We start from the raw sequence: 115,343 nt of genomic DNA, 5'->3' as shown, positions 1-115,343 counted from the left end.
GAGGACCTTGGTCACGTCGGAGATCTGGGCCACATCCAGCTTGGCTGCGACACGGGGGGCGATGTTCTTGCCCGAGGCTGTCGCAGGGAACACCAGATGGCTGTAGCCCGAGGCCACGGCCAGCACCTGGGCGGCGACGTTCTCGGCCAGGCCGTGTTCGAAGCCGGGGGCATCGGCGTGCAGCACCTTGGCGACACCAGCGATCTGGGCGGCAGCCGCAGCGGCCGCACCGGCATTGGCGCCGGCGATCAGGATGTGGACGTCACCACCGCAGGCGAGTGCGGCGGTGACGGTGTTCAGGGTTGCGCCCTTGACGCTGGCGTTGTCGTGTTCGGCAATTACAAGAATCGTCATGTCAGATCACCTTGGCTTCGGTTTTGAGTTTGGCTACGAGGGTGGCGACATCGGGCACCTTGATGCCGGCACTGCGCTTGGGTGGCTCGCTGACCTTCAGGGTCTTGATGCGGGGGCTCACGTCAACACCCAGGTCTTCGGGCTTGAAGACATCCAGCTGTTTCTTCTTGGCCTTCATGATGTTGGGCAAGGTGACGTAGCGGGGTTCGTTCAGGCGCAGGTCGGTGGTGACCACGGCGGGCAGGCTGACGGCGATGGTTTCCAGGCCGCCGTCGACTTCGCGGGTGACGTGGGCTTTGCCGTCCACCACTTCGATCTTGCTGGCGAAGGTGGCTTGGGGCAGGTCGGCCAGGGCCGCCAGCATCTGGCCGGTCTGGTTGCAGTCGTCGTCGATGGCTTGCTTGCCCAGGATCACCAGGCCGGGTTGCTCTTTGTCGACCAGGGCTTTGAGCAGCTTGGCGACGGCCAGGGGTTGCAGCTCTTCGCTGGTCTCGACCAGGATGGCGCGGTCGGCGCCGATGGCCATGGCGGTGCGCAGGGTTTCCTGGCACTGGGTGACACCGCAGGAGACGGCGATGATTTCGGTGACCACACCTTTTTCTTTGAGGCGTACCGCTTCTTCCACGGCGATTTCGTCAAAGGGGTTCATGCTCATCTTGACGTTGGCGATGTCTACTCCCGTGTTGTCCGACTTGACCCGGACTTTCACGTTGTAGTCCACCACCCGTTTTACGGCTACCAGGACCTTCATGCTAACGGCTCCTCAAAGTTATATGGAAAAACGAACTTGGCTCTTCGCCCGCGATTTTATGCGGCGGCTGTCATGTGACTTGCACAAAATAGAACGGTCGTTCTTTTTTGGCGATTATAGGCTGCGGATACTCCACCCGACCATGCCGCTGCGTCAACCTGGAGACAGCTGCTCGGCCGGTTTTTGCGTGTGCACCACGCGCTGCGGGTACGGTACCTCGATATGGTGGGCGCGCAGCGCCTGCAGGATGGCCAGGTTGATTTGCGAGCGCAAATTGCCCTGGCCGTTCTCGATGTCGGCAATCCAGTAACCCAGGCTGAACTCCAGCCCGTCGGCACCGAAGGCTGTCAGGCTGACCGACGGCGCGGGCTCGCGCAGCACCCGGTCGTGCTGCAGCGCGGCTTCGGTCAGCAGGCGGATCACCAGGTCCACATCGCTGTCGTAGCCCACCGACACCTCGGTGGACTGCGAAATCCGGGAGTTTTGCAGCGACAGGTTTTCCACCCGCTGGATCAGCAACATCTCGTTGGGCACAATGGATTCGCGGCCATTCGGCGCACTGACGATGGTGTAGCGGGCGTTGATGTCGGTGACCCGGCCTTCGAAGTTGTCCACCTTCACAAAGTCGCCGATGCGGATACTGCGCTCGGCCAGGATCACAAAACCGCTCACGTAATTGGCCGCCAGCTTCTGCAAGCCAAAGCCTATGCCCACGCCGACCGCGCCGCCCAGCACCGACAAGGCCGTCAGGTCGATGCCCACGGCCGACAACGCCAGCAGCAGGCCCAGGAACATCAGCAGCGCCCGGGTCGCATTGCTCAAGGCCTTGCGCAGCGACAGTGCGCTGCCGGTAGCCGACTTCAGCAGCCGGGCTTCGATGGCCGACGAAATCCACAGCGTGACGATCAGCACCGCGCCGGCCGTCAATGCGCCCTCCACCATATTCCGGCCCGACAGGGTGGAGCCGCCAACCTTCCATTTCAGCTGGTCCAGCTCTTCCAGTAGCACCGGCAGCAGGCCGCTGACCCACAGCACCATGGCCAGCCAGGCGACCCAGGAAATCGTCCGCTCCAGCAACCGCACCACCGGCGCATCCTGGAACGCCACCTGCAGCACCTTGACCCCGGTGCGTATCACCGCCAGCGACACCAGCACCGGCATGGCAATCTTGTACACCGCCAGCGGTATCCACTGGGCCAGCAGCAGCTGGGCCAGCGTGCCCAGGCCCAACAGCAGCAGCGGAAACATCACGCCGTCGACGATCCGGCGGCCAAACAGAATCGAGCGCTCGTCCGGAGTGCCCACGGCCCGGCGTACCGCCCAGACCAGGCTCCAGGCCAATAACAGGCACAGGGCCAGGCTGGCCAATTCCAGCAAGGCCGTGGGCCGCAGCAGCGCGGCCATCCAGCTATCGAAATCATTGATCGGTGCATTCGCCATCGGTACGCGGGGTCCTTCTAAATTAAATTACAAATTACAAATCGGCCAGCACCCGCAGGTGGGCCTCCACGCTGCGGCCCAGCGCGCTCAGGTCGTAGCCGCCTTCCAGGCAGCTGACGATGCGGCCCTGGGCAAAGCGGCGGGCCACGTCTTTGACGCGCATGGTGATCCACGCGTAGTCTTGCTCGACCAGGCCCATCTGGCCCATATCGTCTTCGCGGTGTGCATCGAAGCCGGCGCTGATGAAAATCATCTCCGGCCGGTGCTCTTCCAGCCGGGGCAGCCAGTACATCTCGATCAGCTCGCGCACCTCCATGCCCCGGGTGTAGGCCGGCACCGGCACGTTGACCAGATTGGCCGCATCCGACTGCGCCCCACCCACCGGGTAAAACGGGTGCTGGTAGAAGCTGACCATCAGAATGCGATCGTCGCCGGCCACGATGTTCTCGGTGCCATTGCCGTGGTGCACGTCAAAGTCGACGATGGCCACGCGCTTCAGCCCATGCCGTTCCAGCGCGTACTTGGCGGCGATGGCCACGTTGTTCAAAAAGCAAAAGCCCATGGCCTGGTCGCGGCAGGCGTGGTGGCCGGGCGGGCGCACCGCGCAGAAGGCGTTTTCCAGCTCGCCGGCGATCACCGCATCGGTGGCGGCCAGCGCGGCGCCCGCAGCATGCAAAGCCGCATCCCAGGTGTGGATGTTCATGGACGTGTCCGGGTCCAGCTGCACATGGCTGGGGCCACCGGCGTTGATCTCTTCGCGCAAGGTGGCAGTTAGGCCGCGCAGCGTGGCCACGTAGTTGCGGCCATGGGCCAGCTCGATATCGGCCAGCGCGGCGGCAGACGCCTCGCGCCGGTCCAGTGCGTCGGCCACGCCGCAGATCAGCAAGCGGTCGTCTATCGCGGCCAGGCGCTCCGGGCACTCGGGATGGCCTGGGCCCATCTCATGTTTGCGGCAATCGGGGTGGGTGAAATATCCGGTCTTGTTCACGTTGCTTGTCCGGGTTTTGTAATTTCGGGTAACGTCTTGGCATGCATGTACAACACAAACTCCACGCACTGCTAAACCAGCTTAACACGGTGATTGTGGGCAAATCCGCCCAGGTCCAGGACTGCGTGGCCTGCCTGCTGGCCGGCGGCCACTTGCTGATCGAAGATGTACCCGGCGTGGGCAAAACTACCTTGGCACATGCGCTGGCGCGTACCTTCGGCCTGCAGTTTTCCCGCGTGCAGTTCACTGCCGACCTGATGCCCAGCGACCTGTCGGGCGTGTCGATCTACGAGCGCGGCAAAGAAGCCTTTGTGTTCCACCCGGGACCGCTGTTTGCGCAGATTCTGCTGGCCGACGAGATCAACCGCGCCAGCCCCAAGACCCAGAGCGCGCTGCTCGAAGCCATGGAAGAAAAACAGGTCACGGTCGAAGGCTCCACCCGCCCGCTGCCGGTGCCGTTCTTCGTCATCGCCACGCAGAACCCGCTGGACCAGCTCGGCACCTTCGCCCTGCCCGAGTCGCAACTCGACCGCTTTCTGATGCGTATATCGCTCGGCTACCCGGACCGCGCGGCCGAACGCCAGCTGCTGGCCGGGCAGGACAGGCGCGACCTGGTCGAGCACCTGCCCAGTCTGCTGAGTCCGCACGAGCTGCAGGAGCTGCAACGCCAGGTGCTGCAAGTGCATGCGGCCGATCCGCTGCTCGACTATGTGCAAGACCTGGTGGCCGCTACCCGCTCGGGCCGCTGGTTTCTGCAAGGCCTGAGCCCGCGCGCCGGCATTGCGGTGGTGCGCGCCGCCAAGGCCCAGGCGCTGCTCAGCGGCCGCGACTATGTAGCGCCCGACGACGTGCAGGCGATACTGGCGCAAACCGTGGCGCACCGCCTGGTGCCGGTGGGCGACGCGGGCCGTGGCGCCGTCGCCCAGGTGCAGGCCATGATCGCGGGTACGCCCTTGCCGTGATTCCGAATCCATTTGCCTCGCTGCGCGCCCGTTACCAACGCTGGTGGCAGCTACGCATCCATTTCACCGACACCACGTTTCTGACCCAGCGCAACGTCTACATCCTGCCTACTGCGCCCGGCTTCATGCTGGCGGCCACCCTGCTGGTGCTGTTGGTGGCCAGCATCAACTACCAGCTGAACCTGGGCTACCTGCTGACCTTTCTGCTGGCCGGCTGCGCGGTGGTCGGCGTGCATGTAGGCCACGCCACCCTGCGTGGCCTGAATATGCATTTGATAGCACCCGAGCCACAGTACATCGGCGCTAACGCCCTGATTTCCATTCAATTGAGCAGCACCCGCAAGACCACCCGGCACGGCATAGGCCTGGGCCTGCTGGGCTCGGGCCACTGGGCCTGGACCGATGTGCCGGCCCTCGGCAGCAGCAAGGTGCAGATAGCCTTCAGCCCGACCGAACGCGGCCTGCAACGACTGCCCACCATCACCGCCGAGACCCGCTTTCCGCTCGGCACCTTCCGCGTCTGGACCTACTGGCGGCCCGCCGCCCAGCTGCTGGTCTACCCCCGGCCCGAAGCCCATCCGCCGCCGCTGCCGCCCGGCCAGCCGCGCGCCGGCGGCTCCAGCCACAGCGTGGTGCAGGCCACAGGCGAGTTCGACGGCGTGCGCGCCTACCGGCGCGGTGACCCGCTGAAGCTGGTGGTCTGGAAAAAAGCCGCCAAGGCCGACGAACTGGTCAGCCGCGACAGCCAGCAAGCCCAGCGCCACGAGCTGTGGCTGGACTACGCACAGGCCGGCGCGCTGGGCCTGGAGGCCAAGCTGTCGCGCCTGTGCGCCTGGGTGCTGCTGGCCGACCAGCACGGCCTGGACTACGGCCTGCGCCTGCCCGGGCTGGAGATCCCGCCCAGCGCCGGCGAAGCCCACAAGCGGCGCTGCCTGGAGGCCTTGGCTTTATGCTAAATCGGCCTCTGGCGCTTATTTCACCTGCGCAAGCAGCTATTTATTCCATAGCAATCACCCCATGCGCTGGCTGAGCCCGTTCACCACCCTGCCCCGGGACAGCCGAGACACACTGTTCCTGTTGGCCGTGATCGCCTGGGTAGTGCTGCCGCAGGTGGGCAATCTGCCGCTGTGGTGCGCGGGCCTGGCGGCCGGCGTGTTGCTGTGGCGCGGCTGGCTGGCCTGGCGCTCCCGGCCGCTGCCCTCGCGCTGGTGGCTGCTGGCCTTGCTGGCGGTCACCCTGGCCGCCACCTGGGCCACGCACAAGACCCTGCTCGGGCGTGATGCGGGCGTGACCCTGATCGTGCTGCTGCTGGCGCTGAAGACGCTGGAGCTGCGGGCCCGGCGCGATGCCTTTGTGGTGTTCTTCCTGGGCTTCTTCACCATGCTCAGCAACTTCTTTTTCTCGCAGTCGCTGCTGACCGCCGCAGCCATGCTGATCGCCCTGCTCGGCCTGCTGACGGCACTGGTGAACGCCCATATGCCGGTCGAGAACAAGGCCCCGCTGCGCGAAGCCGCACGCATCGCCGGCGGAATGGCGCTACTGGGCGCGCCCATCATGGCTGTGCTGTTCGTGCTGTTCCCGCGCATGGCGCCACTGTGGGGCGTGCCCAGCGACGCCATGGCCGGGCGCAGCGGCCTGTCCAGCCAGATGGAGGTCGGCACCATGGCCAGCCTGGCGCTGGACGACGGCATCGCCATGCGGGTGCGCTTTGACGGCCGGCCGCCGGCGCAGACCGAGTTGTACTTCCGCGGCCCGGTGCTGTCGTTGTACGACGGGCGGGTCTGGCGGCCGCAGTACAGCGACTTTGCGCGCCGCGCCGACGGCGACCTGCAGGTGTCCGGCCCAGCGGTGAATTACCAGGTGACGCTGGAGCCGAACAACCGCCCCTGGCTGCTGACGCTGGACGCCACACCCCTGCCTCCCACCCTGCCCGGCAACCTGGGCGCGGTAATGACGCCCGACCTGCAATGGCTGGCCAGCCGCCCCATCAGCGACCTGACGCGCTACCAGGTGCAGAGCTACCCGCAGTTCCGCTACGGGCCGCAGCGGCCCAACCTGAGCCTGCAGACCTTTGTAGACCTGCCGCCCGGCTTCAACCCGCGCACCCTGCAGCTGGCCGCCGAAATCCGCCGCGCCCAGCCCGGCGCCAATACCGCCGCCCTGGTGCACACCGTGCTGCAGCGCCTGCGCAGCGGTGGCTATACCTACACGCTGGATCCCGGCGTGTATGGCCGCGACACGGCCGACGAATTCTGGTTCGACCGCAAGGAGGGCTTTTGCGAACACATCGCATCGTCCTTCGTGATCCTGATGCGGGCGCTGGACATACCGGCGCGCATCGTCACCGGCTACCAGGGTGGCGAGCTCAATGGCGTGGACGGCTTCTGGATGGTGCGCCAGAGCGATGCCCATGCCTGGGCCGAAGTCTGGCAGGCCGACCGCGGCTGGACCCGGGTCGACCCAACCGGCGCGGTATCGCCGGGCCGCGTCGGCAGCTTTACCCGCCTGCAAGCACCACGCGGCATCGTCGGCAACACCCTGGCCACCGTCAGCCCCGACGTGGCCAAACGCCTGCGCGCCGCCTGGGACGCCATGAACAACGGCTGGAACCAGTGGGTGCTGAACTACAGCCAGGGCAAGCAGCTGGATCTGCTGAAGAACCTGGGCTTCAGCAGTCCCGAATGGGAGGACCTGGGCAAGGTGCTGGCCGCCATCGTGGTACTGGCCAGCCTGGGCGGAGCCGCCTGGGCCCAGTGGGAGCGGCGCCAGCACGACCCCTGGCTGCGCCTGCTGCAGGCTGCAAGGCGCAAGCTGCAGCAGGCCGGCCTGGCCGTGCCCGACAACGCCCCGCCCCGGCAGATGGCGGCGCTGGCGCAAGACCACCCGGCCATCCACGACTGGCTGCTGCAGCTGGAAGCCCAGCGCTACGCGCCGCACACCCCGCATAGCCTGGCGACGCTACGCCGTGGCTTCAAACGCCTGGTCTGGCCCCACTAAACTCGGGCGGCCACCTTTTTACCGCCATGTACAAACTTCTCCCTATTGCTCTTGTTTTAATAGCTGCTTGCGCATTCCCTGCCTACGCCAAACCCCTAAAAACCGTAAAAAACAAGACGGCTGCCACAGCCAATCCCGGCGGCCCGCTGTACGCCAGCCGGGACGACGCCATGGCCGCCGCCGATGACATCGCCGACCGCCGCGGCCTGGACCCGGCCTGGGTGCGCCAGACCCTGGGCCAGGCCCGCTTCATCGCCAGCGTGCCCAAGCTGATGGCGCCTGCGCCCAAGGGCACGGTCAAGAACTGGAGGGTCTACCGCAGCCGCTTCATCGACCCGGTGCGGATTGCCGCCGGCGTGCGCTTTTGGCAGGCCAACCGCGCCACGCTGGATCAGGCCGAAAAAGAATACGGCGTGCCGGCCGAGATCATCGTCGGCATACTCGGCGTGGAGACCATCTACGGCCAGAACATGGGCAACTTCCGCGTGATCGACGCGCTGGCCACCCTGGCCTTCGACTTCCCCGCCAGCCACCCACGCGCCAAGGAACGCAGCACCTACTTCAAGGGCGAGCTCGAGCAGTACCTGAGCCTGACCCAGCGCGCCAATATCGACCCCTTGAGCCTGCGCGGCAGCTATGCGGGCGCCATGGGCCTGCCGCAGTTCATGCCGACCAGCTGGGCCCACTACGCGGTGGACTTCGACGCCGACAGCCGCGTCGATCTGTTCAATAGCCCGGCCGATGCGATTGGCTCGGTGGCCAGCTATTTCAAAGCCTTCCACTGGCAAACCGGCATGCCCACGCATTACCCGGTGCAGTTCGACACCAAGACCTTGGACATGGACGCGCTGATGGCGCCCGACATCCTGCCCACCTTCAGCCTGGCCAGCTTCCAGGCCAAGGGCGCGGTGCTGGACGGCGCGGCCCTGCAACACAACGGCCCGCTGGCGCTGATCGAGCTGCAGAACGGCGGCGACCCGCCCGAATACGTAGCCGGCACCGAGAATTTCTACGCCATCACCCGCTACAACTGGAGCAGCTATTACGCGATGGCGGTGATCGAGTTGGGGCGGGAAGTGGCGGCAGCCTTCAAAGCGAAGGCCGGGCAGTAGCCCGATAGCCCGAGGGGCCGTGCGCTGCGGCCGGCCTCTGGAGTCGCCTGGATAGGCGTTGCAAAACCGCAAATCCGTCGCCCAGGAGGCTCGACTAAATCACGCAAGCGGGGTGAAGTTTCTGAATGCTGTTTGTTTTCAATGGCTTACGCGTGTCGCCATGTAACACTGCGTAACAGGAAAACAAACAGACAAAGGAACCACGATGCGCTTACTCAACAAACTGCTGGCCACCTCGGTCCTCGCATTCGCCGGCTTGGCCAATGCCACCGTCGTCACGTTCGAAGACCTGCATGGTCAAAGCGCCCTGGCATCCAACTATGCAGGACTGACCTGGGGCAATGGCTGGACCTATTACGACTGGTCCCAGTCTCCTTACAACGCGTCCTCTGGGCATACCCGTCTCTACAACTACAACCCTGCTAAGGATTTTTTCAAGTTTTCCAACGACGTCATTTTTGACGGTGCATTCTTCGCCGGCTACGACGGTGCAACATTCCAACTGTATAACGACGGCCAACTGGTACACACCTCGTCCACACTCGGTCTGTCTAGCACTCCGACTTTCCTGTCCTCCGGCTACGGTGGGATGATCGATGAAGTTCGATTGCTCGCAAATAACGGTAGCTTCGTCATGGACGACGTGACCTACCATTCCGCTGCAGTTGCGCGCGATGTCGCCAACGCGGTTCCTGAGCCCAGCTCGCTGGCCTTGATGGGCCTGGGCCTGGTGGGGCTGATAGCTGCGCGCCGCCGCGTCAAGGCCTGAATCTTGTCTGCACCGGAAAAAGCGCCCGCTGGGCGCTTTTTTTATGGGGCCGCGGTTGCTGGCACGCCTCTGTAAACATGGGTAAAGCACATGCTCTCCTACAGCCGCAGATAGGGCGTCACAGTCCAATCGAAGAGTGGTTTTTTAAGGAGCATCCCATGCAGAAAACAGCAATCACTGCCGCATTCACGGCTGCCGCTCTCACCCTCAGCAGCCTGGCTTTCGCCCAGGGCAATTCAGGAGGGCGTGGCGACCAGGAGCTGCCAAGGCATGGCAAACCGCCAAGCCACTCGAATGCCCGCCCGGGCGAGCACAACCAGCGGCCCGGCCCGCAGCGCATGGAAACCCAGCAGCACAACGGCCCCGGCCAGGCGCACACGCGCGGCGCCGGCCCGGACCACCGCTTCTACAAGGGCGGCCGCTTGCCCGCCGAATACCGCAACCGCCAGTACGTGGTGGACGACTGGCGCGGCCACCACCTGCATGCGCCACCGCGCGGCTACCACTGGGTGCAAACCGGCGGCGACTACGTGCTGGTGGCCATCACCACCGGCATCATTGCGCAGATCATTCTGGGTAACTTCTAAGAGCCTGTTCACAATCTATTTGAGGCCGCGCAGCAGCCTTCTCGGGAGGGGCTGGTAGGCGCGGCTCGCCGCCCATAGCCCGGCTATGGGCAAGAGTCGCAACGCCCCAGACTGCCCGGGAAGGCTGCTGCCCTACGGGTTGGGGAGAAATCGGGCGATTTGCCCGCCATCACCCTTGCATGGGCAGAGAGCCCATGCTGCAGGCGCTGACAGCCAACTCATCCCGATTGCTCCCCAACGCGGCCTCAAATAAATTGTGAACAGGCTCTAAGTTCTGACCGGGTAATCCCGCCCATGAAAAAGCCGCTCCTAGGAGCGGCTTTTCACGTTCGACAGCAGCCGACTCAGCGGCCTTGGCGCTTGCGCGAATCGGGTTCGACGAACTTGCGCAGCAGACGCAGCAGTTCCTCACGCTCACCTTCCTCCAAGCCCCCGAGCAAGGTGGTCTGCATCTGCTCCATCCCCGCCACCAACGTGCCCAGCAGCGCCGTGCCGGCGGGCGTGAGGGCCAGGCTGCGCTGGCCGCGGGCCAGCACGGCTCGGCTGATCCAGCCCTTGGTTTCCAGCCGCGCGGCGATGTCGGCGGTGGTAGAGGTGTCCAGCGCCACCTCCAGCGCCAAGGTGCTCTGGTCTATGCCCGGCTTGTCCTGCAGCACCCGCATCAGCGCATACTGCACGGGCGTGACCTCGCGGCCCAGGTGTTCGTGGAAGCTGGCCACGGAAATCTGGTGGGCGCGGCGGATCAGATGGCCGGGTTGGTCTTGCAGTCCGATCAGGGTGGGTTCAGGCATGTCTCACAAATCCAGCACTAAAAGGGCTGATTTTGACCGAGAGCAGCAAGGCGTGAACTGGTCGTTGGCGGCCTGCTCTTCCGGCGTCAGGTACATGTCCTTGTGGTCGGGCTCGCCCTCCAGCACACGGGTCAGGCAGGTGCCGCACACGCCTTGCTCGCAGGACATGGGAATCTCCACCCCTGCCAGGGCCAGGGCCTTGGCCACAGTCTGGTCGGCGGCGATGCGCACCACCCGGCCCGAGCTGGCCAGCTTGACGTCAAAGCTGGCGTCGTCATCCGACTTGACCACCTCGGCCGAAAAGAACTCGTAGTGCAGCTGGGCCTCGGGCCAGCCGCTGGCCCGCGCTGTCTGCAGCACCGCATCCATGAAACCTTTGGGCCCGCAGACGTAGAGGTGCACACCCGGCTGCGGCTCGGCCAGCAGATCGGGCAGCGAGAGCTTTTGCACGCTGGCGCCATCGTCGAAGTGGAAATGCACCTGGGATGCAAAGCCCGATGCGCGGATGCGCTCAAGAAACGCGGTGCGTTCCTGCGAACGGCTGCAGTAGTGCATCTCGAACGGTGCGGCGCTGGCCGCCAGGCGCTCGGCCATGCACAGAATCGGCGTGATGCCGATGCCGCCGGCCAGCAGCAGGCTGCGGCTGGCGGCATGCGCCAAGGGGAAGTGGTTCTTGGGCGCGCTGATCTGCAACACATCGCCCTCCTGCACCGTGTCGTGCATGGCCTGCGAGCCGCCGCGCGATGCCGGGTCGCGCAGCACGCCGATCAGGTAGCGGTGGGTTTCGCTGGCGTCGTTGCACAGCGAATACTGGCGCGTCAGCCCGCCGGGCAGGTGCACATCCACATGTGAGCCCGCCGAGAAGCCCGGCAGCGCCGCACCGTCGGTGGCAACCAGCTCGTAGCTGCAGATGTCCAGCGCTTCCTGCGACTTGCGCGCCACGCGGACGCTGATCTTGGCCGAGTTCATGCCGTCACCTGCGGTGCTTCGGCGGCCAGCCAGCGGTCGATCACCTTGCGCGACTGCACGCCGCCGGAGTCGATGTTCAACATCAACAGCTTGCGGCTCGGGTGGGCCAGCAGGTTGCGCTGCTGCTTCTCCAGCATCTCCAGGTCTTCGCTGAAGATCTTGCCCTGGCCTTCGCGGATGCTGGCGGTCAGCTCGGCGTCATCGGGCTTGAAGTTGCGGGCCATGCCCCAGAAGTACCAGATCGAGGTCTCGGTTTCGGGGGTAATGAAGTCGACCACGATGGACGCAGCTTTGTGCTCGGCCGGCGCGTCGTAGCCTCCATGGCCTGCATGGGCCACACCGACCTCGATCATCACGTGGCTGGGCGGGGTGAAGCGGCAGATCTGCCAGCGGTCCACCGGCACGTCGTCGGCCAGGCCATTGCCGCGCAGCGCCATGCGCCAGAACGGCGGCGCAAAGATGTTTTCCATGTGCCGGCTGGTCACCACCTCATCGCCATGGACCTCCGTTTTGGTGGGTGTCTCGTCGATCTCCTTCTGGCCGATGCTGGAGGCATGCACATAGGTTTCGTGTGTCAGGTCCATCAGGTTGTCGACCATCAGCCGGTAGTCGCAGTTGATGTGGAACAGGCCACCACCATAGGCCCAGGCGGGGTTCTCGGCCCACTCCAGGTGGTGCAGCTTGCTTTCGTCGGCCTGGGCGATGTCGCCGGGCCAGACCCAGATGAAGCCATAGCGCTCGATGGCGGCAAACGCGCGGATCGCCGGGAAGCCGCGCACCCGCTGGCCGGGCATGGCCACGGTCTTGCCGTCGCAGCCCATTTCCAGGCCATGGTAGCCGCAGACCAGCTTGCCGTCTTCTACCCTGCCCAGCGACAGCGGCGCGCCGCGGTGCGGGCAAAAGTCTTCCAGCGCAGTGACCTTGCCTTCGGGGCCACGGTAAAACACCATGGACTCGCCGCAAATCTTGCGGCCCAGGGGCTTGTCTTGGATGTCATCGGGGGTGCAGGCGACGTACCAGGCGTTTTTAGGGAACATGGCGAATTGCTTCCATCGTTGGCTGCATGTTGGGAGAAGATGCATCGCCTGCAGCGCGATTTGACGATCAGCATCCTGAATGTTGATTCAGTGTACGGATCGTTGCCTCGTTTAAAACCTAGCAATTACCCTAGGATCACGGAAATGGGGAGGTAAAGTTCAGGCCTGAGTTCGACCTATAAACCTGATGAAAACCAGGCTCTAGCGCGTATTCTGCCTACGCTGGCAGCTATCAAAAAAATAGTATTTCTTGCCGCCGGCCTTGCACCGGCGGCAAGACCCGGTTCAGACCTTGAAGGTATCGACCGAAGCCTGCAGCTGCTCGACCTGGGTGGCCATGGACGCGGCGGCGGCGGCGGTTTCTTCGACCAGCGAGGCGTTTTGCTGGGTCACGGCCTCCAGCTGCACCACGGCCTGGTTCACGTGCTCGATGCCTATGCTTTGCTGGGCCGAGGCGTCGGCCATTTCGGCCAACACGGATGTCACCTGCTGCACCGCCTGCACGATTTCCTGCATGGTGCGGCCGGCCTGGTCAACGCGCAGAGAGCCGCTTTCCACCTGGTGCACCGAATCGCCGATCAGGCCCTTGATCTCCTTGGCGGCATCGGCGCTGCGCTGCGCCAGGGTGCGCACCTCGCTGGCCACCACCGCGAAGCCGCGGCCCTGCTCGCCCGCGCGGGCCGCTTCCACCGCGGCATTCAGCGCCAGGATATTGGTCTGGAAGGCAATGCCTTCGATGACCTCGATGATGTCGACAATCTTCTTCGAGCTGCGGCTGATGGCGTCCATGGTCTCAACCACTTCGCCCACCGCATCGCCACCGCGCTGGGCGATCTTGGACGCATTGGCGGCCAGGCCGTTGGCCACCTGCTCGCGCTGGGCGTTCTGGCGCACGGTGGCAGTCAGCTGCTCCATGCTGGCCGCGGTTTCTTCCAGCGAAGACGCCTGGGTTTCGGTACGCGCCGACAGGTCGGCATTGCCGGCGGCGATCTCTTTGGAGGCCAATAGGATGGATCCGGTGGAATCCTTGATGCTGGTGACCAGCTCGGTCAGCTTGTCCTCCATGTCACCCATGGAGTTCAACAGCTTGCCGAATTCGCCGCCCCGGTCGCTCTCAAAATCCTGGCTCAGGTCGCCCGACGCGACGGTGTCGGCGATCAGCAGGGCTTCTTTCAGCGGGCCGGAAATGCTGTTGCCAAGCAGGATGGAGATGGCGGCACCCAGCGCTACCGTGACGCCGCACAAGGCCACCAGCAGCGTGGTTGTGGACGCGATGTAGGCATCCTGGGCTGCAGCATCTTTTTGCAGCTGCTGCTTTTGCAAGTCCACCATTTCGTTCACCGTGGCCGCAGCCGCGCTCTTCGCGAGGCCGTCCTGCAGTGTCCGGCGGTTCATTTGCGCAAGCTCACCAAAGCGCAGCGTGGCCACCGTGACGATCACCACCAACAGAGCGAGCACCAGCGCGAAGCCGAGGTTCAGGCGCGTGGACACTTTCATGTTTGAGAAAAACGGCATTTTTAGATTTCCAAAAATTGATGACGCAGTGTAACTAATTGCAACACATTGACAGCTAGCTGTCGGTCCATGCAACACGGGCTAAATCAAGTTCCGCATCGCCTGGGCGGTCTCGCGCAACACCGGCAGCACGCGGGCCACTGCATCCTGCGTGGCTTCGTGACCCATCGGCATGGTAACGCTCAAGGCGGCCACTGCGGTGCCGTTGCGGTCACGCAACGGCACCGCCACCCCCCGATAGTTCAACTCCAGCTGCTGTTCCGACACCGCCCAGCCCTGGGTACGGATGTGGATCAGGGTGGTGCGCAGGCTTTCCTTGTCGGTAATGGTGTGGGTGGTATAGGTTTTGAGTTCACGCTCCGCCAGCCACAGATCGCGCTCGGCGGTGCTGCGTTCGGCCAGCAGCAGCAAGCCGGCGGCCGTCACCTGCGCCGGCACCCGCCCGCCCAGCACGTAGCCGGTATTCATGGCCCGCACCGGGCCGTTGCGGGCGATATAGACGATGTCGTCGCCGTCCAGCACGCTGAGGTAGGCAATCTCCAGGGTGCCGGCGGTGATGCGCTGCAGGTAGGGCTGGACGATGCGCGGTAGCCGGGCCGACTCCAGAAAGCTCTGCCCCAGGCGCAGCACCCGCGGCGTCAGCCAGAACAGCTTGCCGTCGGTGGACACATAGCCGAGGTGCGCCAGGGTCAGCAGGTAGCGGCGCGCGGCGGTGCGCGTCAGGCCGCAGCGCTGGCCGGCCTGGGTGGCGTTCATGCGCGGATTGGCTTCGTCAAAAGCTTCGAGCAGGCCCAAGCCCTTTTCCAGGCCGGCGATCCAGTCGCGGCGCTCCAATTGACCTTCGCTGCCATGCTTTGAAACCATATGTAAACCCTAATTTCGGTCGATTATCGCGCTTTACCGTTCATTAATCGCGCATCTGGGCAGGCACTTTATGCTGGTTTCGGGGGTGAGCCTCTACATTTCAGTCCGAAATCCACCTGCCCTACCCCTCCGCTCCCCACCGTCCAAGCGCCCATGCCCATTACCGCCGCCACTGCTCCCGTACACGCCATCGACGGCCAGACCGCGGTGTATTTGATCATTGGCGACCCGGTGGAGCAGGTGCAGGCGCCCACAAGCTTCAACCGGATTTTTGCGCTGCTGGGCATCAATGCAGTACTGGTGCCAGTGCATGTCGCACCGGCCGATCTGCAGGCCTTCGTCAGCACCATGTTCCGCGCCTCCAACATCCAGGGCCTGTGGGTCACCATTCCGCACAAGGCACCCCTGCTGGACTGGCTGGACAGCAGCACCGACCTGGCCCGCATGGCCGGCGCCGTCAACGCGGTGCGGCGCACCGCGGGCGGCCAGCTCGAAGGCGGGCTGTTCGACGGTGAGGGCTTTGTCGCCAGCCTCGGCTACTTTCAGATCGCCTATGCAGGCAAGCGCGTACTGATCCTGGGCGCCGGCGGTGCCGCTGCCGCAATCGGTGCATCGCTGGCCCTGGCCGGCGCGCAAGCCCCAGCCGAGATCGCCTTCTACGACCCCACACCCGGCCGCGCCGAGCAGGCTGCGGCCCGCATCCGCCAAGCCTCGCCCGTGGCCGCACAGGCCGTCGGCAGCAACGACCCGGCGGGCTTCGACCTGGTGGTCAACGCCACGCCGCTGGGCTTGCAAGCCAGCGACCCGCTGCCCTGCGATGTGGCCCGCATGGAGCCACACGCCGCACTGGTCGACATCCTGATGAAAAACCAGCCCACGCCGGTGGTGCGCGCTGCCCGCGCCCGCGGCCTGGTGGCCGAGCCGGGGTTTGAAATGATGATCCAGCAAACCCATTGCTACCTGGACTTCTTCGGCTTCCATGGCGCGGCCCAGCGGTTGCGCGAAGACGCCGATTTTTTGCGCGAACTGATCTATCCGGCCGAGCTGCAAGCTGAAATTCGCCGCCAGATGCCGTAAGCTTTGTAACGCACTCTTTTCCTCACCTTATTTACAACCAGGAGACACATCCATGCACACACCTTCCTCCAAACGCTTTGCTCTTAAATTCGTAGCTGCTTGCGCAATTGCAGCCAGCGCTGGCGGTGCATTTGCCCAAGCCACCATCAAGCTCGCCAACATCGTCGAGCTGTCCGGCGGCGGCGCCACCGCAGGCACCAACTTCAAGAACGGCGTGGAGCTGGCGGTGAAGGAAATCAATGCCGACGGCGGCGTGCTGGGCAAGAAGTTCGAGACCATCACCACCGACACCCAAAGCAACCCCGGCGTGGCCAAGGGCCTGACGCAAAAAGCCGTGGACAACGATGTGTTCGCCATCTTCGGCCCGGTGTTCTCCGGCTCCATCATGGTCAGCATGGCCGAAAGCCGTAAGGCCGAGATCCCCAACTTCACCGGCGGCGAAGCGGCCAGCATCACCAAGGCCGGCAACCCCTACATCTTCCGCACCAGCTTCACGCAGGAAACCGCCATGCCCAAGGTGGCGCGCTACATCAACGAAGTGACCAAGGCCAAGACCCTGGCCATCATTTACGTGAACAACGACTTCGGCAAAGGCGGCCTGGATTCGATCAAGAAAGCCCTGGCCGGTACCGACACCAAGATCGTGGCAGAAATCTCCAGCGACAGCGGCCAGGTCGACTTCTCGGCCCCGGTGCTGAAGGCCAAGCAAAGCAATGCCGACGCGCTGTTTGCCTATTCCAACGAAGAAGAGTCGGCCCGCATCCTGCGCGAACTGCGCAAGCAGGGCTGGACCAAGCCCATCATCGGCGAAACCACACTGACCGGCCAAAAGGTGATCGACCTGGCCGGCGAGGCCGCCAACGGCGCGATTGCCCACGTCGGCCTGACGGTGGACGCACCCATCCCGTCGATCCGCGCCTTCCGCGCCAAGTTCGAAAAGGCCTACAACTACGTGTCCGACCACAACGGCATGAAAGGCTACAGCGGCGTGTACGCACTGAAGGCAGCGATCGAAAAGGTCGGCAAGCTGGACCGCAAGGCTGTGGCCGCTGCCATGCACGGCCTGAAGGTCACCACCGATAAATACCCCGGCGTGCTGATGAACGTCGAGTTCGACAAGAACGGCGATCTGGACCGCGAAAGCTTCATGGTCGAAGTGAAGAACGGCAAGCAGGAAGTGATCGCCACCGTGCCGCCGCTGAACGCCGGCAACGTCAACGTGAAGACGCCAGCAGCGAAGAAGTAACGGCAAGGCAAGCCATCCCTCTCCCCCGCGCGGGAGAGGGCATTACAAAGTGCCCCACCCATGGCCGTGGGTGCGTACACCATTTCCAGGAGACCCTCCCGTGACCGACTTCCTCCAACTCTTCTTCAGTGGCCTGGCCACCGGGGGCATCTATGCGCTGGCCGCGCTGGGCTTTACCCTCTTGTGGCAGGCCGCAGGCACCATCAACTTCGCCCAGGGCGAGTTCGTCATGCTGCCGGCCTTCATGATGCTGGCCTTTGTCAGCATGGGCGCGCCCTTCTTGGTCAGCTTTCTGCTGACCTGCATCCTGGCCACCGCCGTGCTCGGCTGGGCCTTCAAGCGCGGCATCGTCGATCCGCTGTTCAAGTTCGGCATGATGCCCATCGTGGTGGCCACCATCGGCCTGTCGATCTTCATGCGCAACGGCATGCGCGCCGGTTACAGCGCCGAAGCCCACCCCTTCCCCAGCCTGTTTGCCGACAAGCTGTTCAACATCGCCGGTGTCACCATCACCCTGGCCGACGTCGGCACCCTGGTGCTGGCCCTGCTGCTGGTGTTCGCCACCCAGGCCTTCCTGGCCAAAACCATCACCGGCCGCGCGATGCAGGCCGTGGCGCAGAACACCGAGAGCGCCAGCGTGCTGGGCATCAATGTGCCGCGCATGATCTTCTACACCTTCGCCATCAATGCGGTGCTGGCCTGCGCGGCCGCCGTGCTGGTTACCCCCACCTACCTGGCCAAGTTCGACATGGGCGAGTCGCTGGGCAACAAGGCCTTCTTCGCGGCCATCATCGGCGGCTTCAACAACTCGCGCGGCGCACTACTGGGCGGGCTGATCGTCGGCGTCTGCGAAAACCTGGCGGCCGCCTATATCTCGCCGGCCTACAAGGACGCGGTGGCGCTGGTGATCTTCATGGTGGTGATCCTGTTCAAGCCCCAAGGGCTGCTGGGACGCAAAGAAGAACGAAAAGTCTGAGGCACCCGCCATGAAAAAATCCACTCTTATTTCCATAGCAGTCGCCGCAGTATTCCTGTGCGCTACACCGCTATTTCTTAAAAATTACGGCATCTACCTGCTGACCACCTGGCTGATCTTCGTGCTCGCCACCATGGGCCTGAACCTGACCGTCGGCTATGCCGGCCAGAAGTCGCTGGGCCACGCCGCCTTCTTTGGCATCGGCGCCTACACCATGGCCTTGCTGCTGAAGGCCGGCTTCAGCTGGTGGCTGGGCATTCCGGCCGCGGCGACCCTGTGCTTTGCGGTCGGCCTGGTGCTGGGCTTCCCGGCGCTGCGGGTGCAAACCATCTACCTGGCCTTCGCCACCCTGGGTTTCAACACCGCGGTCTGGCTGCTGATGCGCAACGAGGAATGGCTGACCGGCGGCACCTTCGGCATCAACGACATCGCCCGCCCGGCCTTCGCCAATGCCAACCTGGTGTACTACTACGTGGTGCTGGCGTTTACCGTGGCCCTGGGCCTGCTGCTCTGGGGCCTGCTGCGCTCGCCCTGGGGCAAGGCCTTTACCGCGCTGCGCGACAACCCGATCCGGGCCGAGAGCCTGGGCATCAGCATCCGCAGCTACACCCTGCTGTCGTTTGCCATCGGCGCCGCCTATGCGGGCGTGGCCGGAGCGCTGTTTGCGTCCCTGGTGCAGTTCATCGAACCGGCGCCGTTTGCCGTGGGCGCCTCCATCATGATGTACCTGATGGTGGTGGTCGGCGGCCCCGGCTACTTCCTCGGCCCGGTGGTAGGTGCGGCGGTCGGTGTGGTGGTGCCCGAGTGGCTGCGCGATGTACCCGGCGTGTCCGACTGGTATTTGCCGCTGTTCGGCGCGGCCGTGGTGTTCCTGATGGTCTGGCTGCCCGACGGGCTGCTGAGCCTGCCGGACCGCATCAAGGCCAAGAAACAATCCAAAGAAGCCAGCGCCGCGCGCGCTGCAGCAGGAGCCAAGCCATGAGCCAGTCCCTTTTGAAAGTCACCGACCTGAAGAAGGCCTACGGCGCGATCCAGGCCGTGGGTGGCGTCAGCTTCGAAGTCCAGCCGGGTGAGATCTTCGGCGTGATCGGCCCGAACGGTTCGGGCAAGACCACGCTGTTCAACAGCATGCTGGGCCAGATCACCCCCGACACCGGCAGGATCGAACTGAACGGCGAAGACGTAACCCAATGCGGCCCGCTGGAGCTGAACCGCAAGGGCGTGGGCCGCACCTTCCAGACGCTGCAGGTATTCGGCAAGATGACGGTGCGCGACAACCTGATCGTCGCTGCGCAAGAGCACAAGGGCACGATGTTCGGCCGCATGTTCGCGCCCGGCGACTCGGGCCTGGGCGGCAAGGCCGACGCGCTGATCAAGCGTTTCCGCATCGAGCACGTGGCCGACAAAAAGGCCGGCGAGCTTAGCTACGGCCAGCAAAAGCTGGTTGACATCGCCATGGCCTTCATGAGCGAGCCCGACCTGGTGCTGCTCGACGAACCCTGCGCCGGGGTGAACCCCAGCCTGGTCGGCGGCATCTCCACCCTGCTGAAAGACCTGAACCGCAATCCTGCTTCGGGCAAGAAAAGCAGCTTCGTGGTCATCGAGCACAACATGGACTTCGTGATGGACCTGTGCCACCGCATCATGGTGATGGTCGAAGGCAAGGTGATGGCCATCGGCACGCCGGCGGAAATCCGCGGCAACAAGCAAGTCCTCGACGCGTATTTAGGAGCCTGAGCATGAGCGACACCTGTATTGAATTCAACGACGTGGTGGCCGGCTACAAGGACTTCATGATCCTGAACAACCTGAGCTTCAAGGCCCAGACCGGCTCCATCACCCTGCTGCTGGGCCCGAACGGTGCCGGTAAATCGACGGTGCTGAAAACCCTGTTCGGCCTGCTGAAGCCGCGCCAAGGCACGATCAAGCTGTACGGCGAGAGCGTGGTCGGCCTGACGCAAAAGGACTTGCTGGCCAAGGGCATCGCCTTCGTGCCGCAGGGCCGCAATCTGTTCGGCCAGCTGACGGTGTGGCAGAACCTGGAACTCGGCGGCATCACCATTGGCAAGGAACTGACGCACGAGCGCACTCCCGAAGTGCTGGAGTTCTTCCCCCGCGTCAAGCAGCGCATGAACAGCATGGCCTCGGCCTTGTCGGGCGGCGAGCAAAAGCAGCTGGAAATCGGCCGCGCCCTGCTGCTGCGGCCCAAGGTGATACTGATCGACGAGCCCAGCATCGGCCTGTCGCCCATGGTGGTCGGCGATGTGTTCAAGCTCTTGCGCAAGCTGGCCGACCAGGGTACGACGGTGCTGATGGTCGAGCAGAACGTGAAGAGTGCGCTCAAAATTTCCGATGAAGCGATTGCGCTGGAATCGGGCCGCCTGGTACTGCAGAAGCCCGCCTCCGAGCTGCTGGCCGACCCGCATATCGAGCGGCTGTTCCTGGGTGGCGCCCATGCTGCAAATGCAGCGCCGGCAGCGACCGTTTAGGAGCACACGCATGTCTTCTTTGATGAATAGCATCCGCGGGCGATTGGGTTTGGCCTTTGCCGCCGTACTGGGCCTGATGGTGCTGGTGCTGGTCTTGGGGCTGCTGCAGCAGGAGCGGCTGGGCCGGGTGGCCTACCGCCTGGGCAATGAACTGGCAGCCACCGAGCGCGACGCTCTGCACTGGCGGGAAATCCTGGGCAACCAGGGTTTCAACGCCAGCTTGCTCATCGCCACGTCCGACCCTGCCAAGCAGCAGCCGCTGCGCACGCAGATCGAAGCAGACATCAAAATCATCGACGGGCTGGTCGCCCGCTATGCCCAAGGCCCGGCGGACGAGGACAGCGACCGTGCCTTGCTGGCCCAGCTGGCTGCCGCCCACCCTGTCTACAAGGCCGCCATGAACGACGTGCTGCAGGCGGTGGACAGCGGCTCCAGCGATTTCTCGCGGTCCGAGTTTCACGACAAATACGCGCCGGCCTTGATCGGCTACCAGAAAGTCCTGGGCCAGTGGGCACAGCGCCAGCAGGCCCTGATGGACGAAGGCGTGCAGGCGGTGGAAGCCGGGCAAACCCAGGCCCGCAGCCTGCTGGTGGGCATCGGTGTGTTGGCCTGCGCCATCGGCGCCGTGCTGGCCTGGTCGATTTCGCGCAGCCTGGGCATCGCCGCCGGTGAAGCCGTGCGCGTAGCCAATGCTGTCGCTGAAGGCAATCTGGTGGTGCAAGCCCAGCCGGTCAAGTCGTTCGGCGAAATGACCCAGCTGCTGGCTGCGCTGCAGCACATGCAAAGCAATCTGGTGGAGGTGGTGTCGACCGTGCGCTCGGGCTCGGAAGGCGTGGCCACCGCAAGTTCGGAGATTGCCCAGGGCAACCACGATCTGTCGGCCCGCACCGAACAGCAAGCCAGCGCGCTGCAGCAAACCGCCGCGTCGATGGAAGAGCTGAGCGACAACGTGAAACAGAATGCCGCCAACGCCAGCCAGGCCAACCAGCTGGCCCTGGACGCCTCCAAGGTGGCCGGCCAGGGGGGCGCCGTCGTCGGCGAGGTGGTGGAGACCATGAAGCGCATCAACGAGTCGTCCCGGCAGATCTCCGACATCATCAGCGTCATCGACGGGATTTCGTTCCAGACCAACATCCTGGCCCTGAATGCCGCAGTCGAAGCCGCCCGCGCCGGTGAGCAAGGCCGCGGCTTTGCGGTGGTGGCCAGCGAAGTCCGCAGCCTGGCGCAGCGCAGCGCCACGGCGGCCAAAGAGATCAAGACCCTGATCGATGCCAGCGTGCAGCGCGTCGAGCAAGGCAATGCGCTGGTAGACCGCGCCGGCAGCACCATGGCCCAGGTGGTGGCCGCCATCAAGCGCGTCACCGACATCATGCTGGAGATCAGTACCGCCAGCCACGAGCAGTCCTCGGGTGTGGCCCAGGTCGGCGACGCGATTTCGCAGATCGACCAGGCGACGCAGCAGAATGCTGCTCTGGTAGAGCAAATGGCCGCCGCCGCATCCAGCCTGCGGACGCTGGCCGAAGAACAAGTGCATGCGGTATCGACCTTCCGTCTGGGCGACACCGTCCATGCCGCCCACGCCACGCAGAGCCCCACCCGGACATTAGCCAGCCCGCGTTTGCAGGGTATTCCGATGTCGGTATAAACCATGCAAGGCAGCCCATGGATGTTCAACCCAGCCACCACGCAGATGCCTGCCGACCCGCATATTTACAAGCATTTCGGGCTGCAGCGCATGCTGTGCCTGCGCTAGCAGCTATTTAATTAGGAGTACTTGATACATGAGCGACCTACTCGTCAACCCCAGCCGCGAGCCCTTGCAGGCCTCCTTCAGCGACGCTGCCAACCCATTGGGGCTGGACGGCATCGAGTTCATCGAATACGCCACACCCAAACCCCAGGCGCTCGGCCAGGTGCTGGAGATGATGGGTTTCAAGCCCGTGGCGCGGCACCGTTCGCGCGAGGTGCAGCTATACCGCCAGGGCGACTTGAACATCGTGGTCAACGGCCACCCCAGCGACGCCCAAGGCGCCGGCCATGGCAGCGAGTCGCCGACCATCTCGGCCATTGCGCTGCGGGTGCGCGATGCGCGCGCCGCCTACCACTATGTGCGTGAGCGCGGCGCCTGGGAGGTGCCGACCCACGCCGAGGTGATGGAGCTGAACATCCCCGCCATCCACGGCGCAGGCGGCAGCCGCATCTACTTTGTGGACCGCTACAAGGAGTTCTCGATCTACGACGTGGACTTCATCCCAATCCCTTCGGTCAACCAGAAGCCCGCGGCCACCGCCGGCCTGCATTTCTTCGGCGTGGTGCAGTACATCGGCCCCGAGCGCAGCTACGACTGGATCGAGTTCTACAACGCCTTGTTCGGCATGGCGCTGATCCCCGACGAAGAGCGCTTCGGCATCATGCCCAAGGGCACGCTGCTGCGCAGCCCGGCACTCGTTGCCGCCAACAGCTTCATGCTGCAGCTGATCGAGCCCGAGCTGAACGTGATCGACACCGACGAGCGCCTGCAGCGCATCGGCCTGGGCGTACCCGACGTGCTGGCCGCCGTGGCCGAGCTGCGCAAGCTGGGCGTGGAGTTTGTGGAAACCCAGGTCACGCACACCGAAAGCCGCGGCGCCATCACCAAGACCTACCTGGGCTCCGTCGTGTTCGAACTCGTGCACAGCGAGAAAGCAGCATGAAAGACCACGCCATCCAAGGCTTCGGCATGGACACCATCACCCTGGCCGGGCCGCTAAAAGCCAAGCTCAAGGCCATGGTCGATGCAGGTTTTACCCAGGTGATGCTGAAGGCCAATGACATCGTCGGCCACCCCGACGGCATCGAGGCAGCGGTGGCCGAAGTCAAGGCCAGCGGTCTGCGCGGCACCGGCTTCCAGGTGCTGCGCGACTTCGAGGGCCTGAGCGGCCATCTGCACGACTACAAGATCGACATCGCCAAGGCCATGCTGCAGATGTGCGCGGCGCTGGACTGCAAGGTGCTGCTGGCCTGCTCGTCCACCTCGGCCCACGCCACGCAGGACCTGGACCACATCGCCCGCGACCTGCGCAAGCTGGCCATGTTGGCCGTGCCCTACGGCATCCGCATCGCCTACGAGGGCTTGTCGTGGGGCCGGACCATCAACGAGTTCACCACCGCCTGGGACGTGGTGTGCCGCGCCGACTGCCCGAACCTGGGCATGGGCATCGACTCGTACCACATCTTCGCCGCCAAGACTGCGCTGGACGAGATCGACTACCTGGACCCGTCCAAGATCTTCCTGGTGCAGCTGGCCGACTTCATGTGGCAGGAGACCCGCACCTTTGAAGAGCGCATGAACACCGCCCGTACCTTCCGCGTGTTCCCCGGTGAGGGCGTGCACAGCGAGCAGCTGGTCGACCTGGTGCTGCGGCTCGACAAGCTGGGCTACCGCGGCGACTACAGCTTCGAAGTCTTCAACGACGACTATGTGAACCTGCCGCTGCCGGTGGTCGCCGCCCGCGCCCGCAAGAGCGCGCTGTGGCTCAGCGAAGACGTGCTGCGCCGCTCCACCCCGCTGCCCAACGACATGCGCTTGAAGCAGCGCTAGGCCCCAACCCTCTCCCAGCCCAGGGAGAGGGCCGGGCTACAGGTATATTGCTAGCCCCGCCAACCCACGGCCCACTCCCGCCCTTCCCCGTGCCTACCCCTGACATCGCCCGCCTGCGCGCCCGCGCCACCCAGCACCACACGCCCTGCGGCGACGGCAGCATCGTCTGGCATGTCTGGGGCCCAGCATCCGCCCTGCCACCGTTACTGCTGCTGCACGGCGGCAGCGGCAGCTGGACCCACTGGCTGCGCAACATCGACGCATTGGTCGACGCCGGCCGCCAGGTCTGGGTGCCCGATCTGCCAGGCTTTGGCGACTCGGCCCTGCCCACCGGCGGCAGCGATGCCGACGCCCTGCCCGTACCACTGGAGGCCGGCTTGCAGCAGCTGCTGGGCACGTGCGCGGTGGACGTGGTGGGTTTCTCGTTCGGTGGCATGGTCGGCGGCTTCATCGCCGAGGCCTATCCGGCGCGGGTAGCCCGGCTGGTGCTGGTCGGCGCGCCGGCGCTGGGCATGGTGGAGCGCAATACCGTACGGCTCAAAGCCTGGCGCCATCTGCCCGACCCGGCGGCCCAAGCCCTGCGGCACCAGCACAACCTGGCCGCACTGATGCTGCAAGACCCGCAGGCCATTGATGCCGAGACCCTGGCCTTGCACACCGCCAACGTATTGCGCGACCGCATCCCCGGCCGCCGGCTGTCGTACACCGATGTGCTGTCGCGCGCCTTGCAGCAGGTGCGCTGCCCGGTGTGGGCAATCTACGGCCGCCAGGACGCGCTATACCTGGGCCAGCTGGATGCACTGGCCGCCGCGCTGCAGGCCGCGCCGACCTTCCAGTCGCTGCAGCTGCTGGACCAGGCCGGCCACTGGGTGCAGTACGAGCAGGCGGCGGCCTTCAACACCGCCCTGCTGGCCGTCCTGGCCTGAGCCCGCATCTCCTACACTCGCCGCCATGTCCGAGACCGTCCAAGCCCCCAAACCCGAACCCCGCACCAACGACCCCGAGCGCACCCGCGCCGACATCATGGCGGTAGCGAACCAGGAGTTCTCTGAAAAAGGCTTTGCCGGCGCCCGCATCGACCTGATTGCCGAGGCCACGCGCACCAGCAAGCGCATGATCTACTACTATTTTGGTAGCAAGGAAGGCCTGTACCTGGCGGTGCTGGAAGAAGCCTACCGGCGCATCCGGCACATCGAATCGACCCTGCACCTGGAAGACCTGCCGCCCGAGCAAGCGCTGCGCACCCTGGTGGCCTTCACCGTCGACTACCAGCGCGAGAACCCCGATTTCATCCGCCTGGTGATGAACGAGAACATGCTGCGTGGCAAGTTCCTGGCCCAGAGCCGCAGCATCCAGGACCTGAACGTGCCGGCCATCCTGGCCGTGGATGCGGTCTACCGCCGCGGCGTGGCAGCCGGCGTGTTCCGCCCCGGCCTGGACCCGGTAGACCTGCACATGTCGATCAGCGCCATGAGCTTCTTCAATGTGTCGAACAGCCATACCTTCGCGCTGATCTTTAAGCACGACATGGACAGCCCTGCAGCCATCGCCCAGCGCCGCGAGAACGTGGTGGAGATGCTGCTGCGCTATGTGCTGGCGCCTTGAAGCCTTTTAGGCCTCTGGCGCTTATTTAACCAGCGCAAGCAGCTATTAAATAAATAGCATTCATCCGGCTACCGGCTCAGAACCGGTATTTGGCGCTGAGGGTCCAGGCGCGCTCGGCGCCCTGGTAGCACTCGCCGTGGTAGCAGATGGCGTTGTATTTTTTGTCCAGCAGATTGTTCGCATTCAGCGCGAAGCGCCACGGGCCTTGCTCGTAATGCAGCACCGCATCCACCAGGGTGAAGCTGCGCTCTGAAGAGCTGTTGGCCTCGTCGTTCTGGCGCCGGCCAACATGGCTGATGCCGCCGCCCACGCCAAACCCGCCACCGACCAGGTAGTCCAGCCAGACCGCAGCCGTCTGCTTGGGCACCAGGGGCGGAATCTTGCCGACCTCGCTACTGTCGGCGCTTTGCAGCACCTTCATGTCCAGCCGGGTGTAGGACGCGGTGGCGTTCAGGCCGCGCAGCAACTCGGCCTTGGCCTCCAGTTCCAGGCCACGGGTGCGCTGCTTGCCGATCTGCCGGGCCTCGAAGGTATTGTTGTCGTAGGTCACCACGTTGCTCTTGCGCAGGTCAAACAGCGCGGCGGTGAACAGGCTGCGCGCGCCCTCGGGCTGGAACTTGAGGCCCAGCTCCAGCTGCTTGCCGCGGCTGGGCTGGAACGGCTGGCTGTTGCTGTCGACGCCGCTGTTGGGCAGAAAAGATTCGCTATAGCCCAGATACGGCGCCCAGCCATTGCCCAGCAGGTAGCTGAGGCCCGCGCGGCCACTGAAGGCCTTGTCGGTTTGCGCGCTGACAGCAGCATTCAGCCGGTCGTCGGTACGGGTACGCACGCGGTCCTGCCGGCCGCCCAGCGTGGCCACCCAGTTGCCGCCGAACTTGATCTGGTCCTGCACATACCAGCCGAGCTGGCGGGTCTGCTGCGTGTAGTCGGCCAGCGGGTTTTGCAGTGCCGCGATGGACACGCCGTAGACGGGATTCAGCAAGTCCAGGTCGGGCGCGGCGCCGATGTAGCGCAGCGCACTGCCCTTCTGCCGGTTCCAGTCCATACCGAACAGCAGAGTGTGCTCGGTCGCGCCCATGCGCAGCCTGCCTTGCAGCTGGGTGTCCAGCGCGGCCTGGGTCTGGGGGTCGTTCCAGGTTCTGGCGATACGTGCCACCGTGCGCCCGTCGACGCCCATCGCGTCCACCCAGACCACCCGCCGGTCCAGCGTCACATGGCTGTAGCGCGCGTTCTGCTGCACCGTCCAGTCACCGTTGAGGCGGTGCTCGAACCGGTAGCCCAGCGAGGCCTGCTCCTGCTGGATGCCGCTGAAGCTGTAGTCGCCCATCTTTACATTGCTCAGCACCCCGTTGCCGCTGATGAAATACGGGTCTTCTGCCGACTTGTTTTTCAGAACCTCGGCCAAGAGCGTGAACGAGGTGGTGGCGTCGGGCTGCCAGCGCAAGGACGGCGCCAGGTACTGGCGGCTGCGGTTCAGCTTGTGGCCGTCGGGGTACTGGTCCTGGTCGTTGCTATCCAGCGCCACGCCGACCAGACGGTAGCTGAGCTCGGGCTTGCCGGTGAATGCGTCGCCCAGATCGAAGCCCAGCTGCTTGCGCTGGTAGCTGCCGTACTGCAGCTCCACCTCGCGTATCTGCTCGCCGGTGGGCTGCTTGCTCACCTGGTGGATGACGCCGCCCACATCGCCCTTGCCGAACACCATGGACGCCGGCCCGCGCAGCACCTCGATGCGTTCCAGCCCATAGGGTTCGGTCACATAGAAGTTGACGCCAAACGGCGTGCGCGCCAACCCATCGCGGTAGCTGCTGCTGTTGGCACTGAAGCCGCGCAGCAGGTTGATCTCCCAGCCCCGGTTGTCCGGCCCATACGCGTTGACGGCCACACCCGGCATGTAGGCAATGGCCTGCATCAGGTCCTGCACGCCGCGCGCGTCCATTTCTTCGCGGCCTATCACCGAGATGGACTGCGGTATCTCGACCAGTGGCGTATCGGTCTTGGTGGCCGTGGCGCTGCGCTTGGCCACATAGCCGATGACGGGGCCGGTGGCGGTTTCGCGCTCTGCCGCTGCCGTCACGGTGACCGGTGGCAGCGTCGCCGCCGCGTCCGCCGGCACACGCTCCAGAGTCAGCGTGGCCCCGGTGCGCCGCGGTTGCAGGCCGGTGCCGCGCAGCAGCTCGGCCAGGGCGGCGGCCACATCGCGGCTGCCATGCACCGCATTGCTGCGCAAGCCCTGCACCAGCGCGGGCGCAAACACCAGCTGCGCCCCCGACTGGCGGCCAAACTGCGCGAGCGCATCGGCCAGCGGCTGGGCGGCAATTTCAAAACGGGCGGTCTGCGCGTGGGCCTGCAGGCAGGCGCCGGCTAGCACGGCGGCGGCCAGGGCGTTGCGGGGGAAACGGATGCGTTGGTAGGTCATACAAGGTGTCGCTGGATAAAGGGATGAACGGCTCTCCCCTCTACAACGAACCAGCGCGCGCGGTCCTGAACCAAACCGCGAAAATTTTTCAGAGCTTGCGCAGCGGCGCGATCTCCCAGCGTCCGCCAACCAGCGCCGAGCGCACCGGCACGATGTCGGGCAAGGCCCGCAAGAAGTCTTCGCCCTGCGCAATCCGCACCTGGCCGGACAGCCGCAGTCCGGCCACGCTGGCATCCACCAGCACCGGCCGGGGTAGATACCGGCGCAGGCGCTCCACGGCCTCGGCCAGCGGGGTGTCGGCAAACACCAGCATGCCGTTGCGCCACGGCGCCACCGGCTGCGGCTGGCGGGTCAAGCGCTCTTCGCCGCCAGCGGACATGCGCCAGGCCTCACCCGCAACCAGTTCGCGCTGGCTCAGCACCAGGGCCTGGCCATCCAGCCGCTCGATGCGGACCCGGCCTTCCTCGACCTGCACGTCCACGCCGCCGCCGGGCAGCCGCTCCACGCCAAAGCGCGTGCCCAGCACGGTGATGCGCAGGCTGGCATCGGCCGCCGCAGCGCCCGGCACATCCACCACAAAAGGCCGCGCGGCATCGCGCACCACGTCGAAGAACGCCGCGCCCTGCAGCAAAGCCACGCTACGCCGGCCTGCGAAATAGGCCAGCTGCAGCCGGCTTTGGGCATCCAGCGTCAGCCCACTGCCATCGGGCAGGCTGCGGCGCAGAATCTGGCCATGGCCGGTGGCCAGCTGCTGCTGCCACTGCGGCATATAGGCACGCCAGGCTTGCCAGCCACCCAGGCTGCCCAGGCCGGCAATCCCCAGCAAAGCCGCCAAGGATTTGCGCCGCCCCACGCGCGGGCTGTGCGCAGGCGCAGCGACGGAGCCGGCATGCCAACGCTCCATGGCCGCCTGCACGCAGTCCATGGCCTGCATCATGTCGCGCTCTATCATGTTGCGCGACACACCGTAGCAGGCGGCCAGCGCGGCCTGGTCTTCGCCATGCACGCGGTGCCGCACAAACACCTGGCGTGCCCGCTCCGGCAGCCCGGCCAGCGCAGCCTGCACCGCGTCCATGGCCTGCCGGTACATCAAGGCCTCGGCGGTATCGGGGGCTTGCGGCTGCTGGCCCGCTTGCGCATCGGCATGGCGCTGTACCACGCCCATGCGGCGCTGCCGGTCCACCACCAGATTGCGCGCCATGGTGAACACATAGGCGCGCGCCTCGCCACCGTCCTGCAGCGCGGGCTGGCTGCCCTGCTGGGCCATGTCGGCCAGGCGTAGCCAGGTGTCGTGGGCCAGGTCGCGGGCCTCGTCGGCCGAGCCTGTGCGGTGCGCCAGGTAGCGCAGCAGATCCCGGTAGCATTCCCGGAAACTGGCCAGCAGCGGCGACTGCAGAACACCCACCGGCATGCGGGGCTCAGCGTCCGACCATATCGCCCGGCACCACCCACTGGTCGAACTGCTCGCCGGTCACATGGCCAGAGGCCACGGCCGCCTCGCGCAGGCTGCTGCCTTCTTTGTGCGCCTTCTTGGCAATAAAAGCGGCCTTGTCGTAGCCAATGTGGGTGTTCAGCGCGGTCACCAGCATCAGCGAGCTGTCGACCAACGCGGTGATGCGCGCGCAGTTCGGCTCTATGCCCACCGCGCAGTGGTCGTTGAAGCTGACCATGCCGTCGGCCAGCAGGCGCACGCTCTGCAAGAAGTTGTGCGCCACCATCGGGCGGAACACATTCAGCTCGAAGTTGCCCGAGGCACCGCCGAAGTTGATGGCCACGTCGTTGCCGAACACCTGGGCCGCGAGCATGGTCACCGCCTCGCTCTGCGTGGGGTTGACCTTGCCCGGCATGATGCTGGAGCCGGGTTCGTTCTCGGGAATGCTGAGTTCGCCGATGCCGCTGCGCGGGCCGCTGGCCAGCCAGCGCACGTCGTTGGCAATTTTCATCAGGCTGGCGGCCAGGGTCTTCAGCGCGCCGTGGGCGTGCACCAGCGCGTCGCAGCTGGCCAGCGCCTCGAACTTGTTGGGCGCGGTAACCAGCGGCAGGCCGGTCAGGCGCGCCAGCTCAGCCGCCGCCTGCTCGGCATAGCCCTTGGGCGCATTCAGCCCGGTGCCCACGGCCGTGCCGCCCAGCGCCAGCTCGCACAGGTGCGGCAAGGCGGCCTGTACATGGCGCGCACCATGGTCGAGCTGGGCCACATAGCCCGAGAACTCCTGGCCCAGGGTCAGCGGCGTCGCGTCCTGCAAATGGGTGCGGCCTATCTTCACGATGTCGTCGAAGTCGCTGGCCTTTTGCGCCAAGGTGGCGCGCAGCTTGGCAATCGCTGGCAGCAGCTTGCCGTGGATGGCCACCACGGCCGCCACGTGCATGGCCGTGGGGAACACATCGTTGCTCGACTGGCTGCGGTTCACGTCGTCGTTGGGGTGCACCAGCCGGCCCTCGCCGCGCTCGCCGCCCAGCAGTTCGCTGGCGCGGTTGGCCAGCACCTCGTTGACGTTCATATTGGTCTGCGTGCCCGAGCCGGTCTGCCAGACCACCAGCGGGAATTCGTCCGGGTGCTTGCCGGCAATCACCTCGTCGGCCGCGGCCACGATGGCCTGGGTCTTCTTCTCGTCCTGCAGGCCCAGCGCGTGGTTGACCACGGCCGACGCGCGCTTCACCTGGGCCAGCGCGCGGATGATTTCACGCGGCTGCTGCTCACCCGAGATGTCGAAGTTCTGCAGCGAGCGCTGGGTCTGCGCGCCCCACAGCTTGTCGGCCGGCACATCAATGGGGCCAAAGGTGTCGCGTTCGGAACGGGTATGGGTGTGCATGGGTTCAAGGCGGCCAACGCCGCAGGTATGGAATATTCCAAATGATAGCAATTCTCAACAAAGCCCGGTCACTGGCGAAAAATAGGGGCCAATTTATACTTACGGCTGTTTTGCTGGCTGTGGGGCGCCGCCCCCTGCAACGGATTGAGCTGATACCTCCGCTAAAGTGCATTATTTTTCATACTCCAACCAGTAAGCCAGATATGCCAACCACGCCAACCGGACAGACCCAGAGCGAAGAGTTATCCGACGCACTCACCGACGCGCTGGACGCGCACAAGCAGGCCACCGAAGAGATCAAAGAGGTTGCCGAAGAACTGGGGGTGGTCCACGCGGTGCTGGACAACCGCATCCCCGACGATGTGCACCACGAAGACGTAGGCATTGCGATTGCCCGCACCGACGAGCTGGAAAAGCGCTTGAACGAATCCGTCAAGGTGCTGGAAGAGGCGACGGACGCACTGGAGCAAGAGGTCAAAGCCCAGCAAGCCACGGACGGCGAAACCCGCTAAAGCGCCGAGCCTGTCGCGTCACCATTGGACAACGCCGGCTTGCCGATCAGCGCCCGCACCTGCTGGGCAAAATGCTTCACGTCGATGGGCTTCGACAAATAGCCGTCGCAGCCGGCGCTGCGCATCTTGGCCTCATCGCCGCGCATCGCAAACGCGGTAAACGCCACCACCACGATGCCCTGCGTGGCCGGGCGGGCTTTGAGCAGCTGGGTCAGCTCCAGGCCGTCCATGCCGGGCATCTGGATATCCATCAGGATCAGCTCTGGCCGGAACAGATCCACTTTCTGCAGCGCTTCGGCCGCACCGCCCGCGCATTCGACCTCGAACGCGTCGGCCTGCAACACCACCTGGGCGATGGCGACGTTCATCGCGTTGTCGTCCACGATCAGCACCCGGGGGCCGCTCATAGCCGTCCCTTGTCTGCGCCCAGTGCAACCGGCGGGCGCCAACGTTTCACGCCGTCCAGCATGGACTCGATGGCGCCACCGCCCTTGCTCAGCACGGCGCGCGCCGAGCCCGCCAAGGTGGCGTATTCCTCGTCGGTCAGCAGCATGCTGGTCCAGATGAACACCGGCACGTGGCGCCAGTCCGGCAGGCGCTGCAGCGCGTCCAGCACCTGGAAGCCGTCGAACCCCGGCATCATCAGGTCCAGGATGATGGCGTCGGGGCGGTGCAGCGCAATGTCTTGCAGTGCCGCCCGGCCATCCAGGCAGCACACGGCGTCTATGCCTATGCTTTTCAGCGTGGCCTGCATCAGGTCCAGCGCCGCCGGCTCGTCGTCGATCACCAGCACATTCGCCCGCCCTGCCTCCTCCAGCCGGAAGCGGGCCATGGCCGACAGGATTTCATCGCTGCGGATGGGTTTGCACAGCACATTGGCGATGGCAAAACTGGCGCTGCGGTCGGGCGATACCGGCATGCTCACGCCCAGCACCGGCGAGCCATGGCTGGCACCGCGGTTGCGGATGTCGGCCAACAAATCCAGCCCACGCCGGTCCGGCAGCTGCAGATCCAGCGTCAGCGCCACATAGGCCGTATCGCGGGCCTGGCGCAGCGCATACGGCCCATCCGATGCAGCATCCACGCGGAAGCCGGCTTCGGAAAGCACTTCGATCAGGCGGGCCCGGTTGTGCTGGTCATCCTCTATCACCAGAATACGCTGCACCTCGGCGGCCTCCTCGCCCAGGCCAGCCGCTGCGTTGCGCTGCAGGTCCACCCCATGGATGCGGTTCAGCACGACGTAGAACACGCTGCCCACATCGACCGTGCTGCGCACGCCGACCTGGCCGCCTTGCGCCTGTACCAGGCGTCGCGTCAGCGCCAGGCCCAGCCCGGTGCCCGGGTGTTGCTTGCTATAGCCCGCATCCAGCTGCTGGAACTCGGTGAACAGGCGCGGCAGATCGGCGGGCGCAATGCCGATGCCGGAGTCCTCCACCTCGATACGCAAATGGTCTGGCCCCTGGGCCATGGCCCGCACACTGACCTGGCCGCCATCGGCGGTGAACTTGATGGCGTTCGACAGGTAGTTGTACAGCACCTGCTTGAGCCGCGCCGGGTCCAGCGTCACGCCGGCGACGCCCGGCTCGATATCGAACGCCAGACGGATGTGCTTTTGCAGGATGGCGGTGTGCAGGATGTCCTCCACCTCCTTCAACACCGTACCAAGGTCCAGCGGCTCGGGGTAGAAATCGAACTTGCCGGATTCGACCTTGGACAGGTCCAGCACATCGTTGATCAGCTGCAGCAAGTGGCGCCCGCTGGTGCCGATGTGGCCTAAGAACTCCTGGTGCTTGGGCGAGTCGGGCTTCACCATGCCCGAATGCAGCAGGTCAGAAAAACCGATCACCGCATTCAGCGGCGTCCGCAGCTCGTGCGACATATTCGCCAGGAACTGGCTCTTCAGCCGGCTGGCCTCCTGGATTTGGCGGTTCTCCGCCTCCAGGCGCTGGGCGATGAGCCGGGCGTTCTCAGCCTGCCTTTGCTCGGTGGTATCGCTGACGATGCCCAGCATGCGACTGGCCTTGTCGCCCTGGTGCTGCACGCTGCCATGCTTGCTGATCCAGTGGATACTGGCGTCCGGCCAGACCACGCGGCACTGCACGCGCCAGTCGCGCAAATCGGCCAACGCCGCATGCAGGGTGTGCGCCACCTCGGCGCGGTCCTCGGGGTGTACGTGCTGGATGAACATGTCCAAGCTCCACTCGGCTTGCAGTTCGGCATAGCCAAAGCAGCGGTCGTGCCGCAGCGAGTGCTGCATCTGGCCACTGGCGAGGTCCAGCTCCCAGTCGCCAATATGCGCCGCTTCCAAGGTAAAGCGCAGACGCTCTTCGCTGTCGCGCAGCGCTTTTTCGGCACGCCGCTGCTGCGACACATCGCGCGCTATTTTGGACGCCCCCACCACCTGGCCCTGGCCATCGCGGATCGGCGATATGCTGACCGACAGGTCCAGCAGCTCGCCGCTGCGGGCCAGCCGCACGGTGTCGAACGCCGGCACCGGTTGGCCCAGCGCCAGTTCGTCCAGGATGCGCATTTCTTCGTCCTGCAGCTCCGGCGGAATCAGCATTTGCACGGGCTGGCCAATCGCTTCCTCGGCGGTGTAGCCGAAGATCGCCTGGGCGGCGCCATTCCAGCTGGTGATGCGCCCGTCCAGCGACTTGCCAATGATGGCGTCGTTGGACGATTCGACGATCGCCGCAAGTTTGACCACCAGGCTTTGCTGGATGGCGGCCAACTGGTCTTCCGCACTGCGGCGCTGCTGCACCTCGGCCTCCAGCGAGGCAATCACGGTTTGCAGCTGCGTCACCGACGGAATCTTCAAGGCCTTGGGGATCAGCGGCCACAGCGCAATCGCGGTGACCAGCGAGATGGCGGCGGTGACGATCTTGGTCAGCGCCTGCAAGCCGTAGTCGGGCACCCAGATGGTCCAGATGTCCATCAGGTGGGTGATGCCGCAGGCAAAAATGAAGGCGCTGAACAAAAAAGCCACCCAGCTCAGGGTGGCATCGGGTCGCTTGCGGATGAAACTCAGGGTGGCCACCGGGATGGAGAAATACGCCGCTGCAATGGTGGCATCCGCAGCCACCATGGACCACAGCAATCCCGGCGTCCAGGTAAAGCAATAGCCGTGGGGAAGGAAACCATTTCGCCCCAGCAAAGAGATCCAGGTATCCATGATCGAAGCCCCTCTCAGAATTGCTTCTGGCCTGACCCGGTCACATTTCCACTGCCCCGGAACATGCGCGGAGCGACGGCTGCGCGGCATGGCGGGCAGCCCGGGCTGGGATCACTCCGGCATTGATCGTAGCATTTCGCTACAAAAAGTCAGCCACCCATCTACCCGGATACATCCGTCTGGCGAGCACCTGGATTTGCCAGCCGAAATTTATAAAAAAAGAGCCGCTGGCGCAGACAACACCTGCGCCAGAAGCTCTTATTTATATAGCAAACCTGCGCACCACCGCAGGCAAGCGCATCAGCCCAGTTTGATCGCCACCGGGTCGGCCGTCAGGTAGCCCACGGCGGCGCCGAAGCGGTCCTTGTACTGGGCGCGTACCAGCGGGTCCAGCGCGGCCTGCACCTTGCCGTGCAGCGCCGGGATCCAGTCGCCAGCATGCTGGAAGTTGCTCATGATGTAGGTCCAGCCGTGGATTTCGTCCACGCTATGCAGGCCGGTGGATTCCGCGCCCGACGGGGTGGACAGCACGCGGCTCAGCGCCTTGGTGTCCACGTTGTAGGCCCACAGGTAGTTGTTGACGTGCATGCCCGAGTCTTCGCCGATGAACAGGGTGCGCAGCTTTTCCGAGAACTTGAGGTTGTCAGGATTGGCGATCTTGTCGATGTGGGCCAGGTTACCCATGGCATCGGCGGCGATGTCCTCGCCGGCCAGCAGCGTCTTGGTGGCGGTAGGCACCCATTCGCTGCGGATGTCGGCGCCCGACAGGTCTTTTTGCTTGCCGGCCAGCTTGTGCTCGATCACCGCGCCGGCGTTCAGCGCCTTGGGCAGCGCAATGCCGCTGCTGGCGGTCCAGCCCTTGCCGCCCTTGACCATGGAGTTCTGGATATAGGACAGCGCGGAATACGCCAGCTTGTCCTTGATGTTGACGGTCGTGCCTTCCATCTTGGTGAAGGCCATGGTGCCGCCCACCACACTGGCGTAGCGGTGGGTTTCCAGGAAAGCTGCGGCCTTTTCCATGCCCGGCTTGATCTTGACCCAGTTGGCCACGCCTTCCACCCACACCTGGGTGAAGCTGGCGTCCTTGGGGTCGTCCTTGCGCACGTCCATGATGTCGGCGGGCTTCAGGGTATTGGCCAGCTGCTCGATCTCGGCGCTGGTGGCGTGGCCCAGCTTGATCCAGTAGACGCCGGCGCCGGCAACGGCCGGGTCGACCGAGAAGCCGGCGTCCAGGCTGGCCACGTACAAGGTGCCGGCCGACAGGTCTTTCTCGCGGTCGGCCACGAACATGAACAGGCCGCCGTTGGTGTAGTCGTCGCCCATCAGCGCGGTGCGGTTGTCGGGCATCACCTGGATCAGCTCGTGCGAGATGCGGCCCAGGCAGTAATGCTTCTTGATGGAGCCGGTACCGTCGGGGTTGACCGTGACTTCGGGCAGGTGGCCGTAGTGGTAGGGGTTGGCCTTGTTTTCGTCGCCAAACAGGTTTTTGCTGAAGCTCTTGAAGTGCTTGACCTCGCCGATGAAGGGCGCATTGGGCTCGTACTCTTCGCTGGAGAGATGGGTGTTCCAGGGCGACAGGCTGGCGCCGCAGGTGATCCACAGGCCGTGGGCGCTGGAGGTGTCGACGTTGTGGTACTTCACCAGGCTCAGCTTGCCGGTGCTTTGGTCCTGGTCCAGGGTCAGCACGGCGATGGGCGACGGCAGCGTGCCGTAGGCATCGGCGCCCTGCTGGTCGCGGGTGGTGTATTCAAACTGCACCACGGCGAACACCGGCTTGCCTTTGACGCCGGGCACATTGGCATTCGGCAAGGTCAGCAGCGACGAGCCATCGGGGCAATCCGAGAAGAACTGCCGCTCCTTGCCGGCCACCGAGCGGTCCATGATGGGCTGGTTGCGGATGTCCACATAGCCGCCGGCCAGCACCGTGCCGCCCTTGCCGTCCGGCACCATGTCGCCGGTCATGAAGAACGGCTGGTAGGCCAGCTTGTAGCTTTGCGTGCTGTTGTCTTTGTACGTGATGTTCAGGCTGGAGCCTACGGCCACGCTGGCCATGGCCGCCGGGTTGGCCAACGTGGGCGCGGCCATGCCGGTGAAGCTGGCCGAGGCAAAACCGGCCGTGCTCGGTGCCGTGGTCGCGCAGCCCGACAGCAGCGACGTGGTGGCGAATGCGCCCAGGGGCAGCATGGGCGCGGTGGCCAGGAATTTGAGCGCACTGCGGCGCGAGGCGAGGGAAACGTCAGACATCGTGGAGTTCCAGAGGGTGGGAGAAGCGGGGGTTGTGCGCCGGTGGGCAGCTGTCTGCGTCCGGCATTTTTTGCGGATCATAGGAAGCCGATATGACAGTTTTTTGACTGTCACCGTGCTGTTTTGTCCGGCCACCACCACCGCAAACCGGCCCGCCAGAGCGGTTCTCCCAGTGGAGGCACGGCTATTGCATGGCCGCCAATTGGTATATTCCGCCCCTGGTTCAGTGAACACTTAACCAATTCTTTACATTCCCCCATAGGCAACCCCATGCAAATCATCCACAAGATCGCGGCTTCGGTCGGCTTTTTCGCCCTTGCACTCGGCTCCGTCAGCAGCGTCCAGGCCCAGAACAAAGAGCTGGTGGTCGGCTCCAGCGCCACCTACCGCCCGTTTGCCTATGAAAGCCCCAGCAAAGAAATCGTCGGCTACGACGTGGACATCATCAAGGCCGTGGCGCAAAAAGCCGGCTTGCAGATCAAGATCGTCAACACCCCCTGGACCGGCATCTTCGCCGCGCTGAACAACGGCGACGTGGACCTGGTGATCTCCGGCGTGACCATCAACGACAAGCGCAAGCAGTCCTACGATTTCACCGCCCCCTACTTCGAAGCCCGTCAGCTGATCGCCGTGCCCCAAGCCAGCACCGCCAAGACGCTGAAGGACCTGGCCGGCAAGAAGATCGGCGTCGTCACCGGCAGCACCGGCGACGACATTTCCTCGCGCGAATTCGGCAAGACCAACCCCGACATCCGCCGCTTTGAAAGCACGCCGGTGGTGATCTCCGAGCTGGCCAACAGCGGCCTGGACGCCGCTATCGGCGACAACGGCGTGATCGCCTTCCGCGTGCAGGAGCACAAGCAGCTGAAGACGGTGAACGACCCGAGCTTCCCCAAGGAGTTCTTCGGCATCGTCGTCAAGCAAGGCAACAAGGCGCTGCTGGACAAGCTGAACACCGGCCTGGCCGCGGTCAAGGCCGATGGCAGCTACGCCACCATCTACAAGAAGTGGTTCCAAGCCGAAGCGCCCACCCTGCCCGCGCAATAAGCCCGCGTAGCTTCTGAACGGCTTCTGAGTTATGGAACCGATACTCTGGTTCGGTTGGTTCCGCGCCGACATCATTGCGGAATACGCCGAGCTGTTCTGGCGCGGCCTGCAGATGACCATCACCGTCACGCTGATCTGCATCGTCCAGGGCACGGCCCTGGGCCTGGCGATCGGCATGGCGCGGGTGGCTGAAGCCCGCCATGCGCCGGCGCGCCAGCTGTGCAAATACCTGCTGCGCTGGCCGTCCACCGTGTACGTCAGCTTCTTTCGCGGCACGCCGCTGTTCGTGCAGATTCTGCTGATTCACTTCGCGGTGCTGCCGCTGTTCATCAACCCGGCGGATGGCTTGTTCATCTCGGGCGACACGGCTCGCAACATCAAGCAGAACTACGGCGCCTTTGTATCCGGCATCGTGGCGCTGACCTTGAATGCGGGTGCCTATATCTCGGAGATCTTCCGCGCCGGCATCCAGTCGATCGACAAAGGCCAGGTGGAGGCCTCGCGCTCGCTGGGCATGTCGTTTCGGCGCACCATGTTCCACATCGTGCTGCCGCAGGCGTTTCGTCGCATGCTGCCGCCGCTGGGCAATAACGCGATTTCGCTGCTGAAGGACTCGTCGCTGATCTCGGCCATCGGCCTGGCCGAGCTGGCCTATGCGGCGCGCACCGTGGCTGGCGCCTATTCGCGCTACTGGGAGCCGTACCTGGCGATTTCACTGATGTACTGGGTGCTGACCCTGGGCCTGGCCTACGGCATCAAACAACTGGAGGCTCGCTATGGACGTGGTGATTCGCGTTGAGAAACTGACCAAGCAATTCGGTGCCGCACCGGTATTGCGCGGCATCGACTGCGCGATCCATGCGTCCGAAGTGGTCTGCGTGATCGGGCCATCGGGCTCGGGCAAGAGCACGTTTCTGCGCTGCCTGAACGGGCTGGAAGACGCATCCGGCGGCACGGTGCTGGTGAACAATGTGTCGGTGCACGACCCGAAGACGAATATCGACGCGCTGCGCGCCGAGATCGGCATGGTGTTCCAGCGCTTCAACCTGTTCCCGCACAAGACCGTGCTGGAGAACATCACCCTGGCGCCGAGCAAGGTGCGCAAGCTGACCGACGCCCAAGCCCGGGCGCGGGCCAGCGAGCTGCTGCTGAAGGTGGGACTGCTGGAGAAGATCGACGCCTACCCGAACCAGCTGTCCGGCGGCCAGCAGCAGCGCGTGGCAATTGCCCGCGCGCTGGCGATGCAGCCGCGCATCATGCTGTTCGACGAGCCGACCTCGGCGCTCGACCCCGAAATGGTCGGCGAAGTGCTGGCCGTGATGCAGGCGCTGGCCGAAGAAGGCATGACCATGGTGGTCGTGACCCACGAGATGGGCTTTGCCCGCCAGGTGGCCGACCGCGTGCTGTTCCTGGACGAAGGCCTGGTGGTCGAGCAAGGCACGCCCACCGAGCTGTTCGACAGTCCGAAGGAAGAGCGCACGCGCAAATTCCTCAGCAAAGTGCTGTAACCGCGCTGTTTCTGGCAGCCCCCGCGTAAAAGCCCGCCGACCTGTCGGCGGGCTTTTTTATGCATGTTTTATGCCTCTAGCGCAATATCCACCAGCGCCAGTAGCTACTTTTAATATAGCAACTGGCCATCCCCATCCGAGCGCGGAAACCGGCCGCCGCACAGGGGATAATCCTAGGGTTTCCCTTCAGTTACCCCACCCACTAGCCAGGCACCCCATGACCACGAGCATCCGCCAAGCCGATCTGATCGAATCCATCGCCGCTGCGCTGCAGTACATCAGCTACTACCACCCCACCGACTACATCGCCCACCTGGCCCGCGCCTACGAGCGCGAACAAAGCCCGGCGGCCAAGGACGCGATTGCGCAAATCCTGACCAACAGCAAGATGAGCGCCACCGGCCAGCGCCCGATCTGCCAGGACACCGGCATCGTCAACGTATTCCTGAAAGTCGGCATGGACGTGCGCTGGGAAGGCTTTACCGGCAGCCTGGACGACGCCATCAACGAAGGCGTGCGCCAGGGCTACAACCACCCCGACAACACCTTGCGCGCCAGCATCGTGGCCGACCCGCAGTTCGACCGCAAGAACACCAAGGACAACACCCCCGCCGTCATCGTCACCGAGATCGTACCCGGCAACACCGTGGACATCACCGTCGCGGCCAAGGGCGGCGGCTCGGAAAACAAGAGCAAGATGGTCATGCTGAACCCCGGCGACTCTGTCGTTGACTGGGTGCTGAAGACCGTGCCCACCATGGGCGCTGGCTGGTGCCCGCCCGGCATGCTGGGCATAGGCATTGGCGGCACGGCCGAAAAAGCCGTGCTGATGGCCAAGCAAAGCCTGATGGACGACCTGGACATGTACGAGCTGCAAGCCAAGTCCTCGGCCGGCGGTGCACTCACCAAGACCGAAGCCCTGCGCCTGGAGCTGTTCGAGAAGGTCAATGCCCTCGGCATAGGCGCCCAGGGCCTGGGCGGCCTGACCACCGTGCTGGACATCAAGATCAAGATGTACCCGACCCACGCTGCCAGCAAGCCCGTGGCCATGATCCCCAACTGCGCCGCCACCCGCCACGCCCACTTTGTGATGGACGGCAGCGGCCCGGTCTACCTGGACCCACCTTCGCTCGACCTGTGGCCCAACGTCAACTGGACGCCCGACTACAACAAGAGCAAAAAGGTCGACCTGAACACCCTGACCAAGGCCGAAGTCGCCAGCTGGAAGCCCGGCGACACCCTGCTGCTGAACGGCAAGATGCTGACCGGCCGCGACGCTGCCCACAAGCGCATCCAGGACATGCTGGCCAAGGGCGAGAAGCTGCCGGTCGACTTCACCAACCGCGTCATCTACTACGTCGGACCGGTCGACCCGGTGCGCGACGAAGCCGTCGGCCCGGCCGGCCCGACCACCGCCACCCGCATGGACGGCTTCACCGAGATGATGCTGGCCGAGACCGGTTTGATATCCATGATCGGCAAGTCCGAGCGCGGCCCGGTCGCCATCGAAGCCATCAAGAAGCACAAGAGTGCCTACCTGATGGCCGTGGGCGGCGCCGCCTACCTGGTGAGCAAAGCCATCAAGACCGCCAAGGTGGTGGGCTTTGCCGACCTGGGCATGGAAGCGATTTACGAGTTTGACGTGGTCGACATGCCGGTCACCGTGGCGGTGGATGCGGGCGGCACCAGCGCCCACATCACCGGCCCGGCCGAATGGCAGAAGAAGATCGCCACCGGCGAATTCAAGAACATCGGAGTTGTGGCGGCTTGAGTCCACTGCCCATAGGCGTTTTTGACAGCGGCATCGGCGGCCTCAGCGTTTTACAAGCGCTGCAGGCCGCCTTGCCGCTGGAGCACTTTGTCTACCTGGACGACAGTGCCTATGCGCCCTATGGCGAGCGCGGCGATGGCCATGTAGTGCAGCGCTCCCGCGCCATCACCGCGTACCTGCGGCAAACCCATGGCATCAAGGCCCTGGTCATCGCCTGCAATACCGCGACCATGGCGGCCGTCGCCCTGCTGCGCGCCGAGCACCCGGACCTGCCCATCATCGGCGTCGAGCCCGGCCTGAAACCCGCAGCAATGGCCAGCCAGACGAAACGCGTAGGCGTCATCGGCACGCGCGGCACCGTCAGCAGCGCCAAGTTCAATGCCTTGCGCCTCAGCCTGCAGGACCAGGCGGAGTTCATCGTTCAACCCTGCGACGGCCTGGCCGACGCCATCAGCCGCAGCGTGGCATCGGGCGACGATGCAAAAACCATAGCATTCTGCGCAGACTACATCAGCGCCATGGGCCAATTTGGTTCAAACCCTGGCGAGATCGACACGCTGGTGCTGGGCTGCACCCACTATGTGTTCGCGCAAACCCATCTGGAACAACGGGTCGGCCCGCAAGTGCGCATCCTGTCCACCGGCGAACCGGTGGCACGGCGCACCCGGCAGTTGCTGGAGGCCGGCGGTTTGCTGCACAGCGGCCCTGGCGGCCTGCAGTTGCTCACCACCGGCGAAGCGGCGGTGCTGCAGGCTGCGGCGCAGCGCTGGCTGGGCCTGCCGGCACAGCAAGGCGCACAGGCGGCGCACGTCCATATCGACAGCCGCCCGGCGCGCTGAGCATCTGCTTTAACGCAGGCCCAGCACGCCTTCGGCCCGCAGCCGCTGGGCCACCTGGCGGATACCGTCCTCGCCCCGGCGCAAGGCCTCGGCACTGGTGTGCACCGAATACCGGCCCATCACCAGCGGGTGTGGGTGCGGCACTGCCGAGCCCAGCACCAGCACGGCGTCGGTCTGGGCCCGCAGGGTGATGGGGTCTTCCGACTGGTCGAACACCAGCATGTCGCCCCGGACCACCGGCTCGGGCAAGTCCAGCTCGCCGACGTCCACCGCCAGCCAGCCCACGCTGTGTCCGGCGGGCGGCTGGTAGGTCCAGGTCTCGCCCGCGCGCAGCTGCACCGCCAGGTAGGTGGCATCCGCCGGGTGCGCAATCGCGCTGCGCACACCGGCGTACTGCCCTAGCAGCACCGTGGCCGGGCCGCTGTGCGTCAGCGCGGCCGGGCTGAGGTACTGGCTTTCGGCCGGCGCGTTCTCCAGTGCCTCGGGCAGCGCGATCCACAGCTGAAAGCCATGCGCGGGCACATCGTCGGTGGGCTTGCCGGTGTGCCATACGCCGCCGCCGGCCCGCATCCATTCCACGCTGCCTGCCTGCAGTCGGCCGCTTTGGCCGGTGCTGTCGGCGTACTCCATGCCGCCGGCCACCAGGTAGGTCAGCGTGGCGATGCCGGAGTGCGGATGCATGGGGAATCCGCCCAGCTGGGCCGGGTCGTCGCTGACAAACAGGTCCAGAAACACAAACGGCTTCAGCAATTCGCCCAGGTCCGACGGACTCATCAGCCGGGTAATAGGCCCGTGCGTATGGCCGCGCGTGCGGTGCACCACCTTGCGGCCCGCGGCCACCGCGGGTTTCAGCACGGCCGTCATACCGCCGCCACGCCGGCACGGCGCTGCTGGCCCGGCCGCAGCTGGTAGGCCACAAACGCGCACAGCAGCCCCAGCACCATCGCCGGCACCGGCGAGCCCTCGATGACAAACAGGTGCGTGGCGACTGCCCCGACCATGGTGCCGCCGACCCACAGGGCACCCAACAAGCCGGTAGCGGGTACCAGCAGCAGCACCGCACCGACCACCTCCACCGCCCCGGTAAAAGAGCGGAACCATTGGCCCAGGCCGATGTGGTTGAAAATTTCCACCATTTGCGGCACACCGGCCAGCTTGGCCGTGCCGGCCGCGCCCATGGCCAGCGCCAGAAAAATGCGAACGCCCCAAACGATGCGGTTTTGGGCGGTAGAAGAAAGGGCCATAAAAACTCCTGAACAGTAAAAAGTAAGAACCAGAAAGCACAGAACTGGATAGTAGGTACGGCACCAGACCTTGACTAGACGGCTTAATTGGATTTGAATCATCCATTTTTAAGAGCAATAGACCCTGCATGCTGGACCTGAACGAGATCGCGATGTTTGTGCAGGTAGTGCAGGCCGGCAGTTTTGCCGAGGCGGCACGGCGCCTATCCATGCCACCCAATACCCTGAGCCGCCAGGTGCTGCAGCTGGAAAACCACCTGGGCGTGCGCCTGCTGCAGCGTTCCACCCGCAAGCTGAACCTCACCGACGCCGGCCGGGCGCTGTATGGGCGCAGCGCCGCCCAGGTGGAAGAGCTGCTGCAGGCCGCCCAGCAGCTGACCGAAGCCCAGCAGGAGCCCAGTGGCCTGGTGCGGGTGGCCGTGCCGGCCGATTTCTTCGACTTCTTTCAGCTGGACTGGGTGGCGGAATTTCTGCGCGAGCATCCCGCTGTGCAGCTGGATTTTGTGCTCAGCGACGGCCGGGCCGATCTGATCAGCGAAGGCATCGACGTGGCGTTTCGCGGCGGCGAGCTGCCCGACTCCAGCCTGGTAGCGCGCCGGCTCAGCACCAACCACACGGGGCTGGTAGCCAGCCCGGCCTATTTGGCGCTGCGCGGCACACCGGCGCAGCTGGAAGACCTGTCCCACCACGTCTGCATCCGCGCGTCCAAGACCGTGGGCCGTGGTCTCTGGCGGCTGGAGGGCCCCCAGGGCCCGGAACAGGTGGAGGTGACGGGCAGCTTCAGCGCCAACACCGCGCAAGCGCAACTGAAGGCGGCGGTGGCAGGACTGGGTATCGCCCTGCTGCCGATGACGATCGCGACGCAAAACCTGCGCGCCGGCACGCTGTGCGAGGTGCTACCGCACTACAGGCAGTCCAACGGCGGCTTATACGTGGTCTACCCCAGCCGCAAGCAGGTACCGCGCGGGGTCACCGCGTTTGTGGATGCGGTTGTGCAGCGCCTGGACCTGCGTTAGCCAAGCGCCGAGCGGGCCAGCGGATCAGGCCCCGGACGGCCAGTGGTCGTGGCGCGCGCGGCGCTCCTGCCGGTAGTTGGTCACTTCCAGGCGGATGCCATCCGGGTCGGAGAAAAAAGTCGCCCAGTAGTCGGGCGCGTATTCGGGATACAGCCGGGCCTCGGTGGCCGCAATGCCGGCGCTGCGCAACTGCTCGGCCACGGCCTGCACATCGGCGATGGATGCAACGCGCAGGCAGAAGTGGTGCAGCCCGGGCGCATAGGAATCATGCGGCGCCGCACTGCGCGCCGGGCGCAGCACAAAGCCGAAATGCCGGTTGAAGTACTGGATGTGCGGATCGCCCGCCAGCGGAAACTTGTTCTTGCGAAAGCCCAGCGCCGCCACCAGCACCTGGTCGTAAAACGGCTCGGCCCGCGCCAGGTCGGACACGCTGATGTAGATGTGGTCGATTCCAATGGCTTCGGGCATGGCGGGCTTTCTGGTCCTGGGGCGGCGCGCAGTATCCCACAGCTGTAGTTTTACCAGCCCATCAGCCCTGCAGCGCAGATTCCACCTGCGCAAGAGGCTATGCAATCCATAGCAAATCGCCCTAATCCGACTATGGAGCAGATTGCGCAGGGGTAAATCCGTAGTAAAGCTTTTTGAACCACGACAAGCCCTGCAACGGCAGGCTTTACGATGTACCGAGATCTTTACTTGGCCACTCCGCGGGCCAGCCCACTCCATGACCAAGCACTTGTTTTTGCGCACCGGCGCTGCGCGCCACGCCGGCCTGTCCGCGCCGGGATTTCTGGGCCTGGTGCTGCTGGTCGCGGCCGCGGGCGGCGCGGGCTGGTGGTGGGGCCAGCACCAGCCGGCGTCCACGGCAGACGCGGCCAGCCCGCCGGCGCGGGCCGCCAGCGCTGCAGGGGGATCGGGCGGATCGGGTGGTGGCCGGCGCTTTGGCGGCGCCAGCCAGGTGCAGCCGGTGTCGGTGGCGGTGGTGCAGCAGCACGATGTGCGGCTGCTGGTATCGGCCATCGGCAACATCAGCGCATTGAACACCGCCACGGTGCGGGCGCAGGTTTCCGGTGTGCTGCAAGCCGTGCGCTTCCAGGAGGGCCAGCAGGTCCAGGCCGGCCAGGTGCTGGCCGAGATCGACCCGCGCAGCTTTCAGATCGCACTCGCGCAAGCCCAGGGCCAGCTGGCGCGCGACCAGGCCCAGCTGCGCAATGCCCAGATCGACCTGGGGCGCTACCAGGATTTGCTGGCCAAGGACTCGATTGCCAAGCAACAAGTGGACACGCAGGATGCGCTGGTCAAGCAGCTGCAGGGCACGGTGCTGACCGACCAGGCCCAGGTCGACAGCGCCAAGCTGCAGCTGTCGTACACCCAGGTGCGCGCGCCCATCGGCGGCCGGCTCGGCTTCCGCCAGGTCGACGTGGGCAATATGGTGCAGACCAGCGATGCCAACGGCCTGGTCAGCATCACCCAGACCCAGCCGCTGACCGTAGTGTTTGCCGTGCCCGAGGCGAACGTGGCACAGATCACCCAACAGCTGGCCGCCAAGACCCCGCTGCAGGTCGAGGCCTGGGACCGGGCGCTGAAGAATAAGCTCGCCGTCGGCAAGGTAGCCAGCACCGACAACGCCATCGACACCACCACCGGCACCCTCAAGCTCAAGGCCCAGTTTGCCAACGCCGATGGCGCACTGTTCCCGAACCAGTTTGTCAACGTGGTGCTGCAGCTGGGCACGCAGCCGAACGCGCTGGTGGTACCCAGCGCCGCCGTGCAGCGCGGCGCCCAGGGCACCTTCGTCTACGCGGTAAAAGAAGACGGCAGCGTCAGCGTGCGGCGCATCCGCCTGGGCGCCACCGACGGCGACGGGGTCAGCGTGCAAGGCGATATCAGCGCCGGTGAAAAAGTCGTTACCGACGGCGCCGACCGCCTGCGCGAAGGTGCCAAGGTCGAGGTGATCACACCGCAGCCGGCGAATGCGGCCAGCGATACCGGTGGTCGCCGCCGACGCGATAAATCCGAGCCGAATGCGGCTCCTGCGCAGGCAGCATCTGCGCCAGCAGCTACAAAAACAGAAGCACCGACTGCCGCGGCGAAAAGTCCGGAAGCGGCGCCCGATGCGGCGCCAGCCGCCAGCGACGAGCGCCCGCGCTGGCTGGACCGCCTGCCACCCGAGGAACAGGAAAAGTTTAAAAAAATGGGCCCCGACGAGCGCAAAGCCTTCATCGAAAAAATGCGCGAACGCCGCCGCCAGAAAGAGGCCGCCGGTGGATAAGACCCGCTTCGCCGCGCCATGAACCTGTCTCGCCTATTCATCCTCCGCCCGGTCGCGACTTCGCTGCTGATGGTGGCGATCCTGATCGCCGGCCTGCTGGCCTACCGGCTGCTGCCGGTGTCGGCCCTGCCCGAGGTCGACTATCCGACCATCCAGGTCACCACGCTCTACCCGGGCGCCAGCCCGGACGTGATGACATCCTCGGTTACCGCGCCGATGGAGCGCCAGTTTGGCCAGATGCCGGGGCTGGCGCAGATGTCGTCCACCAGCTCGGGCGGGGCTTCGGTGATCACGCTGCGCTTCTCGCTGGAGATGTCGCTGGATGTGGCCGAGCAGCAGGTGCAGGCGGCCATCAACGCCGGCAGCAATCTGCTGCCCAGCGACCTGCCGATGCCGCCCACCTACAGCAAGGTGAACCCGGCCGACGCACCGATACTGACCCTGGCGATCACCTCGCCATCCCTGCCCGTCATCCGCGTGCACGACCTGGTGGAAAACCGCTTGGCACCCAAGCTGTCGCAGGTCGAGGGCGTGGGCCTGGTGGCACTGGCCGGCGGCGGCCGGCCCGCCGTGCGCATCCAGGCCGACCCGAGCAAGCTGGCCGGCGTGGGCCTGGCACTGGACGATGTGCGCACCGCCATTGCCGCCGCCAACACCAACCAGGCCAAGGGCAGCTTCGACGGCCCGCTGCGGGCTTCGACCATCGACGCCAACGACCAGCTGCGCTCGGCGGCCGAGTACACCAATCTGATCCTGGCCTACAAGAACGGCGCGCCGATCCGCATGAAGGATGTGGCGAATGTGGTGGACGATGCAGAAAACATCCGCCTCGCTGCCTGGGCCAACGCTACGCCCGGCATCATCCTGAACATCCAGCGCCAGCCCGGCGCCAACGTGATCGACACCACCGACCGCATCAAGGCCTTGCTGCCCAAGCTGCAAGCCACCCTGCCCGCCTCGCTCGATGTGCAAATCCTGACCGACCGCACGGTGACCATCCGCGCCTCGGTGGAAGACACGCAGCTGGAGCTGCTGCTGGCGATTGGCCTGGTGGTAGCCGTGATTTTTGTGTTCTTGCGCAGCGGCTCGGCCACGCTGATCCCCAGCCTGGCCGTACCTTTGTCGCTGGTCGGCACCTTTGGCGTGATGCACCTGGCCGGCTTTTCGATCAACAACCTGACCCTGATGGCGCTGACGATTTCCACCGGCTTTGTGGTGGACGATGCCATCGTGATGATCGAGAACATCGCCCGCTTTGTCGAACAAGGCGAAAAGCCGTTTGACGCCGCGCTCAAGGGCGCCAAGCAGATCGGCTTCACCATCATTTCACTGACGATTTCGCTGATTGCGGTGCTGATTCCGCTGTTGTTCATGGGCGACGTGGTGGGCCGGCTGTTCCATGAATTTGCCATCACCCTGGCGGTGTCGATTTTGATCTCGGCTGTGGTGTCGCTGAGCTTCACGCCCATGCTGTGCGCGCGCCTGCTCAAGCACACGCCCGAGGAAAGCCATGGCCGTATCTACCAGGCCACCGGCCGCTTCTTCGACCAGCTGATCCGCCGCTACGGCCTGGCGCTGGACTGGGTGCTGGCGCGCCAAGCCGGCACGCTGTTCGTGTTTGTGCTGACCGTGCTGCTCACCGCTTGGCTGTACTTTGTGGTGCCCAAAGGCTTTTTCCCGCTGCAGGACACGGGTGTGATCCAGGCCATGACCGAGACCGCGCAGAGCAGCTCGTTCGCCGCCATGGCAGACCGGCAGCAGGCGCTGGCCGAGGTGATTCTGCAAGACAGCGCGGTGCAAAGCGTGTCGTCCTTCATCGGTGTGGACGGCGTCAACACCACGCTGAACCAAGGCCGGATTTTGATCAACCTCAAGCCCAAGGCGGCGCGCGATGCATCGGCCAGCGCCATCCTGCGCCGCCTGAGTGACGCAAGCCGCAAGGTGGCCGGCATCACGGTGTACATGCAGCCGGTGCAGGACTTGACGATTGAAGACCGCATCTCCAAGACCCAGTACCAGTTCCTGCTGTCGTCACCGAACTTCGACGAGCTCAACAGCGCGGCCGCCGAGCTGCTGGCGCGCCTGCGCAGCCTGCCGCAGCTGGCCGACGTGGGCAGCGACGTGCAGGACAAGGGCCTGCAGGCCTATGTGGAGATCGACCGCATTGCCGCCGGCCAGCTGGGCGTGACGGTGGCAAACATCGACTCCGCGCTGTACAACGCTTTTGGCCAACGGCTGATTTCCACCATCTACACCCAGTCCAACCAGTACCGCGTGGTGCTGGAGGTGGCGCCGCACGACCGGCTCGGGCCGCAGGCGCTGTCCAGGCTCTACGTGCCCGGCGCCAACGGCGTGCAGGTACCGTTGTCGTCGGTGGCCAAGGTGCAGGAAAGATCGGCCGCGCTGGCGGTGAACCACGCAGGGCAGTTCCCGTCGGCGACGATTTCCTTCAACACCGCCCCCGGCCATTCACTGGGCGATGCGGTCAGCGCCATCCAGGCCGAAGAGGCCGCGCTGCAGCTGCCGGCCAGCATAGAAACCAGCTTCCAGGGCGCGGCGCTGGCCTTCCAGGCCTCGCTGAACAACACCTTGCTGCTGATACTGGCGGCCATCGTCACCATGTACATCGTGCTCGGCGTGCTGTACGAGAGCTTCATCCACCCGGTGACGATTCTGTCCACCCTGCCCTCTGCGGCCCTCGGTGCGTTGCTGGCGCTGCTGGTGTTCGGGCTGGACCTGGACATCATCGCCATCATCGGCATCGTGCTGCTGATCGGCATCGTCAAGAAGAACGCCATCATGATGATCGACTTCGCGCTGGACGCCGAGCGCGAGCAAGGCCTGAGCCCGCGCGCCGCCATCCACCAGGCCTGCCTGCTGCGCTTTCGGCCGATCTTGATGACGACGCTGGCCGCGCTGCTGGGCGCGCTACCGCTGATGCTGGGCACTGGCGTTGGCAGCGAGCTGCGCCATCCTCTGGGCGTGACCATGGTCGGCGGCCTGATCGTCAGCCAGCTGCTGACGCTATTCACCACGCCGGTGATCTACCTGGGCTTTGCCGGCATTGCACAGCGCTGGCGCACCCGCCGCGAGGCCAGGATGGCGTGATGCAGCCACCCGTCCAATCCACCATTTGCTATGGAATAAATAGCTACCTGCGCAGGTATTCTCTGCGCCAGCGGCTTGTTTTCTTTAAATCATCGGTGGGGCGGCGATGAACTTCTCGGCCCCGTTCATCCACCGCCCTATCGCCACCACGCTGCTGACGCTGGGTGTGGCGATTGCCGGTGTCATCGGCTTCTTCCTGCTGCCGGTGGCACCGCTGCCGCAGGTGGATTTCCCGACCATCTCGGTATCCGCGTCCCTGCCCGGCGCCAGCCCGGACACCATGGCGGCCACGGTGGCCACGCCTTTGGAGCGGGCGCTGGGCGCGATTGCCGGCGTGACCCAGATGACCTCCAACTCCTCGCTGGGCAGCAGCCGCGTTACGCTGCAGTTCGACCTGGACCGCGACATCGACGGCGCGGCGCGCGATGTGCAGGCCGCCATCAACGCCGCCCGCACCCTGCTGCCCACCGGCATGCCCAGCAACCCCAGCTACCGCAAGGTGAACCCGGCGGATTCGCCCATCATGCTGCTGTCGCTGACCTCGGACACGCTGACCCGCGGCCAGATGTACGACGCGGCTTCCACCGTGCTGGCCCAGCGGCTGGCCCAGGTGGACGGGATCGGCCAGGTCAACATCGGCGGCGGCGCGCTGCCGGCGGTGCGCGTGGAGCTGGACCCGAACAAGCTGTCGGCCAACGGGATTGCGCTGGACACGGTGCGCCAGGCCATCACCAACACCAATGCGAACCGGCCCAAGGGCGCGGTGGAAGACGGCACGCGCAACTGGCAGATCGGCGCCAACGACCAGGCGCGCACCGCCGCCGAGTTTGCGCCGCAGATCATCCGCTACACAAACGGTAGCGCAGTGCGCATGCAGGACGTGGGCCAGGTGCTCGACAGCGTGGTCGACGTACGCAACTACGGCGCCGCCGACGGCAAGCCGGCGATCCTGCTGATCCTGTTCAAGCAGCCCGGCGCCAACATCATCGACGCTGTCGACAAGGTGCGGGCCCTGCTGCCGCATCTGCGTGCCGCCATCCCCCCGGCCATCGACCTGAAGGTGGTGATGGACCGCACGCCGACCATCCGCGCCTCGCTGCGCGAAGTGGAACGCGCGCTGGCCATCTCCATCGGCCTGGTGGTGCTGGTGGTGTTTTTATTCCTGCGCAATGCGCGCGCTGCGCTGATCCCCAGCGTGGCCGTGCCGGTGTCGCTGGCCGGCACCTTTGGCGTGATGTACCTGGCCGGCTACACCCTGGACAATCTGTCGCTGATGGCGCTGACGGTGGCCACCGGCTTTGTGGTCGACGACGCCATCGTGGTGTTGGAGAACGTGACCCGCCACATGGAGCGGGGCAAGACCGCGCTGCAGGCGGCACTGGCCGGCACGCGCGAGATCGGCTTTACCGTGGTGTCGATCAGCCTGTCGCTGATTGCAGTGTTCATCCCCATCCTGCTGATGGGCGGCATTGTGGGCCGGCTGTTCCGCGAGTTTGCGGTGATCCTGTCGGCCTCGATTCTGGTGTCCATGGTGGTGTCGCTGACCACCACGCCGATGATGTGCGCCGCGCTGCTGCGCCATGCGCCGCCCAAGGCCACGCCCAGCCGGTTGGCCCGCTGGGGCGGGCGTCTGCAGAAGCGGGTTTTGCGCGGCTACCGGCGTTCGCTGGCCTGGACGCTGCGGCACCAGCCGATCGCCCTGCTGGCCCTGCTGTGCGTGGTGGTGCTCAACGTGTATCTGTACACCGTGATCCCCAAGGGCTTCTTTCCGCAGCAGGATACCGGCCGCATCAATGGCAATATCCGCGCCGACCAGAGCACCTCCTTCCAGTTCATGCAGCAGCGGCTGGTGCGCTTCATCGACGTCGTGCGCGCCGACCCGGCGGTCGAGAGCGTGACCGGCTTCACCGGCGGCGGCCAGCGCAACACGGCCAGCATGTTCATGGCGCTGAAGCCGCTGGCCCAGCGCGATGTGTCGGCCGACCAGGTGGTGGCCCGGCTACGCGCCCAATTGGCGCACGAGCCCGGCGCCAATCTGTTCATGGTGCCGGCGCAGGACATCAACATCGGTGGGCGCCAGTCGAATGCCCAGTACCAGTACACCTTGCAGGCCGACGACCTGGCGGATCTGCGCGCCTGGGAGCCGCGCGTGCGCCGCGCGCTGTCGCAGTTGCCGGAGCTGACCGACGTGAACAGCGACCAGCAGGACAACGGCCTGCAGACCTCGGTGGTGATGGACCGCGAGGCCATGGCCCGCCTGGGCCTGAGCGTCAGCACGGTAGACACCACCTTGAACAACGCCTTCGGCCAGCGCCAGGTCGGCGTGATCTACAACCCGCTGAACCAGTACCGGGTGGTGATGGAGCTGGCACCGGAATTCCTGCAAAACGCCGAGTCGCTGCGCAGCCTGCTGTTCACGTCGAAAAGTGGGGCCCAGGTGCCGTTGGCGGCGTTTGCCAAGGTCGAGCTGACGAATACCCCGCTGTCGGTGAACCACCAGAGCGGCACGCCGGCCACCACCGTCAGCTTCAACCTGCCGCTGGGCGTAACCTTGTCGCAAGCCACCGATGCGGTAAACGACGCGGTGGCCGGGCTGGGCGTGCCGGTGTCGGTGCGCGGCAGTTTCCAGGGCACGGCGCAGGCCTTCAAGAGCTCGCTGAGCAGCCAGCCGCTGCTGATACTGGCGGCCATCGTCACCATCTATCTGGTGCTGGGCATCCTGTACGAGAGCCTGATCCACCCTATCACCATCCTGTCCACCCTGCCCTCGGCCGGGGTCGGCGCACTGCTGGCCCTGATGGCGTTCAACACCGAGTTTTCCATCATCGCCCTGATCGGGGTGATTCTGCTGATCGGCATCGTCAAGAAGAACGCCATCATGATGATCGACTTTGCGATTACCCGGCAGCGCAACGCCGCCCATGTATCGGCCGCCCAGGCCATCTACCGCGCCGGCCATCTGCGCCTGCGGCCGATTCTGATGACCACCGCGGCCGCCATGCTGGGCGCCATACCGCTGGCCATCGGCCATGGCGACGGGGCCGAGCTGCGCCAGCCGCTGGGCATTGCGGTGGTCGGCGGCCTGGTGCTGAGCCAGTTGCTGACCCTCTACACCACGCCGGTGGTGTACGTGGCCATGGACCGGCTGCGCGTTTGGGGCCAGCGCTTACGGCGCAAACCCGGGCTTATTTCTCACGACTTGCGGAGTGCCAGCGATGCTGCCTAAATTTCCTCTTGCATGCGGCTGCGCCTTGTTGCTGGCAGCCTGCAGCACCACGCCGCCCTACCAGGTGCCCAGCGCGCCCGCCACCAATGCCTTCAAGGAAACCGGCGTCTGGCAAAGCGCCGATCCGCAGGCCGCGGCCGTGCCGGACGACTGGTGGCTGTTGTTCAACGACCCGGTGCTGAACGATCTGCAAACCCGGGTCGGCAACAACCAGAACCTGCTGGGCAGCGCGGCGCAGATCCGCATCGCCCAGGCCGCACTGGGCAGCAGCCGTGCCGCCTTGTCGCCCACACTGGGCGCCGGCCTAAGCGCCAGCCGCAGCGCCTCGCCCAGCGCAGGGGCTGCCAACAGCGTTGCCCTGACCGGCAGCGCCAGCTGGGAGCTGGATCTGTGGGGCCGGCTGTCGGGCGCAGTGACCGGCGACCAGGCCCGTGTGCAGGCCAGCCAGGACGATCTGGCCGCGGCCCGCCTGTCGCTGCAGGCCACGCTGGCACAAACCTATTTCTCGCTGCGTGCGGCCGAGGCCCAGTCGGCCCTGCTGGAGCGCAGCGTGCAGGCCTACCAGCGCTCCCTGGAACTGACGCAGAACCGCTACCAGGGGGGCGTGGCATCGGCCGGCGATGTGGCGCAGGCGCAGACACAGCTGAAAACCACCGCTGCCCAGCAGGTGGATGCCGACAGCTCCCGCGCCCAGCTGGAGCACGCGCTGGCGGTGCTGCTGGGCCTGGCCCCGTCCGAGTTCAGCCTGGCCCGCACCGCGGCGCTGCCGGCTGCCCCCCTTGTGCCCGACCAGTTGCCCGCCAGCCTGCTGCAGCGCCGCCCGGATATCGCCGCCGCCGAGCGCCGCGTGGCCGCTGCTTATGCGCAGATCGGCGTGGCCAAGGCCGCGTTCTTCCCGGCGCTCACGCTATCGGCCAGCGCCGGCTACAAGGGCAGCTCCTTGGCGAATCTGATCAGCGCCCCGAATCTGCTGTGGTCTATCGGCCCGGCGCTGGCGCTCACCGCCTTCGACGGCGGACAGCGCCAGTCGGCCGTGGACTCGGCCCGCGCCAGCACCGACGCCGCCACGGCCAGCTACCGCCAGACCGTACTGACCGCATTGCAAGAGGTGGAAGACAATCTGGTGATCGCCGGCAGCCTGCAGCAAGAAGCCGCGCTGCAAACCGAGGCCTTGGCGGCCGCCAACCGCTCGCTGGAGATTGTGAAAAACCAGTACCAGAGCGGTACGGTGAGCTACCTAAACGTAGTGATCGCGCAAGCCACGGCGCTGTCCAGCGAACGCAGCCTGCTGGACCTGCAGAACCGCCGTTTGGCGGCTACCAACCAGCTATTGAAGAATATCGCCGGGCGCTGGTAGCTGTGGCTCACCCCCAGGCTCCAGTGCTGCGCACTTTCCGCCACCCCCCTTGCAGGGGGCGATACCAGTGGCCCGGCAAAGCCGGTTCCACGGTATCTCTGGGAAATACGGAACGACCTTTGCCCCCTAGCTAGAGTCAGTGCAGGTGGCGTGGGCGGCGACCGCCGCCGCCATGGCCACCGGCTCCACCCGAGCCGCCAGGACCCCGCGGTGGTTTGCCCAGCTCCAGCGAATTCACCAACGCATCAAAGCGCTGGGTGAACAGCAGGTCGATCTCGCGCACCACGCCGTTGAGCTCGGAGGCGTCGAAATGCCGCTCCATCATGTTGATCACGTCCTGCACCAGCAGATCGCGCTGCACCTGCATGATGGCGGCGGGCGTGGGGCCGACAAACAGCATCAAGAAATCGTCGCGCGAATCGTCGGTGGCGTCCTGGTCGTCTTCGTCGAAGTCGGTGTCGTAGAAGGTGATCTCGATGGACGCACCGCGTTCGGCAAGTTCGTTCAGGCTCATGCACATTTCGTCCAGCGCCTGCTTGAAATCTTCGTCGCCGGGAACCGTCCAGCACATCTGCAGCATGTGCTCGGGCGCGTCGAACTGGATGCCCGGCTCTTCCTCGTAAGCGCTGCCCGCGGCATCGGCCAGGGACTTGGCACCCGCATACTTCCACAGCGGTTTTAGCGCGTCCTGGATCTGGTTGAACGTCACGTCAGTGCGCAAAGGCACCTGGCCATGCACATGGATTTCAAAGGGGGCGTTGTAGCGAGGCATGGTGAGATATTAGGCGCTTTTTAGGGGTATTGAAAACCAGCGCGCTTCTTTTACGAAATGGTGGCTCGGACCGGAATCGAACCGGTACGACTTGCGTCGGCAGATTTTAAGTCTGCTGTGGCTACCAATTACACCACCGAGCCTGCGCATAGCCTGGCATTGTGAAACAAAACAGCCCCGGCAACACATGGGTTGACAGGGCCGGATCCGGAAGCAGAAGCTTCGTTTTCGTCTCGCCAAGGCTAAAAAGCAGCCGCATTGTAACCCGCAGCCAGCTGCGGCCCGGTGCCGCCACACTACAAAGCAATGCTATTGGATGCAGAAACAAAAAAGCCCGAGAGGCTCGGGCTGTAAAGGCATTTGGAGGCGCGACCCGGAGTCGAACCGGGCTAGCCGGATTTGCAATCCGGTACATAACCGCTTTGTTATCGCGCCAAAATTCGACGTAAAAAAGGGAAGCATATAGCTTCCCTTTTTTACTAATTTGGAGCGGGAAAAGAGTCTCGAACTCTCGACCTCAACCTTGGCAAGGTTGCGCTCTACCAACTGAGCTATTCCCGCGTTTCAAGCCTCGCATTATAGCATGGCTTTTTACCCAAAATCCGGATCAACCGAATCTTGAATTCTGGAGGCGCGACCCGGAGTCGAACCGGGCTAGCCGGATTTGCAATCCGGTACATAACCGCTTTGTTATCGCGCCCAAATCACACATGAAAAAGGGAAGCCTGTAGCTTCCCTTTTTACCAATTTGGAGCGGGAGAAGAGTCTCGAACTCTCGACCTCAACCTTGGCAAGGTTGCGCTCTACCAACTGAGCTACTCCCGCGTTTCAAGCCTTGAATCATAACATGATTTTTAGCCTGTTTTTGATTTGAACTTGGTTCAAATCGCTTGCTGCTTCAAACTATTCGTGTGCTGCACCAAGCCTCAAATTATAGCCCACTTTTTCAGCCTTTCCACGCCCTGCTCCAATCTGTGCAGATCTTTGGAAGCAAAACACCAGCGCAACCAGCCCTGGGCTTGCGGCGCAAACGCATTGCCGGGCGCGAGTCCCAGGCCGGCCTCCACCACCAGGCGCTTGGCGGTCAGCAACGAATCGGTATGACCGGCCAACTGGAAGAACGCATACATGCCGCCCGGTGCCGCGGCCACCTGCACGCCCGGAACCGCCTGCAGCAAGGGCACCAGGGTGTCACGGCAGGCCTTCAGATGGGCGACTACGCGCGGTGTGATCTCGTCGGTACGCTGCAAGGCGGTAATGCCCGCGCGCTGCACGAACACGCTGGCGCACGAGGTGTTGAATTCGATCAGCTTGCCCATGTGCGGGGTCGCGCTAGCCGGCATCACCAGCCAGCCCAGCCGCCAGCCGGTCATCAGAAAGCTCTTGGAAAAGCTGTGCACCACCACCAGGCGGTCTTCGGGAGCGGCCAGGTCCAGGAAACTCGGCGCGCAGCCATGGGCACTGGGCGCGTAGTACAGGCGTTCGTACACCTCGTCGGCCAGGATCCAGGTGCCGGTGCGCCGGCAGTGGTCCAGAATGGTTTGCTGCTCGGCCCGGCTCAGGGTCCAGCCGGTGGGGTTGTTCGGCGCATTCAGCACCAGCAGCTTGGTACCGGGGGTGATGGCGGCCAGCAGGGTATCCATATCCAGCCCCCAGGCACCATCGACTTGGGGCTGCAAAGGCACGCAGCGCAGGCGCGCGCCCATGATCGCCGGCTGGGCCGTCAGATTCGGCCAGACCGGCGTGACGGCGACCACTTCATCGCCCGCGTCCACCAGCAGCTGGACCGCCAGCATCAGCGCATTCACGCCACCCGAGGTGATGGCGATGCGCTCGGCGCCGATAGCACCGTGCAGCGCGCCCATGTAGTCGGCGACGGCCTCGCGCAGCTCCAGCAGGCCGAGGTTGTGGGAATAAAAGGTTTCGCCTTTTTGCAGCGACTCGATGGCCGCCTGGCGGATGAAATCGGGCGTGACTTCGTCGCTTTCGCCGAACCAGAAGGCCAGCACGTCGCCGCGCCCCATGCCAGCGTTAGCGACTTCACGGATTTTGGATTCTTCGAGACTCAGGATGGCTTGGCGCATAGACGTATGAAAGCTGTGGAGGCATGATTATGCGCAAGCCTTTTTTGGAGAAGCCCATGCATCTGCCAACCTTGTATTGCGCCTGCCTCGCCTTGGCGCTGGCCTGCGCGGCCCCGTACAGCATGGCCAAAACCAAAAAGACCCAAGGTGGCTCGCAGGTGCGGCTTCTGAAAGATTCATCGGAGGGCACGGCCGAGCGCAACCGCCGCCTGCTGCGCGAATGCAAAGGCCGGCCAAACGCCGGGGCCTGCGCCGGCTTTACCGGTAAATGAGGCTAGCCGGGTCGGACCATCTTGCAGCTCGTCGGCATCTCGGCCTGCGCCGGGCTGATCTGCTTGATGACGCGGAAGCCGTAGCCCGAGCCTTCGACATCGAACTTCACGCCGGGCGCGCCCTGGCGGTCCATGATGCCCACGGCCAGCGGCTGCTGGAACTGGTGGTCGGCCGCGCGCATGCTACCGCTTTGGCCATATAAACTGACGCTAGCGCGCTCCAGGCTTGCGGCGACAGCTACCAAATCCATAGTGCCAGCCTTCTCGATGGCCTGGGCTAGCGCTTCCACCATCAGCTGCATGCGCATGTGCAGATAGTCGTCGGCCGGCTTGGGAAAGCGCTGGCGAAAGCTCTGCACAAAGACCTCGCTCTGCGCCGTGGGCAGGTTCGGCAGCCAGTCGGCTACGGCGATGACCTTGCCCACGCCAGCCTCGCCCAGCGCCGCCGGTGCGCCCAGTGCATTGCCGTAGAAGGTGTAGAACTTGCCCTCGAAACCCACCTCGCGCGCAGCCTTGACCAGCAAGGTCAGGTCGTTGCCGAAGTTGCCGGTGATCACCGCCTGCGCGCCGCTGGCCTTGATCTTGGTGGCGTAGGGAATGAAGTCCTTGATGCGGCCCAGCGGGTGCAGCTCGTCGCCCACCAGCTGCACATCGGGACGCTGCAGCGCCAGCTGGCGCTTGGCCTCACGCGCCACGGCCTGGCCGAAGCTGTAGTCCTGGCCCAGGATGTAAACGCTTTTCACCGCCGTGTCGTCCTTGAACACCGACATCAGCGCGGCCATGCGCATGTCGGCATGGGCGTCGAAGCGGAAGTGCCAGTAGCTGCATTTCTCGTTGGTCAGGGTCGGGTCGACCGCGGCGTAGTTGAGGAACAGCACGCGCTTGCCCGGCTCGCGTTCGTTGTGCTTGTTGATGGCGTCGACCAGCACCGCTGCGGTGGCCGAGTTATTGCCCTGCAGCACGATCTGCACGCCGTCGTCGATGGCCGCGCGCAGCGCCGACAGGGCTTCTTCGTTCTGGCCTTTGCTGTCCAGCCGGTCCAGCGCCAGCAGGTGTTTGCCATCCGGCAGCTTGATACCGCCACGCGCATTCACCCGCTCCACCGCCCACACCAGGTTGCGGAACACCGCCTCGCCGCCGTTGCCCAGGGGGCCGCTCAAGGCCTCGATCTGGGCGATCTTGATCGGCGCCGGGGCCGCCAGCGCCAGTCCGGCTGCGGGCGCGCATAGCGCCAAAGCCAGCGATTTCAAGACCTGGCGGCGAAACTTAAACATCTAGAAATTTCCTTGAAATAGTCGGGCGCGCACACAGATTCCATCCATGCGGCAATCACGGTGAGCGCCGCGCAGTGTAAATGGAGCCTATTATGTTTTTTGCTGCTACCCACCCCGCCTACCATCCCGCCATCGTCCGCCAAAACCAGCAACTGCGCAGCCTGCACGCGCTGCAACGCCTGGTCGATGAAAAACGTTCAGCGGGCTACCGCATCAGCCAGGACGAACAGGCCTACAGCCTGCAGTTCGACGTGCCCGGCATTGCCAAAGAGCAATTGTCCATCGGCATCGAAGGCAATGTGGTGCGGATCGAAAGCCAGGCCGACGCGCCGCGCAGCTACAAGGCTGCGTATGAATTGCCGCTGGACATCGATGTCTCGGCCAGCGATGCCAAACTGGAAAACGGCGTGCTGACTTTGAAGTTGGCAAAGAAGATCCCGGTCAGCAACGTCGCCAACCTGACGATTAATTAACACACCCCCAGGCTGCAGTGCTTCGCATCTTTCGCCAACCCCCTTGCAGGGGGCAACACCTGCAGCCTGGCAAAGCCAGTTCTGCGGTGTTTCTGGATGGCGGGCGTTCTTGCCTTAGCCCACAATGGAGTAGTTGAGTCCCTCCCTTATAGAGAATCCAGCGGCCAGCGCGGCTTCACGTCAAAAGCGTAAGCCCGCGTGGCCTGCTGTAGGCCGGACTGCAGACGCATCGCGCCGGCCATGGCGATCATGGCGCCGTTGTCGGTGCACAAATGCAGCTCGGGGTAGTGCACGCGGATACCGGCCTTGGCGCAGACGGCATTCAGCTGGCTGCGCAAAGCCTTGTTGGCGCCCACGCCACCCGCCACCACCAGCCGGCGCAGGCCGGTACGCTGCAGCGCGGTGATGGATTTCTTCAACAGCACCTCGACAATCGCCGCCTGCGTGCTGGCCGCCAGGTCAGCCTTGCGCGGCTCCAGCCCGTCGCCCAGCTTCTTGGCCTGGGTCATCACCGCGGTCTTCAGGCCAGCGAACGAGAAATCCAGGTTGCCGCTGTGCAGCAGCGGCCGCGGCAGCTTGAAGGCCGCCGGATCGCCCTGCTCCGCCAGCCGCGACAAAGCCGGCCCGCCCGGATAGCCCAGGCCCATCAGCTTGGCCGATTTGTCAAAGGCCTCACCGGCCGCGTCGTCTATGGTTTCACCCAAAATTTCGTAACGGCCTACGCCGTCCACCCGCATCAGCTGGGTGTGGCCGCCCGACACCAGCAGCGCCACGAACGGGAACTCCGGTGGGTCGGCGCTCAAGAACGGCGACAGCAAATGCCCTTCCAGGTGGTGCACGCCCAACACCGGCTTGCCGAGTGCCGCGCCCAGCGCGCAGGCCACGCCGGCGCCCACCAGCAGTGCACCGGCCAGGCCCGGGCCGCGGGTATAGGCCACCACGTCGACATCGGCCAGCGTTTGCCCGGCTTCATCCAGCACCTGCTGGGTCAGCGGCAGCACGCGGCGGATATGGTCGCGGCTGGCCAATTCGGGCACCACGCCACCGTAGGCCTGGTGCATCTCGATCTGGCTGTGCAGGGCATGCGACAGCAGCACCGGCACGCCAGCCCCGTCGGCGCGCACCAGGGCAATACCCGTTTCATCGCAAGATGATTCAATACCTAATACCAACACAGGCGTACCCTATCTGTATGCACAACAACGAAGCCGCGAGTTTAGGCTACCCCCTCTGCCGCCCACAGCGCCCGCCCCAAATTGGCGCGAATCTTGCGGGTTTTCGTCCATGACTGAAGCCCTGCGCATCGTAGTGATTGCCCCTGACCTGGATGTACTCGATCCACGGGACGACCATGCCCTGCTGCAAGCCGAACGCTCGCGCGCGCTGCGCATCGGCCTGCTGGAAAACGGCTACAACCTGGTCGCCGTACTGCCCGGCGACAGCTTCCTGGCCGAACGCCTGGCCCAGCTGCAGCCCGATATGGTGATCGTCGACGCCGAAAGCGAAGCCCGCGACGCGCTGGAGCACGTGGTGATGGCCACCCGCAACGCACCCCGCCCCATCGTGATGTTCACCAACGACGGCGACACCTCGCACGTGAAAGACGCGGTGGCCGCCGGGGTCTCGGCCTACATCGTGGCCGGGCTGTCGGCCGACCGCATCCGCCCCATCCTCGACGTGGCCATGGCCCGCTTCGAGCACGAACAGGCGCTGCGCCGCGAACTCGCCGATACCCGGGTCGAACGCGACGAGCACAAGGCCGAGCTGCACAACCGCAAAGTGATCGACCGCGCCAAGGGCCTGCTGATGCAGCGCCAGGGCCTGAGCGAAAAAGAAGCCTACGACAGGCTGCGCAAAGCCGCCATGGACAAGAGCCTGAAGCTGGTGGATGTGGCCCAGCGCATCCTCGATGTGGCCGAGCTTTTATCCTGAAATGGTGCAGTGCACACAATTAGTGCATCAATTTGTAAGCAGTAAAATACAAGGCCAAAACCGGCCTTAGCGCAATCAATTCTTGCGCAGGCAGCTATTTATTTCATAGCAAAACAGTGGTGGCATGGTGCTTGCGCAAACAAAGCCAGGCCTCTGCTGGCATGTCGTGCATATTGACCCAACCCGGCCCCGCCGCCACCACCCCCCGTGAAATCCGATCTAGTACCCTCTGCCCGGTCCCACCACAGCAGCCCGCTGATTGCGCGCTCGGTCGACCTGCACAAGGTGCTCGACACCCTGGTCAACAACCTGGAAGGCATGGCCTACCGCTGCCTGATGGACGGCGAATGGACCATGCGCTTCGTCAGCCAGGGCTGCTTCAGGCTCACCGGCTACGAAGCCGCCGACCTGCTGGACAACCAACGGGTATCGTGGGAGGACATCACCCACCCCGACGACCGGCTGCGGATACGCCATGAGGTGCTGCAGGCGGTGCAGGCAGGTCTTGGCTACACCTTGCACTACGCCATCATCACCCGCAGCGGTGCCCTGCGCCGGGTCAAAGGCCAGGGCGTGATGGTGATGGATGAAAGCCAGCAGCAGGTGCTGGAGGGCTTTATCCAGGACGTGACCGACATCCACCAGACCCTGGACGCCCTGGCCCACGCCGAGCTGCGCTACCGGCAGATCTTCGAACATGCGCGCGAAGGCATCTTCCAGACCTCGCTGGAAGGCCGCTACCTGTCGGCCAATCCGGCGCTGGCCCGGCTCTACGGCTACAGCACCGCCAACGAGCTGATTGCCGACCTGTCCGACATCGACCGCCGCCTGTATGTGCAGCCGGGCCGGCGCGAACGCTTCCAGAAGCTGATGGCTGCGCACGGCGAGGTCAGCAACTTCGAGTCCGAGGTCTACCGGCGCGACGGCAGCAAGATCTGGATTTCCGAGAACGCCCGCAGCGTGCGCAATGCGCGCGGCGAATTCATCTGCTTCGAAGGCACGGTGCAGGACATCACCGAGCGCCGCAGCCAGCTGGAGCAGCTGGAGCGCCAGGCCAACTACGACGCCCTCACCGGCCTGGCGAATCGCAACCTGCTGCGCGACCGCATCGGCCCGGCCATCGCCCACGCCGAGCGCATGGGCCACTTTCTGGCCGTGGTGTTCATCGACCTCGACCACTTCAAGCTGATCAACGACAGCCTGGGCCACGACGCCGGCGACCAGCTGCTGGTGGAGATCGCCCAGCGCATGCGCGGCTGCGTGCGTGCCAGCGACACCGTGGCACGGCACAGCGGCGACGAGTTCGTGTTGCTGCTGAACGAGCATTTCCGCATCCACAGCGTGATCGCCCACCTGCAGCGCGTGCTCAAGCAGGTGAACCAGCCGGTCAGCCTGCTGGGCCGCGAGTTCCAGATGGGTGCCAGCATGGGCGTGGCGCTGTACCCGCAGGACGGCATGGACGCGCAAAGCCTGCTCAAGCACGCCGACGTGGCCATGTACGCGGCCAAGGAGCGCGGCCGCAACAACTTCCAGTTCTTCACCCCCGAACTCAACAAGCTGGCCGACGAACGCCTCGACCTGGCCACCGCCATGCGCTTCGGCCTGGAGCAAAACGAATTCAGCGTGGTCTACCAGCCCAAGGTGGACCGGCACCGGCGCATCGTCGGCGTCGAGGCGCTGGCCCGCTGGCACAGCGCCAGCTGCGGCAGCGTGGGGCCGGACCGCTTCATCCCCATGGCCGAAGAAACCGGCCTGATCGGCGAAATCACCGAACGGGTGCTGCGCCAGGCCTTCCACGCCGCCACCCAGTGGAGCCCGGTGCAGGGCCGGGCGCTGACCCTGGCGGTCAACCTGTCGGCCAAGCTGTTCCTGGCCGACGACCTGGTGCCGCGCGTGGCCGGCTGGCTGGCCGACAGCGGGCTGCCGCCGCAGCGCGTCGAGCTGGAGATCACCGAAAGCGTGTTCCTGGACGACAGCGAGCGCGCCATCAGCGTGCTGCAGGCCTTCAAGGCGCTGGGCTTTAGGGTGGCGATGGACGACTTCGGCACCGGCTACTCCAGCCTGTCCTACCTGCGCCATCTGCCGCTGGACACGGTGAAGATCGACCGATCCCTGATTACCGACATGGAGTTCGACGAAGACGTGGCCATGATCGCCCAGGCCATGGTCGGCCTGTGCCGCAATCTGCGCAAAACCGTGGTCGCCGAGGGTGTGGAGAACCCGGCCCAGTTCGCCCTGCTGTGTGCCCACGGCTGCGAGGAATTCCAGGGCTATCTGTTTGCCAAGCCGCTGACGGCCGAGGCCTTGCGCAGCCTGCTGGCACGGCACCAAGGCAGCGTTCCCGCACGGCAACTGGAAGCCATGCCCGGCTGAAATGGTGCAGCGCACACAAACAGTGCGAACCCTGGGATTTAAACCAAACAGGCCGCTAGCGCATACTCCATCAGCGCAAGCAGCTATATTATCAATAGCAAGCAAGAGACCTGCAAAGCTGGCACAGTGTTTGCATAACTAGAGCAAGACCAACGATGGTCCCATGACAGTTCCAACCCAAAGGCGGGTTGGCACCATCAGTATCCGGACAAAGGCGTCCCCACCCGTAGAAGGCTGCAGACCTGCAGCGCACTGCGCGGTGAGGACGCCTTTTTTCGTTTCTCAGCTTGTCTTTTTGGGAACCTTTTGATGACCGACCTCTTGAAAACCAAACTCAGCCGCCGCTCTGTCCTGCAAACCGCTGCCGTGGGCGCCGTGGGCATCAGCCCGGCACTGCGCGCCGTGGTCTACGCCCAGGGCTCCGACAAACCCGAGAAGGAAGAAGTCAAGATCGGCTTCATCCCGCTGACCGACTGCGCCAGCGTGGTGATGGCCTCGGTGCTGGGCATCGACAAGAAATACGGCGTCAAGATCGTCCCCAGCAAGGAAGCCAGCTGGGCCGGCGTGCGCGACAAGCTGGTCAACGGCGAACTCGACTTCGCCCATGCGCTGTACGGCCTGATCTACGGCGTGCACCTGGGCGTGAGCGGCCCCAAGAAGGACATGGCGATCCTGATGACCCTGAACCAGAACGGCCAGGCCATCACCCTGAGCAAGAAGCTGGCCGAAAAGGGCGCCGTCGACGGCCCCGGCCTGGCCAAGCTGATGGCCAGCGAGAAGCGCGAATACACCTTTGCCCAAACCTTCCCCACCGGCACCCACGCGATGTGGCTGTACTACTGGCTGGCGGCCAATGGCATCGACCCGATGAAGGATGCCAAGGTCATCACCGTGCCGCCACCGCAAATGGTCGCCAATATGCGTGTCGGCAATATGGACGGCTACTGCGTGGGCGAGCCCTGGGGCCACCGCGCCATCATCGACGGCATCGGCATCACCGCCCAGACCACCCAGGACATCTGGAAGGACCACCCCGAGAAGGTGCTGGGCACCACCAGCGAGTTCGTCAAGAAATACCCGAACACCGCCCGCGCGGTGACCGCCGCCATCCTGGAAGCCGGCCGCTGGATCGACTCCGGCCTGGCCAACAAGAACAAGATGGCCGAAACCATCGCCGACAAGAGCTATGTGAACACCAGCGTGGACGCCATCAACCAGCGCATCCTGGGCCGCTACCAGAATGGCCTGGGCAAGACCTGGGACGACCCGAACTACATGAAGTTCTACAACGAAGGCGCGGTCAACTTCCCGTACCTCAGCGACGGCATGTGGTTCCTGACCCAGCACAAGCGCTGGGGCTTGCTGAAGGACCACCCCGACTACCTGGGCGTGGCCAAGCAGATCAACCAGATCGACATCTACAAGCAGGCGGCCGCCGCCAGCAAGACGCCCGTGCCCAAGGACGTGATGCGCACCAGCAAGCTGATGGACGGCGTGGTGTGGGACGGCAAAGACCCCAAGAAATACGCCGACAGCTTCAAAGTACACGGCTAAACCGTGCAGCCCCCCGCCTCCCCGGCGGGGGTGCCCAGAGTTCCCATTCCCCACTAGGAGAACCCCATGGTCAGTGCCGTATTCCACTCCCCCGGCGACGCATCCTTCGATGCGCCCGAGCACCCGATGACTCCCAAAATGATAGCTACACCCGCAGCTTCTACCAGCGCCAGCGCACCCAAAGCACCTGAAGTCGCAGCCAAGATGCCGTTCGACTGGCGCAACCTGTGGCGCAATGTGCTGCCGCCGATTCTGGGCCTAGGCCTGTTGGTCGGCATCTGGGCCATCATCTCGATCAGCACCTCCAGCAGCATCCCGTCGCCGTTTGAAACCTTCAAGGAAGCCGTGGTGCTGTTCAGCGACCCGTTCTACCGCAAGGGTCCGAACGACCAGGGCGTGGGCTGGAACGTGCTGATGTCGCTGGAGCGCGTGGCCGTGGGCTTTGGCCTGGCGGCGCTGGTCGGCATTCCGGCCGGCTTTGCGATTGGCCGCTTCGAATTCATGGGCCGCATGTTCAACCCGCTGATCAGCCTGCTGCGCCCGGTGTCGCCGCTGGCCTGGCTGCCGATCGGCCTGATGGTGTTCAAGGGCGCGAACCCGGCGGCCATCTGGACCATCTTCATCTGCTCGATCTGGCCGATGGTGATCAACACCGCGGTCGGCGTGCAGCGCGTGCCCCAGGACTACATGAACGTGGCCCGGGTACTGAACCTCAGCGAATGGAAGATCGTCACCAAGATCCTGTTCCCCGCCGTGCTGCCCTACATGCTGACCGGCGTGCGCCTGGCCGTGGGTACCGCCTGGCTGGTGATCGTGGCGGCCGAGATGCTGACCGGCGGCGTGGGCATCGGCTTCTGGGTCTGGGACGAGTGGAACAACCTGAATGTGAAGCACATCATCATCGCCATCTTCGTCATCGGCATCGTCGGCCTGGTACTCGAATACGCATTGATCAAACTGGCCACCGCCTTCACTTTTGAGGAAGTCAAATCATGAGCTCACTGACCAGCAAATACATCGAAATCCAGGGCGTAGAGCAGACCTTCAAGACCGCCAAGGGCATCTTCCCGGCGTTGCGCGATGTGAACCTGACGATTGCCAAGGGCGAGTTCGTGGCCCTGATCGGCCACTCGGGCTGCGGCAAGTCGACCCTGCTGAACCTGATCGCCGGCCTGACCGAACCCACCAACGGCACCCTGCTCTGCGCCAACCGCGAGATCAAGGGCCCAGGCCCCGAGCGTGCCGTGGTGTTCCAGAACCACTCGCTGTTGCCCTGGCTGACCTGCTTCGAGAACGTCTACCTGGCAGTCGAACGCGTCTTCGGCGCAGCCAACAAATCCACCGGCGTCCAGGCCGAGAACAAGGCCCAGCTGAAAGCCCGCACCGACGCGGTGCTGGCCATGGTCGGCCTGACCGCCGCTGCGCAAAAGCGCCCGGGCGAGATCTCCGGCGGCATGAAGCAGCGCGTCGGCATTGCCCGCGCGCTGAGCATGGAGCCCAAGGTCCTGCTGATGGACGAGCCCTTCGGCGCGCTCGACGCGCTGACCCGCGCCAAGCTGCAGGACGAGCTGCTGGCCATCGTGCAGAAAACCCAGAGCACGGTGGTGATGGTGACCCACGACGTGGACGAGGCTGTGCTGCTCAGCGACAAGATCGTGATGCTGACCAACGGGCCGGCCGCCACCATCGGCGAAGTGCTGCAGGTCGACCTGCCGCGTCCGCGCAACCGCGTGGAACTGGCCGAAAGTGTGCAGTACCAGCACTACCGCAAGGCAGTGATCGACTTCCTGTACACCCGCCAAGCCCACGTCGAAAAAATCACTGCATAAATTCTGCCCACCGTGCTAGCCGCCCCCGCAATCACTATCAAAAACCTAGCTACTCCCGCAGGCAACAGCAGCGCCAGCGCCCTGTTTTCCTTGGGAAAGTACCGGGACATCGTGATTGCGGTGGCGCTGTTTTTGCTGTTTGACCTGGGCGTGCTGCTGGTCAACTTCTATACCTCGTACCAGATCAGCGAAGACGCGCTGGGCATCAACCTGGCGGGCCGCCAGCGCATGCTGTCGCAGCGCACGGCCAAGGCCTTGCTGGCGGTGTCGGCGGCGCGCAACCAGGGCCTGGCCAGCCCGGCCGACCTGGACGAGCTGCGCGACGCGGTGCAGCTCTTCGACGCCAGCCTCAAAGCCTTCCAGCTGGGCGGCACGGTGCCCGGCGGCAACAACCAGCCGGTCTACCTGCCGCCGGTCGCCAGCCGCCAGGCGCTGGCCGCGCTGCAGCAGGCCCAGGCGCTGTGGATACCCTACCAGCAGGTGCTGGCGCCGGTGCTGCAAGGCCGCGCCAGCGATGACCAGCTGCAGGCGGCAGGCGCCTATGCGCAAGCCCACAACCTGCAGCTGCTGGGCCAGATGAATGCGCTGACCACCGCGCTCGAAGCCACCGCCTCGCAGCGCGCCGACCGCCTGCGCCAGGTGCAGACCGCCGGCATCGTGCTGGCGCTGCTGAACTTCGGCTTCATCTTGTTCAAATTTTTACGCCGGCTGCGCCAGTCGGACGCGGCCATCGACGCCGCCACCGAGGAGAACCGCGAAATCCTGGCCAGCGTGCGCGAAGGCCTGTTCCTGATCACGCCCGACTTCCGCATTGGCTCGCAGGTCTCGCAGTCGGCCCACCAGCTGTTTGGCCACCCGCTGCGGCCGGGCGACGACTTCTTTGCCCTGCTGGCCAGCCGGCTCAGCGACAAGGCACTGCAAGACGCCAAAGACTATGTGGAGCTGCTGTTTGCGCCCCACGTGAAGGAGTCGCTGGTGCAAGACATCAACCCCTTGCTCGACGTGCGGGTGCAGCTGCCGAACCGGCTCGGCCAGGAGGTACAGCGCACCCTGGCGTTCCGCTTCAACCGGGTCCGTGTGGGCGCGGCGGTGGCGCACCTGCTGGTCACGGTGCAGGACATCTCGGAGCGCAGCGCGCTGCAGGCCACGCTGCAGGCCGAGCGCCAGCGCGCACAAAAAGAGCTGGCCATGCTGCTGGCCGCCTGCGAGGCCGACCCGGCGCTGCTGCGCCAGTTTGTGGCGCGCGCGGAAACCAGCCTGCTGGAGGTGAACGAGTTGCTGCGCAACACCGCCCAGGGCCAGCCCGCGCTGCAGCATGCGCTGGACCAGGCGGCGCGGCGCATCCACGCGCTGAAAGGCGATGCCGGTGCGCTCGGCCTGGACTCGCTGGTGCACCAGGCGCATGACTTCGAATCGGCCCTGCTGCAGGTACGCGCAGGCGGCGGCGGCGACCCGCTGTTAGCCCTGCCCCTGCCGCTGGAAGAACTGCTGGGCAAGATCAGCGCACTGAAGAGCCTGGCCGGCCTGCAACGCGGCATGCTGGCCCAGGCCACGGGCACGGCCCTGAACACCGCCTTGCAGCGCCTGGCCACCGAGCTGGCCACGGCCCACGGCAAGCGGGTAACAACCCGGGTGCAGATGGAGCAGCACGGCGCACTCAGCGCCGAGGCCGCCGACCTGGTGCGCGAAATCGCCACCCAGCTGACCCGCAATGCCGTGGTGCATGGCATCGAGGCCCCTGCCACCCGCCAGGCATCGGGCAAGGCCGCCACCGGCCAGTTGGAGATACAGCTGCAGCGCCAGGATGCGGAATGGATCTTGCGTATCCGCGACGATGGCCGGGGCCTGCATGCCGCCTCCATCCGCCAGAAGCTGCTGGACCTGGGCTGGTACACCGCCCTGCAGCTGGAGAGCTTTGATGAGCGCCAGATCGTGGCCCACATCTTCAAGCCGGGTTTTTCCACCGCCGGCACTTTGAGCGTGCATGCGGGCCGGGGCCTGGGGCTGGATGTGGTGCAGGCCGATGTGCAGCGCCTGGGCGGCCGGCTGACCCTGGCGTCCACGACCGGCCAGTTCACCGAATTCACCATTCGATTTGAAATTTAATGAGACTTTTAGTCGTAGACGACTCCAACATGATCCGCACCCGCATCTCCAAGGTGGTGCAAGGCGGTGGTCTGGGCAAGATCGCGCTGGTCGGGCTGGCGCGCAACGGCGTCGAGGCCTTGCGCATCGCCAAAGCCACCCAGCCCGATGTGGTGACCATGGACCTGACCATGCCCGAGATGGACGGCGTGCAATGCATACGCGAGATGCTGCGCCTGCTGCCGGGCACCCGCATCCTGGTGGTCAGCGCGCTGAACGACAAGGCCACGGCCATCGCCGCGCTGAAGCTGGGTGCGCGCGGCTTTGTGGCCAAGCCATTCACCGACGACGAGCTGCGCCTGGCCTTGCTCGACGTGACGGAGGGTAGCTGAATGGACGCGCTGACGCAGGCCGAACTCAAGCTGTTCGTCAATGCGGTGCGCCGCTACTTCGAGGTCACCACCGCCGAGGCGCCGCACATCACCTCGGCCTTTCTGGGCCATGCCGACGTCACCGGCCATGCGTTCACCGGCACGGTTCAGTTCTCGGGCAGCTTCCACGGCCAGGTGCTGGTGTCCATGCCAGGCACCCTGCTGCGCGAGCTGCTGGTGCTGCAGCACGCCACCGATTTCAGCGATGCGCATCTGCTCGACGCGGTGGGCGAAATCGCCAACACCCTGGCCGGCAATGCGCGCCAGGTGCTGGGCAGCGGTCTGCATATCTCGGTGCCGACAACGCAGCAAGGCCTGAACAGCGTCCTGCCCCAGGTGCGCGAACGCCCCTATGCGATCACCCTGCGCTGGCACCACCAGCCCGCGTTGGTGGTGGTGGATATCACACGGGGCTAGGCAGGCTGTGCTGCTGGCTTAATGCCTTTTAGGCCACTGGCGCTTATTTGACGGGCGCGAGAAGCTCTTTATTTTGTAGCACATAGCTTTGCGCCAGGCTTTCGAACTCGGCAATCGGCAGCGGCCGGCTGAACAGATAACCCTGGTAGGCGTAGCAGCCTTGGTCGGCCAGGAACTCGCGCTGGGCCTCGGTTTCCACGCCTTCGGCGATCACGGCCAGGCCCAGGCTGTCGCCCAGCGCAACCACCATGCGGGCGATGGCAGCGTCGTTCGGGTCGGTCAGGATGTCGCGCACAAAGCCCTGGTCGATCTTTAGCTGGTCCAGCGGCAGCAGCTTGAGGTGCGACAGCGAGGAATAGCCGGTGCCGAAATCGTCCAGCGAGAAGCCCACGCCGACACGCTTCAGCGCCGTCATCTTGGCGATCACGTCCTCGATATTCGCCACCAGCAGGCTCTCGGTCAGCTCCAGCTTCAGGCGCTGCGGCTTGGCGCCGGTGCGCTCCAGCAGGGTCAGCACCTGGTCGACAAAATCCACCTGGTGGAACTGCCGCGGGCTGACGTTGACGGCCACCGTCAGGTGCGCCATCTCGGGCCGGCCAGCCCAGCTGGCCAGCTGCCGGCACGCGGTTTCCAGCACCCAGTGGCCTAGCGGCAGGATCAGGCCGGTGTCTTCCGCCAGCGGGATGAATTCGGCCGGCGACACCATGCCGCGCTGCGGGTGCAGCCAGCGCACCAGGGCTTCGACCCCGGTCATTTCGCTCTCGCCCGTCACCTGGGGCTGGTAGTACAGCTGCAGCTGGTCACCGGCCAGCGCATCGCGCAAACCGGCCTCCAGTGCCGCCCGGGCGCTGACCACGGCCTGCATCTGCGGGTCAAAAAAGCGCAGCGTGTTGCGGCCCGCAGCCTTGGCCTGGTACATGGCCAGGTCGGCGCGCTTGAGCGGCTCTTCTATGCCCTCCTCGCACTCGCCGAACAAGGTGATGCCGATGCTGGGCGTGCTGTGGTGCACATAGCCGGCCAGCTGGTAGTTCTGGTTCAGCAGGCCGAGGATCTTCTCGCCCACGCCCTCGGCCTGGGTGGCGGCTTCCACCGACTGCTCGCTCAGGTCTTCCAGCATCACCACGAACTCGTCGCCCCCCAGCCGGGCCACGGTATCGCCCTTGCGGCTGCAGTTGACCAGGCGCTGCGCCACCTCCTGCAACAGCAGGTCGCCGCGGTGGTGGCCGTGGGTGTCGTTCAAGGTCTTGAAGTTGTCCAAGTCGACAAACAGCAGCGCACCCTTGCGCTGGTGCCGGGCCCGGCTGGCCATGGCCAGCTCCAGCCGGTCCATCAGCAGGCGGCGGTTCGGCAGGCCGGTCAGCGGGTCGAAGAAAGCCAGGTTCTGGATCTGCTCCTCGGCCTGCTTACGCGAGGTGATGTCGACAAAGGTGTCCACATAGTGGCTGACCTGGCCGTTCTCGTCCTGGATGGCGGTGATGGCAAACCAGCCGGGATACAGCTCGCCGTTCTTGCGCCGGTCCCAGATCTCACCCTGCCAGGAGCCGGTCTGCTCCAGGCTCTCCGTCATGCCCCGGAAGAATTCGGCATCGTGCCGGCCGGAACGCAGCAGCTCCGATGGTTTCTGGCCTATGGCCTCTTGCGCGGTGTAGCCGGTGATCGCGGTGAAAGCCCGGTTCACCCGCAGGATGGTCCATTCGCTGTCGGTCACCAGCATGCCCTGCTGCGACTCGAAGGCGGTGGCAGCAATCCGCATCTCCGCATCCGCCTGCTTGCGGTTGGTGATGTCGCGCAGTACCGAATGCACCGCCGGCTTGCCGTCGAACACGATGGAGGTGCCCTGGCCTTCGACATCGATCACCTTGCCATCCAGCCGGATGATCTTCAGCTCGGCCACGCCCACGCTGTCACCGGTGCGGACCACATGCTGCAGGCGCTGGGCGGCCGCGATGGCGGAATCGGGGTGGATGCGTTCGCTGACCAGCTCGCCCAGCAGCTCGTCTACAGACTCCGCGCCGAACAGCCTGACGGCAGCCGGGTTGCAATAAATGACCCGGCCTTCCACATACACCACCACCGCGTCGGGCGACCACTCCACCAGCGTGCGGTAGCGCGCCTCGGTTTCCTTTTGCGCCTGTTCGCGCTGGCCGAGTATCTTCAGCAGGCGGTTGAAGCCGCCGATCAGGGCGCCGACCTCGTCCTGCGTGGGAATCGCCAGCGGCGCCAGCGGCTGGCTGTGCTCGGTGACGGCCGCCAGCACACGGGCTGCGTCCTGCATCGGGGCAAACTGGCGCCGCAGCATCCACCAGGTCAGGCCGCCGGCCAGCACGGTCAGCAGCAGCGTAGCCAGCATCACCCGCTGCTCCAGCTGGCGGATCGACACGAAGGCCGCCGCCGTGGGCCAGGCCGAGGCCACGGTCCAGCCGGCCAGCGGAATCCGCACCGAGGACGACAACAGCTCCTGCCCCGTATGGTCTACCAGCAGGCCAAAGATTTCATCGCCGTCCACCGCCCGGTCCACCGCCGGGTCCTGGCCCGGGGCGGGCAGCCGCTCCAGAATCCGGCTTTTGTCGCTGGCGGTGACCACCCGCCGGTCTTTGGGCGAGACCACGGTGTAGAGGCCGGTGCGCGCATAGCGCAGGTCGCCCACGCGGTCCAGAAAATTGGCCCCATCCAGCCGGGTCCAGCCCACCACCGCGCCCACCACGCGGCCACGGCTATCGCGTACCGGCACCGCCATCGGCACCACCAGGGCGCGCAAAACGGGCTCCAGCCGGGGCAGGCCTACCGCCGGCACGCCGTCGCGCAGCGCAACCGCAACCGCACCGTCGCCCTCCGGCACATGGCTGCCCAGCAGTTCAACCAGGCGGGTATCGGTGTCGACCACCAGACCGTCGGCGTTGTAGGCAACGAAGCCGCCATTGAACAGGCCGCGGGTGATCAGGCGCTGGGCCAGTACGACCGGCAACACCGACCGCTCGCTGCGCACGCTGGGCCCGGCCACGGCCGCCAGGTTGACCAAAGCCTGCAGGCGCTGCTCCAGTTCGGTGTTGATATCGGAAGCCAGGGCGCTGGTGGATGCCAGCTGCTGCTCGCCCAGCAAGATCTTCATGTCGTCGCGCAGCACCTGGCTGGCATAGAAGGCCAGCGACCAGATACCGGCCAGAAAAATGGCCAGCGTACTCAGGGTGACCCGGGTCTTCAGTGAACGCCACTGAAACACATTCCAGTCCATGCAAAACTTCTCCGTCGCTGCGCGCGTGTCCGAGGGTAGCCGAGCCCGCTCCATGCCACGGGCTCCAACAAGTATCTATTTGTATCCCGCCAACCATACCACCCCCGGCGTGCTGCGGGTCGAAACGCTGTCACGGTAGAGGCAGCTCTTTGGTCAACAGGCCACAGTGCGCAGGAAATCGGCCAGCGTGCAGCCGGCCACGGGCTGGAAGCAATCGTCCAGTACCCGCAAGGACTGGATGCGGTCGATGCGGAAGCTGCGGAAATCGCGCCGCACCTCGCACCAGGCCACCAGGGTCCAGACCCGGCCCCAGTAAAAGCAGCCCAGGGGGTGCACGGTGCGCTGGCTGGTCGCGTCTTTGACGTCGCTGTAGTCCATATGCACCTTGCGGCGCAGGCCGCTGGCCTCGCGCAGCTGCTGCAAGTGGCTGCGCACCGGCGCCGTCAGGCCGTTGTAGCTGGCCGGCGGCGCGTACACCGCCAGGCTCTCGGCCGCAGCCCGCGCGGCCGACGGCAGGATGGACAGCATCTTGCCCAGCGCATCCTCGGCGGCCAGCGCCAGCGGCGCGTCCAGCCAGGGCTGGGACAGCCGCACCGCCGCCACCAGGGCCTTGGCCTCGTCCTGGCTGAACATCAGCGGCGGCAGCTCGAAGCCCGCGCCAAAGCGGTAGCCCACCCCGGCCTCGCCCTCGATCGGCACACCCTGGCGCTGCAGATCGGCCACGTCGCGGTACACCGTGCGTTCCGACACCTCCAGCCGCTCGGCCAGAAAGGTGGCGGTCGACAGGCGCCGGCCGCGGATCAGCTGGACCAGGTGGAAAAGACGGTCGGCACGGCGCATGGTTTTATAAGCTTTTCAGGCCGTTAGCGCAGGTAGAGATTGCGCGGGCAGCTATCAAAATTGAGTAATTCGGCGTCAGGCCTGCACACCGATGTAGACCGCTACCCGGCCCTCGCCGCTGTATTCCTCGAAGTCGGCGGCATAGGCACGCGCATAGGCCGGCGCATCGGCAAAGTACTGCCAGACCGCGCCCCACACCGCCACCACCGTCGCGGGCATGCTGCCCTGGCCTTCGAACACCAGGTAGGCACCGGCCGGTACGGTGGTGCTGACCAGGCCTTCGAGCACGCTATCGGCCAGCACCGCGGCAGTCAGGTCATAGGCGCCATGGGCATCGGACGCATAGCCGCTGTACACGCCGTACAGCGCCGACTGCGGGGTGTAGCCGGGCACGGACTGCGCCACCCGTTCGGAAAAGAAGCGGCCCCACAGCGCCGGGATCTTGCCGGTGGCGGGCGTGGCCTCGTCGGCATTGGTAGTGCGGGTGGTAATGCCGGCCAGCTGCTTGGGCTGGGCTAGCTGCACGAGGCGCGGCGGGAAGATGGTGGTCATCGCAAGGCTTTACAAAAAGTGGGGAGAATTTACACCGGTCGGCAACCCGCCGCTCAGCGCTATGCAATATGTAGCGGTCTACGCAGATGGAAGCTGCGCTAGAAGGCCAATGCGTATTGCGGTTCAGTGCCAAAGTGCAGCGCCTGCGGGTCGGCCTGCATGGCCTGGGCGATCAGCCGCATGTCGTGATCGCTGATGTCGAACAGGCCGAAGCGGAACTTGTAGCCCCAGCGCTGCGGCGATTCGACAAACTCGAACTGCGGCACCAGCGGCAGGATGGACGCCTCTTGCGCGGCCACATACGCCACGTCCTTGCGGAACGGCACAAAGCCGCCGCCCATGTCGAACGCATAGGGCTCGCCGGGCAAGACGATGCCTATCGACACAAAGCTCTGCAGCCGGTCCTTGCCGCCCATGCTGACAGTGGGCGCGTAGTAGGCCACGCGGTCGCCCGGCCGCACGCGCTTCAGCGGCGCGACCTTGCCATGGCAGACCTGCATGTAGCCAGGCCCGTCCACCGCCGCGCAGCCGCGCCGCGCATGGGCGGCGCTGGCCACGGCAATCCAGTTATTGCGTGCCATGGCTGCGTCTTCAGGCCATGGAATGCAGGCCGACGCGGTTGCCGTCCGGGTCGCGCAGGTGGGCGATGAAGCCCATGCCGGGGGGCAAGGCGGTCTTGGGTTTGAGCAGCGTGGCATCCAGGGACTGCAGGCGGGCCAGGGCCGCATCGATGCTGGGCGAGCAGTCCAGGTAGACCAGTGTGCCCTCGCTCGACGGCTGGGTGGTGTCGGCACCGCTTTGCAGGCAGCCTTTGACGCCCTCGTCCGGCGCGGTGAAGATGGCCAGCGTGTAGTCTTGCCCGCCCATAGGGAAAATTTCACGGTGCAGGCTCTTGCCCAGCACGGTCTCGTAAAAGCGCTGGGCGCGGTCCATATTGGTGACCGGAATTTCAAACCAGCTGATGGCGTTGGGGGTGGCGTTGGTGGACATGGGAGCTTCCTTTCGGTGCAGTTAAAGAGAAGCGAATGGTGCCTACCTGCTGCTGACACCGTGGTGTCAGCAGGGAACTCGCCCTCCCCGCCTTCCCCAGAGATACCGTGGAACCGGCTCCGCCGGGCCACAGGTATCGCCCCCTGCAAGGGGGTGGGCGAAAGACGCGAAGCGCTGCAGCCTGGGGGTGAGCCTATTTCGGCAAGAACAGCAACCAAAACACCAGCAGCAGGTTGAGTAGCACCGACACCGCCAGGCCCAGCTTCCACACCGCCGTGGGGTCGCGCTGCAGCAGCGGCGACGGCGCGGGGGCGGTCAGCGGGCGCGAGGCGCCGCGCTCCAGGGCCAGCAAAAACTCTTCGCCGGTCTCGAAGCGCTGGCGCTTGTCGCGGGCCACGGCTTTTTGCACCACATGGTCCAGCCAGATCGGGATCTCGGGGTTGTGCCGGCTGGGTGCGATCGGGTCGCGGTAGTAGCGGCCCACCTGGTAGGGCAGCACCTCGCCATAGGGCAGCTTGTGGGTCAGCAGCTGGTACAGGGTGACGCCCAGCGCGAACAGGTCGCTCTGGGCGTTGGGCAGCTCCTCCGGGGCGTCGCCGCTCAACGCGCTGAAGCCCCATTGCTCGGGGTTGATGTAGCTGGGCGTGCCCGCGTGCAGCTTGCGCATGGCCTCGGGCTCGCGGCCGGTCAGGGCCACGCCCAGGTCGAGCAGGCGCAGCACACCGTCTTCGCCCTGGTGCAGGTTGGCCGGCTTGATGTCGCGGTGGATCACGTTCTGCCGGTGCAGCCGGCCCAGGGCCTCGGCCACCTGGCGGGCCGCGGCCACGGCCTGGTGCACGCTGAACTTGCTCTGCCGGTCCAGCATCTGCTGCAGGGTTTCGCCGCTGTGCCAGTTGTACAGCAGGTAGGCGGCGCTGGCTGGCTGGCCGCTGACGCTGTTGGCCGGAAAGGTGTCGTGCAGCACCACTAGGTGCTCGGCCGCGCGGCTGGAGCCCATGCGCTTGGCCAGCCAGGCCTCGTGGGCCAGCATGGCGCGCTCCTGCGGATCGTGGGCGCGGCTGGGGTGCAGGGTTTTCAGCGCATACAGCTGCTGGGTTGCCGGATGCCGGACCTGGACCACGACGTTGATGCCGTTGTCGGCCACCGGCGCGGTGACGGCCAGGCCGTCGAGCATGTCGCCGACGCGGAACGGGCCGGGGATTGGCAGCGCCCGGAATGCGCGGTTTTCGTCTTCCAGCGTGGCGTCCAGCAGGCCCAGCACGCGCACCACCATGGCGGTGGCGTTGTCGCGGCTGCCGGCCTTGAGGGCGGTCTGCACCAGGGTTTCGGCGGCCAGCCGGGCGTTGTCGCCCTGGGCCAGGGCCTGCAGCTGGGCGTCGGGCAGCACGCCGTGCACCCCGTCGGTCAGCAGCACGAACACGTCGCCAACCTGCAGGTCGCCTTGCATGTAGTCGACCACCAGCCGCTCGTCCACGCCCACCGAGCGCAGCAGCTGGTGCCGCAGATCGGGGTGGTCAGGCACATGGTCGTGGGTCAGCTGGGTGAACTGGCCTTCGCGCAGCAGGTAGGCGCGCGAGTCGCCCACATGGGCCACGGTATAGGACTGGCCACGCAGCACCACGGCAGTCAGCGTGGTCAGGCCCATGGCCGGCTTGCGGCGCCGGTTCATGCCGGTGAGCCAGGCGTTGTGTGCACCAATAATGCGATCCAGGGCCACCGTGGTGTCCCAGGTTTCGGGCGTACTGTAGTAATCGCGCACCAAGCTGGTGACCGTGGTTTGCGCCGCCTCCTGGCCCATGCCGCCGGTGCTGACGCCGTCGGCCAGCGCGGCAATCGAGCCCATGTCAGCCTGGCCCGCCTCGGGCAGCATGGCGGCGCAAAAATCTTCGTTGGTGGGCTTGGTGCCGGCCTGCGAGCTAAAACCTATGTCGATGTGGAATGCCATGCACCAATGATGCAAGTTTCATTCCCAATTTGGTGCACTCCCGATTGGTAATTACCCCACGAGCATCTGCATGCTGTGCTCATACAAGGCGGACAGGCTTTCAAACACCTCCAATAAGCCTTCGCTGGCGGTGGCCAGTTGGTCCAGGCCCGGGCCGCGCTGCAGCTGGTTGGCGCCGGCCAGCATCTGGCGCCAGTAGACGGCGGCGGTTTCCAGGCCGGCACGGATGTCGGGGCTGCTCAGCGGGATGTCATTCAGGTAGTTCAGTGCCTGCTCGAAGGCGGCGCGCGACTCGGCCATGCCGGCCTGGGCCCGCTGCTGGGTGGCACGGTCGCCCAGCACCCCCAGCAAGGCAAACTTGGCGAAACGCTGGGACAGCATGCGCTGGCGCCCGGCCACATTCAGTACGTGCAGCGGGGCCACGGCACCGGCGCTTTCCAGCACGCCGGTCAGGCGCTCGGCCTGCTCCAGCAGCTGCTCGGCCAGAGCATCGGCCTGCAGCATCTGGTTGTTCTGGCCAGGGCGCGGCTCGCTCTGCAAACCCTGCTTGAGCTGGCGCCAGCTCTGGGCCACCTGGGTCAGCAGGTCGCCAAAAGTGGGCTGGGACAGGCTTTTCGCCAGAAACGCCATATTGCTGTCGATGCGCTGGGCCGACTGCTGCTGCAGCTCGGCGCTCACCCCCACCTGGGCCCCGGCCAGCTGCAGCAGGTACAGCTTGATCAGGCGCTGCGACAGCATGCGCAGCTGGCCCGCACGGTTCACGCCGTCGGCAAACCGGGCCGAGTGCACGATGTGCTGCGACACCTGGCCCAGGCGCTGGTTGGTGTGCATGGAGGCGGTGCGCAGCATCTGGAAGGCGTCGTCGTCCGACACCTGGCGGGCCCGCATCAGCACGCCCTTGGCGCGTTCGACGATCTTGCGTTCCTCCAGGCGGCTGCCCAGGTCTTGCAGCTCGTCGCGCAGCGCCTGCTCGCGCGCGAAACGGGCCTGGGCCAGCTGGATCAGCGGACGCAGCCGGTGCCGGCCATAGCCGTTCACCACATAGGCGTGGACCCCGCAGGCCAGGGCGGCGTCGAGCTTTTCGGCATCGCCGTCGATGGTGAACAGCAGCACCGGACAAGGGGCGGTATCGGTCAGCGACTGCAGGGCTTTGAACAGCGCCTCTTCGGGCAGAGGGTCGTAGCAGATCAGCACATCTGGTGCGTGCAGCACCGCTTCTTGCACCAATTTATTGCACTCTAGCGGTGCGGCCAGTAGCTGTACGCCCACCGCTTCGAGGTCGGCGACCAGGGAATGTGCCCCCTGCGGGGCGTTCAAAAGTACCAAGGCCGTGGTCATAAAAATCAGGTTTCTCCAATGGGCGGACCGGGTAGCCACGCAATTCGCGCACCACACGGCGGTCGTGGGTCAAATCATATGGCACAAGTTTTGCATAGTTTTGCTCGGGCGTAACGGCGCGCCCAACCCCTGTCTCAACCCGGCAGGCTCTGCGTACAACGACGTGCGCAATGGTGTATCTCGCAAAAGTTTGGCAACGGTGGTCTGGCATGGGCCTACGCCGAGGCTGTGTTTTCTGGTGAACACCCACCTATCCCGTACCTTTTTCCTGCGCAGCGCAGCTGTCTCTCGGCATGCGGTTTGCTGTTAATTTTCTGCAATCTCCCTGCAACACTCTGGAGTCGTTTAAATGAAAAAATCTAAATTGGTGATGGTAGGCAACGGCATGGCCGGTGTACGCACCATTGAAGAACTGCTCAAGGTCGCCCCCGATCTGTACGACATCACGGTGTTCGGCGCCGAACCCCACCCCAACTACAACCGCATCCTGCTGTCGCCGGTGCTGGCGGGCGAGCAGACGCTGGACGAGATCGTGCTGAACTCCTGGGAGTGGTATGCCGAGAACAACATCACCCTGCATGCGGGCAAAAAGGTCACCGAAGTCGACCGCGTGAAGCGCGTGGTGCGCGCTGTGGATGCCGACGGCAATGTGACTGAAGCCGAATACGACCGTCTGCTGATGTGCACCGGCTCGAACCCCTTCATCCTGCCCATCCCCGGCAAGGACCTGAAAGGCGTGATCGCCTACCGCGACATCGCCGACACCAACGAGATGATCGAGACCGCCACCAAGTACAAGAACGCGGTGGTCATCGGCGGCGGCCTGCTGGGCCTGGAAGCGGCCAACGGCCTGATGCTGCGCGGTATGACGGTGCACGTGGTGCATGTGCAGTCCACCCTGATGGAACGCCAGCTCGACAGCGTCGCCGGCAAGCTGCTGCAGAAGTCGCTGGAAGAGCGCGGCCTGAAGTTCCTGATGGGCGCACAAACGCAAGAGCTGGTGGGCGGCCCGGACGGCCGGGTCACCGCCATCAAATTCAAGGACGGCACCGAGGTCGCCACCGACTTGGTGGTGATGGCCGTGGGCATCCGCCCCAACACCGACCTGGCCAGCAAGATGCGCCTGCACTTGGACCGCGGCATCGTGGTCACCGACACCATGCAGACCGTGACCGACGGCCGCATCTATTCGGTGGGCGAATGCGCAGCCCACCGCGGCATCGCCTACGGCCTGGTCGCACCCTTGTTTGAACAAGCCAAGGTGGCGGCCAACCACCTGGCCGAATTCGGCATCGGCCGCTACATGGGCTCGCTGACATCCACCAAGCTGAAAGTTACCGGCATCGACCTGTTCAGCGCCGGCGAGTTCATGGGCGGCGAAGGCACCGAAGAAATCATCATGAGCGACCCGTTCGGCGGCGTCTACAAGAAGCTGGTGCTGAAGGACGACAAGCTGGTCGGCGCCTGCCTGTACGGCGACACCGCCGACGGCAGTTTCTACTTCAAGCTGCTGCGCGACGGCCGCAGCGTGGCCGACATCCGCGACAAGCTGATGTTTGGCGAAAGCCACCTGGGCGACACCGGCCACGAAGGCCACAACAAGGCCGCCAGCATGCCCGACAGCGCCGAAGTCTGCGGCTGCAACGGCGTGAACAAGGGCACGATCTGCAAGGCCATCCGCGAAAAAGGCCTGTTCACCCTGGAAGAAGTGAAGAAGCACACCAAGGCCAGTGCCTCCTGCGGCTCGTGTACCGGCCTGGTCGAGCAGATTCTGATGTTCACCGCCGGCGGCGACTACTCGGCCACGCCCAAGACCAAGGCCATGTGCGGCTGCACCGACCAGGGCCACCAGGCGGTGCGCGAAGCCATCGTCAAGAACAAGTACCTGACCATCGCCTCGGTGTTCAAAGGCCTGGGCTGGAAGACCCCGAACGGCTGCTCCAGCTGCCGCCCGGCCGTCAACTACTACCTGATCTCCAGCTGGCCCAAGGAAGCCAAGGACGATCCGCAAAGCCGCTTCATCAACGAACGCAGCCACGCCAACATCCAGAAGGACGGCACCTATTCCGTCATCCCACGCATGTGGGGCGGCGAAACCACGGCCGACGAGCTGCGCCGCATCGCCGACGCCGCCGACAAGTACAAAGTACCGACCATCAAGGTCACCGGCGGCCAGCGCATCGACTTGCTGGGCGTGAAGAAAGAGGATTTGGTTGGCATCTGGAAAGACATCGGCATGCCCAGCGGCCACGCCTACGCCAAGGCGCTGCGCACGGTGAAGACCTGCGTGGGCAGCGAATGGTGCCGCATGGGCACGCAGGACAGCACCCAGATGGGCAAAGACCTGGAGCGCGCGATGTGGCGCATGTATGCACCGCACAAGGTCAAGTTCGCCGTATCGGGCTGCCCGCGCAACTGCGCCGAAGCCGGCATCAAGGACGTGGGCGTGATCGGTGTCGACAGCGGCTGGGAGATGTACATCGCCGGCAACGGCGGCATCAAGACCGAGGTCGCGCATTTCCTGGTCAAGGTGAAGACCGCCGCCGAAGTGCTGGAATACACCGGCGCCTTCTGCGAGCTGTACCGCCAGGAAGGCTGGTACCTGGAGCGCACCGTGCACTACGTGTCGCGCGTCGGCCTGGACTACGTGAAGAAGCGCATCCTGGAAGACGAAGCCGGCCGCAAAGCGCTGTGGGAACGCCTGCAGTTCGCGCTGGACGGCGAGCCCGATCCCTGGTTCGACTTCAAGGACGCGCAGGTCGACACCCGCCAGTTCACCGCCCTCCCCGCCTAAATTTATAAAAATAATGCCCCCAGCGCAGGTAGTACCTGCGCCACCAGCTACAAAAGGAATAGCAAAATGAGTGAATGGAAAGTCATCTGCAAAGTCGACGACATCCCGGTACTGGGCTCGCGCCGCGTCAGCCGCGCGCAAGGCATGGACGTGGCGGTGTTCCGCAACGACCAGGACGAAGTCTTCGCCCTGCTGGACCGCTGCCCGCACAAAGGCGGCCCGTTGAGCCAGGGCATCGTCTTCGGCACCAGCGTGGCCTGCCCGCTGCACAACTGGAGCATCGGCATGTGCGACGGCCAGGCCGCTGCGCCCGACGTGGGCTGCACGCCCAAGTTCAGCGTCAAGGTGGTGGACGGCACGGTGCACCTGAGCCCGCAGGAGCTGGCTACGCTGGGGCTGGAATTCAGCGCCCCGGTGGCCGGCCCTGGCCACAAAACGCCCGAAACCGCCTGAGCACCCCCTAGCCCCGCAGCGCCGCGCACCCCATGAGCACACCCACAGAAACCAAATCCACCTGCCCCTACTGCGGCGTCGGCTGCGGCGTGATCATCGAATCCACCGGCGCGCAGATCACCGGGGTGCGGGGTGACCCGGACCACCCGGCCAACTTCGGCAGGCTCTGCACCAAGGGCTCGACCCTGCACCACACGGCCACCGCCGCCGTCACCCTGCAAACCCGGCTGCTCTACCCGATGCAGCGCCTGCAGCGCGACCAGGCGCCGCAGCGCGTGTCCTGGAACCACGCGCTGGGTATGGCCACGCGCAAGTTCGCCCAGGTGATCCAGGAGCATGGGCCGGACGCCGTGGGCTTCTACATCTCCGGCCAGCTGCTGACCGAGGACTACTACGTCTTCAACAAGCTGGCCAAGGGCCTGATCGGCACCAATAACGTCGACACCAATTCGCGCCTGTGCATGAGCAGCGCAGTGGCCGGCTACAAGAGCACCTTGGGCGCCGACGCGCCGCCCACCTGCTACGACGACGTGAACCACACGCAGTGCATCTTCATCGTTGGCAGCAACACAGCCTGGGCGCACCCCATCCTGTTCCGCCGCATCGAAGACGCCAAGAAGGCCAACCCGGCGATGAAGATCATCTACGCCGATCCGCGCCGCACCGACACCGCCGAGATCGCCGACCTGCACCTGGCCATCCAGCCCGGCACCGACGTGATGCTGTTCAACGGCATGCTGCACATCATGCTGTGGGAAGGCTGGACCAACGCCGCCTACATCGCCGCCCATACCAACGACTTCGACGCGCTGAAAGCCACGGTGCGCGACTGCACGCCCGAGCTGGTGGCACAGATCTGCGGCATCAGCAAAGAGGCGCTGCACCAGGCCGCCCAGTGGTTCGCCACCTCCAAAGCCACCCTCAGCCTGTACTGCATGGGCCTGAACCAATCGAGCAGCGGCACGGCCAAGAATGGCGCGCTGATCAACCTGCACCTGGCCACCGCCCAGATCGGCAAGCCCGGCGCCGGCCCGTTCTCGCTGACCGGCCAGCCCAACGCCATGGGCGGACGCGAAGTCGGCGGCATGGCGAACCTGCTCAGCGGCCACCGCGACCTGGCGAATCCCGCACACCGTGCCGAAGTCGCCGCGCTGTGGGGCGTGGCCGATGTGCCCGCCACGCCAGGCAAGACCGCCATCGAGATGTTCCAGGCCGCCGCCGACGGCGAAATCAAGGCCTTGTGGATCGCCTGCACCAACCCCGCCCAGAGCATGCCCGACCAGGCCACGGTGCGCCGTGCGCTACAGCGCGCCGAGCTGGTCATCGTGCAGGAAGCCTTTGCCACCACCGCCACCTGCGCCTATGCCGACCTGCTGCTGCCGGCCACCACCTGGGGCGAGAAAACCGGCACCGTGACCAATTCCGAGCGCCGCATCAGCCGCGTGCGTCCCGCCGTCGCCGCCCCCGGTGAAACCCGGCACGACTGGTCGATTGCGGTCGAATTTGCCCAGCAGCTGGAGGCCGAACTCGGTCGCCCGGCCCGGCTGTTCGACTACCCGACGCCGGAATCGGTGTGGAACGAACACCGCGAATCCACCCGCGGCCGCGACCTGGACATCACAGGCCTCAGCTACGCCATGCTGGATGTGGCGCCCCAGCAATGGCCGCTGCGCGAAGGTGACGCAGTGGGCAAGGCGCGTTTGTACGAAGACGGTCTATTCCCGACAAAGGACGGCAAAGCCCAGTTCGCCAACACCGTCTACAAGCCGGTGGCCGAACCGCGCGAGGCGCGCTACCCGTTCTCGCTGAGCACCGGCCGGCTGCGCGACCAGTGGCACGGCATGAGCCGCACCGGCACCGTGGGTCGCTTGTTCGGCCACGTGGCCGAGCCCTCGGTGCAAATGCATCCGCAGGACATGGCGCGCCGGCTGCTGAAAGAAGGCGACCTGGTGCACGTCACTAGCAAGCGCGGCTCCATCGTGGTGCCGCTGCAGGCCAGCACCGAGGTTGGCATGAGCCAAGCCTTCATCGCCATGCACTGGGGCGAAGAATTCCTCAGCGGCGTCAGCGCCAATGGCGAGCGGCTGGCCGGCGTGAACGCACTGACCACGCCCACGTTCTGCCCAACCTCCAAACAACCCGAGCTCAAGCACGCGGCCGTCAAGATCCTGAAGGCCGAGCTGCCCTGGTCGCTGCTGGGCGTGGCCTGGCTACCCGAGACCGATGCCCTGGCGGCCCGCGAGCAGCTGAAGCAATTGATGGTGCAGTTTCCCTACGCCAGCGTCGTGCCCTTTGGCCGCGAGCGCACCGGCCTGCTGTTCCGCGCCGCCAGCCATGAAACCGCGTCCGACGACACCGTGGCCCAGATCGAAAAACTGCTGGGCCTGGACGGCAGCGATGTGCTGCGCTACGCCGACAAGAAAAAAGGCCAGCGCCGTGCGGTGCGCCTGGAGCGTACGGCGGATAACGCCGAGCTCACCGGCTTCGTGCTGGCCGGCGATACCAGCGCCGAAGGCTGGATCAAGACCCTGCTGCAAGACCAGCTGCCGGCCCAGGCCTATGGCCGCCTGCTGCTGGTGCCGGGCAGCAAGGCGCCGGTGGCGGTAAAGGCGCGCGGCAAGCAGATCTGCACCTGCTTCAACGTGACCGACGAAGCCATCAACAGCACCCTGGCCAGCTGCCGCGGCTTTGAAGACGAGCGCCTGGGCCAGCTGCAAACCGCCCTCAAATGCGGCACCAACTGCGGCTCCTGCCTGCCCGAAGTGCGGCGCATGGTGCGCGCCTCCATGCCCGCGACACAGGCGGCGTAAGACTTCCCACGCGTCATTCGGCAAATAACCCATTGTTATCAACCATCCACGACAATCGGCGCATGGGAATCAGCCAATACATCAAAGAAATCGGCCGCGGCAAGGATGGCGCGCGGGCTTTGTCGCGCGAGCAAGCCAGCGATCTGTTCGGCCAGGTGCTGGACCGCAGTGTCACCGACCTGGAGGTCGGCGGCTTTTGCCTGGCCATGCGCATCAAGGGCGAAACCGAGTCCGAGATGGCCGGCTTCCTCGATGCCACCTATGCCCGGCTGAAGCTGGTGCCCGAGGGCGACAGCCCGGTCGTGGTGCTGCCCAGCTACAACGGCGCGCGCAAACTGCCGGTGCTGACGCCGTTGCTGGCCCTGCTGCTGGCCCGCGAAGGCCTGCCGGTACTGGTGCATGGCACGGCCACCGAGTCCACCCGCATTTCTGCACAAAATGTGCTTCTGGCGCTGGACATACCTGCGGCAACAGCTATCAAAGAAATAGCAAATGGCGAAGTCTGCTATGCCACCACCGAGCTGCTCTGCCCGGGCCTGAAGCAGCTGCTGGACGTGCGCCGCGCGGTCGGCCTTCGCAACCCCGCGCACAGCCTGGTCAAGCTGATGACGCCCTGCGCCGGCCCCAGCCTGGTGGTCAGCAGCTACACCCACCCCGAATACGCGATCTCCATGGCTGCCACCTTTGCGCTGATGCAGTCCAACGCGCTGCTGCTGCGCGGCACCGAAGGCGAAGTCGTGGCTGACCCGCGCCGCGTGCCGCAAATGACCGGCTACCTGCGTGGCCAGCCGAGCGTCGTGCAAGAAGCCCATACCGGCCCACTGGCCGCGGTGCCCGATCTGCCCAAGGACATCGATGCCGACACCACCGCCCGCTACATCCGCGACGTACTCGCCGGGCGCAAGGCCGTGCCGCAACCCATCGCCCTGCAGGTGGAACACATCTTGCGTTTAACCCAGCACATCCGCACACTGAGCCCAGCCACCGTATGAACCCCACCGACACCTCCTTTCCATCCAGTTTTGGCACCGTCAACCAGCTGGCTCCGGCCAAAGCGGTACAGGGCGGCGGAAAATGCACGCTGGTCGGCGCCGGCCCCGGCGATCCGGAGCTGCTGACCATCAAGGCCTTGAAAGCCATCCAGGCCGCCACCGTGCTGCTGGTCGATGATCTGGTGAGCGAGGAAATCGTCGCCTTCGCACCGCCCACGGCGCGCCTGGTGCATGTAGGCAAGCGCGGCGGCTGCAAGTCCACCCCCCAGGCCTTCATCGAGAAGCTGATGATCATGGCCGCCCGCGAAGGCGAAAACGTGGTGCGCCTCAAGGGCGGCGACCCGTTCATCTTCGGCCGTGGCGGCGAAGAAGTCGAACACCTGCAAGCCGCGGGCGTGGAAGTCCACGTCGTCAACGGCATCACCTCCGGCCTGGCGGCCATCACCTCGCTGAATGCACCGCTGACCCACCGCGAATATGCGCATGGCGTGGTGTTTGTCACCGGCCACGCCAAGCCCGACGACGAAGGCACAGACTGGCGCGCCCTGGCCGCCACCGCCTTGAGCGCCAAGCTCACCCTGGTGATCTACATGGGCGTCAGCGGCGCACGCCGCATCCAGGACGAACTGCTCACCGGCCTGCCCGCCAGCACACCCGTGGCCGTAGTGCAAAACGCCTCTTTGGCGACCCAGCGCCACGTGGTCACCACGCTGGGCAGCCTGCACGCCACCATCGAGCGCGAACAACTCGGCAGCCCCTCCATCATGGTGGTCGGCGACGTGGTGCGCGGCATACGGGTCGCGGTCTCGGACGCCCGGGTCCGCGCAGCCTGAGTCGAACCCACAGCAAAGCTTGCGCCCTGGCCGTTAGTTGTGGCAACCTGTCCGGCGGACAGACGGGGCCGGGGTCGTGCATCCAAAATCCGACTGTCGAGGTTTTTTACACTTTTCGGAAGTTTTGCACATTAACGTGCATTTGGCGTATCTCGACAGCTCCAAGCCATTGAATTACATAGATATTTTTTTACAATTCTGGTGAGGCACAATATTTGCTGCATTTCAGCAAACAGCCCCGAATCCACGGCCGCTTATAGATCGCCAGGACGCCATATGTCAAAAATCGAAAACACTACAAGACCCGAAACCGAACAAGCAGACGTAGAACAGACGACAACGCTAAACACCGGGCTGGCTTCGGATGCAATGGCACGCCGTCGGATGCTGTTGAAAAGCCTCAGCAAGGGTTCTTCCGTAGTTGCGGCAGCGGCCATTCCTATGCACACACTGGCAGGTACTGGCTCTCTGGCCGTTACCGCCAATGGCAAGCGCTGCACCATTTCCGGCACGATGTCCGGAGTCCATTCGCAAGAAACCATCAAGGCGGTCTGCGTGGGCTACAGCCCTGGCTACTACAAAATGATCTCGCACTGGCCAAATTACAACTCAACGACAGGTGTGGCCACCAATTCGGTCAATGGAAAAACATTTACGCAAACCACGTCTTTTTCAACGATATTCGGTGGCGGTAGTGCATCAGGCTTGCTGTACATCATGCAAAACAATCCCAGCTCTGACGAGTTTCATTGGATTGCTGCATTACTGAATTCCCTGCCCGGTTCACCTGCTACGAATTTTCCATATACCGCCTCTGAAGTACTAAATCTGTACACCAACAATTACGCAAATGCATTGAAGTTCTTCAAGGACTACATGGAAGTGCATACCTGATCCAGATCGAGAGAACTACCGTATTTCTGCCAACCTAGTGAGCCACACAGCATACAAAATAAATCCTGCGGCAAGCCTGCATTGGGCTTCTTGGGATGACGAGTATGTTGTTTTCGACGAAGGCTCGGGACAAACCCATCAGATGGATTCAGTTCGGGCATTTATACTGAATACTCTTGTAGAAAAATCCCGTAGTTTCAACAATCTCGTCTCAGAATTGACAAGTACGTCGTCTCTAGCTGACAGCGACCAGCTAAACGACTTGGTCGAGAAAATACTGAATGAACTGTGCACGCATGGCTTAGTGGAAGCATTTAACGAGTGAAATTAGAAGAATTAAATTTTCTCGAGATCCAACATAGACTCCAAAGCAATGGGCTGATTTTAAAAATCGGCCCATTTTCATTTCGAATCCTATCGCCGATTGACTCGATCGCAGAAGGCTTGTATACGCTGTACGGCAACTACACCGTATTGGACGAAAGCCATTTTGTAGATTACAGCGTCACCATTGCCTCTGGCTCGGGCTGGCGTCGCTGGGCGCGTCGCCAAGCCATCTTCAAATTCGATGGAATGGAACCATTCATTCCATTGCCTGAGGACCATGCGTTTCCCTTGTTGGAATGGTCAATGAACTGGTGCATCTCCATGCACGCTCACCATTACCTGATTCTTCACTCTGCTGTGATTGAAAAAGAAGGATGCGCAGTCATCCTGCCCGCCCCTCCTGGATCAGGAAAAAGCACGTTGTGTGCGGGCTTGGTGAACCGTGGCTGGCGCCTGCTGTCGGATGAACTAGCCCTCATCTCACTCACCGACACATCGATTACGCCATTGGGCCGTCCTATCAGCCTCAAGAACCAATCGATTGACGTCATTCGTCGCTACGTGCCCGGAGCCATATTCAGCAAGGTCGTACACGACACGTCCAAGGGAAGCGTGTCTCTGCTCAAAGCCCCCTCCGCACATATCGACCGCATCCAGGAAACGGCCCGTCCTCGCTGGGTTATTTTCCCCAAGTACATGGCGGGGGCCACAGCTCAGATGACCCCTCGCTCCAAGGCCAATAGCATGCTGGAGCTCGGCCGCAACGCATTCAACTACATGGTGTTGGGACTGAAGGGCTTTGAAGTGCTGTCAAAAGTCATAGACGAAAGTGATTGCTACGACTTCCGCTACAGCCAACTCGATGATGCAGTAGTGGCGTTTGATGCGCTTGCCGCCAGGAGGAATGCGTGAGCGCAAACCTGCTTACCGCTGTCTGGGCCAAGACCGACTGGCGTCCCGCGTTGTCGGTTCACGAATGGGAATCTTTGCTCGGCCAAGCCCGTCAGGCCCGACTACTTGCCCGCCTGGCATGCCAACACATTGACAACAGCCTCTTGGATGACGTGCCAATCGGCCCGCGCGTTCATTTGGAAGGCGGACTGCGGTTAGCCGAACGCCAGCAACATGAAGTTCGCTGGGAGGTTGACCGTATTTCCAGAGCATTACGTGGAATAGAAGGCCCCGTGGTGGTGCTAAAGGGTGCGGCCTACCTGATGGCGAACATGGCCGCTGCCCGCGGACGCCTGTTTGCGGACATCGACCTGCTGGTACCGCGGGCACAAATTGAAGCCGTAGAAAACGCCTTGTTTGCCGCTGGCTGGATTTCCGACGAGCGCGATGCCTACAACCAAAGGTATTACCGGCAATGGATGCACGAAATTCCGCCGCTGCGGCACGTGCACAGAGACTCTTTCATTGACCTGCACCACACAATCACACCACCAACCTCTCGCTTTAATGTAGATGGTGACAAATTGCTGCGCGACGCAATGCCGCTACCCGGTTATCCGGGGCTGTACATACTCGCGCCGGTAGACATGGTGCTGCACAGCGCCGTACACCTGTTCCAAGAAGGCGAATTCGGCCATGGATTACGCGATCTATTGGACCTGCGCGACCTATTGAACGACTTCAGCCACCAAGCGAACTTCTGGAGCGCATTAATTGAACGCGCTGAAGTACTTGGTCTCCAGATTCCGCTGTTCCATGCCCTCTTTCAACTTCGGCGTCTACTGGACTTTCAGACGCCGGAACATCTACAGAGCCGGTTGGATCAGCTAGGCCCTAATCGGCTTTCAAGGGCATTGATGGCATGGATGCTGGGCCTAGCGCTACAACCCGACCATCCAAGCTGCGACAGCCGATGGACAGGCCTGGCACGCTGGCTTTTGTACGTACGCTCCCACGCGCTGCGCATGCCCTTACACCTCCTGATTCCGCACTTGCTGCGCAAATCCTGGATGCGGCGCTTCCCCCCAAAAACCTAAACCGCTTCTAGCGCGGTCGCGAGTAGGCCGGACATCCAAACGACAATTTACCAGCTGGGATTCAACCAATGAATTTTGGGGTAATCATGGAATACATAAGAATACAGAAAACCCAAACTCCGGACTTCTGCGGGCTTCCAACTCCCTGCTGGCAATAGTCAATGCATCTCGGCCACAAGGCTATTCTGATTGCGCAACAACTCCATGAAAGCATGTTGTGGAAGCGGCTTATGGTACAGAAATCCTTGCATGACGTCGCATCCAGCATTCTTTAAATACCGCTCTTGAATTCGGGTTTCCACCCCTTCTGCAATAAGATTCAAACCAAGACCACGTGCAATGGAAATAATCGCCAAAACCACAGGAAAATGCGCACCCACATCCTGAATTTCCATTACAAATGCCCGATCAATCTTGATGGTATGTATAGGGAACCTGTGCAAATAAGACAATGAAGAATAGCCCGTGCCAAAATCATCAATGGCAACACTGACACCCAATTGCCCGAGTTTATCCAGCTGCTCAATCGCAACCTGTGGATTACGGATGCAAATATTTTCCGTTACTTCAACTTCAATTTGCTTGGGTTCAATATCATGACGAATAAGCGCATTTTTTAAGTTGTCAAAAAAATCACCACGATCCAAGTACTGCGGAGAAAGATTGAGTGACAAACATATTTTATTATCACCAACCTTATTCCACTCCTTCAGATCATGGCAAATGGCCTCAAGCATCCAATCGCTAATCGGAATCATCAATCCATTTTCTTCGGCGAATGGCAAAAACTCCCCCGCGCTTAAGAAGCCTCGCTCAGGATGGTTCCAGCGCATGAGAGCCTCAGCCCCCACGACTTTATGCGTCATCACGTCGACTTGCGGCTGGTAATACATCTCCAGCTCACCTTGCTCAACTGCCAAGTGCAAGCTATGTTCAAGTGCAATTCTCTGCGTGGCGGCATCCAGCATCGAAGCATCAAAGAAGACATGGCCATTCTTGCCTTGGGTCTTCATTTGGTACATCGCGACATCCGAGTGGCGTATCAACTCATCCACGGTCGAACCATCGAACGGATAGACCGCGATTCCAATACTCGCAGAGATGTGTACCAATTGGTCCGCGAGCGCAAATGGCTGCCGCAAAGATTCAATAAATTTTTCGGCAATCAACGCGGCATCGCGTCGATCTGTAAGATCGGCTAGTACCACCAGAAACTCATCTCCACCCAATCGCGAAAGGGTGTCACAGCGGCGTAAACAGGCTTTCAGCCGAGAGGACACCTGTTGCAGTAACTCGTCCCCAACGCCATGTCCGAGCGTGTCATTCACAATTTTGAAACGATCTAAATCGAGAAACATCACTGCGAGATTTGACTCATTGCGTTTTGCCTGCAATAGCGCAAGACCAAGGCGGTCTCGAAATAGTGCGCGGTTGGGCAGTTGGGTCAAAATATCGTGAAAAGCTTGGTAATTGATCAGCTCATCAGCCCGCTTGCGCTCGGTGATGTCACGCGCAACACCATAGGTTCCCCAAAAGGCCTTCTGCCGGTCCAGCTCAGAATTTTGTAAATCTTCGGTACTACCAAAGGTAATATTTGTCAGCTCATGGCTAAATGTGCGTTGGTCATTGGCGGTATGGCGAGATTTCAATCGGAGTTCAACATTGCGCGATAGCCGATGGTCATCTCGGCACTCCTTGAAAACATAGTGAGCCCGGTCTAGGTCATCCTCATGTACCAGCACTGAAAAATGTTTACCCAGGATTTCATCACGGCTAAATCCCAGCAATTGGTGTGCACGGTCATTGACAAAGGTAAAACGCCCTTCATGGTCCAGCGTGTAAATAATATCTGGCGAGCTATCAACCAGATAACGATAGATTCTCTCGGACCGCTCCAGCCGCAAGGCAATGCGCTGGTTTTCCGCCTTCAGACGACGCTGCTGCAAGGCATTGTCAACTGCCTTCAGTAATTCCTCTCGGCTATAGGGCTTGCGAAGATAGTCATACGCGCCACGTTTGAGCGCACCAATGACTGCATCAATACCCCGTGCACCGCTGGTGACGATTACGTTGCAACCGGTTTTCTGTTGGTTCATGAAATCCATGATTTCATGCCCCCCGATGTCGGGCAGATGCAGATCCAGGATTACCAAATCAAAAGGCCCTCGCCGCAGATGCTGGATCGCATCCCCTCCGTTGGCTGCACTGGTCAACAAATAACCACGCCCTTTGAGCAATTCATTCAGGCTGCTGAGGATTCTTGGTTCGTCGTCCACCAGTAAGACCAATACCGGCGACTCCACTGAGTCTGGCAGTGACGTGTAACCAACCGGGAAATTTAATTCCAAACCGTTTGCAGCATCACTCAAATTTGACAAATCAGACTCCATCCTTGGTTGAAACCGAAGAAAACCCGTCCAATACAGAACTACGGATTGGAAATAAAATTTCAAATACCGTTCCTGTTTTAGAACTTGTGCAACTTATAAATCCATCCATTTTCTCAACCAAGCTATTCACAATGCTTAAACCCAACCCCCTATTTTTGCCAGGTTTCTCGCTCACCACGGGTGTAAAAATCTTGGGTAAAACAGCCGCCGGAATGCCGGGGCCATTGTCTTTTACATACAAAGCCAATACTTCGCGCCCATTACGTACAATCTGCCCACCATTTACCACCTCAATCAGGCCGCCATAGGGTAGTGCCTCCACGGAATTTTTGAGAAGATTCACCAGCACCTGTTTCACCAAATCACTGGATGCATCGATTTCATAAAAATTCTCGGACAATTGCGTACCGATATGTACCGATGCGGGTAAAAATTTACTTTCTCGAAACAAACTAACCAACTGCTTGATGATTTTATTGATATCCGTCGGTTGCTCCTGGATTTTGGGTTCCGCACCACTAAATTCATCCAGAATGTTTCCGATACGGTCAATTTCCTCATTCAGTATCGATAGCTCACCGGACACTGGCTCTTCTCGAATTAATTTTTCATCCAGAACACTCAGATAGTTTTTTATAATTGCGAGTGGATTGTTTATCTCATGGACCACACGATGAGCGTTTTCACGATAATCCTCTTTGATCCGTGCAATACGCCGGTCAATCTCGCCTTGGTCACTGGCTGCTGCGGCCAGCGCAGCCCCAACCTGCAAGCCAAATGTGTGCAGCAGGCGCTCGCGACGCTGTAGGTCAGCTAGTTGCCAAGACCGCACACCGCACACCATCACGCCAAAGCACTGTGCTCCGTCGGCAAAGGGGATGCAGACCAGGCAATCGGCACCAAATATTCTCAGCAATTGCTCTTCCGGTACGCTCAGAGCGCCGCCGGCACGATCCAGAAAGCCCAGCTGTCTTTGCCGAACCGTTGCGGCAATTCCGCTGCGATTTTCCAAGAGACTGATAGAAAACTCGGCCAAGCGCTGGCGTCGATCACCCGATGCAACTGCGACCAGAGACTGCCCTCCACCATTCATCAGCAGGATGATGCTCTCGTCCACATCAAACAGAATCCGCGCGTTGTGGCGAACAGAGTTGAGCAACTGGGTATCGCCCTTTTGCCGGGCGAAAGACTGCCTCAGCTCCGCAGCCAAGGTCATATCCAGAACAGCGTTCGTGAGCGGCCCTGGTTGAGACGGATTGGCCGCTGGCTCTCTGGGGCTATCCACGGCGGGAACCGGCATGGCGTCCGTCCCGGACAAATCTATTCCGAGAAATGAAGCGGATTTTTTAACTTGAGCCGCCGCCCCTTGCATGATGAGCAGCATGGTGTCATTAGACAGCTGGCAAAGAGCGCCTGCCTCCGCCGGCATTAAGGCATCCGACGGTTGATTCGCCATCCAGTTGGCCAGGTGAACGATACGAATCAGCGCATGGGCAGTTTCTATGCGGGCTGCGGCCTCATGGTGGTAGAGAATGCTGTCCGCCATGAACGAATCCAAGTTCCATCGCTCCACCAGCCATGCACCGGCTTCCGCATGGGAAATTTGCAGGGTTCGAATTTCCACCGCGCACAGGTTTTCGTCGTCCTGGGCTAGAAAATTGAAGCCATATTCATTTGGCGCCACGGCCATCAATGCCAAACGTCCAACATCGTGCAGCAGTCCCGCCAGGTAGGCTTCCTCGCTATGAAGATAGCCCATCTTTTTGGCAACTTCACGGGCAATGACGGCGGTCGTCAAGGCGTGCTTCCAAAAACTTCGCATGTCACGGCTGGCCGAGCTGGAAAAACCATTGAAGGTATGTCGCACCGATTCGCTGATGATGACTGTCTTGATGACGTCGGCACCCAAGATGCTTAGCGCCTGGACCAGCCCCACCTTTTGCTCACCACGGTAATAGGCAGCATGGTTGGCCACATTCAGAACCTTGCTGGTCATGCCCGCGTCATTGGCGATCAGCTTGGCCAGCTCGGCCATGCCAGCATCATCCGCCTGGCAAAGTTCAAGCAGTTTGAACAAAATTTCTGGCATCGCAGGCAATCGCGCCACCAGCAGACGATTCCGAATATCTTGATCAGATTGAGCCATTTTCCAAACAGGTACGCTTCTGGTTTCCGTCAATTTAGCCAAGCCATCGACTGCTGCTAGCAAGCTCTTCAAGCGAATGGCCATCCAAGACATGCTCGCGCAACTCTTACATCACTCTGCTCAAAAGCAGTGCGGGCATCCCCTGGAGATACTTCATTAAGAGCAACGGATTATGCGCATCAACCTGGTACCTATCCCAACGGCGCTGGCAATTTACATGATTTGAATGCCAATATGAATTTTGTTACTCTTTTTACATTCAGATGATACTGCCATAAGAATGACAGCATTGCACCACTTCCACAGACACCCTCGATGAGCGGACTATTTCACGCCTAACGTTGCGAAATCGCTGAACCCGCTGTAGACAAAATGCACGCATAGCCAGGCCAGCGGCAGACCGATACGAAGTGCAAAAAGCAAAAGCCCCTGACTTTCACCAGAAAATCAGGGGCTTGTGAGACGCCAAGCAAGGCTGCAAAAAGCACTACATATTGTCGATCATTACCTGGCCGAAGCCAGAGCAGCTGACCTGCGTTGCGCCCTCCATCAGGCGAGCGAAGTCGTAAGTCACCTTTTTGCTGGCGATGGATTTTTTCATCGACGCGATGATCAGGTCAGCGGCTTCGATCCAGCCCATGTGGCGCAACATCATTTCGGCCGACAGAATTTCCGAACCGGGATTCACGTAATCCTTACCGGCGTACTTGGGGGCCGTGCCGTGGGTGGCTTCAAAGCAAGCCACGGAATCGGACATATTCGCACCCGGCGCAATGCCGATACCGCCGACCTGGGCGGCCAGCGCATCAGACACGTAGTCGCCGTTCAGATTCAGCGTGGCGATCACGCTGTACTCGGCGGGACGCAGCAGGATTTGCTGCAAGAACGCGTCGGCAATCACGTCCTTGACGACGATCTCCTTGCCGGTCTTCGGGTTCTTGAACTTCATCCACGGGCCGCCGTCGATCAGTTCGGCACCAAACTCCTTTTGTGCCAGTGCGTAGGCCCAGTCGCGGAAGCCACCTTCGGTGAACTTCATGATGTTGCCCTTGTGCACGATGGTCAGGTTGGGCTTGTTGTTGTCGATGGTGTACTGCAAAGCCTTGCGCACCAGGCGCTCAGTGCCTTCGCGCGACACCGGCTTCACGCCAATACCCGAGGTATTGGGGAAGCGGATTTTCTTGACGCCCATCTCTTCCTGCAGGAACTTGATCAGCTTCTTGGCCTTGTCGGACTCGGCTTCGAATTCGATGCCCGCGTAGATGTCTTCCGAGTTCTCGCGGAAGATCACCATATCGGTCTTGTGCGGCTCCTTGACGGGCGAAGGCACGCCATCAAAGTACTGCACCGGGCGCAGGCAGACATACAGGTCCAGCTCCTGGCGCAAGGCCACGTTCAGGGAGCGGATACCACCGCCCACAGGCGTGGTCAGCGGGCCTTTGATGGACACCACGTAATCACGTACAGCATCCAGGGTTTCCTTGGGCAGCCATTCGTCCGGGCCGTAGATCTTGGTGGACTTTTCGCCTGCATAGATTTCCATCCAGTGGATCTTTTTCTGGCCGCCATAGGCCTTGGCCACCGCTGCATCCACCACCTTCAGCATCACGGGCGTAATGTCTTGCCCGGTGCCGTCGCCCTCGATGAACGGAATGATCGGCTGGTCTGGCACGTTGAGGGAGAAGTCCGCATTGACCGTGATTTTCTGGCCTTCAGCGGGTACTTGGATGTGCTGGTACATGGAAATCGAGACTCCAGTAGATGTAAAGATGGGGGAATAAATGCGTAGCAGGCAGCACAGCATGCTTTTGCAAAAGATTCTAGTCTTTAATCACAAGCTGCCATGGTCGGCGGCTGGCCCATTTGGCAGTGCCAGAATGCAGACCAAAAGCTCGCAGCAAGTTTAATTTTTGCACCACATTCCATGAAAAAACTGATCCACTCCTTCTGCTTTTCCTTGTCCTTGGTGTGCGCCGGCATAGGCTCGGCCAGCGCACAAGATGCCCCACAAACCAACCTGCCCCGCATCACGCTGACGGCCGGCATCCACCAGATCGACACCCAGTTGGCGCTGACGCCCGACCAGCGCCAGATCGGCCTGATGTTCCGCAAGGAGATGCCGCAGCAGGAAGGCATGCTGTTCGTCTTCGAGCAGCCCGCCACCCAGTGTTTCTGGATGAAAAACACCATCCTGCCGCTGACCGCCGCGTTTGTGGAAGACGACGGCTCCATCGCCAACCTGGCCGACATGAAGCCGCAAACCACTGACTCGCACTGCTCGACCAAACCGGTGCGCTATGTGCTGGAAATGAACGTAGGCTGGTTCGCCAAGAAGGGCATCAAGGCCGGCAGCAAACTCGGCGGCAAACCCTTCGAGCAAGCCAAATAAAAAAAAGCCCGTCACAGACGGGCTTTTTTTCAGGGCGCTAAAAAGCTCAGGCGAAATTCTTTTCCGCGAATTCCCAGTTCACCAGCTTGTCGAGGAAGGTTTCGACAAACTTGGGGCGCATATTGCGGTAGTCGATGTAGTACGCGTGTTCCCACACGTCCACGGTCAGCAGTGCTTTGTCGGCGGTGGTCAGCGGCGTGCCGGCGGCGCCGGTGTTGACGATGTCGACCGAGCCGTCAGGCTTCTTCACCAGCCAGGTCCAGCCGGAACCGAAGTTGCCCACAGCCGACTTGACGAAAGCTTCCTTGAAAGCCGCGTAGGAGCCGAACTTGGCATTGATTGCCGTAGCCAGCGCGCCGCTGGGTTCACCGCCGCCCTGGGGCTTCATGCAGTTCCAGAAAAAGGTGTGGTTCCAGATTTGAGCGGAATTGTTGTAGATGCCGCCGCTGGACTTCTTGATGATTTCTTCCAGGGTCAGCGATTCAAACTCGGTGCCCTTTTGCAGATTGTTCAGGTTGACCACGTAGGCGTTGTGGTGCTTGCCGTGGTGGTATTCCAGGGTTTCCTGGGAATAAGCAGGCGCCAGAGCGTCGATCGCGTAGGGCAATGGGGGCAGGGTATGTTCCATGTTTTTCCTCGTGGGTTGGTGGTTAACGGGTGGATTGTAGAAACTAATTAAGGCGCGTCTGTAGGACACGAAGATCAACCTCACCATCGGCCAGAATGGCGGTTGCCGAGCGCCCTTCGGCGGTCTGTCCGACGCGGGTGATCGGCAGGCCTTCGGCGCTGCGCAGCAAAGCATAGCCGCGCTGCAGCACCAGCTGCGGGTCCAGCAGCGCCAGGCCGCGGCCTGCACGGTCCAGGCGCTCATGGCGCTGGCGGATTGCCTGGCTTACCTTGCTAGGAAAATCGGTCTTCAGCGCTTGATGGCGGGCCTTCTCCCGCTCTACATTCGATAGCACCGCATAACGCAGCCGCTGCGCCTGCTGGCCCAGATGCCATTGCTGGCGCGCCACCAAGCCCGAGGGCCGTCCCAGGCGCTGGGCCGCGCTGTCCAGGCGCTGGGCCTGGGTATCGAGTTTGCGCTGCACGGCATCCTGCAAACGCTGCCCAGCCAGCGCCAAGGCGCCCAGCCAGACCTCGCGCGGCTGGGCCGCCAGTTCGGCCGCCGCCGTCGGCGTGGGGGCCCGCAAGTCGGCCACAAAATCGGCAATGGTGAAGTCGGTCTCGTGGCCGACGCCGCTGACCACCGGCACCGGGCTGTGGGCGATGGTGCGGGCCAGTTGCTCGTCGTTGAAGCCCCACAGGTCTTCCAGCGAGCCGCCGCCGCGCACCAGCAAGATCAGGTCTATCGTCACGTTTTGAGAGGAATCGGCCTCTGGCGCAGATTCAGCCTGCGTGTACCGGTATAGATTTGATAGCGCTTTAACCAGTTCACCGGGTGCAGCTGCGCCCTGCACCAAGGCCGGCGCCAGCACCACCGGGATATGCGGCACGCGCCGCTGCAAGGCCGACACCACGTCGTGCAAGGCCGCCGCCCCCAAGGACGTGACCACGCCAATGCCGCGTGGCAGCAGCGGCAGCGGGCGCTTGCGCGCCGGATCGAACAGACCTTCAGCCTCCAGCTTGGCCTTGAGCTGCAAAAACTGCTCGAACAAGGCGCCCTGCCCGGCCCGGCCCATGCTTTCCACGATCAGCTGCAAGTCGCCGCGCGGCTCGTACACGCCGAGCCGGCCACGCACTTCCACCAGTTCGCCGTCACGCGGCGCAAAGTCCAGCAGGCTGGCCGCGCGGCGGAACATGGCGCAGCGGATCTGGCCTTGCGCGTCCTTGAGATTGAAGTAGCAATGCCCGCTGGACGCGCGCGCGAAGCCCGAAATCTCGCCGCGCACCGCGACCGGATTGAAGCGCGCCTCCAAGGCCTCAGCAATGGCGCGGCACAGCACGCCAACCGGCCAGATTCGTGGCGCCAATGCTGGGTTTTGCAGGCCAGGCATCAGCTTTGGCGCGCGGTTGCGCGAGTTTTGCCTGCGAAGTGCTCCACAGGCCTGATGTCCCCAATGCGATTCATTAGCAAATGCGAAAAAACACCCGATTGCGCCGAATTAATGTGGTAAGTGCTTGATTTCAATTGGATTTTTTCTGCTTAAATTTTCATCGAAGTGTCACAAGCCCGCATGGACGCTGGATTTCAGCGCTGCGCGCAGAAGTTCTTCACAAAGTTATCCACAAGAAATGTGGGTGACTACGGCGTCGGCAGCTTGCCACAAGTTGCTGGCCGCAAGAGCTTCGGGCTAAGCCATAATCGCGAATCTGTAACGAGTTGCGCTACGTGCAAGTCCTGTCTAAACCACGCGGAGAGCTATATTGTTTTCGATCATACAAGCCGCAGGCTGGCCCATCTGGCCCTTGGTTGCCTGCTCCATCCTCGCGTTGGCGTTGGTGATTGAGCGATTCCTGAGCCTCAAAACCTCCAAAATCGTCCCCCCCAAGCTGCTCAACGAGGTGCTCACCGTCTCGCAGACCAGCATCCCGGCGCCCGGCATCGTGAACCAGCTGGCGCAGAACTCGTCGCTGGGCGAAGTACTGGCCAGCGGCCTGCGGGTGCTCAACACCCACCCCCGCTGCAGCGACGACGATGTGCGCGACGCCATGGAGAGCGCCGGCCGCTCGGTGGCCCACAAGCTGGAGAAATACCTCAGCGCGCTGGCCACCATCGCATCCGCCGCCCCGCTGTTGGGACTGCTGGGCACGGTGATCGGCATGATCGAGATTTTCGGCTCCCAGGGCAATGGCGGCGGCATGGGCGGCAACCCGGCCCAACTGGCGCACGGCATCTCGGTGGCGCTGTACAACACCGCCTTCGGCCTGATCGTGGCCATTCCCTCGCTGATCTTCTGGCGCTACTTCCGGGCCCGGGTGGACGAATACCTGCTGACCCTGGAGATGGCCGCCGACCAGTTCGCCCGCCACCTGAACGCCGTCCGCAAACGGGGCTGAACGGAGATATTGCGACCATGAACTTCCGCCACCGCTCCCGCGAAGAGCCCGAAATCAACCTGATCCCGTTCATCGACGTGCTGCTGGTGGTGCTGATCTTTCTGATGCTGTCCACCACCTACAGCAAGTTCACCGAGCTGCAGATCACCTTGCCGGTGGCCAATACCGACGCCCAGCGCAACTACCCCAAGGAAATCATCGTCGCCGTGGGCAGCGACGGCCGCTACGCCATCAACAAAAGCCCGGTCGAAGGCCGCAGCGTCGATGCCCTGTCCCTGGCCCTGGCGAACGCCGCCAAGGGTGGCAAGGACATGGTTGTCATCATCAGCGCCGATGCCAGCGCCGCCCACCAGTCGGTCATCACCGTGATGGAAGCCGCTCGGCGATCAGGCCTGAACCAAATCACCTTTGCCACCCAGGCCACCCCCAAGTAAGCCCATGGGGCTGGAAGCCACCCTGCTGCGCACCTGGCGCTCCCGCGGCGCGCTGGCCTGGCTGCTGTGGCCCTTGTCCCTGCTGTACGGCCTGCTCGGCGGCCTGCGCAATCTGCTCTACCGTCTGAACTGGCTGCACACCGGCCGCGTGCCGGTGCCGGTCATCGTGGTCGGCAATGTGGTGGCCGGTGGCTCCGGCAAAACCCCGGTAGTCATGGCCCTGGTGCGGCACTGGCAGGCACGCGGCATAGCGGTGGGCGTCATCTCGCGCGGCTACGGCCGCAGCAGCACGGATTGCCGCGAAGTCCTGCCCGACAGCCTGCCCGCCGAAGTCGGCGACGAGCCTGCCCTGGTGCGCCGCAGCTGCCAGGTGCCGGTATTCGTGGCCCGCCAGCGGCTCGAAGCGGCCCAGGCGCTGCTGGCGCGCTATCCGCAGACCCAGCTCATCGTCTGCGACGACGGCCTGCAGCACCGCGCACTGCACCGCGACCTGGAAATCTGCATCTTTGACGACCGCGGCGTGGGCAACGGCTTTCTGCTGCCCGCCGGCCCGCTGCGCGAAGCCTGGCCGCGGCCGGTGGACCTGGTGCTGCACAGCGGCGCCCAGCCCGCGTTTGCCGGCTTCCGGGCGCGGCGCGCGTTGGCCGATTACGCCGTGCAGGCCGACGGGACGCGCCGCCCGCTGGCCACGCTGCGCAACACGCCACTGCGAGCGGTAGCGGCCATCGCCCAGCCGGAGAGCTTTTTCAGCATGCTGCGCGCCGCGGGGCTGGAACTGGAAGCAACCGAAGCCCTGCCCGATCACTACGATTTTGATAGCTGGTCGCGCACAGAACATCTACGCCAGACCGTTATTTGTACCGAAAAAGATGCGGTGAAGCTGTGGCACCACCAGCCGGACGCCCTGGCCGTGCCCTTGCGGGTGGAACTGGAGCCCGGCTTCCTGGCCGCACTCGACCAACGGGTCGATCCCTGGCTATCATCGCCCCCTGCGCGCACTTCTGCGCTGACCTGATACCAACCAGAATTCACCCATGGATAGCAAACTTCTCGAGCTGCTGGTCTGCCCCGTCACCAAGGGCCCGCTGCAATTCGACCGCGAAAAACAAGAGCTGACGTCGCGCAGCGCCCGCCTGGCCTACCCGGTGCGCGACGGCATCCCCATCCTGCTGGAAAACGAAGCCCGCACCCTGAGCGACGAGGAGCTGGGCCTGTGAGCTTCACCGTCCTGATCCCGGCCCGCCTGGCCTCGACCCGCCTGCCGAACAAGCCGCTGGCAGCCCTGGGCGACGCGCCCATGGTGGTGCGGGTCGCGCAGCGCGCGATGCTGTCGCAGGCCGCGCGCACCGTGGTCGCCTGCGACAGCCAGAGCATCCTCGAAGCCTGTCAGGCCCACGGCGTGGAAGCCATCCTGACCCGCAACGACCACCCGTCCGGCAGCGACCGCCTGGCCGAAGCCAGCCAGCTGCTGGGCCTGGCCGACGACGCCATCGTGGTCAATGTGCAGGGCGACGAGCCGCTGATCGACCCGCAGCTGATCAACGAAGTCGGCGCCCTGCTCTTGCAGCGTCCGCAGGCCAGCATGGGCACGGCGGCGCACACCATCGACAGCCTGGCCGACCTGGCCAACCCGAATTTCGTCAAGGTGGTGCTGGACGCCCAGCAGTACGCGCTGTACTTCAGCCGGGCGCCGATTCCCTGGTGGCGCGACGGCGCCACGCCCGACCACAGCTTCCGCGCCCTGCCCGACCCGGCGCCGCTGCGCCACATCGGCATCTACGCCTACCGGGCCGGATTTTTGCGGCTGTTTCCGACCCTGCCGCAGGCGCCTATCGAGGTGACGGAAGCCCTGGAGCAGCTGCGCGCGATGTGGCATGGCCACCGCATCGCGGTGCACGTCACAGCCCATGCGCCGGGCGCCGGCGTCGACACGCCGGAAGACCTGGAACGCGTAAGCAAACTGTACTGAAGCCTCTGGTATCCTCTGACGGAATGAAGCACGGCGGTAGTTCTCGGACTGCCAGTTGTGCCACGTGGTTTTAAACACTCCGAGGAATTTCCATGAGACTGATTTTGTTGGGCGCACCCGGCGCCGGCAAGGGTACGCAAGCCACCTTCATTTGCCAGAAATACGGCATCCCGCAAATCTCCACTGGTGACATGCTGCGCGCTGCCGTCAAGGCCGGTACGCCCCTGGGCCTGCAAGCCGACGCGGTCATGAAGTCCGGCGGCCTGGTCAGCGACGACCTGATCATCAACCTGGTGAAGGAACGCCTGGCCCAGCCCGACTGCGCCAATGGCTGCCTGTTCGATGGATTCCCCCGCACCCTGCCCCAGGCCGACGCCATGAAGGCCGCCGGCGTCAAGCTCGACTACGTGCTGGAAATCGATGTGCCGTTCGACGCCATCATCGAACGCATGAGCGGCCGCCGCTCGCACCCGGCCTCCGGCCGCACCTACCACGTCAAGTTCAACCCGCCCAAGGTCGAAGGCCTGGACGACGTCACCGGCGAACCGCTGATCCAGCGCGACGACGACAAGGAAGAAACCGTGCGCAAGCGCCTGGAGGTGTACAGCGCCCAGACCCGCCCGCTGGTCGACTACTACTCCAGCTGGGCCCGCAACGAGCCCGCAGCCGCCCCCAAGTACCGCGCCATCAGCGGTACCGGCACGGTGGACGAAATCACCGCCCGCGCGTTTGCCGCCCTGGCCGCCTAAAGCGCTGACGCCAACCCCAAAAAGCCGCCGGGTGCTGAGCCCGGCGGCTTTTTTCATGGGGCGGCTAGCAGCTCCAGCAGCAGCGCAATCCGCGCCTTCACCGGCGAAAGGCCTTGCGCATCGGGAATCGCATCCGCCGGCATGGCCTGCACCCGGCCAAACACGCAGCGGGTCGAGCGCAGCACCCGCACCCCGGCCGCCATGGCGCGCAGCAGGGCCGCCTGCAAGTCCAGGTGCAGCGTGCCATTGCCGGTGCCCGCCACCACGATGCCGCGCACGCCCTGGGCCACCAGCGCATCCACCAGCAGACCGTTCGCCCCGGCGTAGTTCAGCACGATCTCCACCCGCGGCCAGTCGCTGGCAGCTGCTGCGCTGATCACTATGTTTTTGATAGCTTCTCGCGTAATCTCTACCTGCGCTGGAGGCCTATTTTCCGTATAAAAATCGATGGCAGACGGCCAGGGCCGGAACAGGCGCACCCGCCCTTCTTCCACCACCCCGAACAGGCCGGCCTCGCCCGACGAGAACGCATCCACCTTGTAGCTGTGCACCTTTTGCACATCCTGCGCGCCGTGGATATTGCCCGCGCAGACCGCCAGCACGCCGCGTGCGCCCGGGGTGCTGGCCACCGCCATCGCATCCAGCAGGTTCTGCGGCCCGTCCGGCACCAGGGCGGTGGCCGGGCGCATCGCGCAGGCCAGCACGATGGGCCTGGCCGGGTCCAGCACGGCCTGCAGAAAGTAGGCGGTTTCTTCCAACGTATCCGTGCCATGGGTGATGACGATGGCCGCCACCTCGGGCTGGGCCAGCCAATAAGCGCAGCGCGCGGCCAGCTGCTGCCACAGCGCAAAGCCCATGTCCTTGCTATCCACCTGGGCCACTTGCTCGGCCAGCAGACGGAACGCGCCGTCCTGGAAGCCGCCTATCGACTCCAGCAGCTGGGCCACGCCCACCTCGCCGGCGGTATAGCCGATGTTGTCGCCCGCGCTGCTGGCCCGGCCGGCAATCGTGCCGCCGGTGCCCAGCACCACGATGCTGGAAGGCTTGGTGTCCAACGCGCCTGAATTTACTGCCATGGCTTGCAAACTTTCAAAAACTGGTTAAAAATACAGCTACTGGATATTAAAACAGCCAGCCCGCTAAACTAGCACGGAGTCACCCATGGATCTGCCAGCGTTCCCCGCCAAACTCACCGCCCGCCAGCAACAGATTCTGGACCTGATCCAGTCGGCCATTGCCCGCACCGGCGCACCGCCTACCCGGGCCGAAATCGCCAGCACGCTGGGCTTCAAATCGGCCAACGCCGCCGAAGAGCATTTGCAGGCCCTGGCCCGCAAAGGCGCGATCGAACTGGTCAGCGGCACCTCGCGCGGCATCCGGCTCAAGAGCGACACCCTGCGCTCCATCAACGAATCCCGCTTCCAGCACACCCTCAACCAGCTGGCCCTGCCGCTGATTGGCCGGGTGGCTGCCGGCTCCCCGATTTTGGCGCAGGAACATGTGGACCAAACCTACCACGTAGAGGCCAGCATGTTCCGCCACAAGCCCGACTACCTGCTCAAGGTGCGCGGCATGTCGATGCGCGACATCGGCATCCTCGACGGCGACCTACTCGCCGTCCAGTCGGCCAGCGATGCCAAGAACGGCCAGATCGTGGTGGCCCGGTTGGGTGAGGAAGTCACCGTCAAACGCTTTCGCCGCAACAAGAACCTGATCGAGCTGCTGCCCGAAAACCCCGACTACGCCACCATCGTGGTCGAGCCCGGCGAGAGCTTCGCCATCGAAGGGCTGGCCGTCGGCCTCATCCGCAACACCCTGCTGATGTAAGCCCGCAGCGCCAACGCACAGCCATCCTGTCCATCCGCATCCAGCACACCATGTCGTGGGAGTTTCATATGGGAATCGCATCGTTTTCGCCTACCGGTCTGTTCGGCTCGTTCCAGGGCCTGGTCGGTTGGTTCAACCTCCATTCGGCCAAGACGCGCAGCCTGCGCCAGGCGCTGGCGCTACGGCCCGGCCCGGCCCGCGGCAATGCCTGCGCCAGCCACGCCAGTGCGGCTCCGATGCGTGGTGCCTGCCCCAGCTTGCATCCCGCAACGCCTCTGCGTCCGTTGCGCCCCTTGCGGGTGCTGCGCGTGGTCGATGGGCCGCAGACTCCGGCCAACGCAGGCCGCATGCTGATTTCGGGCCGCATGGCCGATGTCTGCGCCGAGCTGGACCGGCTGGCCGCCCTGGAATCCGGCCCGCGCGCCCTGCTGCAGTAAGGCTTGGCTACCTGGCTCTGCGCACCCCGGCGCGCCGGCCGGCCCGCAGATAGCCCACCAAGGCACATTTGCCGCCGGCTGCGGCGCTTATTAGATACATACAGGTACAGGCAGGCATCGGCGCCAAGGCACAATCGGGGGATGAATATTGTGATCCTTGACGACTACCAAGATGCCGTTCGCAAACTCGACTGCGCCATCAAGCTGGAACCTTATGCAGCCAAGGTGTACACCAATACCGTCAAAGGCCTGGGCCAGCTGTCGGTACGCCTCAAGGACGCCGACATCATCGTGCTGATCCGCGAGCGCAGCCAGCTGAACCGCCAGCTGATTGAGAAGCTGCCCCGGCTCAAAATGATTGCCCAGACCGGACGCATCGGCTCCCACATCGATATCGCAGCCTGCACCGAGCGCGGCATCGCCGTCGCCGAAGGCGTGGGTTCGCCCGTCGCGCCGGCCGAACTCACCTGGGCGCTGATCATGGCATCCACCCGGCGCCTGCCCCAGTACATCAGCAACCTCAAGCACGGTGTCTGGCAGCAGTCGGGCATGAAGACCGCGTCCATGCCGGCCAACTTTGGCATGGGCACGGTGCTCAAGGGCAAGACCATGGGCATCTGGGGCTATGGCCGGATTGGCCAGATCGTCACCACCTATGCGCGGGCCTTCGGCATGCGGGTGATGGTCTGGGGCCGCGAGACCTCGCGCACCCGCGCACTGGCCGATGGCGTCGATGTGGTGGAAAGCAAGGAAGAGCTGTTCGAGCAGGCCGACGTGCTGTCCCTGCACCTGCGGCTCAACGACGAAACCCGCGGCATCGTCACCCTGGACGATCTGCTGCGCATGAAGCCCACCTCCCTGCTGGTGAATACCTCGCGGGCCGAGCTGATCGAGCCCGATGCCCTGCTGGCCGGCCTGAACCGCGGCCGCCCTGGTATGGCGGCGGTGGACGTATTCGAGAGCGAACCCATCCTGCAAGGCCATGCGCTGCTGCGGCTGGAGAACTGCATCTGCACGCCGCACATCGGCTATGTGGAACAAAACAGCTACGAGATGTACTTCAATGCCGCGTTCGATAACGTGCTGAACTTCATCAAAGGCACGCCGACCAACATCGTCAACCCAGGCGCACTGCAGGTTCGTCGCTAGATTTTCCATAGCACTCTGCGCACAGAAATCCTGCGCAAACCGCCTAAATCACCCATAAAAAAGCCACCTAATCGGTGGCTCTTTGCTTACTTGGACTTGGGCGAAATCTTCTCTTCAATCTTCGGATCGAACAGATCGAACTCCAGCATATTGCTGTCGATCACCGGCGGGGCCGGCGTCGGCGGCGGCGGTGTAGTCACCGGGGTTGCCATCAACTCGTCCAGATCCAGGTCCAGCGGCTCCATCAGCGGGTTGCTGGCGGCAGGGGTCGGAGCGGGTGGCGGTGGCGATGCAGCCGGCAGCTGTTGCATGGCCAGCAGTTCCGAGTTCGAGAAGTCCAGATTCAGGTCCAAATCCAGGTCCAGCGGCTGGCGGTACGAAGACACGGCCGGCTCGGGCGGCACATCGGCCCGCTCGGGCGCGGCAGGATCGGGCATCAACAGCATGGGCTGGGTGAAAGAAGTCTCGCGCGGCAACTCTTCCAGTGCGCCGGGCTGCGACAACTGGGGCTCCAGCGCGGCAGGCAGGCTGTTGCGGCTGCGCGCTTCCATGGCCCGCTTGCCGCTGGTGAGGCGCAATCCACTCTTGGCCATGGCGTGCAACAGCAGCAGTTCACGGTAGGCGGCCAGGTCAAACACCGGCATCGATGCTGCTTCCGGGTCGCGGAACAGGCAGGATTCAATGAAATCCAGCACCTCGGGCTTGCCCCACTGGGCTTCAATGTTGCGTAGCACCGCGGGGTAGTTTTCCAGAGTCTGGCCTTCGCTGGTGAAGGCCGGGAATACCGGCAACTGGCAATTGAAGATGCGGTTGAAGGCATCGCGCTGTTGGTTGTATTCGGCTTGGCGGCCCAGCGTGTGGTAGACCTTCAGCAGCTCCAGATAGGCCAAGGGGTTGACCTCGACGCTCTCGTCTATGCTCTTTTTCAGCACGCCAATCGCCTGGTCGTACTGGCCTAGCGACACAAAGAAGTCCGCGTGCTGCTGCACGTCCAGGAAATCATCGGCCTGCAGATTGCGTGCCGGTGCAGCGGCTACCGCCGGCGCCACGGCGGGCTTGACCGGCATTGCCGTAACGGCGGTCAGCTTCTTCAAATCCTCGAACAAGGACTCGTCCACCTCGGTATCTATGTGGGTGTCATGGGCCGACCCTGGCAGAGTGGCGGGCGGCTGCTGGGTGGCCAGTTTGGCCGGGCGGCTCAGCGCGGCTGGTCGCCCCATTTCTTCGGGACTGGGTTCGCCATGGTGCGCCCAGTCCGTGGCCGTGGCCAGGCCGCGCTGGCGGGCCCGGTTCCACCAGAAGCCGGCGGCCGCAATGGCAGCCAGCAATAGAGCCAGCAAACCGTACACCAGGCCTTCGCCGAAACGGTTGTTTTCCAATTTCTCGAGCCGCAGCTTGAAGTCAGCCTCGCTCTTGGCCAGCAAGGCTTTGAGGGCTTTGGACTCTGCCTCCAAGGCCAGCAGGCGCTGCTTTTCCTGGGGGTTTTCGGCCGGCAGGTTGTTGAGCTCGCGCCAGGCAGCTGCCGCGGCAGCGCGCTTTTGCGGGTCTTCGGTGGACGCCACCACCAGGTCGGTGGACGACTTGAGTTGCACCACGCGCTCGTCAGGTGCTTCAGCGGCTTCCAGTTTCAGGCGCGGCTTGTTGTCCGGCACTTCGGGCTTGACGACCGGCTTGGGCGCGGCAGCCGGTTCCTTGGCCGGTGCCGGCTTGGGGGCAGCCACCGGTTTGGGCGGGGCTTTGACAATGGGTGCGGCCGTGGCGCTGGGCGCACTGCGCACCGCTGGGGGACGTGGCGCCGGCCGCGGTGCAGGTGCGGGAGGTGGCGCATCCATCGCCGGAGCCGGGGCAGGTGCGGCAGCGGGCGCCGTCACAATCGCCGGAATGATCGTAGGTATGGATGCAGCGCGCGTCTCGACTGGAAAGTCGGTTAGAAAATCATAGCGGCGTGAGGCTTTTTGGCCACAGATGGAGCGCAGCACCACCCCCACCACCGGTTCATCAACCACCGCCGAGGAACGGATACGCACCACGGCCTCTTGCTGCTGGCCACCGGCCACCACGATCACCCGGACCCGGTTCGGCGCCACCTGCGCATCGCCATGGAAGACATCGGCCTCAAAGCAGGCATTGCCACTATCGTCTGCAGAATCAAGACGCACATCCACCGCCAGGTCCAATGGCTGGCCCAGTACCACCGCGCCCCGGGCACGGCCGAGAGACAGGGCTGAACTACCAAATGCGGCGACCAAGAGGGTCGATCCTAGAAGTGTGTTTCGTAGTTTCACTGCAGTTTTTTGGCGTTTTTTTGAATTCAGTCACACCATACCATCTGTAAACGGCCGGTGATCAGTAAATGAAGCGGAATTATGCGGCCATCTATCGGGATCGCACAGCGGTGGCAGCCATCCCAACCGGGTGCCCCACGCGGCCCCTGCGCCGCTGCAAAATCGATAGGCCAGACACGCAAGTGACAACCCTGAGCCGACTTCTGCGTCACGGGCGTGACAATCAGCCCATTAGCAGTCACCCAAAAGACAGACCATGGACGAACCGATTCTTACCATCGAAGAACGCGCAGCGATCAATACCGGTCACTGGTTTGTGTCTCTCTCACCGTCGTTGCGACACGACATTCTGCGATGTGCCTACGTCAAACGCTACCAGGACAACGGCTTAATCGCAGCCCGCGGCGAGCCGCCAGAAGAATGGGTGGCCTGCGCCAAGGGGGCGGTGCGGGTGAGTTCCACCTCGATCTCGGGCAAACAGATCACCCTGACCTACCTGGAGCCCGGCACCTGGTTTGGCGACATCGCGATATTCGACGGCGACCGGCGCACCCACGACGCCTATGCCCATGGCGAAACCACCTTGCTGTGCGTGGCCAAGGCCGACTTCAAGAAGATCCTGGCCACCCATACCGAGCTCTACGAAGCCCTGCTGCGCCTGCAGTCGCGGCGCATCCGCCAGCTGTTCGGCCTGGTGGAAGACCTGAACACCCTGCCCTTGCGCGCGCGCCTGGCCAAGCAGCTGCTGCATTTGGCGCGCAGCTACGGCATCCAGAATCTGGCGAATGCCAACGAGGTGCGCATCAGCCTGCAGCTGGCCCAGGAGGAACTGGCGCAGCTGCTCGGCGCCTCGCGCCAGCGCGTCAACCAGGAGCTCAAGGCCATGGAACGCGAAGAGGTGATCCGCATCGAGCCCGCCGGCCTGACGGTGCGCGACCGCTCCGCCCTGTACCGGATCGTGGAGTCCGACAACTAGGCCCTGGCCTATGACCGACTTCGGCCACTTCACCGGCACCCGGCCCGTCACCGGGTCGCATGTGCTTGACCAAGACCGCCTGAACTCCTGGCTGGCACAGCACCTGCCGGGCTTCAACGGCCCACTGGCCGTCAGCATGTTCAAAGGCGGGCAATCCAATCCGACCTACCAGCTCAGCACGCCCACGCAGACCTATGTGCTGCGCGCCAAGCCGGGGCCGGTCGCCAAGCTGCTGCCCTCGGCCCATGCGATCGAGCGCGAGTTTGCGGTGATGCGCGGGTTGGCCGACACCGATGTGCCGGTGCCGCGCATGCTCTGCCTGTGCGAAGACGAGTCCGTCATCGGCCGGGCCTTTTATGTAATGGAGTTCATCGCCGGCCGGGTGCTGTGGGACCAGGCCCTGCCTGGCATGCAGCCGGCCGAACGGGCAGCGATCTATGCCGAGATGAACCGCGTTATCGCTGCCCTGCACACGGTGCGCTTCGCCGACCACGGGCTGGCCAGCTATGGCAAGCCGGGTAATTACTTCGAGCGCCAGATCAGCCGCTGGAGCAAGCAGTACCAGGCCTCCATCACCCAGCCGATTGCAGAAATGGACCAGCTGATGGCCTGGCTGCCGGCCCACATCCCCGCCGATGCGCGCGACGAGAGCAAGACCCGTATCGTGCACGGCGACTACCGGCTCGACAACCTGGTGTTCCACCCCACCGAGCCGCGTGTGCTGGCGGTGCTGGACTGGGAACTCTCCACCCTGGGCCACCCGCTGGCCGACTTCAGCTACCACTGCATGTCCTGGCACATCCCGCCGGGCAGTTTCCGCGGCATTGCCGGGCTGGACTGGGCCGCGCTCGGCATTCCGCTGGAGTCGGACTACATCCGCCAGTACTGCGAACGCACAGGCCTGGCCAGTGCCGAAGCCTTGCAAGCCGACTGGGGCTTTTACATGGCCTACAACCTGTTTCGCCTGGCCGCGATTCTGCAAGGCATCGCCAAGCGGGTGGAAGACGGCACGGCGTCCAGCCCGCAGGCGCGGGCCTCGGCGGCCGGCGCACGGCCGCTGGCCGAAATGGCCTGGACCTTTGCCCGGAGCACCTGATGGACTTTGACTATTCCCCCAAGACCCAGGCCTTGCAGGCCCGCTTGCAGCAGTTCATGGAGGCCCACATCTATCCGGCCGAGCCCGCCTACGCGGCCGAAATCGAGGCCAATACCCAGGCCGGCAAGCGCTGGACGCCACTGCAAACCATCGAAACACTGAAAGTCCAGGCCCGCGCCGCCGGCCTGTGGAACCTGTTTCTGCCCGTGGACAGCGCCGCCGTGGCGGGCTACGCAGGCGCCGGCCTGACCAACCAGGAATACGCGCCGCTGGCCGAAACCATGGGCCGCGTCCCCTGGTGCAGCGAGGTCTTCAACTGCTCGGCGCCCGATACCGGCAATATGGAAACCATTGCCCGCTACGGCTCCGAAGCCGCCAAGGCGCGCTGGCTCAAGCCCTTGCTGGAGGGCGAAATCCGTTCCGCCTTCGCCATGACCGAGCCCGACGTGGCCTCCAGCGACGCCACCAACATCGCCACCCGCATAGAACGCCAGGGCGACGACTACCGAATCAACGGCCGCAAATGGTGGATATCCGGCGCCGGCGACCCGCGCTGCGCGGTCTACATCGTGATGGGCCAGACCGACCCGGACGCGCCGCGCCATGCGCAGCAAAGCATGGTGCTGGTGCCGACCGACACGCCTGGCATCCGCGTGCTGCGGCCGCTGAGCGTGATGGGCTACGACGACGCGCCGCACGGCCACATGGAGATCAGCTTCGAGAATGTGCGTGTGCCCGCCAGCAACATCCTGCTCGGCGAAGGCCGGGGCTTCGAGATCGCCCAGGGCCGCCTGGGCCCGGGCCGCATCCACCACTGCATGCGCCTGATCGGCCTGGCCGAGCGCGCGCTGGAGCTGATGTGCAAGCGGGCATCGTCACGCATCGCCTTCGGCAAACCGATTGCCGCCCAGGGCGTCACCCAGGAACGGATTGCCGAAGCCCGCTGCAAGATCGACATGGCGCGCCTGCTGACCCTCAAGGCCGCCTGGCTGATGGATGTGGCCGGCAACAAGGTGGCCAAGAACGAAATCGCCATGATCAAGGTGGTGGCGCCCAGCATGGCCTGCCAGGTGATCGACTGGGCCATGCAAGCCCACGGCGGCGCGGGTATGGGCGAGGACTTTCCGCTGGCCTACGCCTACACAGCGGCGCGCACCCTGCGCTTTGCCGACGGCCCGGACGAAGTGCACCGCAACGCCATTGCCAAGGCCGAGCTGGGCAAGTACGCCATAGCGCCTAAATAGGCTCTGCCCCGTCCGCGCTGAGCAGCTGGGCCGACACACAGGCCTGGGTGAACACCGCCAGCGCATGCTCCAGGGTCGGCACATCGTTGTGCGGATACTCCATGCGCAAATACACCCGGCCGCGCTGCAGCTGCAGGATGAAGGGGGTGATCTGCTGCACGGCCGGCGTGGGCCAGGCCATGAGCAAGGGCAGCAAATCCCCCTCCAGCCACTGCTGGGCATGGGCGCGGGTATCGGCCACGGCCGCATAGCGGTCCCAGAACTCCAGCGGTGCCGTGCTCCAGCCCACCTCGTCGTACAGCGACAGCCAGCGCGCCTCTTCCGGCAGATCGGCGTCCAGCGTGGTCTGCACGCTGTGGGTCACCTGCTCATAGACGCGTTTTTCCAGGTCTTCCTTCAGCGGACGGTTGATCAGCATCACGGCCACGTCCTCGGGCAAAGCCACATCGGCCCGCCCGCGCAGCTCGGCGCCCTGGATGAAATCCCGCACCGGCTCGGTACGCTCCAGGCGCCACGACCACACGGCCTGCTGCCCGGTCAGCGCAAAGTCGCCGTCATTGAACAGGCTTTCAAAACCCAGTTCGCGGGCCATGGCCCAGGCCTCCACCGCCTGCAAGTCAGCCTGCTCCGGCCGGCTGTCGGGCGACCGGGCGACCCATTTTTTTATGCGCTCAAACATGCGCGTCCGCTTTCACCTAAAGTTTGCCGGGTGGCGAGCACCCGAAAAGTAGCCATCCATGGTCTGGGTGTTTCCTGGCCCACCCGGACGGCCACGCATCCACATCATGCTGGAAGAACATGGGCTGGTGTATGAGGCGATACCCGTCAATGGCGGTGCCTAGCGGCGCTTTCACGCCGTGCACGGCAACAGGGAAATAAGGGCCAAATGCGCCAGCCGTATTTTGCTACATATTAGATAGCTACTTACGCTTATAAAATAAGCGCCAGAGGCTCATTTAATGTATAAAAATGGAGGCGGTGTGAGGTGGTCTACCCGACAGGGATCGAACCTGTGACCCTCAGCTTAGAAGGCTGATGCTCTATCCAACTGAGCTACGGGTAGGAGCTTAAGATTCTAACCTTACGCCTCTGCGGCACCCCACCGGCCGGCTCTTATGAAAAGTGTTTTATGCAATCCATCCACGGAAATATCCTGACCCCCAGCGGCTTTGTTTGCGGCGACATCCAGTTCGGCGCTGACGGCCGCATTGCCGCTATCACCGGCAGCCCCGTCGCTACCGCCAGCGTGCGGGGCGCCGGCCTGCCGCTGGTCTTGCCCGGCTTCATCGACCTGCATGTGCATGGCGGTGCCGGCCACGACATCATGGAAGGCGGCGACGCGGCGCTGCACGTGGCCACGCTGCATGCGCGCCACGGCACCACCAGCCTGCTGGCCACCACCATGACCGCACCGCAGAGCGATCTGGACATGGCCTTCGCGGCCATGGGCCGGCTCTGCGCGCAGCGCGCGCCCAACGCCGCGCGCGTATTGGGCGTGCACCTGGAGGGCCCATACATCAGCGAAGCGCGCCTGGGCGCACAGCCCCCGTTTGCCCGCCCCGCCAACTTTGAAGAAATACACCGCCTGCACGCGTTGGCGCCCATCCGCCTCATCACGCTGGCGCCCGAGGTGGGCGGCAACGCCGAACTCATCGAGCAGCTGGTGGCCGAAGGCTTCAAGGTGCAGCTGGGCCACACCACCGGCAGCTACGAGCAAGGCGTGGCTGCGCTGCGCTGCGGCGCCACAGGCTTCACACATTTGTTCAACGCCATGTCGGCCCTGCACCACCGCGAGCCCGGCATGGTGGGCGCGGCGCTGGCCCATGCCGAGTTTGCCGAGGTGATTCCCGACCTGTTGCATGTGCACCCCGGCGCCATCCACACCGCATTGCGCGCTATTCCCAAGCTCTACTGTGTGACCGACTCCACGTCGGCCGCCGGCATGCCCGACGGCGACTACAAGCTGGGCCGCCACACGGTCACCAAATGCATGGGCGGCGTGCGCCTGCCCGACGGCACGCTGGCCGGCTCCGTACTCAGCATGGACCAGGCCCTGCGCAACCTGGTGGACAAGCTGGGGCTGGGCCTGGCGGATGCATCGCACCGCGTATCCACCTATGCAGCCGACCACATGGGCTGGACCGACCGCGGCCGCCTGGCGGTGGGCGCCTGGGCCGACGTGGTGGTACTGGACCGGGATTTGGCGCTGCAGGCGGTGTACGTCGAAGGTGGATCGGTCAGCCTGGGCTAACGCCGCTACAGTTTATATAGCTACTGGCGCAGGTACTCTCTGCACCAGCGCTTGATTTATTACTCCGTCTGCACGGCGGGCAGCAGCACGGTCACCACCAGCCCGCATTCCGCATGGTTGTGCAGCCGGATTTCGCCGCCATGCGCCTGGATGATGTTGCGGGCAATGCCCAGGCCCAGGCCGGTGCCGGTGCGGTTGTTCTGCTGGCCGTGGCCTAGCCGCACATGCGGCTCGAACGCGGCCGACATCGAGGCCTGGGCAATGCCCGGACCGAAGTCGCGCACCTCGACCACCGCCAGCGCGCCCCGGTCGCTCAGGCGCAATTGCACCCTTTCGCCGTACAGCACGGCGTTGTCCAGCAGATTGCTGAAGGCCCGCTCCAGCGCCAGCGGCTTGCCTTGCACACTCACCGCGTCGGACACGAACTCGATGCTGGCGTTCGGGTGGATGGGCCGCTTGGCCAGCCGCGCCAGCAAGGTGTCCAGCCGCACCGGGGTCAGGTTTTCGTGGATGTCGGTGTCCTTGACGCTTTGCAGCGCGGCCTTGACCATCACGTCCAGGTCGTCCAGGTCTTCGTGGAAGTCGGCCTGCAAGGCCTCGTCGTCCAGCAGCTCGGTGCGCAGCTTGAGCCGCATGATGGGCGTCTTCAGGCCGTGCGAGATGCCGAGAAACAGCCGCTCGCGGTCCACCAGGTAGCGCTGGATGCGGGCCTGCATCTCGTTGAAGGCGCGGGCGGTGCGGCGCAGCTCGGCGGTGCCGGTTTCGGGCACGGCCTCGGGCGCGCTGTCGTTGCCAAAGGCGTTGGCCGCCGACGCAATGCGGTTCAAAGGACGGATCAGGCCGCGCACCAGCAGCACCGACAGCAC

Annotated in this window: 99 protein-coding genes and 6 tRNA genes (2 of these 105 cut by a window edge); 61 read left to right on the top strand and 44 right to left on the bottom strand. The window is 64.0% G+C overall.

Annotated elements, in window-relative coordinates; genetic code table 11:
* The 4 genes from J2X19_RS13715 to J2X19_RS13700 all read right to left on the bottom strand — a co-directional run.
* Positions 1-354 carry the 5' end (the start) of an electron transfer flavoprotein subunit alpha/FixB family protein gene (locus tag J2X19_RS13715; RefSeq protein ID WP_310373913.1) on the bottom strand. It extends 579 nt beyond the left edge of the window, so only the first 354 of its 933 coding nucleotides appear in the window; its start codon is at positions 352-354; its stop codon lies off the left edge, out of view.
* 1 nt (position 355) lies between these two features.
* A complete protein-coding gene (locus J2X19_RS13710) occupies positions 356-1,105 on the bottom strand; it encodes an electron transfer flavoprotein subunit beta/FixA family protein (protein WP_310373911.1) in 750 nt (249 codons plus the stop codon).
* A 153-nt stretch (positions 1,106-1,258) separates the two neighbouring features.
* On the bottom strand, positions 1,259-2,545 hold the full coding sequence (locus tag J2X19_RS13705) for a mechanosensitive ion channel family protein (protein ID WP_310373909.1): 1,287 nt from the start codon (positions 2,543-2,545) through the stop codon (positions 1,259-1,261).
* Between the two features lie 34 nt (positions 2,546-2,579).
* Positions 2,580-3,533: a histone deacetylase family protein gene (locus J2X19_RS13700; RefSeq protein WP_116606349.1), complete on the bottom strand. Its 954-nt coding sequence runs from the start codon at positions 3,531-3,533 to the stop codon at positions 2,580-2,582.
* Positions 3,534-3,574: 41 nt separating this feature from the next.
* Between J2X19_RS13700 and J2X19_RS13695 the strand changes: the two genes are divergently transcribed.
* The 6 genes from J2X19_RS13695 to J2X19_RS13670 all read left to right on the top strand — a co-directional run bounded on the left by J2X19_RS13695 (position 3,575) and on the right by J2X19_RS13670 (position 9,960).
* Entirely contained in the window at positions 3,575-4,495 is a 921-nt protein-coding gene (locus J2X19_RS13695) for an AAA family ATPase (RefSeq protein ID WP_310373906.1), read from the top strand.
* Positions 4,495-5,451 carry a DUF58 domain-containing protein gene (locus tag J2X19_RS13690; RefSeq protein ID WP_310374537.1) on the top strand — a complete coding sequence of 319 codons (957 nt, stop codon included), beginning with the start codon at positions 4,495-4,497 and terminating at the stop codon, positions 5,449-5,451. Before J2X19_RS13695 ends, J2X19_RS13690 begins: the two co-directional genes overlap by 1 nt.
* 61 nt (positions 5,452-5,512) lie before the next feature.
* A complete protein-coding gene (locus J2X19_RS13685) occupies positions 5,513-7,492 on the top strand; it encodes a transglutaminase TgpA family protein (protein ID WP_310373905.1) in 1,980 nt (659 codons plus the stop codon).
* A gap of 26 nt (positions 7,493-7,518) precedes the next feature.
* The gene (gene mltB / locus J2X19_RS13680) at positions 7,519-8,604 is read left to right on the top strand and encodes a lytic murein transglycosylase B (protein WP_405048648.1); all 1,086 of its coding nucleotides are present in this window, start codon (positions 7,519-7,521) and stop codon (positions 8,602-8,604) included.
* A 205-nt stretch (positions 8,605-8,809) separates the two neighbouring features.
* Entirely contained in the window at positions 8,810-9,373 is a 564-nt protein-coding gene (locus J2X19_RS13675) for a PEP-CTERM sorting domain-containing protein (protein ID WP_310373900.1), read from the top strand.
* Positions 9,374-9,531: 158 nt separating this feature from the next.
* Positions 9,532-9,960, top strand: coding sequence for an RcnB family protein (locus tag J2X19_RS13670; protein WP_116606343.1), 429 nt, complete (start codon positions 9,532-9,534; stop codon positions 9,958-9,960).
* 344 nt (positions 9,961-10,304) lie between these two features.
* Here the strand turns inward: J2X19_RS13670 and J2X19_RS13665 are convergent, their stop codons facing one another.
* The 5 genes from J2X19_RS13665 to J2X19_RS13645 all read right to left on the bottom strand — a co-directional run bounded on the left by J2X19_RS13665 (position 10,305) and on the right by J2X19_RS13645 (position 15,136).
* Positions 10,305-10,751: a MarR family winged helix-turn-helix transcriptional regulator gene (locus tag J2X19_RS13665; protein WP_116606342.1), complete on the bottom strand. Its 447-nt coding sequence runs from the start codon at positions 10,749-10,751 to the stop codon at positions 10,305-10,307.
* A gap of 3 nt (positions 10,752-10,754) precedes the next feature.
* Positions 10,755-11,720: a PDR/VanB family oxidoreductase gene (locus J2X19_RS13660; RefSeq protein ID WP_310373892.1), complete on the bottom strand. Its 966-nt coding sequence runs from the start codon at positions 11,718-11,720 to the stop codon at positions 10,755-10,757.
* Entirely contained in the window at positions 11,717-12,757 is a 1,041-nt protein-coding gene (locus tag J2X19_RS13655; protein ID WP_310373890.1) for an aromatic ring-hydroxylating dioxygenase subunit alpha, read from the bottom strand. Before J2X19_RS13655 ends, J2X19_RS13660 begins: the two co-directional genes overlap by 4 nt.
* Positions 12,758-13,042: 285 nt before the next feature.
* Complete coding sequence (locus J2X19_RS13650) at positions 13,043-14,272, bottom strand: methyl-accepting chemotaxis protein (protein ID WP_133249808.1); 1,230 nt, start codon at positions 14,270-14,272, stop codon at positions 13,043-13,045.
* Positions 14,273-14,353: 81 nt separating this feature from the next.
* Positions 14,354-15,136 carry an IclR family transcriptional regulator domain-containing protein gene (locus J2X19_RS13645; protein WP_310373887.1) on the bottom strand — a complete coding sequence of 261 codons (783 nt, stop codon included), beginning with the start codon at positions 15,134-15,136 and terminating at the stop codon, positions 14,354-14,356.
* A 153-nt stretch (positions 15,137-15,289) separates the two neighbouring features.
* Here J2X19_RS13645 and J2X19_RS13640 point away from each other — a divergent pair, with 153 nt between their 5' ends.
* The 11 genes from J2X19_RS13640 to J2X19_RS13590 all read left to right on the top strand — a co-directional run bounded on the left by J2X19_RS13640 (position 15,290) and on the right by J2X19_RS13590 (position 26,109).
* Positions 15,290-16,213, top strand: coding sequence for a shikimate dehydrogenase family protein (locus tag J2X19_RS13640; RefSeq protein ID WP_310373885.1), 924 nt, complete (start codon positions 15,290-15,292; stop codon positions 16,211-16,213).
* Between the two features lie 52 nt (positions 16,214-16,265).
* Positions 16,266-17,459: an ABC transporter substrate-binding protein gene (locus tag J2X19_RS13635; protein WP_310373883.1), complete on the top strand. Its 1,194-nt coding sequence runs from the start codon at positions 16,266-16,268 to the stop codon at positions 17,457-17,459.
* Positions 17,460-17,559: 100 nt separating this feature from the next.
* The gene (locus J2X19_RS13630; protein ID WP_092755397.1) at positions 17,560-18,435 is read left to right on the top strand and encodes a branched-chain amino acid ABC transporter permease; all 876 of its coding nucleotides are present in this window, start codon (positions 17,560-17,562) and stop codon (positions 18,433-18,435) included.
* Positions 18,436-18,445: 10 nt separating this feature from the next.
* Entirely contained in the window at positions 18,446-19,417 is a 972-nt protein-coding gene (locus tag J2X19_RS13625; RefSeq protein ID WP_116606335.1) for a branched-chain amino acid ABC transporter permease, read from the top strand.
* Complete coding sequence (locus tag J2X19_RS13620) at positions 19,414-20,172, top strand: ABC transporter ATP-binding protein (protein WP_116606334.1); 759 nt, start codon at positions 19,414-19,416, stop codon at positions 20,170-20,172. The genes J2X19_RS13625 and J2X19_RS13620 overlap by 4 nt, the downstream gene beginning before the upstream one ends.
* A 2-nt stretch (positions 20,173-20,174) precedes the next feature.
* Positions 20,175-20,924, top strand: a complete 750-nt coding sequence (locus J2X19_RS13615; protein WP_310373877.1) for an ABC transporter ATP-binding protein — start codon at positions 20,175-20,177, stop codon at positions 20,922-20,924.
* A 10-nt stretch (positions 20,925-20,934) separates the two neighbouring features.
* Positions 20,935-22,569 carry a methyl-accepting chemotaxis protein gene (locus J2X19_RS13610; RefSeq protein ID WP_310373875.1) on the top strand — a complete coding sequence of 545 codons (1,635 nt, stop codon included), beginning with the start codon at positions 20,935-20,937 and terminating at the stop codon, positions 22,567-22,569.
* Between the two features lie 136 nt (positions 22,570-22,705).
* Entirely contained in the window at positions 22,706-23,617 is a 912-nt protein-coding gene (locus J2X19_RS13605; protein ID WP_116606331.1) for a 4-hydroxyphenylpyruvate dioxygenase, read from the top strand.
* Positions 23,614-24,504 carry a sugar phosphate isomerase/epimerase family protein gene (locus tag J2X19_RS13600; protein ID WP_092755408.1) on the top strand — a complete coding sequence of 297 codons (891 nt, stop codon included), beginning with the start codon at positions 23,614-23,616 and terminating at the stop codon, positions 24,502-24,504. The genes J2X19_RS13605 and J2X19_RS13600 overlap by 4 nt, the downstream gene beginning before the upstream one ends.
* Positions 24,505-24,593: 89 nt before the next feature.
* Positions 24,594-25,430, top strand: a complete 837-nt coding sequence (locus J2X19_RS13595; protein WP_310373872.1) for an alpha/beta fold hydrolase — start codon at positions 24,594-24,596, stop codon at positions 25,428-25,430.
* Between the two features lie 25 nt (positions 25,431-25,455).
* Positions 25,456-26,109 (top strand): TetR/AcrR family transcriptional regulator, encoded by a 654-nt coding sequence (locus J2X19_RS13590; protein ID WP_310373869.1) that lies wholly within the window; start codon positions 25,456-25,458, stop codon positions 26,107-26,109.
* Between the two features lie 76 nt (positions 26,110-26,185).
* Here J2X19_RS13590 and J2X19_RS13585 read toward each other — a convergent pair whose 3' ends face one another.
* The 3 genes from J2X19_RS13585 to fumC form a co-directional block, all read right to left on the bottom strand.
* A complete protein-coding gene (locus tag J2X19_RS13585) occupies positions 26,186-28,525 on the bottom strand; it encodes a TonB-dependent siderophore receptor (protein WP_310373867.1) in 2,340 nt (779 codons plus the stop codon).
* Between the two features lie 88 nt (positions 28,526-28,613).
* Complete coding sequence (locus J2X19_RS13580) at positions 28,614-29,936, bottom strand: sigma-70 family RNA polymerase sigma factor (RefSeq protein ID WP_310373866.1); 1,323 nt, start codon at positions 29,934-29,936, stop codon at positions 28,614-28,616.
* 7 nt (positions 29,937-29,943) lie between these two features.
* Positions 29,944-31,335: a class II fumarate hydratase gene (gene fumC / locus J2X19_RS13575; protein ID WP_310373864.1), complete on the bottom strand. Its 1,392-nt coding sequence runs from the start codon at positions 31,333-31,335 to the stop codon at positions 29,944-29,946.
* Positions 31,336-31,538: 203 nt separating this feature from the next.
* Between fumC and J2X19_RS13570 the strand changes: the two genes are divergently transcribed.
* Complete coding sequence (locus tag J2X19_RS13570) at positions 31,539-31,847, top strand: hypothetical protein (RefSeq protein WP_310373862.1); 309 nt, start codon at positions 31,539-31,541, stop codon at positions 31,845-31,847.
* Here J2X19_RS13570 and J2X19_RS13565 read toward each other — a convergent pair.
* The 3 genes from J2X19_RS13565 to J2X19_RS13555 form a co-directional block, all read right to left on the bottom strand.
* Entirely contained in the window at positions 31,844-32,254 is a 411-nt protein-coding gene (locus tag J2X19_RS13565) for a response regulator (RefSeq protein ID WP_310373860.1), read from the bottom strand. The two genes, J2X19_RS13570 and J2X19_RS13565, sit on opposite strands and share 4 nt — an antisense overlap.
* Positions 32,251-35,019 (bottom strand): PAS domain S-box protein, encoded by a 2,769-nt coding sequence (locus J2X19_RS13560; RefSeq protein ID WP_310373858.1) that lies wholly within the window; start codon positions 35,017-35,019, stop codon positions 32,251-32,253. Before J2X19_RS13560 ends, J2X19_RS13565 begins: the two co-directional genes overlap by 4 nt.
* Positions 35,020-35,319: 300 nt before the next feature.
* Positions 35,320-37,263: a PhoX family protein gene (locus J2X19_RS13555; RefSeq protein WP_310373855.1), complete on the bottom strand. Its 1,944-nt coding sequence runs from the start codon at positions 37,261-37,263 to the stop codon at positions 35,320-35,322.
* A gap of 270 nt (positions 37,264-37,533) precedes the next feature.
* Between J2X19_RS13555 and J2X19_RS13550 the strand changes: the two genes are divergently transcribed.
* The 5 genes from J2X19_RS13550 to murI all read left to right on the top strand — a co-directional run bounded on the left by J2X19_RS13550 (position 37,534) and on the right by murI (position 42,428).
* Entirely contained in the window at positions 37,534-38,310 is a 777-nt protein-coding gene (locus J2X19_RS13550; protein ID WP_310373853.1) for a basic amino acid ABC transporter substrate-binding protein, read from the top strand.
* A 31-nt stretch (positions 38,311-38,341) separates the two neighbouring features.
* Positions 38,342-39,109: an amino acid ABC transporter permease gene (locus tag J2X19_RS13545; RefSeq protein WP_116606324.1), complete on the top strand. Its 768-nt coding sequence runs from the start codon at positions 38,342-38,344 to the stop codon at positions 39,107-39,109.
* A complete protein-coding gene (locus J2X19_RS13540; RefSeq protein WP_116606563.1) occupies positions 39,096-39,818 on the top strand; it encodes an amino acid ABC transporter ATP-binding protein in 723 nt (240 codons plus the stop codon). Before J2X19_RS13545 ends, J2X19_RS13540 begins: the two co-directional genes overlap by 14 nt.
* A gap of 217 nt (positions 39,819-40,035) precedes the next feature.
* The gene (locus J2X19_RS13535) at positions 40,036-41,589 is read left to right on the top strand and encodes a fumarate hydratase (RefSeq protein ID WP_116606323.1); all 1,554 of its coding nucleotides are present in this window, start codon (positions 40,036-40,038) and stop codon (positions 41,587-41,589) included.
* Positions 41,586-42,428 carry a glutamate racemase gene (gene murI / locus J2X19_RS13530; RefSeq protein WP_310373850.1) on the top strand — a complete coding sequence of 281 codons (843 nt, stop codon included), beginning with the start codon at positions 41,586-41,588 and terminating at the stop codon, positions 42,426-42,428. Before J2X19_RS13535 ends, murI begins: the two co-directional genes overlap by 4 nt.
* 9 nt (positions 42,429-42,437) lie before the next feature.
* Here murI and J2X19_RS13525 read toward each other — a convergent pair whose 3' ends face one another.
* Together J2X19_RS13525 and J2X19_RS13520 are read right to left on the bottom strand one after the other, a co-directional pair.
* Positions 42,438-43,292 carry a pirin family protein gene (locus J2X19_RS13525; RefSeq protein WP_310373848.1) on the bottom strand — a complete coding sequence of 285 codons (855 nt, stop codon included), beginning with the start codon at positions 43,290-43,292 and terminating at the stop codon, positions 42,438-42,440.
* Positions 43,289-43,672 (bottom strand): DoxX family protein, encoded by a 384-nt coding sequence (locus J2X19_RS13520; RefSeq protein WP_116606320.1) that lies wholly within the window; start codon positions 43,670-43,672, stop codon positions 43,289-43,291. Before J2X19_RS13520 ends, J2X19_RS13525 begins: the two co-directional genes overlap by 4 nt.
* A 128-nt stretch (positions 43,673-43,800) precedes the next feature.
* On the opposite strand from J2X19_RS13520, the gene J2X19_RS13515 reads away from it, so the two are divergent.
* Positions 43,801-44,688: a LysR family transcriptional regulator gene (locus tag J2X19_RS13515; protein ID WP_310373845.1), complete on the top strand. Its 888-nt coding sequence runs from the start codon at positions 43,801-43,803 to the stop codon at positions 44,686-44,688.
* Between the two features lie 24 nt (positions 44,689-44,712).
* On the opposite strand, the gene J2X19_RS13510 is transcribed toward J2X19_RS13515, so the two are convergent.
* On the bottom strand, positions 44,713-45,156 hold the full coding sequence (locus tag J2X19_RS13510; protein ID WP_310373843.1) for a VOC family protein: 444 nt from the start codon (positions 45,154-45,156) through the stop codon (positions 44,713-44,715).
* A 256-nt stretch (positions 45,157-45,412) separates the two neighbouring features.
* Here J2X19_RS13510 and J2X19_RS13505 point away from each other — a divergent pair, with 256 nt between their 5' ends.
* From J2X19_RS13505 to J2X19_RS13490, 4 genes are all read left to right on the top strand, one after another.
* Positions 45,413-46,960, top strand: a complete 1,548-nt coding sequence (locus J2X19_RS13505; protein WP_310373840.1) for an MdtA/MuxA family multidrug efflux RND transporter periplasmic adaptor subunit — start codon at positions 45,413-45,415, stop codon at positions 46,958-46,960.
* A gap of 18 nt (positions 46,961-46,978) precedes the next feature.
* A complete protein-coding gene (locus J2X19_RS13500) occupies positions 46,979-50,068 on the top strand; it encodes an MdtB/MuxB family multidrug efflux RND transporter permease subunit (protein ID WP_310373838.1) in 3,090 nt (1,029 codons plus the stop codon).
* Between the two features lie 106 nt (positions 50,069-50,174).
* A complete protein-coding gene (locus J2X19_RS13495; RefSeq protein ID WP_310373836.1) occupies positions 50,175-53,294 on the top strand; it encodes a multidrug efflux RND transporter permease subunit in 3,120 nt (1,039 codons plus the stop codon).
* Positions 53,284-54,651: an efflux transporter outer membrane subunit gene (locus J2X19_RS13490; protein ID WP_310373834.1), complete on the top strand. Its 1,368-nt coding sequence runs from the start codon at positions 53,284-53,286 to the stop codon at positions 54,649-54,651. The genes J2X19_RS13495 and J2X19_RS13490 overlap by 11 nt, the downstream gene beginning before the upstream one ends.
* A 136-nt stretch (positions 54,652-54,787) precedes the next feature.
* Here the strand turns inward: J2X19_RS13490 and J2X19_RS13485 are convergent, their stop codons facing one another.
* The 7 genes from J2X19_RS13485 to J2X19_RS13455 form a co-directional block, all read right to left on the bottom strand.
* On the bottom strand, positions 54,788-55,423 hold the full coding sequence (locus tag J2X19_RS13485; protein ID WP_116606313.1) for a DUF6806 family protein: 636 nt from the start codon (positions 55,421-55,423) through the stop codon (positions 54,788-54,790).
* Between the two features lie 58 nt (positions 55,424-55,481).
* Positions 55,482-55,566, bottom strand: a tRNA-Leu gene (locus J2X19_RS13480).
* A 218-nt stretch (positions 55,567-55,784) separates the two neighbouring features.
* Positions 55,785-55,858, bottom strand: a tRNA-Cys gene (locus tag J2X19_RS13475).
* Between the two features lie 50 nt (positions 55,859-55,908).
* A tRNA-Gly gene (locus J2X19_RS13470) sits at positions 55,909-55,984 on the bottom strand.
* A 65-nt stretch (positions 55,985-56,049) separates the two neighbouring features.
* Positions 56,050-56,123, bottom strand: a tRNA-Cys gene (locus J2X19_RS13465).
* A gap of 49 nt (positions 56,124-56,172) precedes the next feature.
* Positions 56,173-56,248, bottom strand: a tRNA-Gly gene (locus J2X19_RS13460).
* Between the two features lie 101 nt (positions 56,249-56,349).
* Positions 56,350-57,507 (bottom strand): pyridoxal phosphate-dependent aminotransferase, encoded by a 1,158-nt coding sequence (locus tag J2X19_RS13455; protein WP_310373832.1) that lies wholly within the window; start codon positions 57,505-57,507, stop codon positions 56,350-56,352.
* A 56-nt stretch (positions 57,508-57,563) separates the two neighbouring features.
* On the opposite strand from J2X19_RS13455, the gene J2X19_RS13450 reads away from it, so the two are divergent.
* Positions 57,564-57,779, top strand: coding sequence for a hypothetical protein (locus tag J2X19_RS13450; RefSeq protein ID WP_125473938.1), 216 nt, complete (start codon positions 57,564-57,566; stop codon positions 57,777-57,779).
* Between the two features lie 2 nt (positions 57,780-57,781).
* On the opposite strand, the gene J2X19_RS13445 is transcribed toward J2X19_RS13450, so the two are convergent.
* The gene (locus J2X19_RS13445; protein ID WP_310373829.1) at positions 57,782-59,053 is read right to left on the bottom strand and encodes a branched-chain amino acid ABC transporter substrate-binding protein; all 1,272 of its coding nucleotides are present in this window, start codon (positions 59,051-59,053) and stop codon (positions 57,782-57,784) included.
* A 92-nt stretch (positions 59,054-59,145) separates the two neighbouring features.
* On the opposite strand from J2X19_RS13445, the gene J2X19_RS13440 reads away from it, so the two are divergent.
* Positions 59,146-59,526 carry an Hsp20/alpha crystallin family protein gene (locus tag J2X19_RS13440; protein ID WP_116606309.1) on the top strand — a complete coding sequence of 127 codons (381 nt, stop codon included), beginning with the start codon at positions 59,146-59,148 and terminating at the stop codon, positions 59,524-59,526.
* 146 nt (positions 59,527-59,672) lie between these two features.
* Here J2X19_RS13440 and tsaD read toward each other — a convergent pair whose 3' ends face one another.
* Positions 59,673-60,701 (bottom strand): tRNA (adenosine(37)-N6)-threonylcarbamoyltransferase complex transferase subunit TsaD, encoded by a 1,029-nt coding sequence (gene tsaD / locus J2X19_RS13435; RefSeq protein ID WP_310373826.1) that lies wholly within the window; start codon positions 60,699-60,701, stop codon positions 59,673-59,675.
* A gap of 109 nt (positions 60,702-60,810) precedes the next feature.
* On the opposite strand from tsaD, the gene J2X19_RS13430 reads away from it, so the two are divergent.
* The 8 genes from J2X19_RS13430 to J2X19_RS13395 all read left to right on the top strand — a co-directional run bounded on the left by J2X19_RS13430 (position 60,811) and on the right by J2X19_RS13395 (position 70,147).
* Positions 60,811-61,458 carry an ANTAR domain-containing response regulator gene (locus tag J2X19_RS13430; RefSeq protein ID WP_116606307.1) on the top strand — a complete coding sequence of 216 codons (648 nt, stop codon included), beginning with the start codon at positions 60,811-60,813 and terminating at the stop codon, positions 61,456-61,458.
* 207 nt (positions 61,459-61,665) lie between these two features.
* Positions 61,666-63,831, top strand: coding sequence for a putative bifunctional diguanylate cyclase/phosphodiesterase (locus J2X19_RS13425; protein ID WP_310373823.1), 2,166 nt, complete (start codon positions 61,666-61,668; stop codon positions 63,829-63,831).
* A 309-nt stretch (positions 63,832-64,140) separates the two neighbouring features.
* Complete coding sequence (locus tag J2X19_RS13420; RefSeq protein ID WP_116606306.1) at positions 64,141-65,385, top strand: CmpA/NrtA family ABC transporter substrate-binding protein; 1,245 nt, start codon at positions 64,141-64,143, stop codon at positions 65,383-65,385.
* Positions 65,386-65,451: 66 nt separating this feature from the next.
* A complete protein-coding gene (gene ntrB, locus J2X19_RS13415; RefSeq protein ID WP_116606305.1) occupies positions 65,452-66,381 on the top strand; it encodes a nitrate ABC transporter permease in 930 nt (309 codons plus the stop codon).
* The gene (locus J2X19_RS13410) at positions 66,378-67,214 is read left to right on the top strand and encodes an ABC transporter ATP-binding protein (RefSeq protein WP_116606304.1); all 837 of its coding nucleotides are present in this window, start codon (positions 66,378-66,380) and stop codon (positions 67,212-67,214) included. Before ntrB ends, J2X19_RS13410 begins: the two co-directional genes overlap by 4 nt.
* 90 nt (positions 67,215-67,304) lie before the next feature.
* On the top strand, positions 67,305-69,320 hold the full coding sequence (locus J2X19_RS13405) for an ATP-binding protein (protein ID WP_310373818.1): 2,016 nt from the start codon (positions 67,305-67,307) through the stop codon (positions 69,318-69,320).
* Positions 69,320-69,691, top strand: a complete 372-nt coding sequence (locus J2X19_RS13400; RefSeq protein ID WP_310373816.1) for a response regulator — start codon at positions 69,320-69,322, stop codon at positions 69,689-69,691. Before J2X19_RS13405 ends, J2X19_RS13400 begins: the two co-directional genes overlap by 1 nt.
* The gene (locus J2X19_RS13395; protein WP_116606301.1) at positions 69,692-70,147 is read left to right on the top strand and encodes a chemotaxis protein CheX; all 456 of its coding nucleotides are present in this window, start codon (positions 69,692-69,694) and stop codon (positions 70,145-70,147) included.
* A gap of 43 nt (positions 70,148-70,190) precedes the next feature.
* Here the strand turns inward: J2X19_RS13395 and J2X19_RS13390 are convergent, their stop codons facing one another.
* The 7 genes from J2X19_RS13390 to J2X19_RS13360 form a co-directional block, all read right to left on the bottom strand.
* The gene (locus J2X19_RS13390) at positions 70,191-73,379 is read right to left on the bottom strand and encodes an EAL domain-containing protein (RefSeq protein WP_310373813.1); all 3,189 of its coding nucleotides are present in this window, start codon (positions 73,377-73,379) and stop codon (positions 70,191-70,193) included.
* A 153-nt stretch (positions 73,380-73,532) separates the two neighbouring features.
* A complete protein-coding gene (locus J2X19_RS13385) occupies positions 73,533-74,219 on the bottom strand; it encodes a helix-turn-helix transcriptional regulator (protein WP_310373811.1) in 687 nt (228 codons plus the stop codon).
* 75 nt (positions 74,220-74,294) lie between these two features.
* Complete coding sequence (locus J2X19_RS13380; RefSeq protein WP_310373808.1) at positions 74,295-74,771, bottom strand: GyrI-like domain-containing protein; 477 nt, start codon at positions 74,769-74,771, stop codon at positions 74,295-74,297.
* 98 nt (positions 74,772-74,869) lie between these two features.
* On the bottom strand, positions 74,870-75,352 hold the full coding sequence (locus J2X19_RS13375) for an EVE domain-containing protein (protein WP_310373807.1): 483 nt from the start codon (positions 75,350-75,352) through the stop codon (positions 74,870-74,872).
* 10 nt (positions 75,353-75,362) lie between these two features.
* Positions 75,363-75,761, bottom strand: a complete 399-nt coding sequence (locus J2X19_RS13370) for a VOC family protein (protein WP_116606296.1) — start codon at positions 75,759-75,761, stop codon at positions 75,363-75,365.
* A gap of 193 nt (positions 75,762-75,954) precedes the next feature.
* Entirely contained in the window at positions 75,955-77,706 is a 1,752-nt protein-coding gene (locus J2X19_RS13365; protein WP_310373804.1) for a bifunctional protein-serine/threonine kinase/phosphatase, read from the bottom strand.
* A gap of 51 nt (positions 77,707-77,757) precedes the next feature.
* Positions 77,758-79,044: a type IV pili methyl-accepting chemotaxis transducer N-terminal domain-containing protein gene (locus tag J2X19_RS13360; protein WP_116606294.1), complete on the bottom strand. Its 1,287-nt coding sequence runs from the start codon at positions 79,042-79,044 to the stop codon at positions 77,758-77,760.
* A 349-nt stretch (positions 79,045-79,393) separates the two neighbouring features.
* Between J2X19_RS13360 and nirB the strand changes: the two genes are divergently transcribed.
* From nirB to J2X19_RS13320, 9 genes are all read left to right on the top strand, one after another.
* Positions 79,394-81,838 (top strand): nitrite reductase large subunit NirB, encoded by a 2,445-nt coding sequence (nirB, locus tag J2X19_RS13355; protein ID WP_310373801.1) that lies wholly within the window; start codon positions 79,394-79,396, stop codon positions 81,836-81,838.
* Positions 81,839-81,904: 66 nt separating this feature from the next.
* Positions 81,905-82,291 carry a nitrite reductase small subunit NirD gene (gene nirD / locus J2X19_RS13350; RefSeq protein ID WP_092755485.1) on the top strand — a complete coding sequence of 129 codons (387 nt, stop codon included), beginning with the start codon at positions 81,905-81,907 and terminating at the stop codon, positions 82,289-82,291.
* 32 nt (positions 82,292-82,323) lie between these two features.
* Positions 82,324-85,101: a nitrate reductase gene (locus J2X19_RS13345; RefSeq protein WP_310373799.1), complete on the top strand. Its 2,778-nt coding sequence runs from the start codon at positions 82,324-82,326 to the stop codon at positions 85,099-85,101.
* 62 nt (positions 85,102-85,163) lie between these two features.
* Positions 85,164-86,093: a DNA-binding protein YbiB gene (gene ybiB / locus J2X19_RS13340; protein WP_310373794.1), complete on the top strand. Its 930-nt coding sequence runs from the start codon at positions 85,164-85,166 to the stop codon at positions 86,091-86,093.
* Positions 86,090-86,926: a uroporphyrinogen-III C-methyltransferase gene (cobA, locus tag J2X19_RS13335; protein ID WP_310373792.1), complete on the top strand. Its 837-nt coding sequence runs from the start codon at positions 86,090-86,092 to the stop codon at positions 86,924-86,926. Before ybiB ends, cobA begins: the two co-directional genes overlap by 4 nt.
* A gap of 276 nt (positions 86,927-87,202) precedes the next feature.
* The gene (locus J2X19_RS13330) at positions 87,203-87,820 is read left to right on the top strand and encodes a hypothetical protein (RefSeq protein WP_125473937.1); all 618 of its coding nucleotides are present in this window, start codon (positions 87,203-87,205) and stop codon (positions 87,818-87,820) included.
* A gap of 37 nt (positions 87,821-87,857) precedes the next feature.
* Entirely contained in the window at positions 87,858-88,145 is a 288-nt protein-coding gene (locus J2X19_RS25915) for an HPr-rel-A system PqqD family peptide chaperone (RefSeq protein ID WP_165830823.1), read from the top strand.
* Positions 88,142-89,059 (top strand): HprK-related kinase A, encoded by a 918-nt coding sequence (locus J2X19_RS13325; protein WP_310373789.1) that lies wholly within the window; start codon positions 88,142-88,144, stop codon positions 89,057-89,059. Before J2X19_RS25915 ends, J2X19_RS13325 begins: the two co-directional genes overlap by 4 nt.
* Entirely contained in the window at positions 89,056-90,135 is a 1,080-nt protein-coding gene (locus tag J2X19_RS13320) for a nucleotidyltransferase domain-containing protein (RefSeq protein ID WP_310373787.1), read from the top strand. The genes J2X19_RS13325 and J2X19_RS13320 overlap by 4 nt, the downstream gene beginning before the upstream one ends.
* 158 nt (positions 90,136-90,293) lie before the next feature.
* Here the strand turns inward: J2X19_RS13320 and J2X19_RS13315 are convergent, their stop codons facing one another.
* The 3 genes from J2X19_RS13315 to icd all read right to left on the bottom strand — a co-directional run bounded on the left by J2X19_RS13315 (position 90,294) and on the right by icd (position 96,418).
* Positions 90,294-92,513, bottom strand: coding sequence for a putative bifunctional diguanylate cyclase/phosphodiesterase (locus tag J2X19_RS13315; protein WP_405048647.1), 2,220 nt, complete (start codon positions 92,511-92,513; stop codon positions 90,294-90,296).
* Between the two features lies 1 nt (position 92,514).
* Positions 92,515-94,755, bottom strand: coding sequence for an HDOD domain-containing protein (locus J2X19_RS13310; RefSeq protein WP_310373783.1), 2,241 nt, complete (start codon positions 94,753-94,755; stop codon positions 92,515-92,517).
* Between the two features lie 403 nt (positions 94,756-95,158).
* Positions 95,159-96,418 (bottom strand): NADP-dependent isocitrate dehydrogenase, encoded by a 1,260-nt coding sequence (gene icd, locus J2X19_RS13305; protein ID WP_116606559.1) that lies wholly within the window; start codon positions 96,416-96,418, stop codon positions 95,159-95,161.
* Between the two features lie 177 nt (positions 96,419-96,595).
* Here icd and J2X19_RS13300 point away from each other — a divergent pair, with 177 nt between their 5' ends.
* Complete coding sequence (locus tag J2X19_RS13300; RefSeq protein ID WP_310373781.1) at positions 96,596-97,060, top strand: DUF192 domain-containing protein; 465 nt, start codon at positions 96,596-96,598, stop codon at positions 97,058-97,060.
* Between the two features lie 46 nt (positions 97,061-97,106).
* On the opposite strand, the gene J2X19_RS13295 is transcribed toward J2X19_RS13300, so the two are convergent.
* Positions 97,107-97,688 (bottom strand): superoxide dismutase, encoded by a 582-nt coding sequence (locus J2X19_RS13295; protein ID WP_116606285.1) that lies wholly within the window; start codon positions 97,686-97,688, stop codon positions 97,107-97,109.
* A gap of 43 nt (positions 97,689-97,731) precedes the next feature.
* Positions 97,732-99,057, bottom strand: coding sequence for an exodeoxyribonuclease VII large subunit (xseA, locus tag J2X19_RS13290; protein ID WP_310373777.1), 1,326 nt, complete (start codon positions 99,055-99,057; stop codon positions 97,732-97,734).
* 370 nt (positions 99,058-99,427) lie between these two features.
* Between xseA and J2X19_RS13285 the strand changes: the two genes are divergently transcribed.
* From J2X19_RS13285 to adk, 6 genes are all read left to right on the top strand, one after another.
* Positions 99,428-100,060 (top strand): MotA/TolQ/ExbB proton channel family protein, encoded by a 633-nt coding sequence (locus J2X19_RS13285; protein WP_116606283.1) that lies wholly within the window; start codon positions 99,428-99,430, stop codon positions 100,058-100,060.
* A 17-nt stretch (positions 100,061-100,077) separates the two neighbouring features.
* Entirely contained in the window at positions 100,078-100,494 is a 417-nt protein-coding gene (locus J2X19_RS13280; RefSeq protein WP_092755514.1) for an ExbD/TolR family protein, read from the top strand.
* 4 nt (positions 100,495-100,498) lie between these two features.
* Positions 100,499-101,509, top strand: a complete 1,011-nt coding sequence (gene lpxK / locus J2X19_RS13275) for a tetraacyldisaccharide 4'-kinase (protein ID WP_310373773.1) — start codon at positions 100,499-100,501, stop codon at positions 101,507-101,509.
* Between the two features lie 19 nt (positions 101,510-101,528).
* Positions 101,529-101,711: a Trm112 family protein gene (locus J2X19_RS13270; RefSeq protein WP_116606281.1), complete on the top strand. Its 183-nt coding sequence runs from the start codon at positions 101,529-101,531 to the stop codon at positions 101,709-101,711.
* The gene (gene kdsB, locus J2X19_RS13265; RefSeq protein ID WP_310373770.1) at positions 101,708-102,463 is read left to right on the top strand and encodes a 3-deoxy-manno-octulosonate cytidylyltransferase; all 756 of its coding nucleotides are present in this window, start codon (positions 101,708-101,710) and stop codon (positions 102,461-102,463) included. Before J2X19_RS13270 ends, kdsB begins: the two co-directional genes overlap by 4 nt.
* A 92-nt stretch (positions 102,464-102,555) precedes the next feature.
* Positions 102,556-103,212: an adenylate kinase gene (gene adk, locus J2X19_RS13260; protein ID WP_116606279.1), complete on the top strand. Its 657-nt coding sequence runs from the start codon at positions 102,556-102,558 to the stop codon at positions 103,210-103,212.
* 53 nt (positions 103,213-103,265) lie between these two features.
* Here the strand turns inward: adk and J2X19_RS13255 are convergent, their stop codons facing one another.
* Positions 103,266-104,288 (bottom strand): asparaginase, encoded by a 1,023-nt coding sequence (locus J2X19_RS13255; protein ID WP_310373766.1) that lies wholly within the window; start codon positions 104,286-104,288, stop codon positions 103,266-103,268.
* Positions 104,289-104,373: 85 nt separating this feature from the next.
* Here J2X19_RS13255 and lexA point away from each other — a divergent pair, with 85 nt between their 5' ends.
* The 3 genes from lexA to J2X19_RS13240 all read left to right on the top strand — a co-directional run bounded on the left by lexA (position 104,374) and on the right by J2X19_RS13240 (position 106,625).
* Positions 104,374-105,039 (top strand): transcriptional repressor LexA, encoded by a 666-nt coding sequence (gene lexA, locus J2X19_RS13250; protein WP_310373764.1) that lies wholly within the window; start codon positions 104,374-104,376, stop codon positions 105,037-105,039.
* Positions 105,040-105,107: 68 nt separating this feature from the next.
* Complete coding sequence (locus tag J2X19_RS13245; RefSeq protein WP_116606276.1) at positions 105,108-105,476, top strand: hypothetical protein; 369 nt, start codon at positions 105,108-105,110, stop codon at positions 105,474-105,476.
* Positions 105,477-105,617: 141 nt separating this feature from the next.
* The gene (locus J2X19_RS13240; protein ID WP_116606275.1) at positions 105,618-106,625 is read left to right on the top strand and encodes a D-2-hydroxyacid dehydrogenase family protein; all 1,008 of its coding nucleotides are present in this window, start codon (positions 105,618-105,620) and stop codon (positions 106,623-106,625) included.
* An 86-nt stretch (positions 106,626-106,711) separates the two neighbouring features.
* Here J2X19_RS13240 and J2X19_RS13235 read toward each other — a convergent pair whose 3' ends face one another.
* Entirely contained in the window at positions 106,712-108,874 is a 2,163-nt protein-coding gene (locus tag J2X19_RS13235) for a tetratricopeptide repeat protein (protein ID WP_310373761.1), read from the bottom strand.
* Between the two features lie 292 nt (positions 108,875-109,166).
* Here J2X19_RS13235 and J2X19_RS13230 point away from each other — a divergent pair, with 292 nt between their 5' ends.
* From J2X19_RS13230 to J2X19_RS13220, 3 genes are read left to right on the top strand one after another with little or no spacing between them, the layout of a single operon-like run.
* Entirely contained in the window at positions 109,167-109,886 is a 720-nt protein-coding gene (locus J2X19_RS13230) for a Crp/Fnr family transcriptional regulator (protein ID WP_116606272.1), read from the top strand.
* Positions 109,887-109,896: 10 nt separating this feature from the next.
* Complete coding sequence (locus J2X19_RS13225) at positions 109,897-110,982, top strand: phosphotransferase (protein WP_310373758.1); 1,086 nt, start codon at positions 109,897-109,899, stop codon at positions 110,980-110,982.
* Positions 110,982-112,226, top strand: coding sequence for an acyl-CoA dehydrogenase family protein (locus J2X19_RS13220; RefSeq protein ID WP_310373756.1), 1,245 nt, complete (start codon positions 110,982-110,984; stop codon positions 112,224-112,226). The genes J2X19_RS13225 and J2X19_RS13220 overlap by 1 nt, the downstream gene beginning before the upstream one ends.
* On the opposite strand, the gene J2X19_RS13215 is transcribed toward J2X19_RS13220, so the two are convergent.
* Together J2X19_RS13215 and J2X19_RS13210 are read right to left on the bottom strand one after the other, a co-directional pair.
* Positions 112,219-112,905, bottom strand: a complete 687-nt coding sequence (locus J2X19_RS13215; protein ID WP_310373754.1) for a hypothetical protein — start codon at positions 112,903-112,905, stop codon at positions 112,219-112,221. The genes J2X19_RS13220 and J2X19_RS13215 overlap by 8 nt on opposite strands.
* A gap of 307 nt (positions 112,906-113,212) precedes the next feature.
* Positions 113,213-113,289 (bottom strand) — tRNA-Arg (locus J2X19_RS13210).
* A 66-nt stretch (positions 113,290-113,355) separates the two neighbouring features.
* Here J2X19_RS13210 and nagA point away from each other — a divergent pair.
* Positions 113,356-114,477 (top strand): N-acetylglucosamine-6-phosphate deacetylase, encoded by a 1,122-nt coding sequence (gene nagA / locus J2X19_RS13205; protein WP_310373752.1) that lies wholly within the window; start codon positions 113,356-113,358, stop codon positions 114,475-114,477.
* 59 nt (positions 114,478-114,536) lie between these two features.
* Here nagA and J2X19_RS13200 read toward each other — a convergent pair whose 3' ends face one another.
* On the bottom strand, positions 114,537-115,343 hold the 3' portion of the coding sequence (locus J2X19_RS13200; protein WP_310373750.1) for an ATP-binding protein. 666 nt of this gene lie beyond the right edge of the window; only the last 807 of its 1,473 coding nucleotides appear in the window; the start codon falls outside the window, past its right edge; it ends in the stop codon at positions 114,537-114,539.

This window comes from Rhodoferax ferrireducens (assembly GCF_031458075.1).
Classification (GTDB): Bacteria; Pseudomonadota; Gammaproteobacteria; order Burkholderiales; family Burkholderiaceae_C; genus Rhodoferax_B; species Rhodoferax_B ferrireducens_A.
Note: the sequence above shows the minus strand (reverse complement) of the source record. Positions and strands in the feature narration are given on the sequence as shown.

Excerpts from the sequence above, each read along its gene's own strand:
- J2X19_RS13605 (WP_116606331.1), top strand. The coding sequence starts at position 22,706 with ATGAGCGACCTACTCGTCAACCCCAGCCGCGAGCCCTTGCAGGCCTCC.
- lpxK (WP_310373773.1), top strand. The coding sequence starts at position 100,499 with ATGGGGCTGGAAGCCACCCTGCTGCGCACCTGGCGCTCCCGCGGCGCG.
- J2X19_RS13280 (WP_092755514.1), top strand. The coding sequence starts at position 100,078 with ATGAACTTCCGCCACCGCTCCCGCGAAGAGCCCGAAATCAACCTGATC.
- adk (WP_116606279.1), top strand. The coding sequence starts at position 102,556 with ATGAGACTGATTTTGTTGGGCGCACCCGGCGCCGGCAAGGGTACGCAA.
- J2X19_RS13370 (WP_116606296.1), bottom strand. The coding sequence starts at position 75,761 with ATGTCCACCAACGCCACCCCCAACGCCATCAGCTGGTTTGAAATTCCG.
- J2X19_RS13510 (WP_310373843.1), bottom strand. The coding sequence starts at position 45,156 with ATGCCCGAAGCCATTGGAATCGACCACATCTACATCAGCGTGTCCGAC.
- J2X19_RS13295 (WP_116606285.1), bottom strand. The coding sequence starts at position 97,688 with ATGGAACATACCCTGCCCCCATTGCCCTACGCGATCGACGCTCTGGCG.
- J2X19_RS13665 (WP_116606342.1), bottom strand. The coding sequence starts at position 10,751 with ATGCCTGAACCCACCCTGATCGGACTGCAAGACCAACCCGGCCATCTG.
- J2X19_RS13655 (WP_310373890.1), bottom strand. The coding sequence starts at position 12,757 with ATGTTCCCTAAAAACGCCTGGTACGTCGCCTGCACCCCCGATGACATC.
- nirB (WP_310373801.1), top strand. The coding sequence starts at position 79,394 with ATGAAAAAATCTAAATTGGTGATGGTAGGCAACGGCATGGCCGGTGTA.
- J2X19_RS13590 (WP_310373869.1), top strand. The coding sequence starts at position 25,456 with ATGTCCGAGACCGTCCAAGCCCCCAAACCCGAACCCCGCACCAACGAC.
- J2X19_RS13710 (WP_310373911.1), bottom strand. The coding sequence starts at position 1,105 with ATGAAGGTCCTGGTAGCCGTAAAACGGGTGGTGGACTACAACGTGAAA.
- J2X19_RS13545 (WP_116606324.1), top strand. The coding sequence starts at position 38,342 with ATGGAACCGATACTCTGGTTCGGTTGGTTCCGCGCCGACATCATTGCG.
- J2X19_RS13620 (WP_116606334.1), top strand. The coding sequence starts at position 19,414 with ATGAGCCAGTCCCTTTTGAAAGTCACCGACCTGAAGAAGGCCTACGGC.
- J2X19_RS13440 (WP_116606309.1), top strand. The coding sequence starts at position 59,146 with ATGTTTTTTGCTGCTACCCACCCCGCCTACCATCCCGCCATCGTCCGC.
- fumC (WP_310373864.1), bottom strand. The coding sequence starts at position 31,335 with ATGCACACCCATACCCGTTCCGAACGCGACACCTTTGGCCCCATTGAT.
- J2X19_RS13505 (WP_310373840.1), top strand. The coding sequence starts at position 45,413 with ATGACCAAGCACTTGTTTTTGCGCACCGGCGCTGCGCGCCACGCCGGC.
- J2X19_RS13360 (WP_116606294.1), bottom strand. The coding sequence starts at position 79,044 with ATGACCACGGCCTTGGTACTTTTGAACGCCCCGCAGGGGGCACATTCC.
- J2X19_RS13395 (WP_116606301.1), top strand. The coding sequence starts at position 69,692 with ATGGACGCGCTGACGCAGGCCGAACTCAAGCTGTTCGTCAATGCGGTG.
- J2X19_RS13430 (WP_116606307.1), top strand. The coding sequence starts at position 60,811 with ATGACTGAAGCCCTGCGCATCGTAGTGATTGCCCCTGACCTGGATGTA.
- ntrB (WP_116606305.1), top strand. The coding sequence starts at position 65,452 with ATGGTCAGTGCCGTATTCCACTCCCCCGGCGACGCATCCTTCGATGCG.
- J2X19_RS13225 (WP_310373758.1), top strand. The coding sequence starts at position 109,897 with ATGACCGACTTCGGCCACTTCACCGGCACCCGGCCCGTCACCGGGTCG.
- J2X19_RS13445 (WP_310373829.1), bottom strand. The coding sequence starts at position 59,053 with ATGTTTAAGTTTCGCCGCCAGGTCTTGAAATCGCTGGCTTTGGCGCTA.
- J2X19_RS13450 (WP_125473938.1), top strand. The coding sequence starts at position 57,564 with ATGCATCTGCCAACCTTGTATTGCGCCTGCCTCGCCTTGGCGCTGGCC.
- J2X19_RS13525 (WP_310373848.1), bottom strand. The coding sequence starts at position 43,292 with ATGACGGCCGTGCTGAAACCCGCGGTGGCCGCGGGCCGCAAGGTGGTG.
- nirD (WP_092755485.1), top strand. The coding sequence starts at position 81,905 with ATGAGTGAATGGAAAGTCATCTGCAAAGTCGACGACATCCCGGTACTG.
- J2X19_RS13660 (WP_310373892.1), bottom strand. The coding sequence starts at position 11,720 with ATGAACTCGGCCAAGATCAGCGTCCGCGTGGCGCGCAAGTCGCAGGAA.
- mltB (WP_405048648.1), top strand. The coding sequence starts at position 7,519 with ATGTACAAACTTCTCCCTATTGCTCTTGTTTTAATAGCTGCTTGCGCA.
- J2X19_RS13410 (WP_116606304.1), top strand. The coding sequence starts at position 66,378 with ATGAGCTCACTGACCAGCAAATACATCGAAATCCAGGGCGTAGAGCAG.
- J2X19_RS13640 (WP_310373885.1), top strand. The coding sequence starts at position 15,290 with ATGCCCATTACCGCCGCCACTGCTCCCGTACACGCCATCGACGGCCAG.
- J2X19_RS13550 (WP_310373853.1), top strand. The coding sequence starts at position 37,534 with ATGCAAATCATCCACAAGATCGCGGCTTCGGTCGGCTTTTTCGCCCTT.
- J2X19_RS13500 (WP_310373838.1), top strand. The coding sequence starts at position 46,979 with ATGAACCTGTCTCGCCTATTCATCCTCCGCCCGGTCGCGACTTCGCTG.
- J2X19_RS13255 (WP_310373766.1), bottom strand. The coding sequence starts at position 104,288 with ATGGCAGTAAATTCAGGCGCGTTGGACACCAAGCCTTCCAGCATCGTG.
- J2X19_RS13645 (WP_310373887.1), bottom strand. The coding sequence starts at position 15,136 with ATGGTTTCAAAGCATGGCAGCGAAGGTCAATTGGAGCGCCGCGACTGG.
- J2X19_RS13570 (WP_310373862.1), top strand. The coding sequence starts at position 31,539 with ATGCCAACCACGCCAACCGGACAGACCCAGAGCGAAGAGTTATCCGAC.
- J2X19_RS13535 (WP_116606323.1), top strand. The coding sequence starts at position 40,036 with ATGACCACGAGCATCCGCCAAGCCGATCTGATCGAATCCATCGCCGCT.
- xseA (WP_310373777.1), bottom strand. The coding sequence starts at position 99,057 with ATGCCTGGCCTGCAAAACCCAGCATTGGCGCCACGAATCTGGCCGGTT.
- J2X19_RS13520 (WP_116606320.1), bottom strand. The coding sequence starts at position 43,672 with ATGGCCCTTTCTTCTACCGCCCAAAACCGCATCGTTTGGGGCGTTCGC.
- J2X19_RS13455 (WP_310373832.1), bottom strand. The coding sequence starts at position 57,507 with ATGCGCCAAGCCATCCTGAGTCTCGAAGAATCCAAAATCCGTGAAGTC.
- J2X19_RS13215 (WP_310373754.1), bottom strand. The coding sequence starts at position 112,905 with ATGTTTGAGCGCATAAAAAAATGGGTCGCCCGGTCGCCCGACAGCCGG.
- J2X19_RS13310 (WP_310373783.1), bottom strand. The coding sequence starts at position 94,755 with ATGGCCATTCGCTTGAAGAGCTTGCTAGCAGCAGTCGATGGCTTGGCT.
- J2X19_RS13560 (WP_310373858.1), bottom strand. The coding sequence starts at position 35,019 with ATGGATACCTGGATCTCTTTGCTGGGGCGAAATGGTTTCCTTCCCCAC.
- J2X19_RS13580 (WP_310373866.1), bottom strand. The coding sequence starts at position 29,936 with ATGCCGGTGGGTGTTCTGCAGTCGCCGCTGCTGGCCAGTTTCCGGGAA.
- J2X19_RS13375 (WP_310373807.1), bottom strand. The coding sequence starts at position 75,352 with ATGGCACGCAATAACTGGATTGCCGTGGCCAGCGCCGCCCATGCGCGG.
- J2X19_RS13515 (WP_310373845.1), top strand. The coding sequence starts at position 43,801 with ATGCTGGACCTGAACGAGATCGCGATGTTTGTGCAGGTAGTGCAGGCC.
- J2X19_RS13400 (WP_310373816.1), top strand. The coding sequence starts at position 69,320 with ATGAGACTTTTAGTCGTAGACGACTCCAACATGATCCGCACCCGCATC.
- J2X19_RS13495 (WP_310373836.1), top strand. The coding sequence starts at position 50,175 with ATGAACTTCTCGGCCCCGTTCATCCACCGCCCTATCGCCACCACGCTG.
- J2X19_RS13420 (WP_116606306.1), top strand. The coding sequence starts at position 64,141 with ATGACCGACCTCTTGAAAACCAAACTCAGCCGCCGCTCTGTCCTGCAA.
- J2X19_RS13330 (WP_125473937.1), top strand. The coding sequence starts at position 87,203 with ATGTCAAAAATCGAAAACACTACAAGACCCGAAACCGAACAAGCAGAC.
- J2X19_RS13705 (WP_310373909.1), bottom strand. The coding sequence starts at position 2,545 with ATGGCGAATGCACCGATCAATGATTTCGATAGCTGGATGGCCGCGCTG.
- ybiB (WP_310373794.1), top strand. The coding sequence starts at position 85,164 with ATGGGAATCAGCCAATACATCAAAGAAATCGGCCGCGGCAAGGATGGC.
- J2X19_RS13565 (WP_310373860.1), bottom strand. The coding sequence starts at position 32,254 with ATGAGCGGCCCCCGGGTGCTGATCGTGGACGACAACGCGATGAACGTC.
- cobA (WP_310373792.1), top strand. The coding sequence starts at position 86,090 with ATGAACCCCACCGACACCTCCTTTCCATCCAGTTTTGGCACCGTCAAC.
- J2X19_RS13230 (WP_116606272.1), top strand. The coding sequence starts at position 109,167 with ATGGACGAACCGATTCTTACCATCGAAGAACGCGCAGCGATCAATACC.
- J2X19_RS13675 (WP_310373900.1), top strand. The coding sequence starts at position 8,810 with ATGCGCTTACTCAACAAACTGCTGGCCACCTCGGTCCTCGCATTCGCC.
- lexA (WP_310373764.1), top strand. The coding sequence starts at position 104,374 with ATGGATCTGCCAGCGTTCCCCGCCAAACTCACCGCCCGCCAGCAACAG.
- J2X19_RS13610 (WP_310373875.1), top strand. The coding sequence starts at position 20,935 with ATGTCTTCTTTGATGAATAGCATCCGCGGGCGATTGGGTTTGGCCTTT.
- J2X19_RS13300 (WP_310373781.1), top strand. The coding sequence starts at position 96,596 with ATGAAAAAACTGATCCACTCCTTCTGCTTTTCCTTGTCCTTGGTGTGC.
- J2X19_RS13685 (WP_310373905.1), top strand. The coding sequence starts at position 5,513 with ATGCGCTGGCTGAGCCCGTTCACCACCCTGCCCCGGGACAGCCGAGAC.
- J2X19_RS13270 (WP_116606281.1), top strand. The coding sequence starts at position 101,529 with ATGGATAGCAAACTTCTCGAGCTGCTGGTCTGCCCCGTCACCAAGGGC.
- J2X19_RS13555 (WP_310373855.1), bottom strand. The coding sequence starts at position 37,263 with ATGTCTGACGTTTCCCTCGCCTCGCGCCGCAGTGCGCTCAAATTCCTG.
- J2X19_RS13695 (WP_310373906.1), top strand. The coding sequence starts at position 3,575 with ATGCATGTACAACACAAACTCCACGCACTGCTAAACCAGCTTAACACG.
- J2X19_RS13490 (WP_310373834.1), top strand. The coding sequence starts at position 53,284 with ATGCTGCCTAAATTTCCTCTTGCATGCGGCTGCGCCTTGTTGCTGGCA.
- J2X19_RS13625 (WP_116606335.1), top strand. The coding sequence starts at position 18,446 with ATGAAAAAATCCACTCTTATTTCCATAGCAGTCGCCGCAGTATTCCTG.
- J2X19_RS13650 (WP_133249808.1), bottom strand. The coding sequence starts at position 14,272 with ATGCCGTTTTTCTCAAACATGAAAGTGTCCACGCGCCTGAACCTCGGC.
- nagA (WP_310373752.1), top strand. The coding sequence starts at position 113,356 with ATGCAATCCATCCACGGAAATATCCTGACCCCCAGCGGCTTTGTTTGC.
- J2X19_RS13485 (WP_116606313.1), bottom strand. The coding sequence starts at position 55,423 with ATGCCTCGCTACAACGCCCCCTTTGAAATCCATGTGCATGGCCAGGTG.
- J2X19_RS13385 (WP_310373811.1), bottom strand. The coding sequence starts at position 74,219 with ATGCGCCGTGCCGACCGTCTTTTCCACCTGGTCCAGCTGATCCGCGGC.
- J2X19_RS13585 (WP_310373867.1), bottom strand. The coding sequence starts at position 28,525 with ATGACCTACCAACGCATCCGTTTCCCCCGCAACGCCCTGGCCGCCGCC.
- J2X19_RS13345 (WP_310373799.1), top strand. The coding sequence starts at position 82,324 with ATGAGCACACCCACAGAAACCAAATCCACCTGCCCCTACTGCGGCGTC.
- J2X19_RS13635 (WP_310373883.1), top strand. The coding sequence starts at position 16,266 with ATGCACACACCTTCCTCCAAACGCTTTGCTCTTAAATTCGTAGCTGCT.
- J2X19_RS13390 (WP_310373813.1), bottom strand. The coding sequence starts at position 73,379 with ATGGACTGGAATGTGTTTCAGTGGCGTTCACTGAAGACCCGGGTCACC.
- J2X19_RS13670 (WP_116606343.1), top strand. The coding sequence starts at position 9,532 with ATGCAGAAAACAGCAATCACTGCCGCATTCACGGCTGCCGCTCTCACC.
- J2X19_RS13220 (WP_310373756.1), top strand. The coding sequence starts at position 110,982 with ATGGACTTTGACTATTCCCCCAAGACCCAGGCCTTGCAGGCCCGCTTG.
- J2X19_RS13380 (WP_310373808.1), bottom strand. The coding sequence starts at position 74,771 with ATGACCACCATCTTCCCGCCGCGCCTCGTGCAGCTAGCCCAGCCCAAG.
- J2X19_RS13240 (WP_116606275.1), top strand. The coding sequence starts at position 105,618 with ATGAATATTGTGATCCTTGACGACTACCAAGATGCCGTTCGCAAACTC.
- J2X19_RS13600 (WP_092755408.1), top strand. The coding sequence starts at position 23,614 with ATGAAAGACCACGCCATCCAAGGCTTCGGCATGGACACCATCACCCTG.
- J2X19_RS13615 (WP_310373877.1), top strand. The coding sequence starts at position 20,175 with ATGAGCGACACCTGTATTGAATTCAACGACGTGGTGGCCGGCTACAAG.
- J2X19_RS13365 (WP_310373804.1), bottom strand. The coding sequence starts at position 77,706 with ATGGCATTCCACATCGACATAGGTTTTAGCTCGCAGGCCGGCACCAAG.
- J2X19_RS13245 (WP_116606276.1), top strand. The coding sequence starts at position 105,108 with ATGGGAATCGCATCGTTTTCGCCTACCGGTCTGTTCGGCTCGTTCCAG.